This window comes from Salinimicrobium sp. CAU 1759 (assembly GCF_054482715.1).
This window is the reverse complement of the sequence record NZ_JBTLRK010000001.1, coordinates 1516653-1631995: the sequence shown is the minus strand read 5'-3', so window position 1 is coordinate 1631995 and position 115343 is coordinate 1516653. Positions and strand designations below refer to the sequence as shown.

Genomic DNA, 115343 nt, shown 5'->3' with positions numbered 1-115343 from the left:
TTCAAAGGAACGCTCTCCGAACTTTTGAGCCAAATCAGGATTTTTGATAAAATCGGCCATACTTTCTGCAAGGGCTTCAGGATCTTCTGTCGGAACATAAAATCCGTTCTTCCCGTTTTCTATCACCTCCTCCACTACTCCGACTTTAGTAGAAATTACTGCCGTTTTCCTTGAAAATGCTTCCATGAGAGAAGAAGGACCTCCTTCCCGTTTAGAACTTATGACCAGGGCATCCAATTGCGGCATAAAGGAGACTGCATTGGGAACGAATCCAAAAAAGGTAAAATGAGAACCTATTTTGAGATCATCCACTGCTTTTTTAAATTCGGGAGTAAGTTTGGAAGGAGAACCTAATTGTACAATGTGAAAGTTCTCTTCTCCTTTTTTCATGAGAAGCTCAGTTGCTTTGATCAGTGTCATTAGATCTTTTGCCCGGGTATGGTTGGCGATGCTTCCAAAAAGTATCTTTCCTTCCTCTAATTCCAATTTTTCCCTGAGGCTGAATTCTGCTTCAACTGACTCCGGCGGAACTTTTATTCCATTATAAACCGTTACCATTTTACGGTGATTCTTTGGCTTAAGAACGGTTTTGAAGTTTTCCTTCACATATTCAGAAATGACTATGATGCGATCGATATTCCTGTAATTGTATTTGAACTTGCTCAGCGCACTGTTCTTTTCTCTTACCCCTTTTTTTGCGAAAACCGTAGGTACGCCAATGGGTTTTAGTAAATCGGTAACCACAAAACCGGTCACTGAATCACTGGTATGTAAATGAATAAGTTCGATCTTTTCCTTGACAATAACCTCTCTTAATTCTTTTCTATAAACTGCAGAATATGGTTTCACCCTTGCTATAGACCATATCTTTATAGGATGTGAAGCCGCTGCTTTTTCCAGAGGAGTGTTTCCATAACAAAAAAGAACCTGTTCCACTCCCAGCTTATCGAGCTCATCGATAAGATACATTAACTGCTGCTCATTACCACCCCAGCTGCGGGCACCCGAAACATGTAAAACTTTCATAGAATTTCGCGATCTTCAAAAACAAAGGTAAAGGTTTTCATCTGGAAGAAAATACTTCACTACTTCCCCATCCAAAAATGTTATTGTAAAAGCTCATTTTTGACACCCTCGCCTTTCCTGTTTTTCCAGAAGAGACGGTCTTTCTTTAAAATTAAACCAGTAATTTTGAGTCCTGTAAAAATCAGAAGCACCTGAGATTAAAAACCAGTTTTTTCAGGTTTTCAGAAGAATATTTAGAAGCAGCAAATTTCTGCATCAGAAAAAATAATGAAGATCCTACACCTTTCGGCAGCACAAAATTGGGGCGGCGGTGAAAACCACCTCGAAAATCTATGTTTTGAGCTGAAGGAGGATGTGAAAAATGCGGTCTTTTGTGTAAGAGGCGGAATGCTTCACCAACGCCTGCAGGGTCGTGATCTTAATGTGATCACTGCACCGCTGGCAAATAAAATGGATCCGCGTTTCGTGCTAAAGCTCGCTTACCTGTGTAAAAAGCAAAAATTTGACCTGCTTCATCTCCACGACAGTACTGCGCTCACTCTGGCTGTAATGGCCGATCATTTTGCCGCGCTACCGCCTTTCATACTGAGTAAAAAGACCTCATTTCCCATTCGGCCGAGACGGCAAACGCTCTTTAAGTACAATTATCAAAAGATCAAGAAGATCCTGTGTGTTTCTGAGGCTACTAAGGAGATAAGCACTCAAACCATTAACTGTGGGGGCAGACTTGAAGTAGTTTATCATGGAACACGTTTAGATAACAAAGCCGAAAAATCCTCTTTTTGGATAAGGAGTAAATTTGACCTTCCGGAAGGTGCTGTCATCATTGGGAATATTGCCAACCATATCGAGGCCAAGCATCTTGAAACCTTTATTTACACTGCAGATTACCTTATAAACCAGAAAAATCAGAAGCAGCTTTATTTTGTGCAAATAGGAAATTTCAGCCGTAGAACTGAAGACCTTAAAAAGCTTGTAAAGGAGCTGGATCTCGAGGATCATATCCTATTCACCGGATATATTCCTGAAGCTTCAGCTTTGATCCCGCAGTTCGACGTCACGCTCCTTACTTCAGAAAACGAGGGAATTCCGCAGGTGATCTACGAATCCTTCTATTACAATGTGCCGGTGGTGAGTACTAATGTCGGTGGAATTCCTGAAGTAATAGAAGATAATGTGAACGGCCTCTTAAGCAATCCTTATGATCATATGAGCTTGGGCGAAAACCTGTTGTTTTTGCTTGAAAATCCGCAGGTAATCCCGAACTTTGCAAAAATTTCCAGGGAAAAATTATTTCAAAACTTCACGAGCAAGATCATGGCCGGGAAGACACTGGAGATCTATAAAACAGCACTAAATGGGAGATTACACTGAAGAAATCAACAATGCCTACAACGTTTTTAAAAGAGGCGGAATAATCCTCTATCCTACCGATACGGTTTGGGGAATTGGGTGTGACGCCACCAATGCAGACGCCATAGACAAGATCTTCGCCTTAAAGAAAAGAAGTGAGGAGAAAGCATTGATCTGCCTGGTATCTGATTTTAAGATGCTTAACCAGTATGTGGAAGATGTACCGGAAGTAGCTTATGACATTTTGAAATATGCTGCCAAGCCTACTACCATTGTATATGACCAGCCCATACGCGTAGCTGAAAATTTAGTAGGTGCAGATAACACCCTCGGAATTAGAGTTACCAAGGATAAATTTTGTCAGCAGCTTATCCGAAAATTAAAGAGGCCTTTAGTTTCAACTTCAGCTAATTTGAGTGGACAGCCAACCCCTGAAACTTTTGCGCAAATAAGCAAGGAAATTTTAGAAGGTGTAGACTATGTGGTAAATTTGCACCAGGCCATTAAAACGCCAAAACCTTCGGCTATCATTAAGCTTAGCAACGACGGAAAGGTGCAGGTGATTAGGAAATGATTTCAAATAAAATGGCCACGACTAAAGGACCTCACAGGTTTCCAAAACCTGTGAGGTCTAAAAGCAGATCCAATAAGAATAATTAGTGAATTCGTAGCCAGGAAAGAAAAGTATAGAAGTGAACAACTACAAACAGGCACTAACAAACAATATTTTTAAGGTAATCTCTCTTGCCTCTGAGGAACTTGACCTGGAGAGTTATGTCATTGGTGGTTTTGTAAGAGATTATATCCTGCAGCGGGGAGAACATAAAGACATTGATATAGTTGCAGTGGGTAGCGGGATCGAACTTGCACAAAAGGTTTCAGATCTTCTTCCGCATAAACCCAAAGTTCAGATCTTTAAGAACTACGGAACCGCCATGTTGCGTGCTTATGATATGGAAGTGGAATTCGTTGGTGCCCGTAAAGAAAGTTATTCTGAAGAAAGCAGAAATCCTGAAGTGGAGCAAGGTTCTCTTGAAGATGACCAGAATCGCAGAGACTTCACCATAAATGCCCTGGCGCTGAGCTTAAATGAAGATACATACGGCGACCTGCTGGACCCGTTCAACGGTTTACAGGATCTAAGCGCCGGAGTTATCCGCACTCCCCTGGACCCCGATATAACTTACTCCGATGATCCTTTGCGAATGCTGAGAGCAGTGAGATTTGCTTCGCAATTACAATTCAGGATCGAGAAAGATTCTTTGCAGGCTATCATTCGCAACAGGAGCCGACTTAAGATCATTTCGAAGGAAAGGATTGTGGATGAACTCCACAAGATCCTCCTTTCGCCAAAACCATCGGTAGGATTCAGCCTGCTTCATAAAACCGGACTATTAAGGTTGATCCTTCCGGAGTTGACAGCGCTTGAGGGAATTGATGAAATAGAAGGTCAGCGTCACAAGGACAACTTCTGGCATACTCTGGAAGTTGTAGACAATATTTCAGGAAATACAGATGATCTCTGGCTTCGCTGGGCAGCACTTCTCCACGATATTGGAAAAGCTCCTACTAAAAAGTTTGATGAGAACCTGGGATGGACCTTTCACGGCCACGAATTTGTAGGCTCAAAAATGGTTTTTAAACTCTTTAAGAGATTGCGAATGCCATTGAATGAAAAGATGAAGTTCGTACAAAAGATGGTGTACATGAGCTCCAGACCTATTGTTCTGTCTCAGGATGTCACAGATTCGGCTGTACGCAGACTCATTTTTGATGCAGGTGAAGATATTGAAGATCTTATGACCTTATGTGAAGCCGATATCACCACAAAGAACCCCCGTCGATTCAGAAAGTATCACAACAATTTCAAGGTCGTAAGGCAAAAGATAAAAGAAGTTGAAGAGCGGGACCACGTGCGGAATTTCCAGCCACCGGTTTCCGGAGAAGAGATCATGGAGACTTTCAATCTTAAACCTTCCAGGGAGATCGGGATCATAAAAGACGCTATTAAAGAAGCTATTTTAGAGGGGGAGATTCCAAATGATTATGATGCTGCCAAAGCGTATATGCTTCAAAAAGGAAAAGAAATAGGTTTATCCCCTCAATAATTTATGCTTTACCTTGACATTCACCCCCATGAGAGAAAAAGACAATAAGAAAGTAGTTTACTGGCTGTTTACCGGATGTTTCTTGATTTTTATAATGGTTGTAGTGGGAGGAATCACCCGCCTTACCAACTCCGGACTTTCAATTTCAGATTATAAACTGATCACAGGGACCATTCCTCCGTTAACAGAGGAGCAATGGGTAGAGGAATTCGAATTCTACAAGCAATTTCCCGAGTATCAAAAACTGCATTACCATTTCACTCTTGAAGATTTTAAAGGAATATATTTTTGGGAATGGATCCACAGGGTAATTGGCCGCTTAATAGGTCTGGTCTTTATTATTCCTTTCCTGTATTTCCTAATTACCAAACAGCTTACAAAACAAACAATTTACAAATCGGTCGTACTTCTCATTCTCGGAGGTTTTCAGGGCTTCCTGGGCTGGTATATGGTCAAAAGTGGACTGGTAGATATGCCGGCAGTTAGCCATTACAGGCTGGCAGCCCATTTAACCACTGCTTTTGTCACCTTCGCCTATTGTTTCTGGGTGGCCATGGACCTTATTTATCCCAAGAAAAAGGCGATAAATAAGAGCTTCAGAAATCTCATTTGGGTGGGAATGATCGTCCTGATGTTACAGATCATTTGGGGAGCCTTTGTAGCCGGACTTGATGCCGGGTGGATACATAATTTCTGGCCCTTGATGACCGGCGGGGAATGGATTCATGAAACCGTATATATCGAACAAAAACCACTGTGGCGAAACTTCATTGAAGGAAAGAGCGGCGTGCAGTTCGTTCACCGGTATATGGCCTATGTGGTTGTAGCAATAATACTATACATCTGGTACAGATCAAGAAATTTGAAACTTACCCTTCCGCAGCAAAGAGGAATTCAATGGCTGGTAGGGCTCGTATTTTTGCAGTTCCTTTTAGGCGTACTCACCCTTATTTACGCAGTACCTTTGTGGCTGGGCGTTGCACACCAAATAGGAGCATTTTTCCTGCTCACGGCCATGACTTTCACCCTGCATAGATTTAGTCGCTAGATTTAATTTCTCATCTAAAAACGTATCTTTGCACTCCAAATTTTTGACTTATGCTGTATAGATTTAGAATTATCCTTGATGCCGAAGAAGATGTGTTTCGTGACATAGAAATTATGGGCGATAACACGCTTGAAGATTTACATAATACCATCCTTCAATCCTTTGGGTTTGACGGCACCGAGATGGCTTCTTTCTATATTAGTGATGATGAATGGAACCAGGGGGAAGAGATTTCCCAGTTTGACGTGACCGAAGGTACAGGCTCTGTTCGGCTTATGAATGAAACCACTCTTGATGATGTAGTTTCTGAAGAGCAGACCAAACTTATCTATGTTTATGATTTTCTCAGCATGTGGACCTTTCTTGTGGAGCTGGCCGAGATCGCAGAACCCGATCCTCAAATGGATTACCCAAACCTGCTGTTCGTTCACGGACAATTGCCTACAGCAGCTCCCGAAAAGGAGTTCCAGGCCGAAGACGATGATTTAAGCCTCGACTACGACGACGATTTTGATGTAGACGATTACGACGATCTTTCTTTCGACGAGAACTGGAACTAGTTCAAATTTCCCTATTTTTCAGCCTTTATTAATCCGGTAACTTAACCGCACTTTTTCAATATGATCAACTTATATAACGCTCACATTGACTCTCTTTCTATTCACAGGGTTGGTAACAAAAGCCGAAATGAGAACATTTTTCTTTCTGCCCAGCCATTCCACCTGAATGATGAGATCACACCTCTTATAAAAGAGTATTTCCTAAAGCCTTTCAGAGACAAAGAGGAAAATTATTTCCAATTCGCCAATGAGGTGGATGTGGAATTCAACCCGTTATTTGAGATCGCATGTAAGATCTTTGACGCTCCTCAAACCATTCACGAGCAATCAAAGAAGATCACAACTTTACTTTTTGAACAGTCGTCACACCCGCACATTAAAAGCGGGGAAGTCTATGTGGTCTATTTCGATAACATGATGCTCGACAATGAAAAGACCACTGCTATCGGAATTTTCAAATCTGAATTAAAGCACGATTTCCTGCAGTTCCAGGAGAAAGAGAGCATTCTGGAAATGATCATTCAGCAGGGAATAAACCTGAATAAACTGGACAAAGGAGCCATTATCTTCAATAAGAACAGGGAGGAAGGTTTTAAGATCCTTTCTGTAGATTCAAACAAGTACGACACCAAATACTGGCTGGAGAATTTCCTTGGAGTTGATGTTCTGGCCGATGAGAATTTCCACACCAAAAAATACCTGAAATTCTGCCAGAACTTCGCCAAAGACGTTGTACTTCCTGCGGAAGACAAAAAGGAAGAAGTGATGTTCATGAACCGAAGTGTTGATTATTTTGCAAAAAATGATGCTTTTGAAGAAAGTGCTTTCCTGAATTCGGTTATTGACAATCCGGCCCTCGTCCCTGAATTCCAGAATTACAAAACCGAAAAAGCACCAAAATATAAGATCGAGGACCTTACCAGTTTCCCAATCTCCAACACTGCAGTAACTGCCGCAAGAAAGTCGATCAAGAACACGATAAATCTCGATACAAATATCCAGATCAAGATGGACTTCATTAATCCTGAATCAGCCGAAAAATTTGTTGAAAAAGGCTGGGATGAAGAAAGACAGATGTACTATTACCTGGTGTATTTTAATAAGGAGCAGAAAAGCTAAAAAAGAGCCAGGACCGCTTCGCTACAAGAAACAAGAGCCAAGACTAAAAAAAGAAAGGGTCTCAAAAATGACATTTTTGACACCCTTTCTCTTTTATTATTCCTTAATCATTAGACCTTAATCCTTTAAATCAGTCTTTTCATATTCACATCCTCATAATTCCTCTTCACGAAATCCAGGGCTGTTCTAAGGATCTGCCCCATTGAGCGGGCTCTTTTGAATTTCATATCATTAGAGAATTCGTAAAGCTCCTTCCGGAGTTGCTTCACGTTAGGTTCGTTGGAGATCTGGTCGTTGAGAATACAGCGCATCAATTCCTTATATCGCGACTGAGCGTTGATGATCCTTTTTGCCAGTAGAGAACGTTCTTCCCTCCTGTACTGCTCAATAGATGACTCCTGGAGCTTTTCACTCACCAGTTGCACCATTTTAAAGTTTTCCTTGAAGAACTGCGGCCGATACACTTTCAAATTTCCTTCAAAACATTGCTGATCAAAGTCAATAGCACGAATCTGATATTCTACATGATCAAAATCGTGCGTGGGAATGATCACATAATTATAGGAACGCATGTCGCCCAACAGCCTGATCGTGCACCGCTCGTTAAATTTCACGAATTGCTTTGCGATCTGAGTTTTAGCCCTGTCATCACAAAGCGGCAGTTCATCATCAATGAAGACATCCCCGGGAATTCCGGCGATATGCTCTTCAATTAATGTATCTCTATAAACCAGGAAATTGATCCTGTGCGGGGAAAGAATATGTTCAAATTCAAGTCCGTAGATCCTGGATGCATCGGCTTTCTTTACATAGAAATACGTAAAACTATCGTTCAGGATATTCCTGATCTTAATGCGGAAAGGCTTTGAATTTCCGAAGGTACAGTAGTCAATAGCATCGACATTCAGGAACTCCAGGGAATCATCACTACCATCAGAATGCAGGATCGTATAGACCTTTTTAAGACTGTTGTCAATATCATCCCTTTCATAATCGGGATAATAACAACGAACCCAGTAAGTATCCTCCTCATGCTGATCATATACCACGATCGAGCCCGAAAACCTTAAAAGATCATCATAAAAAACCGGGATTTTGGTGTTGCGATTGTACTTGGCGAGATATTTATGGAACCGGTCATTCACCGGAAAGGATGGTTTCTTTTTTGACATTAATTTTTCCCGCATACCCTGATTTTCCTCAAAAATAAGACTTCTTTTTATTTCGGCCTGTAACAAAACGTTAACTTAGGCGTCGAATGTTAAAACCCGGTTTATTTTGAGCACAATACTTCGTCTTAATAATCTCACTAAAAAATTTGGTCCCGTCACAGCGGTCAAAGATCTTTCCTTCACCATTGAAAAAGGAAATGTTTACGGCATTCTTGGTCCAAACGGAAGTGGCAAATCCACAACCCTTGGAATTGTTTTAAACGTAGTCAATAAGACCAGCGGCGATTTCCAGTGGTTTGACGGACGAGAAAGCACACACAATGCTTTGAAAAAAGTTGGGGCCATCATTGAGCGGCCCAATTTCTATCCATATATGACCGCCGCTCAGAACCTCGCCCTCGTGTGCAAGATAAAAAATGTTTCGCGGGACAAGATTGATGAAAAACTGGAACTGGTTGGCCTCCTTGAGAGAAAAGACAGTAAATTCCGCACTTTTTCATTGGGAATGAAACAACGGCTGGCTATTGCCTCTGCCCTCCTAAACGATCCCGAGATCCTTATTCTGGATGAGCCTACTAACGGGCTTGATCCACAGGGAATTCACCAGATAAGGGAGATCATTACCACTATTGCGGGTATGGGAACTACTATTTTACTGGCCTCGCACCTGCTTGATGAAGTGGAGAAGGTTTGTACGCATGTGGTGATCATTAGAAAAGGCGAAAAACTTTACAGCGGACCCGTAGATCAAATGAACGCCAGCTTCGGATTCTTTGAATTGAAGGCTGCAGACAATGATAAACTTAAATCCCTGCTGGAATCACATCCTTCCTTCGGAAAGATCACTGAAAAAGGGGATTGTCTTGTTGCATTTTTAGATGAGCCAATGGATGCCGAAACCCTTAATACCTATCTTTTTGATAATGGCCTGGTGCTTTCCCAACTCGTGAAACGCAAAGAAAGCCTTGAAGAACAATTCTTGCAGTTAACCAACCAAATCTCAGCTTAATGTTACGATTACTCAATATAGAATATCATAAACTGCGCTACAGCAAATCAGCAAAGGTTCTTATAACAACCTATTTTGTGTTGATCACTTTCATTTCCCTTATCGCCTCCATCGAATTCAATATTGGAGAATTCAGAGGAAGGGTTGCCGACATGGGTATTTTCAACTTTCCGTTTATCTGGCACTTCAACAGCTATGTAGCTGCCACTCTCAAGCTATTCCTGGCTATTGTGATCGTTTCGATCATGTCCAACGAATACTCCAACCGTACTCTTAAACAGAATTTGATCGATGGCTTGAGCAAAAAAGAATTTGTGCTTTCTAAATTCCTTACGGTGGTAAGCTTCGCCTTACTATCCACTATATTTCTTTTTATAGTTTCTTTGATCCTGGGGCTTTCCTTTTCAGATTATACCGAGATCTCCATCATCTTTTCAGATATGGAATATCTCTTCGCCTACTTCATAAAATTGACAGGCTTTTTTGCTTTCTGTATGTTCCTGGGAGTGCTTGTCAAAAGATCGGCTTTTGCGCTTGGTTTCCTGTTCATCTGGTGGATCCTGGAAAGTATTGCCAGAGGGGTTATGGAGTATAAACTTTTCAGAGATTCCAATATTGCAGAGAACATTGCCCAGTTCTTTCCGCTGGAATCGATGAGCATTCTCGTAAAAGAACCTTTTACACGACTGGGTGCGATCCAGTCGGCAGCTGCGCAAATGGGTTCTGAAATAACCAAGGATTATGGGATCTACTGGTACCAGCTTTTAATTGTAGTGGTCTGGACCTTCCTGTTCGTCTATTTTTCATTTTTACTACTGAAGAAGAGAGATCTCTAATCTAACTGATCCTAAACTTTTTAGAAGCCGGCAATATTTGCCGGTAGCTTCCAAATTGGCTAATTTTGCAGGTCAGCAAAAAATTCTATGAAATTTAAAGTACAGTCAGATTTTAAGCCTACAGGAGATCAGCCACAGGCGATCAAGCAGCTGGTCAATGGGATCAATAGCAACGAGAGATACCAGACCTTGCTGGGAGTAACGGGATCGGGAAAGACTTTTACGGTGGCCAACGTTATCGAAGAGGTTCAAAAACCGACTTTGGTCCTTGCCCACAACAAAACCCTGGCGGCGCAGCTTTATTCTGAATTTAAGCAGTTCTTTCCGGACAATGCAGTGGAATATTTTGTTAGCTACTACGACTATTACCAGCCCGAAGCTTTTATTCCCACATCGGGAACTTATATAGAAAAGGATCTTTCGATAAATGAAGAGATCGAGAAAATGCGACTCAGTACCACTTCTTCCCTACTCTCCGGAAGAAGGGATGTAATTGTTGTTGCTTCCGTTTCCTGTCTGTACGGGATTGGAAACCCGGTAGAATTCAAGAAGAACGTTATTTCTATTGAGCGGGACATGATGATCTCCAGGACGCAATTGCTTCACAAGCTGGTTCAGAGTCTTTATTCCAGGACTGAAGCGGAATTTAATCACGGAAATTTCCGGATTAAAGGAGACACGGTCGACATCTACCCCAGTTATGCTGATAATGCTTTCCGAATTCATTTTTTTGGAGATGAAATAGAAGAAATAGAAGCTTTTGATCCGGCCACAAATGACCTCATCGAAAAGTACGACCGCCTGAATATTTACCCTGCCAATATGTTCGTGACTTCGCCAGATGTACTGCAGGGAGCTATTAGAGAAATTCAGGATGATCTTGTCAAGCAGGTGGATTACTTCCAGGATATCGGAAAACATCTGGAGGCAAAAAGGCTGGATGAACGGACAAATTTTGACTTGGAAATGATCCGGGAGTTGGGTTATTGTTCCGGAATTGAGAACTATTCCCGATATCTCGATGGTCGTCCACCGGGAACAAGACCTTTCTGCTTACTGGATTATTTTCCTGACGATTACCTGATGGTCGTTGATGAAAGTCACGTAACGATTCCGCAGGTGCATGCGATGTACGGTGGAGACCGGTCGCGCAAAGAGACACTTGTGGAGTATGGCTTTAGGCTTCCGGCAGCCATGGATAACCGTCCGCTGAAGTTTGAAGAATTTGAAGTACTTCAGAATCAGGTGATCTATGTTAGTGCTACTCCGGCAGATTATGAGCTTCAGAAAACAGAAGGAATGTACATTGAGCAGGTGATTCGACCTACCGGCTTATTAGATCCGGTCATCGAAGTGCGACCCAGTCTCAACCAGATCGACGATCTCATTGAGGAGATGCAATTAAGGATCGACAAAGATCAAAGGATTTTGGTGACCACCCTTACCAAACGAATGGCCGAGGAGCTTACCAAATACCTGACGCGAATTGACATTCGCTGTCGTTATATACATAGCGATGTTGATACTTTGGAACGGGTGGAAATAATGCAGGACCTTCGAAAAGGCCTTTTTGACGTGCTAGTTGGGGTGAACCTTTTAAGGGAAGGACTGGACCTTCCTGAAGTTTCACTGGTAGCCATTCTCGATGCAGATAAGGAGGGATTCTTGAGAAGCAATCGCTCCCTGACTCAGACCATAGGTCGTGCTGCACGTCACCTTGAAGGAAAGGCCATTATGTATGCTGACAAGATCACGGACAGTATGCAGAAGACCATTGACGAGACTGAATACAGGAGAGAAAAGCAGTTGAAATATAATGAAGTGAACAACATCACCCCTACTGCGCTCAAAAAGTCTTTCGAGAACATGCTCGTTCGCAAAAAGCCGGAGCCTTATACCTATGAAGTTGCTCCAACCCTGCAGGCAGCCGAAGCTGAAACAGAATTCTTCAGCAAACCCCAGCTGGAAAAGCGCATCAGGGAAAAGAGAAAGGCCATGGAATCGGCAGCTAAAGAATTGGACTTTATGACTGCGGCTAAACTTCGTGACGAAATAAAAATGCTTCAGGAGAAAGTTCAGGAAGCCTCTTAGAGTGTTAAAATTTGTTTAGAGTGTTGAACAGCAGCTGAATAAATTATTATCTTGATAATAATTCCGGTGCCTCCCTCTAACTTTTATACTCGTGATCAAGACTCTTTTTAAAGGGATTGTACTACTATTGACTTGTAGCAATCTAATGGCCCAGGTGGGAATTAATACCACAGATCCTAAAGCTCAATTTGATGTTACTATTGAAAACCCTACAGCTCCCGGACCCACTGATGGTATCCTGATTCCACGGATCAATAACTTTCCAGCGACCAATCCTTCAAATGAGCAGAATGGCATGATGATTTTCCTCACCACCCAAAAAGGAGAATATTCACCAGGATTCTATTGGTGGAATTCTACTTTAGGAAAGTGGGAAGGCATGGCAGGTAAAGCCTCATCTGACTTTTATAAAGTAGGCACCACCTCGCCGGCAGCCAGTCCTAATGAAGCTGTTTACAGAAAAGGCAATGTTACTATTGGAGGTACCTCCCAAAATGTTAAGTTGAAAGTGATGATAGATGCACTTGAAGATCATGCTAACCGCACACCACTCGAAGTGGAAAATGCCAGCTCTACCACCAAGAATGTCACTTATGGAATACTTAGCAGCAACAATACTGCAACCGCAGATAAGAAATACGGAATAAAAAACTCTGTAAGTGCCAGCGGAATTGGGATCCACTACGGCATTTTTAATGAAGTCAACCAGAATACAAATGAGGAGATCTACGGGATCTGGAATGATGTAGGAAAAACATTTGGCTCCACTAAAAATCATTATGGCATCTACAATGAAATAGGTACCACCCAGGGCACCGGATTTGTTTATGGGATCTACAGCACTGCCTTTGGTAGTGATCCAAAAAAGGTATATGCAGGCTATTTTGCCGGAAGGCTGGGAATTGGAACAACAGGAAACGATTATATTCTTCCGGACGTACGCGGGCTTCAAGATCAGGTTTTGGTGACTGACGCTACCGGGATTCTCAGCTGGAAGTATCCACATTTTGGGACCTACTCCTCCACCACCTCGTCTACAGGAGCTTTTACCATACCTGATGAAGCTTATACACTCCGCATCAATAACCAGGTTAGCAGCGTGGTTATACCTGATGCAGCGCTAAATAAAAACAGGATCATTTACCTAATTAATTGGCCCGGGAATTCCTATAAATCTTTCGATTTCCTGAGTGGAAACGACCTCTTTGATATCACTACCAATTCCACAGTTACAGGAATCAATCCGGGGCAGAAATATTTAATTCAAAGCGCAGGAAACAGGTGGATACTTTTAGACAAATAAAATTAGAGGCTTTTGAGCTGAAGCCATTTGAAGAAGACGAGCTCATTTTCTCAGGATAAATCCGGAGGGACAATTAATAAAATCTCTTTGGCTGCAGACAGACCAATTCTAAGAATGTTTTCCAAAAATGTCATTTTTAGAGGTGTAGGCTAAGGTCACCTCAATTAGGAATTTTGAAGTTCTCCGGATGAATTCAGGAGACAAATTCTTTTTTTAAACTTTGCAAGTCTTATAGGAATCAAGCGTTTTAATTTCACTTGAGATTAAAAAAAGAAAACGCCCCGAAGGGCGTTCCATGAGTCAGATAAAGCAAATTCTTATTTGATATCTATCAATCGTTTAGCCTGTACTTTGGCATCCTCACGTTTAGGAAGGTCTATCTTAAGAACGCCTTCATTGTACTTTGCAGATATTTTTTCAGGATCTACAGTTTCAGGTAAGCTGAAGGCACGCTTAAAGCTAGTATAGCTAAACTCACGTCTGGTAAACCTTCCGCCGTTCTCTTTTTTCTCGTCTTCTTTCTTCACTTCAGAAGAAATAGTAAGTACTCCGTTATCCAGCTCCAGGTTGAAATCCTTCTTGGTCATTCCTGGAGCAGCAACTTCCAAAGTAAAAGCATCATCATTTTCTGAGATGTTCACGGCAGGAACGCTGGTTCCAATTCTGTTCATTCCGGAATTTCCATTGTCCATCCAATCTGTCTTGAACATGTCATCAAAAATGGATGGAAGCCAGTTGTCGGTGTTTCGCTTAATAAGGTTCATAATAATAATATTTTGAGGTTATACTTTTTTCAATTTCAATAATTCTTTGGCAAATTGAATACCAGTTGAGTTTTTATGACTTTTTGACTGGTTTTGTTATTAATAAGATGTCATTTTGACACTTTACCCTATAGATTCATATCTTCTTTTTTTTATTTTGCCTCGCCCGGCTTCTTTTATTCATCAGGGTTATGTACTTTTACACATCAAATTTCTTACATGCCATTATCCAATAATGATATTTTCAAAAAGCTTAGAGTTGCCTTAAAACTGAGAGATGATGACATAGTCCACATTTGCTCACTAGTTGATTTTAAAGTGACTAAAAGCGAAATTGGCGCGATCTTTAGAAGTGAGGACCATCCCAAATACATGGAATGTGGAGATCAGTTCCTCCGGAATTTCCTTAATGGCCTCGTGATCTATAAACGTGGGCCTATGCCCACAAAAGAAGATAAGAAGTAGCAGCCAATGGAAATTCTTGCAGAGAAGAGGACAGTTTCCCCGGCCGAAGTTGAACGTCTCAACAAGAAGTACAGGGAGCTGAACATTTACGAGAGAATTGAAGAGCTTTACAAGGACTTCGGCCTTGCTGAAGTAATGCTTACCAGTTCCTTTGCTGCAACATCGGCTTTCCTCCTAAAACTTTTTTCTGATGTTAACCGTGATCAACTGGTTTATTTCATAGATACCGGCTATCATTTCGAAGAAACGTTAGAATATAAAAAAAGCCTTAGCGAAATCTATGGTCTCCGGGTAGAATCTATTAGTTCAATTAAGGAAGAACATGAATTCACCAGGAACGATGAAACATGGAAGAAAAATCCTGATTTTTGCTGCTACATAAATAAAGTAAAACCTCTGGACCTCATTAAGTCCCGGTATACTGTGTGGGTAAGCGGATTAATGGAGTGGCAAAGTGACCATAGAGCCAGCTTGAACATCTTCGAAAACCGCGGGGAGATCCTGAAGTTCTATCCTCTATTAGATGTGAGCAAAGAGCAGCGGGATCAATTTATTTCGGAAAACAAATTACCATTTCACCCCTTGGTTGCAAAAGGATACAGCTCCATTGGATGCACACATTGCACTGCTCCCGGTAAGGAAAGGACCGGCCGCTGGAATAATAATCCCAAAACGGAATGTGGACTCCACTTATAATAAAAAATCCCGGAGTGATTACTTCCGGGATTTTTTAGGTTAATAAGCAGCTACTTTTAACTCAACTTAGCTACAACAGTGAGTTCATAGATCTTACCTTTCATCCAGTACGTTGTAGGCAATTGCTTGTCGATCAACTGCTTTTGAATGTATTCGTTCACCTTCTCATTTGTAGAAGCTACTGAAAGGCTCTGGATCTTTTGATCATCAGAAACAGAAAAGAATACTGTAATTTCAAATGGCTCGCACTCGCTGGCTACATTCATATCCTTTAGCATTCTTTCAATTTCTACAGATACTGAATCTGGATTTGCGAGATTAGTGATTTCCTTTGCTGAAACAGATGAAGAAAGGATAAGTGCAAATACTACTAACAACAGTTTTAAATTTTTCATGACGTTCGTTTTTTAGATTAATTGATGCGATTTAATGATTGATGATTTACTTTAAAGACTTTTGTAAAAAGCAATTGTTACAGGCCCGGAGATTTTTAACAAAACTTTTTGAAGCTGCTGTGTAAGCTTATAAAAAACCCGGCTCAAGGCCGGGTTTTTTGTAAGCTGCAAAAAGTTATTTTTTTGCCTCCACCTTTACGGGCAATTCATAGATCTTTTCACTAACCCAGGAATTCCCATAAAGCTTTTGATTTTCCAATCTCTTTTTAAGGAACAGATTCACCTCTTCATTTGGTGATTTGATGGACCTTATCTCAATTCTACTTTCTGCATTTACTTTGAAAATCACAGTGACAGTAAATTCCTCCTCAATTATGAGATCTGAGTCCGAAAGCATTTGCTCTATCTGGGTACTTATTGGCTCCCATTTTTCTTCCAAAGTGGTAGTCGAGTTTGCAAAAGTTGCAGTTGATACTGTTAGTACAAATGCGGCTAAAAATTGTCTAAAGCGTTTCATAATGATCGTTTTTAAATTAATTACTGATTGATGATTGTACCCTAAAGACCACGAGTAAACTTATTTTGTTACAGTAAAAATTTTTGGTTAACAGAATTTTAACTTTTTAAATAGTTTCGGTCACTCTCAACCTCACACCCTGGAACAAAAAAACCCCGGATCTCTCCGGGGTTCTCTTCACTGAAAAATAATCTTTTTTTTAAGCGAGTACCTCCTGTACTTTATCTGCCGCTTCCTGGAATTCAACAGCACTGTACACATCTAGTCCGCTGTTGTCGATCAATTCTTTGGCGATGTCTGCATTGGTCCCCTGAAGACGAACAATAATAGGCACCTTAATAGTATCTCCCATGTTCTTATATGCGTCAACAATACCCTGCGCAACACGGTCACATCTTACTATTCCTCCAAAAATGTTAACAAGAATAGCTTTTACGTTTTCGTCCTTTAATATCAGTCTAAATGCCTCTTCTACTCGTTTAGCATCTGCAGTACCACCCACATCAAGGAAATTGGCGGGTTCTCCACCTGCCTGCTTAATGAGATCCATAGTAGCCATTGCCAAACCGGCACCGTTCACCATACATCCAACGTTCCCATCAAGATCTACATAGTTAAGACCTACTGCCTTAGCTTCTACCTCAACCGGATTTTCTTCTCTAGTGTCACGCATTTCAGCATAATCCTTGTGACGGAAAAGTGCATTGTCATCAAGAGTTACCTTTGCATCAACAGCCATGATCTTATCATCGCTGGTCTTAAGCACCGGATTGATCTCGAAAAGTGAGGAGTCAGATTTTGAAAATGCCTCATAAAGAGACATTACAAATTTTGTCATTTCTTTAAAAGCATTTCCGCTTAAGCCAAGGTTGAATGCAATTCTCCTGGCCTGGAAAGGCAATAATCCTGTAGCAGGATCAATTTCTTCATTAAATATAAGGTGCGGAGTTTCCTCGGCAACTGTTTCAATATCCATTCCTCCTTCAGTAGAATAAATGATCATATTCTTTCCGGTTGAACGGTTAAGTAGTACAGACATATAGTATTCTTCAGGCTCACTATCTCCGGGATAATACACATCCTCGGCGATCAATACCTGGTGAACTTTTTTACCTTCCGCAGAAGTTTGCGGAGTAACCAGGTTCATTCCAATAATTTGCCCTGCGATCTCTTCAACCTCCTGAAGATTTTTGGCAAGTTTAACACCTCCACCTTTTCCACGCCCACCTGCATGCACCTGGGCTTTGATTACATGCCATCCTGTGCCGGTTTGTTCTGTAAGTTTTTTTGCAGCTTCAACTGCCTCTTTTGGATCCTGGGCAACAATGCCACGCTGTACGCGCACCCCAAAACTGCTCAAAATTTCTTTTCCCTGATATTCGTGTATGTTCATAATAAGGTGTTTCTTCAGTGTTTGTTAAGGTCCACAAAAGTAACAAATGTTAGAGGATTCTGCCAATCTTTTTTAGAGCATTAGCAGGAAAACAGGGCTTTTTGATTACTTATTGCTCCTTAACCTGAATTCCCTGAAATCAAGGGGATCATAATTTCTAAAGTGACCGTTGAGTTCGATGACCTGTTTTGTGCGATTCATCTCCTGTACAATAGGAATAGTAATGAGCAAATGGTTGATTAAAAATTCCTGCCGGTCTTTTTCTGAAGTCATCTTGAGCAGCGCATATTCCTGCTGTTGGGAAAGGCCGATCTTATGAGCAAGGGTGTAACTATTAAATGACTGAAGATCTAAAACAGGCCTTGGAACTTCCAGGTGGACGTAAAGTTCAAAAATGAGCTCCAATAATTGATTTTTAAGAGCCTCGTTAGAGTCATTTTCGTCCTCAAGAAATTCCACATCTCCCCCTGCATAGAACTTGCCGTTCTCATTATGGTCGAATTCGGTGATCCGGAAGACCCGTAACCCCTTACAGATAATATCTCTGGCACCAGATTCATATTTACGCATCGTTTCCACCAGTTCCATTTCTGTACCGTACTCGAGATGATTGTTCATGTATACAGGTATCCCGAATGTGATCCCGGTATGTTCACAATCATCGATCAACTGCTTATATCGTTTCTCGAATATGTGAAGTGGCAACTTCTCACCGGGGTATACAATTGTCTGCAAAGGAAAGAGGGCTAATCTTGAAACCATAACTCACTGAATTACAGATTCAAATTACAAAATTTATTCAAGTCTTCCAGAATTCAGATTGAGATTTTGCACTTAATATTTATCTAATAAATAACAATTTGTTAGAATTGGTTAATTTTCACTACGTGGTACGCTAAAGCCAGAAATCCATTTTACTTTTGCCACATAATTTGAATAATATGAATAATCTGGACTTTCTAAGAATAGCAGAGGAATATGGCAGCCCCGTATATGTATATGATGCTGAAAAGATCATTTCACAGTATAACCGTCTTACGGCTGCGTTCAGTAAAGTAAAGAACCTGCGAATTCATTATGCTGTTAAGGCCCTTTCGAATATTTCAATTTTAAACTTATTCCAGAATCTTGGTGCAGGCCTTGATACTGTCTCAATACAGGAAGTCAAGTTAGGACTGGAAGCCGGAGTAGATCCCTCTAAGATCATTTATACTCCCAACGGAGTTTCCCTTGAGGAGATCGAAGAAGTTGCCAATATGGGAGTGCAGATCAATATCGATAACCTTTCCATTCTAGAGCAATTTGGAACCCGGCATCCTAAAATTCCCGTGTGCATAAGGATCAATCCTCACGTTATGGCAGGTGGAAATACGAATATTTCTGTGGGACATATAGATTCTAAATTTGGTATTTCCATTCACCAGATCCCTCATTTGTTGCGTATCGTGGAGAATACAGGAATGCATATCAATGGAATCCACATGCACACCGGCAGTGATATTTTGGACATTGAAGTTTTTCTTTATGCTTCGGAAATCCTGTTTGACACTGCCCGAAATTTTAAAGACCTGGAATTCCTTGACTTCGGCAGCGGGTTCAAAGTACCATATAAAGAAGGGGATATTGAGACCAATATTGAAGAGCTGGGTGAAAAATTAACTGCAAAATTCAAGTCCTTCTGCAAAGAATACGGCAGAGATCTTACCCTTGCCTTTGAACCGGGGAAATTTCTGGTAAGTGAGGCAGGTAAATTCCTCGCCCGGGTGAACGTTATAAAACAAACAACCTCCACCGTCTTCGCCGGAGTGGATACAGGTTTTAATCACCTCATCCGTCCCATGTTCTACGGTTCCCGACATGAGATCCACAACATTTCCAATCCTCAAGGAAAGGAACGTTTTTATTCGGTTGTAGGTTACATCTGTGAAACCGACACCTTTGCGAATAATCGAAGAATAGCTGAAATAAAGGAAGGCGATATATTAGCCTTTGATAATGCAGGAGCATATTGCTATTCCATGGCCAGCAACTTCAATTCCCGTTACCGTCCGCCGGAGGTAATGTGGTACAATGGAGAAGCTCATCTTATTCGAAAGAGGGAAAATTTTGAAGATCTTACTCGCGGACAGGTAAAACTCGACCTTTCTGCTTTAAAAGAAAAAGTATAGAACTTCAAAAATGTCACTTTTGAGAGAAATTTCGCTGGAAAAAGACCGAAAATTCTTCAAAAACTGGAAAAAGTCGCCTGTTCTTTGCCTTTCTTGATCAATACTGTTAGGTTTGTGAAAATTCAAAACAAAAAATATGATCTTAAGTAAGATGAAGATGTTAGGCCTTTTATTTTTTATGATGATAGGCACCTCCACATTAATGGCTCAAACGAATGTGAGCGATCAGGAAATTGAAAAATTTGCCGTCACTTTTCAGAAGATGCGCATGATCAATCAACAAGCTCAGCAGGAACTAAGCCAGGTGATCACCGAGGAAGGAATGGAGATCAACAGGTTCAATACCATTCACCAGGCACAAATGGATCCTCAAAAGGAAGTGGAAATGTCTAAAGAAGAAGAAAAAAAGTATCAGGCAATAATAAAAGAGCTTAATTCAATGCAGGCAGAATTTCGCCAGGAGATCGAAGAAATGGTCAAAGACGGCGGACTTTCCTTTGAGCGATATGAGGAAATTGGAAACCAATTGCAGAACGATGCGGAACTTCAGGAAAGGCTTCGGGAAGAATTGACCAACTAGAGAATCCGCTACAGTAAAATTAAAGGCTGCTCAAAAATGACATTTTTGAGCAGCCTTTTTTTATCTCTGTTCAACAAGCCTATATACTTCTTTCCAGTTCCATCCCGCATACTTGAGACTTGAAGAGAATTGCTTGTCTATTTCAACATTATTCTCAAAATAATAACCATATTTCATCCAGTGGCTTCTGTAAGTCTTTAATTCCTCCTCACTATGTTGAGAAGCATCTGCCTCTTCCAGTGCCAGGTCGAGATATTTTTCTATTCCGTTTATTATTACTGAAAGTTTTTTGTACTGTACTGTTTCCTCTTTCCAATCCAGTCGAACAATCATTAGCACCTCATAAAGCCGCGCAAGCTGAAGGATCAATGCAGATTCATGGCTCTTGGAAAGAAAGTAATTGGCCATTGGAAAAGCCAGGTAACTACTGGCGTTCTGTAAAATTTGCTGTCTTAGGTCACTGGCATTAGATACCAGGTTTTCCAGGTCCTCCTGCTGCTTATAGAAATTAAAGATTTCCTCCACATCCTTCCCCATCGTATAAATGAAGAATGACAACTGCTTTTTGCTGAGCACGGCATTAATAACACTAAGAAGGTAAGTCAATCCTGTTGTGATAAGTATAAAGCCCGAAAAAGCAAGGATTCCGGTAAGCACCCTACTGGTATCGGTTCCCGGAACAAAATCCCCTACTCCCAGCGTAGAAAGTACATATGAGGTGTAATAGAATCTTTCAGGATGATCTGCAGGCACACCTGTGGTTCCGTTTACGACCATTTCCTCTCCTGCAGTAAAAACCGTGTAAGCTCCTATAAATAGTAACAACATCCAGAAAAAAGTGGTAACAAGAAGGTGAGTAAGCCCAGAAAACTTAAAAATTGTCCGGGCCCGGTTCTGAATAAAGATTCGGTTAAGAATTTGATTGATGATCCTGGAAAAGATCCCAAATCCATTACCTGATAAGGTGGTATGAAAAAAATCCAGGTACGTGAAAATAATAATTGCGAGACCAATTACAATTTGAGCTGTTTGCATATTTCCTAAATTAATTAAAACCTCCTTAAAAAATTCTAATATGAACTTAAACTTTTCTAAAGCCTCACCTCCTCATTTCCATAACAGGTAGTGTTTTTCGTAAATTATAGAACATTAAAAAAAGTGGATATGAAACTGGAAAAGGAAAAGGAATTCATAAAACCCTTACAGAATGCACAGGATCTGGATCCCCTTATTGATAAGATAGGAGAATCGAAGTATGTACTTTTAGGAGAAGCCAGTCATGGAACACACGAGTACTACACGTGGAGGGCAGAGATCTCCAAAAGACTCATTAAAGAAAAAGGTTTCTCTTTTGTTGCTGTAGAAGGAGACTGGCCCGATTGTTTTGAGATCAACCGCTGGGTGAAGGACCTACCCGGAACTCCTTCAAAAATTTCTGAAGTGCTTCATAACTTCAGGCGTTGGCCTACCTGGATGTGGGCCAACTGGGAAATAGCCGCTTTTGCTGAATGGATGAAAGGTCATAACAAGATCCTCGACCCAAAGGAAAAGGTGGGATTCTACGGGCTTGACGTTTACAGTCTATGGGAATCAATGGAGATCATCGTCAAATACCTTGAAAAAGAAGACCCTGAAGTTGCCACCCTCGCCCGGCGCACAGCCGAATGCTTCGAGCCGTACCGGCAGAACGACTCTTACGTTACTGCTTACCGTGGGATGAACCAAAAATGCCGGAATGAAGTTGTACAACTACTGAAGGAAGTCCGGCAAAAAACTGAAAAATATGAGAATGAACCCGAAGCCGGACTTAATGCCGAGCTAAATTCCCTGGTGCTCAAAAATGCTGAAAAGTACTATGAAGCCATGGCGCAATTCGACCATTCCTCCTGGAATGTGAGGGACAGCCATATGGTGGAGACCCTAAACACTCTAATGGACTACCACGGCAAGGATGCAAAGGTCATTGTTTGGGAACACAATACGCATATTGGAGATGCGAGAGCAACAAGCATGGCTGCCCAGGGTCTGCACAATGTGGGACAACTGGTAAGGCAGCAACATTCCAAAGATGGGGTTTACCTTGTTGGATTTGGATCCTATGAAGGATCTGTGATCGCAGGAGATTTTTGGGGAGCACCCATGAAAAAAATGGAACTGCCAAAAGGAATTGATGGCAGCGTAGAAAAGATGTTGCACACCATGGGAGCAGAAAATAAGCTGTTAATCTTCGAAGAAGGAACAGATCTCTATAAAAAGTTACAGGACAAGATTGGACATCGTGCCGTGGGCGTAGTCTACGATCCTCACCGGGAAAGGGGAAATTATGTTCCTTCAAAAATGGCAAAAAGATACGATGCCTTTATGTACATCGATCAAACTCAGGGACTGCACCCACTCCACCTCAAACCGGACGGTAGTAAAACTCCGGAAACTTATCCCTTCGGAATATAAATCTTGATATGAAAATAAAGATCCTCGGCACCCGCGGAAAAATAGAACCCAAAGCACAAGATCACGTTCGCCATACCGGGTTTCTCATTGACGAGCAGATACTTGTGGATATTGGGGAACCTGAATATATGGACTATCGACCTGCAGCGGTGGTTTTCACTCATTTCCATCCCGACCATGCCTTCTTTGTTCCTGAAAAAGAAAAATTCACCCCCAAAATTCCCCTTTTTGGACCCGAAGCTCATGAACTCATTCCAGAGCTGAAAGTGATCTCGGGCAAGTTTGAGGTTGAAGACTATACCTTCACTCCTATTCCGGTCATACACGCTTTGAAACTGAAGTCTCTGGGTTACATCATTGAAAAAGATAAAAAAAGACTATTCATGACCGGGGATGTCGCCTGGATTGAAAAGGCTAATCTAGCTGAAATTCCTCTGCTCGACCTGGTGATCACAGAAGCCAGTTTTATCAATAAGGGCGGTAGAATAAACCGGAAGAAAGACAGGATCTTTGGACATACGGGAGTGCCGGATCTTATTCGCTTACTGAGTCCGCACACAAAAAAGATCGCTTTTTGCCACTATGGGGAATGGTTCTTTAAAAATTCCCCGGAGGAAAGCAAGCAACAAATAAAAGCTCTTGAAGAAGAGGTGGAACTCATTCCTGCACACGACGGGATGGAACTTGAAGTTTAGCCTTGCCCAAACATTTCTCTTAACTGCCTGGCATTTTCAGGAGCATGAGCGTGTATGTCATTATTGAAATAGATGTAGATCTCTTTTAATCCACTGTCATTTATCTTTTTATGCCATTCCTGTAGTTCAGTTTCAGAATAAAGATGATCATACCAATCCTTTCCCGTACCATGAAAGCGCAGGTAACCAACTTTACCGGTGGTAATAAGATCATCGGGAAATTCGGGACTTGAGATAGAACTGAAGATGATCTTATTCTTCCTCAAAATTTCATAGACTTCCTCATCATACCAGGAGTCATGGCGAAATTCCAGCACATTCTTCAGAGTAGGATCCAGGGTTCGACAAAATTCTTCAAGCTTCTCATCATTCCGGTGCAGGTTTGGGGGCAACTGCCAAAGAATACATCCTAAATTCTTCTTTAGAAGTTTCGCCAGTAACTCAAAATCCCTGACACTTTCTGAAGCTTCTTTAAGCTTCTTTCGGTGAGTGACATAACGATGCCCTTTCAGTGTGAATTGAAAATTCTTTTCTACCGTATCTTTCCAGGTATTAAGAGCATTCTCCCGCGGGAATCTGTAGAACGTATTGTTGATCTCTACGGTGTCAAAAATGTTAGAATAATACTCCAGCCATTTTCGCTGCGGCATTTTTTTCGGATAGAAAGGACCACGCCATTCCTTATAATTATATCCTGAACAGCCAATATGCACCTTCATTTTTGCTCTTTTTGACAGGATGGGCAAAAATATGTACTACGGCCGGAAACCTTTATCTGCTTTATTTTGCCCTCACACTTTGGGCAATCATCTCCTTCTTTTCTGTGTTTTATTAAATAAGAATCAGGGAAATCGTTTCTCACTCCTTCTTTTTTGATAGCCATTTCCAGTACGTTCCTCATCTTTTTAAAAAGCTGCTTTTGCTCTTTTTCTGAAAGCTTATTTGTCTTTGTTTTTGGATGGATTTCGCACTGGTACAGCATTTCATCGGAATACACATTTCCAATACCGGCCATTACATGTTGATCTGTAAGAACTCCTTTGATGCTTCCGGTTTTGTCCTTTAACAGCTCTATAAATTCGTTCTCACTCAGCTCTAAAGCATCTTTGCCCAGCTCCTGCCTCTCCCTGAAGTCATTAAGACCTTTAGCTAAAAAAAGTTTCCCGAGCTTCCTCCTGCACACATAGGCGAGATGATCATTGTCCTCAAAGGAGAAGATCACCCGGGAATATTTCGGCGGCTCCTGGTTCTTGTAATATTCAATCTTTCCGGTCATTCCAAAATGCATTATAAGTGCTTTGTCTCCAGAAGTCTCGATCACCAGATATTTACCGAGCCTATGACTCCCTGTAAATGCCTTTCCCTTGAGAGCCTTTGTGAATTCCTCTTTAGGTGCCTGTAAGCCTCCTGTATGTAAATATTCTATAGCAGTGATCTTTTTATTTAATGAGGTGGCGTCCAGGTAATCTTTGGTAAGGGAAATTTCGGGAAGTTCTGGCATAGTCGTTGTCTTGTTGCTTTTGAGATTGTCCTTTTAAATTATCAAAAATCAGCTGAACACCCTATTTTTTATGAAAAGTTTGGAAAAAATCTGTTCTGTATATTTTAACTTAAAGGGGCAGAAATAAAAGATTAATGCACAGCATCCTTAAAAGAACATTTATTCTATTGCTAATAATGCCTTTGCTGGCAGGAAGCTGGAGCTGTGCTGCAAAGAAAGATATGGAAGAAAAAAAGATCATTTATCAGGGAAATAAGACAATCCCGGAAAGCATTTTAAACGAAGCTAAGATCGCCCTTTCGTATTATCCCGAGTTGGAAGATGTTGAAATTGAATTCAAATTCAAGCAGGACATAAAGAAATCTTTTATGCAGGCGCAGCCAAAGATCAAAAACCTGTTCCAGGGAAAAAGAAACCGAAGTTATTATGTGTTCATGAGCAATAAATTCCTGATCGAGGAAGAAGAATACTCAATGGCCGATGTTCCTTCTGAAGTTCTTATAGGCTGGCTTGGCCACGAACTGGGTCATATTATGGATTATCGGAACAAATCGGCAATGGGATTAATAGTTTTTGGAGCCAGGTATATTACCTCTGAAAACTATATTAAAGAAGCAGAACGCGCTGCCGACACCTATGCCGTGAACAATGGAATGGGTGATTATATTCTTGCCACAAAGGATTTTATTCTGAACCACTCACATCTTTCCGATTCATATAAGGAAAGGATCGCCCGCCTCTATCTTTCTCCGGAAGAGATCCTTGTTCTCGTAAACGAGCTTGAGGAAAAAATGGAAGAGGCCGAAAAAGAGGAAAGTTGATCGATGTTTTATGCGTAGGGTTTAAGGCTTTAGAGATATCACCGCAAGAACCCTCCTTCAATTCTCTACTGGTTTAGGTTTAGTGCGTAACTTTTTAATTGTTTATTGTTGATTGTTTATTGAACTTGCGACAGTTGTGGCATATCCATTGCTCCATTGTATGTTATCTAAACCAATGCCACCGGCAACCATTTATGAAGAGTTTTGCGAATTTCAGCTTCCTGTTTGATGTCTTATCTCAAGTATCACAAAGACCTACATCAAGTTGGTCAACAAGAAGAATTATATTCTTTATCCTGGTTTTTCCATTTCTCGCCGGGAACTGGAGTTGCGCCGCAAAAAAGAACCTTGAAGAAAAAAAGGTCGTATACCAGGACAACAAGATCATTCCCGAAAATATCCTGGAGGAAGCTAAGACTGCCCTCTCCTTTTATCCTGAACTAAAGGATGTGGAAATTGAGTTTAAATATCAAAAAGGGATCAAGAAATCCTTCATGCAGGCGCAGCCTAAGATAACTAAGCTGTTTAATGGGAAAAAAGATCGTAGCTACTATGTTTTAATGAGTAGTAAATTTCTCATACAGGATGAAGAATTTTCAATAACCGAAATTCCTTCTGAAGTACTAATAGGTTGGCTGGGGCACGAGTTGGGACATATTGTAGATTACCGCGATAAATCGGCCATGAAGCTGCTGAAATTCGGAACAAGATATGTTACTTCAGATAAATTCATTAAAAAAGCAGAACGTACAGCAGATACTCATGCAATAAACCGCGGCTTGGGTAAGTATATTTTTGCTACAAAAGATTTTATCCTCAATCACTCCACTTTATCAGACGCTTATAAAAGAAGAAAGGCCCGTCTTTATCTTTCACCAGCAGAGATCCTGGCACTGGTGAACGATCTTGAAGAGGAGGTACCTGAGGAAATAGAAGAAGGTGAAAGTTAGTTTGACATCCTTAAAGTCAATATTTAGGTTGTGCCTTAAAGGACCTTAAGCTGTTGCCTCTTTTGGTCTCGGGAATTTAACACAGTGCTTAACCTCTACCTGTCCACTTGTTTATTGTTAATTGTTTATTGTGAATTGGTCATTGTTTTAACGAATTCCTCCCACTCCGCAAATTTTTCTTCCTTCATCACCTTCTCCATTTTCACCTGTCCGCCTTTCTTTTTATTGGATGCGCTCCATTCTGTAAAAATGCCTGGGGAAACCTTTACTACCTCTACACCTTTTAGCGCCTTACTTCGGGCCACCCCGTAATTTTTATTAGCTTCCTGAAGAGCTGCGTCAAGGGAATCTGCCAAATCTTTCTCATCTACCTTATCTTCAGTTCCCAAATACCATTTATGGATATATTCTCCGTTCTTTTTTACTGCTGCAACAGTGAACTCGGGGATGCTAATATTGAACTTTTCTTCCATTTCCTTAATGGCATCATTCATTTTATTGACGGACAGCTGAGATCCCACAACATTCAGGAAGAATTTTGTTCTTCCGGTTATTCTTATCTCATGCCGTTCAAGATCGGTGAACTTCACGGTGTCTCCAATCAAATATCTCCATGCTCCGGAAACTGTACTTATCAACAGCACATAATCTTTCTCAGCTTCTACTTTTTCCAGCGGGAGTACAGGGGCATCAGGTCTTATTGATCCGTCTTCTTCGATGTATTCCGGTTTAAAAGGCACAAATTCAAAATAGATCCCGTTGTCAACCACCAACTGCATGGAGCGGGTTTCCGGTCTGGATTGAAAAGCCATAAAACCTTCAGAAGCGAGATAGGTATCGATCACTACCAGCGGGTGAGCAACAAGTTTTTCAAATTCCTTCTCATAAGGTTCAAAAGCTACTCCCCCTGTGGAATAGACCATGAGATTTGGCCAGATATTGTGAATATTCGAAACATTGTGATAATCAATGATCTTTTTAAGCATAAGTTCGGTCCACGATGGTATCCCGGTTAGGGCGCCAATATCCCAGTTCTTCGCCTCCTTAGCAATTTGCAACACCCGCTCGTCCCAGTCTTCAATTTCGGCGATTTCAACTCCTGGTTTATAAAAGTTCCTGAACCAGAATGGAATATTACTCGCACTAATTCCGCTTATCTCTCCTTCTTCATGATCCTCGACCTGCTGGAGGTCTGTAGAACTTCCCAACATCATGATCTCCTTCTGAAAAAAATCTGAGGGCAGATCATAATTCGCCAAAGAGCTTACCTGTTTGATCCCGGTTTGACGGATAGCTTCCACCATATCCTCTGTCACCGGAATCCTCTTACTTGATTTCCCTGTAGTTCCCGAGCTTAATGCAAAATATGGAGGTTTGCCCGGCCAGGTCACATCCTCATGCCCCTGATGCATCTTTTCCCACCATTCCCCGTTGATCTTATTGTAGTCAAAAATGGGAATTTGCCGAGAGAATGCTGCTTTGATATCATCTGCCTGTAAGATTTCGGAGAACCGGTAATGCTTGCCAAAAGCAGTGTCTTTTGCCTTTTCCAGCAGGCTTTTCAGTACTTCCTCCTGGGCTTCATAAGGTTTGGGTTGTGAGGTGAGAGCATCCCTGGCCTCAATGAGCCCTTTTATAATAGATCCTATTACTGCCATTATTTCAAATTTGGCTGAAATTACTGAAAAGCCCATGAAGAGCCCGAAGCGCTGGTTTTAATTATCAAGATTTTAACCTTTTTTGATCCTGAGGCCAGAATAATTCCTGCAGAAAAATGCTGACTTATTTTCCCATTTTTGAGACCTTAGCCGCATGGACCTTCAGCCAGATTATAAAGCGCTTCTTGAACTCGCCCATGCCAAAATGCACTTTGGGAAATACAAGGGGAGATATCTTTCAGATTTACCCGAATTTTACCTGGTGTGGTTTCGGCAAAAAGGTTTTCCCAAAGGAAAAACAGGAGATCAACTTCAACAGGTACTCGACCTAAAGGTAAATGGCATGGAAGATATCCTAAGAACAATTAGAAGAAAGTATCCAAAATGATTTTTTGAAGTCCTTTTTTTGTACCCTAAAAACCTTAAAGTTTTGCTAACATATTCTATTGCAAATGGTTTCTTTTTCTTTTCTTCTTTGTAATTTAGCGCCCTGAATAAAAGACGCACCAATACCTCTCTAAAATGGCTGAAACCAAGTATATTTTTGTCACCGGCGGCGTGTCCTCATCGCTTGGAAAAGGCATTATAGCTGCTTCCCTGGCAAAATTACTGCAAGCGCGCGGGTACAAGACCACTATTCAGAAACTGGACCCTTACATCAATGTTGATCCGGGGACCCTTAATCCTTACGAACACGGCGAATGTTACGTGACCGAAGATGGTGCCGAGACAGATCTTGACCTGGGACATTATGAGCGTTTTCTCAATGTAAATACTTCACAGGCCAATAATGTTACTACTGGACGTATTTACCAGAGCGTGATCGAGAAGGAACGCCGGGGGGAATTTTTAGGAAAAACTGTGCAGGTAATTCCTCATATCACCAATGAGATCAAGGAACGTGTGCAGCTACTCGGAAAAAATCACGAATATGATATCGTCATTACTGAAATTGGTGGAACGGTTGGGGATATTGAATCCCTTCCCTACATTGAAGCAGTAAGGCAGTTAAAGTGGGAATTGGGAGATGACAATGCTCTTGTGATCCATCTTACGCTTGTACCATACCTTTCTGCTGCCGGAGAGTTAAAGACAAAACCTACCCAGCACAGCGTAAAAACACTTATGGAAAGTGGACTGCGGGCCGACATACTTGTATGCCGTACCGAACACGAGCTTTCTGATGATATTAGGAGAAAACTTGCTCTTTTCTGTAACGTAAAGCAGGAAGCGGTTATTCAATCGATAGATGCGTCTACTATTTATGATGTGCCGAACATGATGCTAAAGGAAGGGCTTGACACAGTGACCTTGAAGAAGCTGAATCTTCCGGATGATACTACTCCAAATCTTACACAGTGGAATGAGTTCCTGAAACGCCATAAAAATCCGAAGCATGAAGTAACCATCGGGTTGATCGGAAAATACGTGGAACTTCAGGATTCCTATAAATCAATTCTCGAAGCTTTTATTCATGCCGGTGCTGCAAATGAAGTGAAGGTAAATATTGAGAGCATACATTCAGAATTTATTAATGACACCACAATTGAGCACAAGATCGCTCACCTTGACGGAATTCTTGTCGCACCCGGTTTTGGAGAACGCGGTGTAGAAGGAAAGATAGATGCAGTGAGATTCGCCCGGGAAAATCAACTCCCCTTCCTTGGAATTTGTCTGGGAATGCAGATGGCAGTGATCGAATTTGCCCGAAATGTGCTTCAGCTTAAAAATGCCAATTCTACCGAAATGGATCCTACAACTCCCCACCCTGTGATCGATCTTATGAAGGAACAGAAAGAGATCACGCACCTGGGAGGAAGTATGAGATTAGGTTCATGGGAATGTGAATTGAAAGACAATACAATTGCAAAAGAGGTCTATGGCACCAATCAAATCTTCGAAAGACACCGTCACCGTTACGAATACAACAACAGGTATGCTACTCAACTGGAGTCGCACGGCTTAAAAAGTACGGGAGTCAACCCTAAAACGAATCTTGTAGAGATCGTTGAGATCGAGGATCACCCATGGTTTGTTGGCGTACAGTACCACCCCGAATACAAGAGTACGGTTGCGAATCCGCACCCATTATTTATGGCTTTTATAAAGGCCGCTAAAAATTATTCACAGAAAAAAAAGAATGCCAGTCTGGCACAATAGTCTTGTTTGGTTAGAAAGTTGACCTGAAAGGACCGCGGAAGATCCCGCATTTATTAAGTTTTAGAATGGAAGAAAAAAAGTTAGATATCAATTCCCTGATAGGTTTCCTTTTAATTGGAGGAATCCTGCTATGGATGTTGTACATGAACCCCTCTGCACCCGAGGTTGAGGAAGAAACCACCACAGAACAAGTCGTAGTAACTCCAGATGAGCAGGAGCAAGTAACTACACCCAATACGCTTCAAGAGGCAGATTCTGCGGCAGTTGCCCGGGCGGCCAGCAGGTTAGGTGAATTTGGATATTCCGCCACCTTGCCTTCAGCTACAGAGAATGAAACTTCGGTGGAGAATGATGTTTTAGACCTTAAGTTTTCTAATAAAGGTGGATATCTTTCCGAAGTAAGGATGAAGAATTACAAGACCTTCGATTCTATTCCTGTCTATCTCGTAAAAGATAATAACGCTTCTTTCAACCTGACATTTGCAACTACAGATGGCAGGGTGCTGAACACTAAAGACCTTTACTTTGAGCCTACGGTGACCAAAAGCGGAGATAATACTATTGTCTCCATGAAACTTAAGGTTTCTCCCGATGAGTTCCTGGAATACCGCTACGTCCTGAAACCCGGAGAATATATGATGGATTTCACTATTCGCTCTCAAGGCCTCAATGACGTTTTAAATTCTTCGGAACCTATTGTTCTTGACTGGAAGCTTAAAGGTTACCGTCATGCAAAAAGTATTAGTTACGAGAACCGATACACCGAGCTGGTATATGAATATGACGGGGGAGATGATGATTATGTGACCGACGGGGAAGATGAAGATGTTGATATCACTTATGTGGCTTACAAACAACATTTCTTCACCTCTATCCTTCTTACTGACACTCCTTTTGAAACAGGAAAATTCAAATCTGAAGACCTTGTAGAGGATGAAGAGATAGATACGCTTTACACAAAAGCCTTTGCTTCTACGATGCCTTTACAACTGAAGGGTGGTGAGCTAAACTACAATATGAACTGGTATTACGGACCAAGTGATTACCAGATCCTGAATGATTACGATAGAAATCTGGATGAAATCCTGCCGCTTGGTTGGGGAATTTTTGGATGGATCAATAGATATGTATTCATTCCATTCTTCTCCTTTATCACAAATTATATGGGTTATGGGATTGCAATTATTGTCATGACCATAGCTATCAAGCTCGTGTTATCTCCTGTACAGTACAAGCAGTACCTGTCACAGGCTAAAATGAAGGTCTTACGCCCAGAGATCAATGAGCTGAATGAAAAATACAAGGACAACCCTATGAAAAAACAGCAGGAGACCATGAAGCTGTATAGTAAAGCAGGGGCGAGTCCAATGAGTGGGTGTTTACCCGCCTTGATGCAGCTGCCGGTTTTCTACGCCCTGTTCATGTTTTTCCCAAGTGCTTTCCAGCTGAGGCAAAAAGGATTTTTATGGGCAGATGATCTCTCCAGTTATGATACCATAGCTCAATTGCCGTTTTACATCCCCTTCTATGGAGATCACGTGAGCTTATTCCCTATTCTTGCTTCTATAGCCATCTTCATTTATATGATGATGACAACGGGACAGACGATGCAGAACGCTCAGCAACCGGGGATGCCCAATATGAAGTTCATCATGTACCTGTCACCACTTTTCATGTTGATCTTCTTCAACAACTACGCAAGTGGATTATCACTGTATTACCTAACTTCCAACCTTATTACGATTGGCATTATGCTGGTGATCAAGAACTTCATCATTGATGAGGATAAGATCCACGCCCAGATTCAGGAGAACAAGAAGAAGCCAAAGAAACAAGGGAAGTTTGCCCGAAAAATGCAGGAAATGATGGAGCAGGCCGAACAACAGAAAAAGAAAGGTAAATAAGTACTTATCTTTTTAGAAAAATGAAGAACCCGGAATTTCCGGGCTCTTCTGCATTAACCAACCACTATAAAAATGAACTACATTGCCGGCAATAGCACGGTATCTATAACATGTATAACTCCATTATTTGCCTGTACATCAACGACTACTATATTTGAAGTTCTCTCATTAGCATCTGTTATTGTAGCACCATTCTCCAAATCGATCGTGAAGTTTTGTTCAGCTAGTGTGGAAACTTCCATGCCGTCAACCAGCATTGAAGAAGTAACATTAGCTCCTGCGGCCACGTGATAAGCCAAAGTGGAAGCAAGGACATCTTCAGGAATATCTTCAAGTGAACTCATCTCAAGCTCTTCAAGTAAAGCACCAAAAGCATCATTAGTAGGAGCAAATACAGTAAACGGTGCAGGAGAACCTGTTTCCATAAGTGTAGTTACAAAAGTAAAATCATCTTCCCTGGTAAGTGCTGCTACAAGAGTGTCAAAAGTAGGATCGGCCAGCGCAAAAGTCACCACACTTGGTAATCCTATTACAGCATCTACTGCATGTATTACGCCGTTATCAACTTCAATATTAGCTTGCTCCACTGTTGCTACGCCATTGATCATCACTCCATCTTCTGTACTTATATACATGGAAAGATTATTACCTGACGCCCCACCTGTGGCCATACTTTCAATATAACCTGTAGACAGATCTGCTGCCATTAATTCTCCCATCTGCACATGGTTGAGCAATATCTGGGTAAGTGCACTGACCGGAACTTCAGAAAGTGAGGAGAATCCGTTATCTGCAAGGAATGCTGCAAAAGCATCATTATCGGGTGCAAAGACGGTATAATTATCTGCCCCGGCGAGCGTTGAAGTAAGACCGGTCACCTCCAGAGCTGCCTCAAGGGAGGAGTAATTATCATTTGAAGCTACAAAGTCGGCAATGGTGTTGGTTTCAACAACAGGCGGAGTGGTAGCATCATCATCGTCACTGCAAGCCGTAAAGGTGAGCAAAAGGAATAATCCTGTGACTAATTGTTGTAAATTTGAAATTAGTGTCATGAGCTATAGTTTTTTGTTACAATTCAAAGATAAATTTTTAAACAAACGCAAAGTGTTTAAATTTAGTTAATTTATTTTAAACAGAAATATGATTAGATTTTATTGCTCCTTAATCCTCGTTTGCATTTTCACCCTAAACACATACTGTCTACGGGCCCAGGAAGAAATAAAGCAGTATGACAGCGATGGTCTTAGACACGGAACCTGGGTAGAATACTTTGATAATTCTCAGCTCCATCCCAAGTTTGAAGGTCAATTCCACCATGGAGAAAGAGTAGGATTGTTTAAATTTTACCAGGAAGGATTAAAACAACCTGTAGCTTTGATGGAGTTCGACACCACTTCAAAAACTGTCGGCGTAAAATATCTTTCTCAAAAAGGGAAAATAATTAGTCAGGGTATAATGGCCGATCAACAGCGCACCGGTGTGTGGACCTATTTCCACAAGAATTCTGATAAGGTAATGATGACTGAGACATATAGTGAAGGAAAACTTCATGGTCCAAAAAAGGTCTTTTATGATAATGGGGCATTGGCGGAAGAAGCAAATTATGAAAATGGCCGTCTGAAAGGAATCAGAAAACTATTTTCAGTTAAAGGGGTCGTCCTTGAAGACCTCACCTATAGAAATGGGGAATTACATGGTCCGGCAAAATTCTTTAATGGTAAGGGAGAACTTATGAGTGAAGGGCAATACAGGGACAATGAGCACCATGGCGTTTGGCTCTATTATGAAAACGGAAAATTAAAAGAAGAGAAAATTTTTAAATAGCATCTATTAATTAATATATTTACTTTACTCTTAATTAAGACAATATGAAGAAGTATCTTTTATTATTAGCCGCTTTCGGGATTTTCCTTTTTGTATCCTGTAGCGATGATGACGACGACAATGAAGAAATGTCAATAACAGGAACCTGGGAACTCACCTCCACTACTCCCCCCATTCCGGGTTGGGATCTTGAAGCCTGCCCCGAAAATCCCACAATTACGTTTACCGCCAATGGTACTGCAGTGTGGACACTTTACGACTCAGAAAATGAGTGTGCAGAGAGTTCGAGCGAAGGAACCTGGGTGAAAAATTCCGGCAACAATTACACTGTAACAGTGCCCAACTGGGGTGAAGTGACAGGAACAGTTACCTTCTCAGGAGCTAATCAGTTCGATTTCAGCACAACCATACAATCTTTTCCTGTAGTCCTCACTTTCCAAAAATAGGATCTTAGGACAGTTTTTCTTAAAGGCGGCCATGGCCGCCTTTTTATTTTCTCATAATTTCCGCAACTCCTACTTCCTCTCAAAAATGGCAAATTTTGTGTAATTTTGCGGCTCAATTGAGGACAGGAGAAGAATCATGAAAAGAGTAGTTGTAGGTTTATCGGGTGGTGTGGATTCCAGTGTAGCAGCCTATCTGTTAAAGGAAGAGGGTTACGAGGTCATTGGCCTGTTTATGAAGAACTGGCATGATGAAGGAGTGACCATTTCTAAGGAGTGTCCCTGGCTTGATGACTCCAACGACGCAATGCTTGTGGCCGATAAGCTCGGAATTCCATTTCAGACAGTAGATCTTAGTACCGAGTATAAGGAGCGGATCGTTGATTATATGTTCCACGAATATGAACGTGGTCGTACTCCAAACCCTGACGTACTCTGCAATCGCGAAATAAAATTTGACGTCTTTATGAAGATCGCCCTGTCTCTTGGGGCCGATTTTGTGGCCACCGGCCATTATTGCCGTAAAGGTGAAACTACTGTTGACGGCGAGCCGGTGTACCAGCTACTTTCGGGAAAAGATAAAAATAAAGATCAGTCTTATTTCCTTTGTCAGCTTTCACAGGAACAACTGGCAAAGACTTTATTCCCCATTGGAGAACTCCAGAAGAGTGAAGTCCGCCGGATCGCTGCTGAACAAGATCTGGTCACAGCCGAAAAGAAGGATTCTCAGGGCCTATGTTTTATTGGAAAAGTTCGACTTCCCGAATTCCTTCAGCAGAAGTTACAGCCTAAAGAAGGTGATATTGTAGAGATCCCTGCTTCTGAAAACAAATTCCAAAGACCAACTCCCAATTTCCAAAGCAAACAGGAAGAACTGGATTTTCTTGCCAGAAAATATACCTATGATCCTTCCGAAGGAAAAAAAGTGGGTAGGCATCAGGGAGCACACTACTTCACCAAAGGACAGCGCAAAGGTCTGGCCGTTGGAGGAACTCCGGAGCCGCTTTTCGTCATCGAAACTGATGTTGATGAAAATGTAATCTATACCGGACAGGGCAAAGATCATCCCGGAATCTATCGCCGTGGACTTTTCGTTTCTCACGATGAGACACACTGGGTTCGCCCTGACCTTCGCCTGCAAGAAGATGAGGAAATGCAGGTGAAGGCCCGCATCCGCTATCGTCAGGACCTACAACCTGCAACTCTATACCAGACTGCCAACGGATTGTATGTCATTTTTGATGAGCCGCAGGCTTCCATTACCGAAGGTCAATTTGTAGCCTGGTACCTTGAAGATGAACTTATAGGATCTGGGGTTATTTCTTAAATTAGCAGCAATCTTTTCTTCAACCCTTTCAGGTTTTGAAACTCTGAAAGGGTTATAAACTTTAAGCATGACCAACAACCGAATTACTCAGCTTTTCAAGATTAAACACCCTATAATTCAAGCCGGAATGATCTGGGCTAGTGGCTGGAAACTCGCCAGCACTGTGAGTAATCACGGTGGACTTGGAATTATTGGAGCCGGCTCCATGTATCCTGAAGTGCTTCGGGAGCATATCCAAAAATGCAAAAAAGCGACTTCCTTTCCTTTCGCTGTAAATGTTCCCATGCTGTATCCAAATCTTGAACAGATCATGGAAATCATCATTGAGGAAGAAGTTCCCATAGTTTTCACCTCTGCGGGAAACCCAAAAACCTGGACTTCACACTTACAGGAAAAAGGAATAAAAGTGGTTCATGTGGTAAGCAGCGTGAAATTTGCGCTTAAGGCAGAAGCTGCAGGGGTAGATGCTGTTGTCGCTGAAGGTTTTGAAGCCGGCGGACACAACGGGAGAGACGAAACTACAACTTTTACCCTCATTCCAATGGTAAGGGAACAGGTCAAGATCCCATTAATAGCTGCCGGAGGAATTGCCACCGGTCGCGGAATGCTTGCAGCCATGGTATTAGGAGCCGATGCCGTACAGGTGGGAAGCCGTTTTGTAGCCAGCAATGAAGCTTCATCTCATCCAAACTTCAAAGATATGGTAGTGCAGGCAAAAGAAGGAGATACAGTGCTCACATTAAAAGAACTCGCCCCCGTAAGACTGCTTAAAAATCGCTTTTTTGAACAGGTAACAGAGCTCTACTCCAAAAATCCTTCAAAAGATGAACTAATAGAACTCCTGGGGCGTGCAAGAGCTAAAAAAGGAATGTTCGAAGGAGACCTGGATGAGGGGGAACTTGAGATTGGACAGATCTCCGGACTTATACACGACATAAAACCGGCTGCTGAGATCTTACAAGACATGCTCAAGGAATTCGAAGAAGCTAAAGCTGAAGTAGCTGCTTTTTAGGAGGAAAATTTCTCCAATTTCCTCAGTTCTTCCTTAATATATTTTTGCCATTCGAGCTGGGCAGCTTCGTTCATGCTGTGCCTTGTTTCCACGTCAAACTGTTGTTGCATTAAAGCGCGCTCCTGTTCAGCATTCTTGTAGAGAGCCTGTAGATCTGCTTTCAAATTGCGGGAATTGTCAAAATCGAACTCTGCGAGTGCTTTCCGAAGTTTTCTTGCAAAAAGTTCAGTAATGTCGAAATGCAGCTGTTCATGGGCAAGAAGGTTAGGCGAAGCGCTGCCATCTTTCACCCACGACTTCCCGGGAATAAAAAAGGAACTCACCTCGTAACTGTATTCTTTTCCCGTAGCCGAACCTTTCATTGACCAGCCATAGGAGATGCCCGAAGCGGTATTGGCAGAAAAAGGACTGGTAGGATCTGGCGTAGCTTTGAAATCCTTCCAGGTAAGAGCATTATCCTTCCACCCCACTCTTTCCTCATCCAATTGAGCCTGGGCTCCAAAAGAAATGAGAAGAAGGAAAAGGCTGCTAAGAATCGCTTTTTTCATGCTTATAGTGAAAACTTATGTCCAGAACAATATCGGGATGTAAACTGTACAGCACGGGACAGGTCTTCGCTGCACGCTCCAGGATCTTCCTGTCTTTTTCCTCATAGGAAGCCGGAAAGGAAAACACAACTTTTATGCCCGAAATCCTTCTGGGATCGGCAGCCATGGTCTTAGTCACTTCAGCTACAGCTCCCTCAACCTTGATGCCCAGATCACGTGCCTTAATTCCAATAATGGTGAACATACAACTGGCAAGGGCTGTGGCTACAGTGTCTGTTGGTGAAAAAGCCTCTCCTTTGCCCTGGTTGTCCACCGGAGCATCAGTCATGAATATATCCTTGCTTTGCAGGTGCTCACATTGAGTCCTTAGCTCACCAAGATAAGTGACTTTAGATGTCATTACCTAACTACGTTTAAATTAAGATTGCGGTCGTAAGAAACAATATAAATGGCATTGTTGATATAACCCCCATTAGGACGATGTTCGTACTTGAACTTGTTCTCTACATACTGAGTGGTTCCTTCCTGCTTAATGGACTCATAAAGATCTTCAGCCGAAGCAAGTCTAAGAAGTACATCATAAGTTAGATCAAAACCTCTTACCGCTGCCGCATCAGGTGTAACTCCGTATTTCTCCACATATTTTTTTATGAAGTTCCGGTTCTTCTCGGGATCAAAAGCACGATCAACAGATGGATAATGGAAATTCAGTTTTCCAAGGTGATTGTTAGAAATGTTATCACTGTCAAAGGACCTATTCCTGTCCGTAGTCAAAAGAGTTATTTTATGACTGTCGGCCAGAGAATTGAGATATGAAGTGGCATTGCTAAGAATTCCGATCTTACTTGATTCCAGAATGATCCAGTTTGGCCTTGTCTTGTCCAGTGCCTCTGCCATTTGTGCCTGATTCAAAGATCCACTTTCAGAAGGTGTAATGATCCTTGCTGAAGGAAAAGCTGCAGATAATCTTCTACGTTTTTCAGAAGCACTTCCATCGGCAATAATCACAAGATTTTTACCAGCAGAATTATCTGAAATGTAGGTGATCATCGCCTCGCTCAGCATCTCATCGGTAGGACGGGCCTGTAGAAAATTATCAAGAGAAGCAGTCTCTTTTTTAGTGAGTGGTGAAATCACAGGAATATTTCTTTGCTCCAAGCCCCGGGCTACTGTCTCTACTGTAGACTGCAATAGCGGCCCGATTACAGCATCAACATTATCAAAGTTCCTGCTGTTAAGAAGTAGATTGACCTTTCCGGGATTTTGTTCTGTATCCAGAACTGTTAGATCTGTAGATATACCAAGAGTCCTGGCAGAATCAACAGCCATAAGAACCCCGGTGTAAAAGTCCAGGGAAAGTTGCATCACTTTATCCTTTCTAATTCTTTCTTTAAAGTTGTCTGTACTGTCAGTCACCACAACTTTATTCTTATTGAACGGCAACATTACCACCAGGTTCTTGGTCTTATAGTTGGTAATATTACGCTCAAGGTTGATGTATTCTTCAGCTACATACTCTCCAACCCCTTCAGCCAGTTCAACATTCGGAATTCGGAGAACCATACCTGATTTTAATCCATCAGCCAAAGCAGGATTTAAAGAAACCAAAGAATCCCTGCTTATTCCGAAGCGGCGGGTAAGACTGAAAATAGTTTCCTGCGGTTGTACCTGGTAATATTTGAACAAGTTCCCCTCAACATCAATTACCTTTTCAACATTTCCATTACGGACCTTTATCACCATTCCCGGTTGTAAAGTCTGCATGTTTGGATTAAGCCTTTGCAGGTCGGCAATTGTCACATTATATCTGCGTGAAATTCCGTAAAGGGTTTCCTGCGGAAGTACAACATGCTCCTTAATACTAAGGTCTAAAGGGTTTGAGCGGGAAGGAGTCGGATTCTGGGTAGCAGCAGCTTTTGGAGCTCCCTTAGGAATCCTAATCCTCTCTCCCCTGCGCAACTCTGCAGAATAAAGATGCTTATTGAACCTTTTGATATCCTCAATGCTTACGTTATACTCCTGTGAAAGACTAAAAAGAGTTTCCTGCCGCTTTACTTTGTGCATCACAAACTGCTGATTCCTGTCTTCAGGAGTTTGAGCTGTTTCCGGGCGGCCCGTGGTAACAGGAACCACCAGTTTTCCGTCAGGTTTTATGCCTCGACGGGCATCGGGATTATATCTAAAAAGGGTCTCTTCAGAAATATTGTATTGCCTGGCGATCTGCGCTGTAGTTTCTCCTCTTTTTACAATGTGATATTTGTACTGTTGAGCAAAAGCATGAACGACAAACATTTGTAAAAACAGGAAAAGAACTGCAATTTTTTTCATAGGTTTTATATTATTCCCACTCAATAGTGGCGGGGGGTTTGGAGCTTATATCATACACTACCCTATTAACGCCTTTAACTCTGTTAATTATTGTATTGGATGTCTTCTGTAAAAAATCATATGGTAGATTCACCCAGTCTGCCGTCATACCATCTGTGGATTCCACAGCACGTAAAGCAACAACTTTTTCATAGGTCCTTTCGTCTCCCATCACTCCCACAGAATTCACCGGCAATAGAATTGCACCTGCCTGCCAAACCTTGTCATAGAGCATCCATTCTTTGAGTCCATTGATAAAGATAGCGTCCACCTCCTGCAAAATACGAACTTTTTCAGCAGTTATATCTCCAAGGATCCTTATAGCCAATCCCGGTCCCGGGAAAGGGTGTCTACCCAGCAATTCCTTATCGATCTCCAGCTCGGCACCTACTCTTCGCACCTCATCCTTAAACAACATTCGTAAAGGCTCAACTACTTTTAGTTTCATGTAGGCCGGCAAGCCTCCCACGTTGTGGTGAGATTTAATAGTTACCGATGGGCCATTCACAGATACAGATTCTATCACATCGGGATAGATCGTACCCTGCGCCAAAAACTTCACATCCTGTATGCGGTGGGCTTCATCATCAAAAACATCAATAAAAGTCTTCCCTATAGCCTTCCGTTTACCTTCAGGATCTGAGATACCTGCGAGGGCATCCAAAAAACGTGCCGAAGCATCTACCCCTTTTACGTTAAGACCCATGTGCTTATACTGATCAAGCACGCTCTCGAACTCATCTTTTCTAAGCAATCCATTATTGACGAAGATGCAATAAAGATTCTTTCCAATGGCCTTGTGCAACAGCACAGCCGCAACAGTAGAATCTACTCCCCCGCTTAGTCCCAGTACAACTTTATCGTCGCCAATCTGCTTTTTCAGGTCTTCTACGGTCATATCCACAAAAGCCTCCGGCGTCCACTCCTGTGCAACTTCCGCAATATTAACAAGGAAGTTTTCCAGCAACTGCTTGCCGTCTGTAGAGTGGTAAACCTCTGGGTGGAATTGAATTGCGAAGGTCTCTTCCCCCTCAATTCTGTATGCAGCATTGAGCACATCCGGAGTACTGGCAAGGCGAACTCCATTCTCGGGCAGTTCCTTGATTGTATCACTGTGGCTCATCCACACCTGGGAATTTTCTGTAATGTTCTGGAACAAAGCTTCTCCATCCTTGATGACTGAAAGATTCGCACGGCCATACTCCCTTATCTCTGAAGCTTCTACCTTTCCGCCGTTGAAGTGAGCCAAATATTGAGCGCCATAACATACCGCCAAAACAGGCAATTTTTTCCTGATTTTTGAAAGATCAGGATGAGGAGCATCTTCAGCCCGTACAGAAAACGGACTTCCGGAAAGTATAACTGCTTTAAAAGTGGAAAGATCCTCAGGGATCTTATTGTAAGGGTGAATTTCGCAGTAAATATTCAGTTCTCTTACCCTGCGGGCTATTAACTGAGTGTACTGCGAACCAAAATCTAGAATGAGAACATTGTTTTGCATGTGCAAAAATAGGAATTTGAGCCTATTATCCTCGCCGGAATTGCATTTTTGTATTACTTAAAATCCGAAGATGAATTTTTTTACCTGGTATGTTGCTCCTCCAGGATCCCCACCGGAAATACTTCCTAAAAATGTCATTTTTGAAAGGTATTATTCTACTCACTTAGTTTTATTTGAAACAGAATCAGACTTTAAACTTTTCCCAAACCTGCCGGCCAACTCTCGGGCTTTTGATATTTTTGAGAGAACCTCATAGATTTTAAACATGAAACTTTCCATTTCTTCTGAATTTCGCAAAGTAGCATTGGTGAATTACGTAGTCCCTCCCGAAGTTGTTGAGAAGTACCTGCCAAAACATACAAAAATAGACTTCTACAACGGGGAATGCATGGTGAGCCTGGTGGGGTTCCAGGTGCAAAAACTAAAGGTCGCCGGCGTAAAGGTTCCTCTGCTGAAGGATTTTGAAGAGATCGATCTGCAGGTCTATGTAAAAAGATTCGATGGGGCCAAATGGCGAAAAGGAGCAGTCGTAATAAATCGCATTTTTGATCAACCGGCTGCTACAGATCTTGCTAATACTGTCTTTAAAGCGAATTACAGCTCAATGCCTGTGTCGGGAAAAGTAGAGGAAACAGAAGAATATTTAAAAGTAAAATATTCATGGCAGTACAGGGAGATACAGCAGAATTTTTGGGTGAAGAGCAATCGGCTTGCAGCACCTTACGATAAGGATTCCGCCGCCGCATTCATCCTCGACCGACCTTATGGCTACCTCAAATATGAAGATCAAACCTATGAGTATAAATTTAACCATGTCAACTGGCACCTCTACACTGTCGATGAATATTCTATAGATGTGGATTTTTCAAAACAATTCGATGCGGTATTCAATATTCTAAATAGACAAACTCCACAATCTGTCCTGCTGACAGAAGGTTCCACAGTGGAAATTGGCGAAAACCAGCTCGTTCAATCATGATTCCAGAACTGTTAATTGTTACCTGCTAATTGATCATTGTTCATTGAGCCGCTTCTCCATAGAGCGTGAGCACCAGCTTTCTGCTACCGCCGTGATCCCTATGTTCGCATAGATAAATTCCCTGCCAGGTTCCAAGATTGAGTTGGCCGTTGGTGATCGGGATCTGAAGAGAAAAGCCGAGAAGTGCAGCCTTTATATGCGCAGGCATATCGTCACTCCCCTCCAAGGTGTGCTTGTAATATGGTTGATCCTCGGGCACCATTTTGTTGAAATGACTCTCAAAGTCTTCCCGCACAGTGGGATCGGCATTTTCGTTAATCGTCAATCCGGCTGAAGTATGTTTGATGAAGATCTGAAGAAAACCCACCGAAACTTTCTTTAGCTCCGGAATTTGCTGAAGTACTTCTTCCGTGACCAGGTGAAAGCCTCTTGGCTTAGCTGCAAGTTTAATTTCCCTCTGAAAAATGTAGTTCAAGTTTCCCATTTTTGACACCTATAGTTACGTCAGCTTTAAGTTATAAAATTCGGCAGCATTCCTCCCAAAGATCCTTTCCTTTTCTGCCTGAGTATAGTCTTTGAAAAACTCTTCCACTATTCCCACCACCTCAGCGTAACTCCCTGCGGAAAGGCAAACCGGCCAATCTGATCCGAACATTGTTCTATCTACCCCAAAAACCGAAACCACCACCTCCAAAAAGGGGAAAAAGTCGGTGCGTTTCCAGTTGAAGTTTTCCGTTTCTGTCAGCATTCCTGAAATCTTGCACCAAACATTATCGCACTTTCCCAACTCCCTCATATTTGCAACCCTTCCTGCTTCAGGATTGCCTGATATCTTCGGTTTTCCCATATGATCCAGCACAAACTTTTGCTCCGGAAATGTTTTCACTAGTTCGACTGCCGCTCCGAGTTGATAATTAAAAGCAAGAATATCATAAGTAAGATTAAAATGACCAAGTGCTTTTATCCCACGCTGAAAATCGGGAGCAGTCATGAATTCTCCTTTTTCATCCCAAACCGTGTGGCGCACCCCTTTCAAAAATGGGTTTTTTGAGAAGTGTTTCAGGCGGCTTTCCACATCTGCTGCCGAGAGGTCCACCCAACCTACCACTCCTTTGATGAAGTCAAATTTCTCAGCTTGCTGCAAAAGCATTTCAGTTTCGGCTTCAGATTGATCTGCCTGCACAGCAACACAGCCCGAAAAGCCATGTGCACTAAGCAACGGCTGAAGATCTTGTGGAGTAAAGTCTTTCCTGATCTTTGACATTTCATCCGGGATCCAGGAGTAGGTTTCGGGATCGTATTTCCAGAAGTGCTGGTGGGAATCGATTCTCATAGATTTTAGATTTGAGACATGAGACTTGAGATAATAGGAATGGGAGAGACGGACTGAAGTCCGTCTTTACTGTTTGGGAGTCTCTATAAACCCGTATGGCTGTGCTGTCTATGTTTTCTGTTTTTGCTTTTTAGCAGCAGGGAAAAGTACGTTATTCAGGATGAGGCGATAGCCGGGTGAAGTGGGATGCAGCTCCAGTTCGGTTTTTGGATCTCCAACCATATGCTGATAATCCTCGGGGTCGTGACCTCCGTAAAAGGTGAAGAATCCGTTGCCTTTTATTCCGTGGATATAGCGGGCTTCGCCGTTGATCTTACTCTGCCCCATTACAAGGACGGTAGGTTTAATAGTGGCGGGATCATAGGCGGTGGTTTGTCCCATAAAACCCTTGACCAGCATTGTATGATTTTGTGTGAGCATAGTGGGAATGGGATCCCATTTAGCCGAATATTCCATGAGCGTAAAGTAGTCCACGTCCATTGGCACCTGCCGCTTGTTTGTCATATCTATAGACGAGAATTCGTATACCATAGGATTTCGCTCAAGGATAAAATTCTCAAAAGCGAAGCTCTTCTCGAAATTCAGTTGTTTTTGATAATCCGGGTCACTGGGATCCCCATCGAACATAGGTTCGGCAATGTCGACTCCTTCGGCAGCGAGGGCAATATCAAAGCTGTCGGTCGCACTGCACATGGCGAACATAAAACCTCCCTTCACAACATAATCCCTAATCTTTAATGCCACGGCCAGTTTTTCTTCTGAAACCTTATCATAACCCAGTCTTCCCGCCAAGGCTTCAGCTTGTTTCTTATCTTCTATATACCACGGGGTCGTGCGATAAGTGCGGTAGAATTTTCCATACTGCCCGGTAAAATCTTCGTGGTGCAGATGCAGCCAATCGAACAGCAGTAGTGCATCATTCAGCACCTCTTCATCGTAAATGGTCTCATAAGGAATCTCGGCATAAGTAAGCACCATGGTCACCGCATCATCCCATGGCTTGTTGTCCTGGGGAGAATAAACGGCTATTTTTGGCGCCTTCTCCAAAAGAACAGCTTCCATATTTTTCGACGGACTTGAGATCTCCTCCAAAATGCTCTCAGTCTTCTGATCACTGATCACTTCAAAAGACACTCCGCGGATCTGGCATTCCCGGCGCAATTCTTCTGAATCGGGCAGCAGAAAAGAGCCGCCGCGGTAATTGAGCAGCCACTGCACCTTCACGTTTTTGTCGAGCATCCAATAAGTGATCCCATAAGCTTTAAGGTGATTCCGCTGAGTTTCAGCATCCATTGGGATCAGGATCTGCGAAGCAAAAGCTGAAGTAGAGAACATGAACAGAAAAAAGAGCACAAAAAAGCCGGAAAAGAAATAATTCTTTCCGGCTTTTGAAATTTTGTATTCAGTAATAACTTTTCCGAAGTGATCCGGAAGTTGAGAATCTAATTTTTTAAAAAGGAACGTCGCTATCGTCATCATTTAAACCATCATTCATTGAGCTACCAAAAGCCTCATCGGCACTGGGGAAATGGCCAGTATTGAAGCCAAAATCTCCCGAATCGTCGTCATTCATCTTAGAATGGAACTCAGACGGGGAATCAAAGTCATCTAAGTTATCGAATTTACCTAAATGTCCAAGGAATTTCAACCTAATATTCTCCAAACCACCATTTCTGTGCTTGGCGACAATAAATTCGGCCTGTCCATCTGTTGGAGAGCGTTCCTCATCATCCCACTCCTCGATCTTGTAGTATTCGGGGCGATAAATGAAGGATACAATATCGGCATCCTGCTCGATCGCACCAGATTCCCTAAGGTCACTCAAAAGTGGCCTTTTTGAGCCCCCTCGTGTTTCCACCGCACGGGACAACTGCGAAAGTGCAATTACCGGAACATTCAATTCTTTAGCAAGCGCTTTTAAGTTTCGCGAAATTGTCGAGATCTCCTGCTCACGGTTACCGCCTTTCTGGCTTCCACCGGCAGTCATCAACTGCAGGTAATCGATAACGATAAGTTTAATACCGTGTTGGGAAGCGAGTCTTCTAGCTTTTGCCCTAAGATCAAATATGGAAAGAGAAGGAGTATCGTCAATGAACAAAGGTGCTTTTTCAAGACCTTTTACCTTTACGTTAAGCTGCTCCCACTCGTGTTTTTCAAGGTTTCCGGTACGTAATTTTTCTGAAGAAAGCCCGGTTTCAGAAGAGATCAAACGGGTGATCAACTGTACTGAGGACATCTCCAAAGAGAAAAAAGCAACCGGGATATTCTGGCCTACAGAAATATTCCTGGCCATAGATAAGGTCAAAGCTGTTTTACCCATACCCGGACGTGCCGCAACAATGATCAAGTCACTTGGCTGCCATCCCGAGGTAAGCTTATCCAGCTTCTCAAAGCCTGAAGGAATTCCCGAAAGTCCCGATTTATTGGAGATCTCCTGGATCTTCTTCTTTGCCTGCATCACAAGATCCTGTGCAGTCTCGGAAGATCTCTTGATGTTCCCCTGGGTAACTTCGTAAAGCTTGGATTCTGCAGTGTCTAAAAGGTCAAAAACATCTGTGGTTTCATCGTAGGATTCCTCGATGATCTCGTTGGAGATCTTAATAAGGCTACGCTGAATGTACTTTTGAAGAATGATCCTTGCATGGAATTCAATATGCGCCGAAGAAGATACTTTTTGGGTGAGCTGTACCAGGTAAAAATCGCCACCCACCTGCTCCAGCTTCTGATCTTTCCTCAATTGGTTAGAAACCGTTAATAAGTCAACGGGTTCAGAACTCTCAAAAAGCTTAAAAATGGCTTCAAAAATATATTGATGTGCACTTTTGTAGAATACCTCGGGGTGAAGAATATCGATAATTTCATCTACCCCACGTTTGTCGATCATCATCGCGCCAAGCACAACTTCTTCTAAATCAACAGCTTGAGGCGGAACTTTTCCTTTTTCGAGATTAATTACATTGCCGGGAGCGTAATTATAATTTTGGGGGGCTTTGGCTTTTTCCATATTACGAAAGTAGAAAAATAGAGTTTAGAAGGTCGCCGCGAAGCGTTCGACTTAGTTCACAGTTTATGAACATTTTAACTGTTGAAAACTTTAATTATTTGTTGATAAGGCCAAAAAAATCCGAAGAGAAACCCTTCGGATTTTTTGCTTTGCTATATAGTAAGAGGTTATCCTTTAAAGACACCCATGTCGGAATATTTATTCATCCTCTTTTTCACCAGTTCTTCTGGTGATAAGTTTTTAAATTCCCCATAAGCTTCAGAAATGGCATTCTTTACAATATCAAACGTCATTTCCCTGTTGCTGTGAGCTCCGCCCAATGGTTCTTTTACAATCTCATCAATAAGCTTCTGCTTTTTCATATCCTTCGCAGTAAGCTTCAATGCATCGGCTGCTCTTTCCTTGTACTCCCAGCTTCTCCAAAGAATAGAGGAACAGGATTCGGGTGAGATTACAGAATACCAGGTATTTTCCAGCATAAGTACCTTATCACCTACTCCAATCCCTAAGGCTCCACCACTGGCTCCTTCCCCAATAATCACCACAATAATCGGCACTTTTAGGCGGGTCATTTCCAGGATGTTTCGGGCAATAGCCTCACCCTGTCCACGTTCTTCGGCTTCCAGTCCGGGATAAGCTCCGGGAGTGTCTACAAAAGTAACTACAGGAATCCCAAATTTTTCCGCAGATTTCATCAGGCGTAATGCCTTGCGATAACCTTCAGGATTTGCCATCCCGAAGTTGCGGTACTGTCGGGTTTTGGTATTATAACCTTTTTGCTGCCCCACGAACATATAGCTCTGGTCCCCAATCTTTCCAAGGCCACCTATCATCGCCTTGTCATCTTTTACATTTCGGTCCCCGTGTAATTCCAGGAAAGTATCTCCACATATTGCGTTGATATAATCGAGCGTATATGGCCGGTTAGGGTGCCGGGAAAGCTGAACCCTTTGCCATGCAGTAAGGTTCTTGTAGATTTCTTTTTTAGTCTCGTTAAGTCTTTTTTCAATTTGACGGCAAGTGGCCGTAACATCAACATCACTTTCCTGACCTATGGCACAGGCTTTTTGATATTGCTCTTCCAACTCTTTTATAGGTAATTCAAAGTCTAAATATTCCATAATGAGTTATGGGTTGTTTAAAATTAGCTTACAAATATAAGAAACTTAAGAGGTAGCTTTCGGCTGTTTTTTAAATTTTCTCCTTGTCTTGAGAAAGCCATTCATAATTACCGTTGTAAGAATAATAGCTGCCCCGTAATAAAAGCCGGGAGCCATGGCCTCCTCACTTCCAAAAACCCAGAAAGCGAGAAGTATCCCATAGACAGGTTCCATGTTTATGGTAAGCATGATGGTATAGGGACTTAGATGCCGCATCACTGCTACGGAAGCTATAAATGCATAAGCGGTACAAACAGAAGCAAGAATTAACAGCCACATCCAGTCTTCCGCCGAAATATTAAAGAATTGAGCATTAAAGCCTCCATCTCCCAAAAAGGAAAGGACCAGCAGGTAAAGACTAATGGCAGCGGCCCCGGTTAATAATTCGTAAAATGAGATGACAGAAGCATCTTCTTTTCTGGCTAATTTCCCATTGATCAACGAAAAAACTGCTGAAAGAAATGCAGACACTAAGGCCAGCAGGATCCCGAGAACATATTCGGTTTCTACCTTAAAAATAATGTACAGACCAAGGATCACAATTATTCCGAACAGGATCTCATACCAGATCACCTTGCGTTTGTAGAAGATGGGCTCAAGTATAGAGGTGAAGAAAGCTCCTGTTGAAAGTAGCGCCAGAGTTATAGAAACATTTGAGACTTTTATGGCCCCAAAGAAGGTGAGCCAGTGCAGCGCGATCACCACTCCCGCAATGATCATTACCAACACGCGCTTTGGTGCCAGCCGCAGTTTCTTCTTTTTCCACTTTATCCAAAGTAAAATGAAAACGCTGGCAAGTAACATTCTATACCATACCAGCGGCACAGCATCCAGGGTGATCAAAGCACCCAGCACTGCCGTAAATCCCCAAATAAACACGATCAAGTGAAAATGGAGATAGGACTTTACTTTATCGCTTAGCATTCCAGAGCAAATAAATCGCTAAAATTCCGAAGAAGATATTGGGAAACCAGACCGCAATGAGCGGAGAAAAAGTGCTTTGTTCAGCAATAGTTCCAAACACTTTGTCCATAAATATAAAGACAAAAGCAAGAGTAATTCCCAGGGCTAGATTAACTCCCATTCCGCCGCGGCGTTTCATGGAAGAAACAGCAACAGCAATAATGGTGAGAATATAAGCCGAGACAGGAAGACTCCAGCGTTTATAAGCCACAACCTTATAGCGGTTAATATTACCCGAACCGCGACGCTTCTCCTGTTCAATAAAGGCTTCGAGCTCATCATAGTTCAGAGTTTCGGCCATATAGGAAACCGGCGTAAGGTCGTTGAATTCAAAAGGAAGAATGGTGTCTTTACTAATTTGAGATATTACCTCATCTCCCTCCTCCCCAATGATCCTTTTATTATAGTTTGTAAGCGTATAAGTTGAGTCCTCCTCATTGAACTTAAGCCTGGAGGCACTTATTTTAAACTGCATTTTATTACCCTCAAAATGTTCAAGAGTGAAATTTTGAGCCGAATTGATCCTGGGCTGAAAGTGAGAAGCATAGATAAATTCATTCTCATTGATCTGCCTGTAAACATCACTGGTTTCCTGAACCTCACTACCTCTTTTTAGGTAAGTATATTTAAATTCATTAAAGCCCTTACTGGCGCTGGGAGCAAGATACATCCCCAGGATCAATGCCGCAGCACAAACTATTGTTGAGCCTATAATATAAGGACGCAGGAATCTCCAAAAGGAAACCCCACTACTCAAAAAAGCAATAATTTCGGTGTTCTGTGCCAGCTTTGAAGTAAACCAGATCACAGAGAGGAAAAGAAAAAGCGGAAAAAGCAGATTGGCGAAGTACACTGTAAAATCAATATAATAATTGACTACCTCCCAAAAAGGTACTTCATTCTCCAGGATCTTGTCGATCTTTTCGGCAAGGTTAACTGTAATACCAATAGGTATGAACAGGAGCAGCATTAAAATAAATGTGCCCAGGTATCGCTTTAATATGTACCAGTCAAGGATCTTCAACTTACAGACGTTTGTTCATTTGCTGTACCATCATATTTTTCCAGGAGGCAAAATCCCCGGCTAAGATATGTTTTCTGGCCTCACGAACCAACCAGAGGTAGAAGCCAAGGTTGTGCATGGTTGCAATTTGCTTACCAAGCATTTCATTGACCGTAAAGAGGTGTCTTAGATAAGCCTTACTGTAAAATGTATCCACATAAGTAGCTCCCGATTCATCTATAGGTGAGAAATCATCTTCCCACTTTTTGTTTTTTATGTTGATAGTTCCATGTGCCGTGAAAAGCATTCCGTTACGGGCATTCCTGGTTGGCATTACACAATCAAACATGTCAACTCCCAGCGCAATATTTTCCAAAATATTAATAGGTGTACCTACGCCCATCAAGTAGCGCGGCTTCTCCTTCGGAAGTATGTTTGTCACCACTTCGGTCATTGCGTACATTTCTTCTGCAGGCTCCCCAACTGAAAGTCCGCCGATGGCATTTCCTTCTGCCCCTGCATTTGCGATATACTCTGCCGACTGTTCTCTTAGATCCTTATAAGTACTTCCCTGAACAATTGGAAATAAAGTTTGGGAATAGCCGTATTCCGGAGGGGTTTTATCCAAATGGGTAATACAGCGGTCGAGCCAGCGGTGGGTTCGGTGCATTGAATTTTTAGCATACTCGTAGTCGCATGGATAAGGTGTACACTCATCAAAAGCCATAATAATATCTGCCCCAATAAGACGCTGTATCTCCATCACATTTTCAGGAGTGAAATTGTGGTAAGAACCATCAATATGAGATTTGAACCGTACGCCTTCTTCCTTGATCTTCCTTCTCTCAGAAAGGGAATATACTTGATAGCCTCCACTATCGGTAAGAATATTCCTGTCCCAGTTCATGAATTTATGGAGGCCGCCGGCCTTTTTTAGGATCTCTGTTTGTGGTCTTAAATAAAGATGATAGGTGTTCCCTAAGATGATATCCGGATTCACCTGTTCCTTAAGATCTTTCTGACTTATACCTTTTACAGAAGCGACCGTCCCCACCGGCATAAAGATGGGAGTTTCAATTGTTCCGTGGTCTGTAGTTATGATTCCCGCCCTGGCACTGCTACCGGGATCGTTCACTGCTAATTCAAATTTCATAGGAGATTTTAATGGGCGCAAAGATAGGTATTTTTAGTGGGCAGAGGTCAGTAGACAGTGGGTAGAAAAAATTTACAGGCTTCCCAACTTTCCGATTAACTAATCACATTTTAACTAATCAACCAGCTGTTGACAGCTTTTGAAAAGAATTGAGGCAGGTTGATTTCCAAAGCATTGATAAAATAGTATTTTTGCATCACATTTAATAAAAACCAGATGCCAAACACACAACAACTAGAAGATTTTGTCACCCAGGTGAGAAGAGACATTTTGAGGCAGGTTCACAAGGTAAATTCGGGTCACCCCGGAGGATCATTGGGCTGCGCCGAATTTTTCACCGTCCTTTACCAGGAAGTGATGCAAAGAAAAGAAGGCTTTGACATGGATGGAATTGGCGAAGATCTTTTCTTCCTTTCCAACGGTCATATCTCTCCTGTTTTTTACAGCGTTCTTGCCCGCAGCGGATATTTCCCGGTAGAGGAGCTAAATACTTTTCGACTAATTGATTCCCGCCTGCAAGGCCACCCAACTACTCACGAAGGTTTACCCGGAGTAAGAGTTGCTTCTGGTTCTTTGGGACAGGGTCTTTCTGTAGCCATTGGTGCTGCAAATACTAAAAAACTTAATGGAGATGACCATCTGGTTTACTCGCTTCACGGGGATGGAGAACTTCAGGAAGGACAAAACTGGGAAGCCATAATGTATGCGGCTGCCAAGAAAGTTGACAACCTTATCGCCACTGTAGATAGGAACCATCAGCAAATAGATGGATGTACAGATGATGTACTACCAATGGGCGACCTTACTGCAAAATTTGAAGCTTTTGGCTGGGATGTGCTGGAGATCGAAAATGGAAATAGTTTAACTGAAGTCCTTGAAGGTTTGAAAGAAGCCAAAAGCCGCACCGGAAAAGGGAAGCCTGTAGCTATTTTAATGACCACAGTAATGGGCCACGGTGTAGATTTCATGATGCACACTCATAAGTGGCATGGCGTAGCTCCAAATGATGAGCAGCTGGAAAAAGCACTATCACAGAATCCTGAAACTTTAGGAGACTATTAGCCCCACCCTGCCTCCCCAAAGGGGAGGAATTGATTCGAAAAAATGAAAATTAATTATTAATTAAAAACATACCCTGACTCCTCTCCTTTGGAGGGGACGGGGGAGGCTTATGAAAAAATATACCAATACAGGAAGTAAAGATACCCGCTCGGGATTTGGCGACGGGCTTACCGAACTTGGAAAAACAAATCCTAATGTAGTTGCGCTTTGTGCCGACCTTACCGGATCCTTAAAAATGGGCGATTTTGAGAAAAATCATCCCGAAAGATTTTTCCAGGTGGGGATCGCTGAAGCCAACATGATGGGAATCGCAGCAGGAATGACCATTGGCGGAAAGATCCCTTTTACCGGAACTTTCGCCAACTTCTCTACCGGAAGGGTCTATGACCAGATTAGACAATCCATTGCATATTCAGACAAGAATGTGAAGATCTGTGCATCTCACGCAGGGCTTACCCTGGGAGAAGACGGTGCAACTCACCAGATCCTTGAAGATATAGGTTTGATGAAAATGTTGCCCGGTATGACTGTGATCAATACCTGTGACTACAATCAGACAAAAGCGGCCACTATCGCGATAGCAGAACACCATGGACCGGTCTATCTTCGCTTCGGAAGGCCAAAAGTTGCAAACTTCACTCCTGAAGATCAGAAGTTCGAAATAGGAAAAGCTGTTCTACTGAATGAAGGAAAGGATGTGACCATTATCGCAACCGGACATTTAGTTTGGGAAGCTTTACAGGCTGCAGAGGAACTTGAAGAGAAAGGAATTTCAGCTGAAGTGATCAACATCCATACCATCAAACCTCTTGACGAAGCCGCTATTTTGGCTTCAGTTGGAAAGACAGGTTGCGTGGTTACGGCCGAAGAACACAACTTCCTTGGAGGACTCGGAGAAAGCGTTTCTCGCACTCTCGCACAAAACCATCCTGCACCACAGGAATTTGTTGCAACTATGGACACTTTTGGAGAAAGTGGAACTCCAGAGCAACTTATGGAAAAGTACGGCTTGAATGCTGCTGCGATCACCAAGGCTGCAGAAAAGGTGATCAAAAGAAAATAAGTACTGGAAAGCATGATCATATAAGGCCTCTCAAAAATGCCATTTTTGAGAGGCTTTCTTTTTCAGCAAATAATTCAGCACTCTAAGCGTTTAATTTATGAACCAAAACAAATCTTTTATGAAAAAGTACCTACTGATCTTTTTGTTGACAGCAACATCAACAGCAATGGCCCAAAGCGGCTTTGGCCTCAAAGGAGGATTAAATTACGCCGATAACGGAGAAATGACCTATACCGATTTCACGGGTGCCGGTCAAGATGTCCTGGAAGGTGGAGAAAGAAAAATGGGCTATCACTTTGGATTATTTTACGAAGCAAGTATTCTTGGCTTCTTCTTAAGACCAGAGCTCGTTTATACCACTACCAAAAGCACCTATCAATTCAATCAACAGGAATCTGATTACAATTTATCAAAAATTGATCTCCCAATCCTGGTGGGCACAAGGGTTTTTGGACCTGTAAGGTTGTTTGCGGGACCAAGTCTCCAATATATGATGGACAACGATTTTGAAGGTTTTGAACTGGGAGATGTTCAAGATGAATTCACTATTGGTGCACAACTGGGCGCAGGAATCCAGTTAGGGAAACTGGGGCTTGATGTGAGATACGAACGCGCTCTTAAAGAAAATGAAGCGAAGTTTATAAGTATGGATGGCGGGCAAGGTCCTGAAAGGGTTGATACCCGCCCCAGCCAGATCATCTTTGGACTTTCCCTAAGTCTTTAATATGAATTTTATATGAGCATCAAAAAAGCCCCTATTCGGGGCTTTTTCTTTTTAATTATTTATATCCAGATAATCCGGAGTGCCGTCCTTGTCGGCATCGGGATAAGGAAAAATTATATTTCCGTCTTCATCTGAAATTTCCTCACGGGTGGGAATGAAATCTCCATCATCATCCCTGTCTAAGTAATTAGGAGCATTGTCACCATCTATATTATCGTCGAGCAGTCTCTGGTTTCCATTTAGATCTTCTCTCCATGATGGCACCCCATCCTGGTCATGATCGGCTTCATTCACAGCATAGAGGTGAAATGTAAACACTAGAGGACTATAAGTGGGAATCCCTTCCTGGAAGGAACTGAAATATCCCAGACCCGACGGCAGAAAAATTGCTCCAACTCCATAATCATCGTTCCATTGGATTGTATTGTCTGGTAAAACCTCAAATCCCGATGCACCCCTAAATTCAGTTAAGCCTTGTCCAAAACCTGCTATTGTCCGTGTAAGATCGAACCATACAGGATTCTCAGAAGAATCAAAGGTGGTTCTGTTGAGCAGCTCCCCTTCATAAGCAACATAGGTAGAGTCACTAAATTTTGGCTGAGGCTGTTCTGCTGCACCCTCTCTTACCTTTAGAACATAAAGAGTGTATTCCACATCTTCGTAAGTAAATGTCTTTGGCATTAACAGCGGTGAGGCACTAAGAGGAATCTTATCTGCATTTGCCTCATTAATCGTGTCGATCTGTATCCTGTAATCAAAATCTGCAGGAGGATTTTCAAACTCTTCGTAATTGTAAAAATGCGTATCAAGATATTCCTGTAGTGCTGCCTGATCGGCTATCTCCTGCTCACCACGGTCTCTTGGAGGGACAACTTCGGGATCATCATCATCTTTATCACACGAAATGGCAAAAGCAGCTAAAAATAAATATAATAACAAGAACTTGTTCAGTTTCATCAATAGGTAATTTAGGGCCGCAAGATACAATATTCTTGTATTTTTGCTGAAGAACGACAGATTTTTACTGTACAAATATGAGAGTAGATAAGTTTTTATGGTGCGTGAGATATTACAAGACCCGAAGCATTGCTACAGAAGCATGTAAACAGGGTAAAGTAAGAGTGAATGACGCACTTGTAAAACCTTCACGGGAAGTCTATGCAGCAGATAAACTGACTGTAAGAAAGAACCAGATCAATTATGAGCTGGAAGTTCTGGATCTTCCAAAAAGCAGAGTAGGTGCCAAACTTGTAAACCTCTATGTGAATGATATTACCCCTAAGGAAGAACTGGAAAAAAGAGAACTGCTCAGATATTCTCAGGATTACTACCGCAAAAAAGGAACGGGCAGGCCGACGAAAAAGGATCGTCGGGAACTGGACGATTGGTTCGATGTTGAAGAGGACGAGGACTAATTAAATTACAAGACCAAATACTTATCTTTGAAAAAACATTACCCATGGAGAAAAACTCTGTCATTATCCTCGACAAGGACCAGATCAACCACAAGATCAAAAGAATTGCTTACCAGATCTATGAGAGTAATGTAGAAGAGGATGAAATTATCCTGGCAGGAATTGCCCACAGCGGCTTTGAATTAGCCAAAAGACTTCAGGTCGAGCTCCAAAACATTTCGAACCTCAAAGTTCTCCTTTGTGAAGTGAAAATAAATAAGAAGAACCCGTTGAATCCTATCACTACGAGTTTAGCAGCTCAAGATTACCGCGACAAGGCCCTGGTTCTTATTGACGACGTATTGAATTCGGGCACCACATTGATATACGGAGTGAGACACTTTCTTGAAGTGCCCTTAAAAAGGTTTAAAACAGCTGTCTTAGTTGATCGCAGCCATAAAAAATATCCCGTAAAAGCAGATTTTAAAGGGATCTCCCTTTCCACCTCTATTCATGAAACGGTGAAGGTCTCCTTTTCTAAAGGAGATGATCTAGTGGAGTTAGTTTAATTCTTTCAGGATATCATCAACAATTTCCTCAACTGTTCTTGCATCTGTAGAAATGATGAGATCACTTTGATTATAATAGAACGTACGCTCGAATAAATGTTTCCGGATAAAATCTTCCAGAACTTCAGGAGAGTCCAGTTCTTTTATAAGAGGTCTGCTGTCTTTTTCATTGATCAACCTCTTCTTTAACTCATCAATACCGGTTTTGAGATAGACTGACGTAGTTTCGGGATTATCTATTATCAACTGAAGGTTCTTACCGTAGCATGGTGTACCTCCTCCCAGTGAAAGAATGAAGTCCCCCTCCTGCTCCAGAAGCCTTTGAAGTACCTCTGCCTCTTTTCTCCGGAAATATATTTCGCCTGATGCCGAAAAAATTTCTGGAATACTTCGACTTTCAAGCCTACTAATTTCATTATCCAGGTCGAGAAACTTCAGGTCCAATTTGGTGGCAAGGGCTGTTCCCACAGCCGTTTTTCCTGATCCCATGTATCCTGTAATAATTAATTTCATAACTTAAAATGATGATTTCTAAGGGGTTTTACCCCCTGTTTAAAATGAAGAGCAAATTTATGTCAATTTGTTCTTGAAAAATAAATTAATGTGGGTATATTTGCACCCGCATTAGCAAAAATGCAACAAGTTAGATCTGGTAGCTCAGTTGGTAGAGCATCTCCCTTTTAAGGAGAGGGTCCTGGGTTCGAGCCCCAGCCAGATCACAAATTGAAGTTCTGATCTTTCTGGGGTTCCAACCGAAGCTAAAAAGCGAAGACAAGGAAATCCCGGCGATCAAAATTTCGAGTTCTTTAAATATCGACCTGGTAGCTCAGTTGGTAGAGCATCTCCCTTTTAAGGAGAGGGTCCTGGGTTCGAGTCCCAGCCAGGTCACTTTAACCTGAACACGGCGACAATATCTTGTCTCATAGTTCATTAAGTTCAAGATCCGGAAGGGTCATTTTTTCTTAGTCCGGAACTTCTTAACTGGTTTAATTCTACCTTAAGAAAATCATAATTAATTGCCCAGGTGCTGGAACTGGTAGACAGGCATGGTTGAGGGCCATGTGTCCATTAGGGCGTGCGGGTTCGAGTCCCGCTCTGGGCACACTTTTTCTTTTCACCTTTCCTTTTTGAACGAAATTTCCTTCTACTGTTAAGGATTTTCACCTTTCTGACTTTACTTCTTACACAAAAGCTAAATTTCTGTTAATCATAATTTTAGCATCTTCATCAGAAAAAATAAAGAGTATTTTTATCAAAGATAATTCACTTTTAGACAGGAAGAAGATGCAGTTCCAACTATACTCTCAGCTACTTAAATTAGATCTCTCCAATGATGATCTGCTCCAAATGTATTATGTCCTTTATTACGATCTAAGGCAGGAGGAGAAAGAGATGGCCGAAAATATAGCTAAACTTATAGAGATAAGAGAGAAAGCGAAACTGGAGTTGAGAAGGTTACTTTTCAACATAAAGAATTCAATTCAAACCTCCAAAGTTGGCAGTGCGATCTTAAATTTTTTACCGGTTTTTCTTAAGCTGGATTATCTGGCCCGTAACACCTTCAACAATTTAAACATGAAGGCATGTTATGAAAAAGAGAAAAAAAATATTAAATTATATTACGAAACTCTTTATAATCAGGATATTCCTACGTCAACTCTGGAGGTTTTGTTAAAACACAAGAGAAAACTGGAATCCCTACCTTAATAAATAGATGAGAAAACAGTAATTTTTACTGGGGGGCAAAAATTACTTGATAGAATACTCCGGAAATAAAACTTCGGAGTTTCTCATCTACTTTTTAGAAAAGCAATCCTTTTGGGTTGCTTTTTTATTTTCGCCAAAAAAAAACTCCCGCCAACCGGCGGGAGCTTTTTTAATTAGCTGAAACATATATTTTATGCTGCGTTCTGCTTTTTGATAAGATTAAGAGCAGAACCTTCCTTATACCACTCGATTTGAGGCTGGTTATAAGTATGATTTGCCTTTATAGTATCTTTAGAACCATCAGCATGCACTACTTCAATAGTAAGCTGCTTATCTGGTGCAAAATCTTCAAGATCTACAAAGTTGAAAGTATCATCTTCCTGAATAAGATCATAATCGCTCTCATTCGCAAAAGTCAATCCAAGCATTCCCTGTTTTTTCAGGTTGGTCTCATGTATTCTTGCAAAAGATTTTACAAGAACTACCTTCACCCCTAGATGCCTTGGCTCCATGGCCGCATGCTCCCTTGAGGAACCTTCTCCATAGTTATGATCCCCCACAACTACAGTTGGGATTCCGGCAGCTTTATACTTACGCTGAGTTGCAGGAACACCATCATACTCGCCTGTGATCTGGTTCTTTACAAAATTGGTCTTCATGTTGAATGCATTTACAGCACCAATAAGACAGTTATTTGAAATATTATCGAGATGACCTCTAAATCTCAACCACGGCCCGGCCATAGAAATATGGTCTGTAGTACATTTTCCGTGAGCTTTAATAAGTAATTTGGCACCCATTAGGTTCTTACCGTCCCAAGGTTCAAAAGGCTCGAGTAATTGTAGCCTTTCAGATTGCGGATTCACTTTTACCTCAACACTAGAACCATCTTCGGTTGGCGCGAGATAACCAGGATCTTCAACATCAAAACCTTTTGGAGGCAACTCCAATCCGGTTGGTTCATCCAGTTTTACCTGCTCCCCATCTTCGTTCAACAGTGTATCTGTAGTTGGATCGAAATCAAGTCTTCCTGCAATGGCAATTGCAGCCACCATCTCAGGTGATCCTACAAAGGCGTGGGTATTTGGGTTCCCATCTGCCCTTTTTGAGAAGTTACGGTTGAAGGAATGTACAATGGTATTTTTCTCTTCACCTTTACGGTCGCTTCGATCCCACTGACCTATACATGGTCCACAGGCATTGGTGAAGATGGTTGCATCAAGATCTTCAAATATTTGAAGAAGACCATCTCTTTCTGCAGTATAGCGTATTTGTTCAGATCCCGGATTGATTCCAAAATCAGATTTTGCTTTAACTTTCTTATCCACTGCCTGCTTGGCAATAGAAGCGGCACGGGTAAGATCTTCATAAGAAGAGTTGGTACAGGAACCAATTAATCCCCAATCCACATTAATAGGCCAATCATTCTTTTTAGCCTTCTCTCCCATTTCTGAAATTGGAGTAGCAAGGTCTGGTGTAAAAGGACCATTTAGGTGTGGCTTCAATTCAGAAAGGTCAATTTCGATAACCTCATCGAAATACTGCTCTGGATTTGCGTACACCTCGGCATCACCGGTTAGGTGCTCTTTAACTGCATTGGCAGCATCTGCAACATCTGCACGATTGGTAGCTCGAAGATATCTGGCCATAGACTCGTCATAACCAAATGTAGAAGTGGTTGCCCCTACTTCTGCACCCATGTTACAAATAGTTCCTTTACCGGTAGCCGACATTGACTCGGCTCCTTCACCAAAGTATTCTATAATTGCTCCAGTTCCTCCTTTAACAGTAAGGATCCCTGCAACTTTTAATATCACATCTTTTGGAGCAGTCCATCCAGAAAGTTTTCCGGTTAATTTCACTCCTATAAGCTTGGGAAATTTAAGCTCCCATGCCATTCCTGCCATAACATCAACAGCATCTGCACCACCTACTCCAATAGCTACCATTCCAAGACCACCGGCATTAACCGTGTGAGAATCGGTACCAATCATCATTCCTCCGGGAAAAGCATAGTTTTCCAGTACTACCTGGTGAATAATTCCTGCTCCCGGTTTCCAGAATCCAATTCCATACTTATTGGAGACAGACTCCAAAAAGTCGAACACCTCATCACTGGATTTCTTTGCACTTGGCAGGTCGAATTGAGCTCCCAGTTTTGCCTGGATAAGGTGATCACAATGTACAGTAGTAGGAACTGCAACATTCTTCTTCCCAGCCTGCATGAACTGTAAAAGGGCCATTTGTGCAGTAGCATCCTGGCAGGCTATCCTGTCCGGTGCAAATTCCACGTAATCTTTACCGCGGTTAAATTTCTTGGTAGGTGTTCCATCCCAAAGGTGGGAATAAAGAATTTTCTCTGAAAGAGTCAAAGGTTTCCCAACGATTTCGCGTGCAGCATTTACCCGCTCGCCCATCTGGCTGTAAACCTTCTTGATCATATCAATATCGTAAGCCATATCTTGAATTTGTTTTATTCTGAAGTGTTGCAAAATTACAAATTCCAACCCGATTTAAAAAATCACAACCAAAGTTGAGTATTACCTGAAGAAAGTTTAATGATTCCTGAAATTCGGACGAGTAAAAATAGCTAATTGATATAAAATGTAGCCTAAAATAAGAATTTGATAAAACTGAAGCGGAATCTAGTCTCTGTTTATCACAGATGTTGTCAAAGGCTTTAGCTTTTTCAGCTGAAAGAGATAAACCACCGGCGCAAGATTGGGTAATATAAGCATAGACATTAGCCAGAAGGTCTTATTGAAGATCTTGGAATTGATCATATCAAACAAAATAAGGAGCCAGAATCCGGTGAGAAAAGCAAAACACATAACAGCGGGGAATGAAAGGCTGCTCAAGTCCATAAGATTTGCACCCAATCTAAACCAGAGAAATTGGCAACCAAAGAAAATCAAAGTTACCGGAAACCTAAGCTTCACTAGAAGATCAATCATGATCAAAATATAGTAAAAGATCTTAAAATAAGCTCTTTATGATCTCTTCTTCAGAAATTCCTTCGGCTTCGGCTTTATAGTTCTTGATAACCCTATGCCTAAGAATACCGTAGGCTACAGCCTGTACATCCTCTATATCGGGTGAAAATTTCCCGTGAACGGCTGCATTTGCTTTAGCCCCTAAAATGAGGTTTTGAGAGGCTCTTGGTCCCGCACCCCAATCCACATATTCTTTTACTAAAGCCGTAGACCGTTCTCCCGCAGGACGCGTCTTACCTACAAGGTTAACTGCATATTCCACCACATTATCAGCCACAGGAATCCTTCTTATCAAATGTTGAAAGTCAACGATCTCACGGGCAGAAAAAAGCGGGTTGATCTCTGTAACCACATCAGATGTTGTGCTTTTTACCACTTCGATCTCCTCTTCAAAAGAAGGATATTCAAGTTTGATCGCAAACATGAACCGGTCGAGCTGAGCCTCGGGTAAGGGATAAGTCCCTTCCTGTTCAATAGGGTTCTGCGTGGCCAAAACAAAATATGGAAGATCCAATTTATAGTGTTGACCTGCCACAGTCACCGCTCTTTCCTGCATGGCCTCCAGTAGAGCAGCCTGCGTCTTTGGTGGAGTCCTGTTGATCTCATCGGCCAGGATAATATTTCCGAAAACGGGGCCTTTAATAAATTTAAAATGGCGGTTCTCGTCCAGGATCTCAGAGCCAAGGATATCACTTGGCATAAGATCGGGGGTGAATTGTATCCTTTTGAAGTTAAGTCCCAGGGCTTGAGCAATGGTATTCACCATTAAGGTCTTTGCCAATCCGGGAACACCAATAAGCAGGGAATGACCACCTGAAAAAACGGATAAAAGGATCTGATCTACGACTTCCTGCTGCCCAACAATCCTTTTGGCTATTTCCTGCCTCAATTGCTGATGCCTGTTGACCAGATTTTTTACCGCCTCTACGTCTGTCATACTCCCAAATATATTTATTTTTTCAACCAGTTACTCGAGAATGTACAATCTCTGTATTCCCCATTCACTTTTACGTAAGTCTCACTGATCTTTTCCTTTTGCCATTTTTCAATAGCCTCCAGTTGCTTATCACGTAATGCAAGCTCCTTGATCTTGTTGTAATCTTGTACATAGTCTGCCTTGTGCTCGGGATACCTGTTTGTAACCGTGATGATCTTATAAAAAGGTCTCCCGGTATTATCCTGATCTGTAAGAATTCTTGTCACCTGACCTTTTTCTAGATTTACTACCTGTTCATAAAGTAAAGGATCTATCTTGGTAAGTTCAAATCTAGTATCTCCTGTTGTAGGATTAATAAGTTTACCGCCGTTCTCACGGGTCTCCTTCTCATCTGAAACTTCTTTTGCAGCTTCAGCAAAGGTGATCTCCTTATTATTGATCCTTTCGCGAACTCTTTCTATTTCGTTAAAAGCCTTCTGCTTGGTCTCTTCAGTAACATCAGGTATTAAAAGAATGTGACGCACATCTACCTGCTGACCACGAATTTTGTCAACAGTCAATATATGATATCCAAACTCGGTTTGAAAAGGTTTGCTTACTTCCCCTTCCTGTAGGGAAAATGCAGCATCTTTAAACTCCTTGACAAATGGGTCCTGCCGCGTAAGGGTAATCTTTCCTCCCGAAGATCTTGACCCGGGATCCTGAGAGTACAATACAGCTTTAGTAGCGAAACTGGCCCCGTTATCAAGAACATCTGCTCTCATTTCATTCAGCCGATTGATGATCTCATCTTTCTGCTCCTGTGGAATTTCAGGCTTTACAACGATCTGTGCGATCTCCACCTCATCTCCAAAAACGGGACGCTCATCTTCAGGAATGCTGGTAAAGAAAGCCCGCACTTCTTCAGGAGTGATCTCTACAGCATCAACGATCTTTCTTTGCATTTCAGAGGCAAGACGATTTTGTTTGTTGATCTCAAAAAGCTCAGCTCTAAAATCAGCTTCATTGTCCTTTTTATAGAATTCAAGCACTTTTTCCAAAGAGCCAACCTGCTGTGTCATATAAGCCAGTTGTTGATCAATACTTGCATTGATCTCGGCATCTGAAACTATGATACTGTCCTGTATTGCATGATGGGCATATAGCTTATTCTCCATCAAACGACCGGCAAGATTACAATTGGTAACATCTTTTATAGAAGCTCCCTGGCTTTGAAGCTCGAGATACATTTTATCAATGTCGCTCTCAAGCACAACAAAGTCGCCTATAACTGCAGCAACCCCGTCAACCTTGAAGCGTCCACTCTTATCCTGTATCTGTTCCTGGATCTCAGATTCAATACCAATAGCTGTACTATCGGTCACTATTACTTCCTGTGCCTGCAAAGACCCTCCTGCAATAAAGAGAAGCAGCAAGCTATTAATTATAGATCTCAAATTTGTCATTTTTAATTGCATCTTGTGTAATGTCTTTTTCTAATTTTTTTATAAGTTCCAGCTTTCTTTTGTTCAGCAGGATCTGTTTTATACTTGGCAAGGAATATTCCAACGGCGCCTGTTCACTGCGTAATCTAACATCCTCAACAGAGATCAAATATACTCCTAATGAATCTTCAAGCTGCATAAAACTCTTATTTTTTAAGAATTCGGGATTGTCCTGAGGGGTCAATGGTCTTATCTTATCATAAACCTGCTTGGTTTTCACCCAAACCGTATCATTTAGGGAATAGGAGTTGAAATGTATGGCCATATCAAGTAATGCTTGTTTATCCTCTTCATTGAACCTGCGGAAACGTGTTTTGATATTTTCAAAATCCTTATTGTCTTTAGTAATATTGATGTATCTCAATTTCACCAGATTCTCATTCAGAACAAAATTTTCTCCATTCTCTTCATAATAAGCCTCGGCTGCAGCACTGCTAATGGAAGTGTCAAGCTCGCGGGCTATGATCGCATCTGTATAAGCTTTTGCATAAAGCTCATTTTTATAGTTCTGTACCAGCCGGTCAAATTCTGCCTGTTGCTCTGTACTAAGATTAATCCGGGCCCTGTCTAATAAGAGCTTTTGAGTTGCCCATCGATTAATGAAATTATTAACCAGGAGGGTGCTGTCTTCAGGCGAAGTATTTGCAGAAACCAAATTGGAAATATCTTCTCTAAAGAGGTAAGCATCATTGACACGTGCGATCACTTCCTGCTCTTCGGGCTCATTTAGAAAGTTGCATCCAGTGGTAAGAAATCCCAGCAGCAGAGAAAAAAATAAAGCATTCTTAATTGTCAAAATAACCTGAAGTGTTATGAATTTCCAAAAATACGAATTCCAAACAGTATACCAACCTGCAGATAAAACGAAAGAAAATTATAAAAAGTACATTTTTGGCCCGGCTTTGGTTAGCTAGTAAAACCTGAAAACAATCTTATGCCTGAACTTAAAAATTTAAAACTCATCTGGGACTTTAAAGGGCCAGATGGCGAACACACCGCAGCTCATCACGCTATTCACTTACAGGAATATGCTGAAAAGCACAACTTATATCACAAAATCTCAAATTCAGAAAAGCTGACAGAAACGCACTTCATTGCTTTCTTAGTAGTTACTGAAGCAGAAATGCCCGCTGTAAGAGATGCACTTAAACCTCATCGTGGGCAGATCTATAATCTTCAAGAAGAAAAATAATTTCTTAAAATACTCATAAATACCACTGCAGCTTTATATTTGCGAAAACTATATTTAAATCATGAAAAAATACCTATTAGCTTTAAGTTTTGCCTTTTTAAGTATCTCTGCATTTGCGCAGTCTAAAATAGGAACCATTGATGCCGATTACATTTTGAGCCAGATGCCACAAATGACTGAAGTCAATGAAGGTCTTAAAACTTACAACACAGAACTACAGAAGGAACTTGAAAACAACGTCGCCAAATATGAGGCTCTTGTAAAAGATTATCAGGCTAATAGTACAAGCCTTGCTGAAGAAGAAAGAAAGACAAAAGAATCAGAAATTATTAGTCTTGAGAATGACATAAAGAGCTTCAGGCAAAAAGCCAGTGTGATGATGCAGCTTAGAAGAAATGAACTCACCAAACCTCTTTATGAAAAGATAAATGAAGCCATGCTTCAGGTGATTCAGGAAGAAAATTACACGCAGATCTTCCACTCAGGAGGTAATGATCTTGCCTTCTCTGCCCAGGAATACGATATTACCATGAAGGTGATTGACAAGCTTGGAATCCAGGTGAAGGAATAAGTTTAGTTATCAGTGGGCAGTGAAATTTTAAAAGTAAAAGGGTCTTAAAAATGTCATTTTTGAGACCCTTTTTTTATTCTTTTTCATCTAATTTTCCAGAGGTAAACCTACTGAAAAGATATCAGACGGAACGGATTTGGAAAACGTTCCAAATTAACTAACCACTGCCGACTTCTTACTAAATACTGCCAACTAAAAAAAGTCTTGGCTCTTCACAGAACCTACCTGCTGTAATTCGGGGATTCCTTGGTGATCGTCACATTGTGAGGATGACTTTCATTAATTCCTGAAGCCGTTATTTTGACAAATTTCGCCGTCTCCTTTAAAGTAGCAACGTCTTTGGCGCCGCAATATCCCATTCCTGCACGTAAACCGCCAACAAACTGGTGAATACTTTCATAAAGGTCACCTTTATACGGAACACGTCCCACAATTCCTTCGGGAACCAATTTCTTGATATCGTCTTCCACGTCCTGGAAGTAACGATCCTTAGAGCCTTGTTTCATAGCTTCCACAGAACCCATTCCGCGGTAGGATTTGAATTTTCTTCCTTCGTAGATAATAGTTTCTCCCGGAGATTCTTTGGTTCCCGCTAAAAGGCTTCCCAGCATCACACAATCTGCTCCCGCAGCAATGGCTTTAGGAATATCCCCGGTGTAACGAATCCCACCATCGGCAATTACCGGAACTCCGCTGCCTTTTATGGCTGCTGCAACTTCCAGCACTGCAGAGAACTGTGGAAAACCAACTCCTGCAACAACTCTCGTTGTACAAATAGAACCCGGTCCAATTCCCACTTTTACGGCATCGGCTCCTGCTTCAACCAAATACTTGGCAGCCTCGGCCGTAGCTATATTTCCTACCACCACTTCAAGGTCTGGAAATTTTTTCTTCACTTCTTTGAGCACGGTTACTACTCCTTTGGTATGTCCGTGAGCTGTGTCTATAACAATAGCATCCACTCCTGCTTTCACTAAAGCTTCTGCCCTGTCTACAGCATCTCCGGTCACTCCAACCGCAGCTGCAACACGAAGCCTTCCGTAGCTGTCTTTATTAGCAATTGGTTTTTGGGTAAGTTTTGTAATATCCCGAAAGGTGATCAATCCAACCAGCTTATCGTCATCATTGACCACAGGTAGCTTCTCGATCTTGTTCTGCTGGAGGATACCTTCGGCGTCTTCAAGGGAAGTACCTTCAGCAACAGTCACCAGATTTTCAGAAGTCATTACTTCAGAAATCGGTCGGTTGTTATCTTTTTCAAATCGCAGGTCCCGATTGGTAACGATCCCCAGCAACTTTCCTTCTTCATCTACAATAGGTATCCCTCCAATACTATGCTCCCGCATATTATCTTTTGCATCGCGTACCTTGGCAGTAATGGGAAGAGTAACAGGATCGATGATCATTCCGCTTTCGGCACGTTTCACTTTTCGCACCTTCAGCGCCTGTTCTTCTATGGTCATATTCTTGTGAAGCACCCCAATCCCTCCCTCCCGGGCAATGGCAATAGCCATACGGGATTCGGTTACAGTATCCATAGCTGCAGAAACGATAGGAACGTTCAGCGTGATGTTACGTGTAAATTTCGATTGAATACTGACTTCGCGAGGTAGGACTTCTGAAAAGGCAGGAACTAAAAGTACGTCATCGTAGGTAAGTCCTTCGCCCAGTATCCTGGAGGTGTGTGCGATCATAGCAATTAAGATTTAATTGCGTGCAAATATACGTTCTTTATACCACAAAAAGGAACTAGGGCTACTAATTATTTGCCTTTGTTGATTTTAGGAAAAAAATCCTAAAGCCGCCTAAGGAAAAAACTTACCACCTGAACTGCAATGTGGAATACCAGGTCAACGGTTGTGCCGGAATTATACCAGGACCGGGATATCCCGTCGCCCTTCTTGTAAAGTATGAATTGTCCAAAAGGTTGTTGATCCCACCTTCAAGCTTGAACCTACCAAGAGAATAAGAAAGAGAAAGATCCATAATTCCGTAAGCCGGCACAGCACCCTCTATTCCCCTCTGCGAGTCGCTTCTATCCTGGGGAGCATTGGTAGCATCTGTATATTGCTTCGAGAAAAAGGTATATTGAAGGCTTCCGAGGAAATTTTTATATCCAAAATTAAATCCTGTCTTCAAGTTTACAAGCGGAATGAACTCTACCTGATTCCCTTCCACATTATTTTGCTCCGAACTTATATACTCCGATTGGGTCAACGCAGCGTTTACAAAGACGCCGGCAATGATGTTGTCATTACCTCTCAAAAATGTGTTTTTTAGGTTCCAGTCTGCAAAGGTCTCGAGTCCGTAAATAAATGCATCTCCAATATTTCCGCGAAAGCGGACAATTCTTCCCGTTTCTTCCAGTTCCCCTGCAGCATTTTCCCGCTCTTCGGCCTTTAATACTTCCCCTATTCGATTGTTGTATCGAAGAGCAAACGCACTAATGTCAAAAGAAAGATATTGGTCAACTCTACCTCGAAGCCCAAGGTCGGCAGTAAATCCATCTTCATCGGTGATATTAGGATCCACCTGGAAAACGGGATTTATAACCCTTATGTCGTTAAAAGTGACAGAGCGATAATTCTGGGAAAAGTTGGCATAAAATTCTGCATCCTTGCTCAGCTCATAACTACTCCCCACCCCAAGCAGCACAAAACTTCGTTTAAAATTTCTGTTATCTGACAGTGTTTCGCTCTTCAATACATTTCCTGCCCTGTCTAAAAAGATGTTTTTATAGTCTCCTTCACTTTGAGTATTGATATATTCAAACCTGAAGCCAGGAGTTACCGAAAATTTACCCGTCAGGTTGAAAATATTCTCTCCAAAGAATGCCAGGTTCTGGTTAGGAAAAGTAAATTCTGACTGGCGGGTATAGTTGGGAAAGGTATCATCAGCAAAGGAAAAATCGGCGCCGGAAGCTGCTGTACCGGGCCCCTGCCGCTGTTCATTTTGGGCGGTGTAATATTTACTTCCCAATAAAATCACCGATTCTTCGCTAAACAAATTATACCGGGTAAGGAGCCTCGCCTCGGCTCCCCAATTATTAAAATTATCGGTTAGTAATTCCCGCGGGGCATCGAAATCATCTGCCTGGGAAACTCTGTTCTCCCTGTAACCAACAGCTTTTCGGGAAGCATCCAGTCCAAAAAGGTTTAAGGTAAAATCCGTTTTTTGAGAGAATTTTTGTTCCAGCTTTAGCGCAAAAAGGTTCCAGTTCACTCCAAACCAGTTCCTGCTGCGATTGCTAAAGGTTGGATCCTCATAGAATTGCTTATCTGTGAGGCCTCCCGGCTGCTGGGCTAAATAATCCAAATAGGTATATTCAAAGCTTAAGCGGGTGTTGTCGTTAAATTTATAGCCCAAATGTGCAAAGGCATTCTGGGATTCAAAACCTGAATTTGGGCGGAAGCCGTTGCCCTCTTTATAATTGAAAAAGGTGTAGTAACTAAATTTCCCGATGGTACCGCTAAGACTATTAAAACTTGTGAACAGATCGTAAGATCCTACCGACTGCCGGGAAATAAGCTCAATTTTCCTGACAGGATTAGGTTTCCTGAATTTGAAATTTATCAATCCTCCAAACTGAGTTCCGTACTGCAGGGAAGCTGCCCCACGAATCACCTGAATTTCACTCAGAGCTTCAGCAGGCGGGGTATAATAACTTTCGGGATATCCTAAAACATCTGCAGAAATATCATAGCCATTTTGCCGGGTATTGAAATTTTGGGTTCGGTTTGGATCAAGACCGCGACCACCAATATTGAGCTGAAGTCCTGCATCTCCATTGTCATAGATGTTAAGCCCCACCACCTGATTGTAGATTTGTCGCGCATTATTGGCTGCAAGATTTCCGGTGATCTCTTCCATTAGAACAACCTCGCTCTTTTTCCCGGCATATATGGCAGTCCCTTCAACTTTTCGAAGATTGCGTAGGGCAAAAATCTCCTTTCTTCTTTGTACTAAAACTACTTCAGAAAGACTTTCGGCCAAAGGGTCGAGCGCTACCCGCAGATCTCTGTTTTCAAAAAGCTCCACCTGCAGCTCTTTGACCTGAAAATCATAACTAAATATCGCCAGACTGTAAGTCCCTTCAGGTAAGGATTTTATTTCAAAAGACCCTTCCTCATTAGCCACTGTGAGTTGACCTGTGGTACGGTTATAAATCTCAGCGTCTTGAACAGGTTGGCCGGTTTCTGTGGAAACAACTGTTCCGCTTAGTGAAAATTGTGCAAAAGTGGCAAGATTAAATGCCAGAAGAAAAAATATAGAACTACAGACCTTTGATGCTGTCATTGAATGGTAAAATAAAGGTCTTTCGCTCAAAACTGTCTTCATGATCGAGCAAATTGACCCGGGGGTTTATAAAAGGGGCACTTCTCCTGCCATTTAGAGCTACATGACTGTCAACATATATCTCAATTTCTTCATAGCCTTTTTTACTGAAGTGATCTTCCAAAAAGTGGGCATACTGAAGTATAAAGTCAGGCTGAAAAGACATTTGTTTTTCCTGAAAAGGAGTTAAAAAATTTCCGTTGTTTACATAGAAGCTTTCTCCCGATTTTCCGTCAACCACTTTGAATTGGGCATAACCGGCTTTTTCCATAAGCATAACACGCCAGGAAAAACGAAATCCCTCTTCGGTCCAGAAAAGTTCTCCCGGGTATAACAGATAGCGCCACGGGAAAAGAAGCTGTACCACAAAAAAAAGTCCCAGAAAACCTACGAGAATATTCCTTTTTTGAGGAGAAAATGAAAGTTGTTTTGCATTGTCAAAACGGGACTTTCCAAGCTTCAAAATTCCGGCAATTTTTTCGAGTATTCTATGATGCAAACCTGCATCAAAAAATACTAGAGCACTAACGATCATGATGAATGGGAACATCCCAATTGGGAACAAAATTCGCGTGAGTACGTGGAATACAACCACCAGCAAAAAGGCAAAGCGGCGGGTGGGTCTGTAAAGGAGCAAAAAAGGAATAGCTAAGTCGTAGATCATTCCGGACCAGCTAAAAAAATAATGCACCCATTCCTGCTGCAAGAGATCTCCCAAAAAGGGAAGATCATAATTTGAAGGCAACCAGATTTTTAAAGGCATGGCTTTAAAAAGCCAGTCGGAGTTGAGCTTGGCAAGACCTGCATAAAAATAGACAATACCCATTAATAACTTAATGCTATCGATGCACCAGGAAGGCAGCCTTTGAATTGCCTTTTTAGGATCCTTATAAGCATCAACAGAAAAATATCTTCCGGCAGGCAGAAATATCAGAAGGAAACTTAGAATACTTATAAAATAATAATGGTTAAGATAAGTAGTCTTATCCATAAGCTCTATATAAGTAAAGCTCAAAAAAAAGACGATCATTGATAACCGGTACTTAAAACCCATAGCTATAGCCAGGGCTGCAAAAGCACAAATTGCAAAAAGTACATAGGTGAAATTTCCGAGAGGTTTTACCCACTCAAATCCATAATAGGAAAAGGAATATTCGGGTAAGATGTAAAGCTTTTCGATCCAGCCATTCAGCCAGAATCTAAGAATACTACCAAACATCATGATACCAAAAAAAATACGAAAAACCGCTAAAGGCGCGGCTTCCGTATTTTTATTTAAGTAGTTGGTAATTCCCATTACACCAAATTCAAAGCAATTATTTAGTCACCGTCTGTGTCGACATAGTCCACACTTATGTCGAGCGCCTGCAGCATATCTATCTTAAGCAACACAACAACTTTCTGCAGCTTATCAAAAGCTGCGAGCATTACCGAGTTGTCTGTCCTTACTTGTTCTGCAAGATCTGGATTAAGCGCATTTGCCTGTTGTTGAACATTGTTCAATTGCTCATTGATCATAGCAGCAATATTCTCTCCTTCACTTATGGAATTAAGATATTCCAGGTACTGCCGGTAACTTGGACCGGTTTGAGTGCTATTGAAATGCTGACCATTAAAGAAGTTCCTGAAGGATTCAAGCGCCTGAAGATAAAGCTGTTTGGAAAAATCTTCGGAATAGTATGCCTCGGCTGTTTCCGGAACGGGGTTGCCGGAAAAAGCTCCTGCAGGAATGCCTATTTTTCCTGAACGCAGATCCATTTCAAAATACATCACATAATCATTTGTGAATTTATCTACAGAGCCTGTACTGGAAGAACTGGTACTCGAAACGAAAATATCCCGGTAAGAATTTTTCCAGTCGGCCAGGACAGTATCTGTCAAGGCATCGATCCTGGCAGCTACACTGGTCAAATAATTCTTGTATCCTTCAGCGTTTTCATTTTCAGAAGTGTAGAACGAAACAATTTCTGAATCTGTCTCCCCGAGACCGTTAATGAGAAAATCAAGAGCAGGGAAACCCTGTTCATCGCGTGAAGCCGGCAAATCAAGATTAAAGCTATTAGCTTCGGCCTTGGCAATAACAGCAGTTGCGTCAACAGGATAAATGTTCAGAAAGTTATGATAATCCAAAGCCTCTGCCTCTCCAACCTCGAAAAGGGCAACTGTTTGATAGCTTAGATATGCCTCTTCAAAAGCAGACCTTAGTGCTACCAGGTTTACTTCGGAAGGATCTTCTGAAAAAGCTTCCGCAGCCTCGCTTAAAGATTGAGTATCACCTGAAAAATTCTCAAAAGAAGGTATGATAATATTATCAGCCCAATTTTCCAGCATCGCCCCTCTGTCAAAGTTGTCTGCGGTCTCAGATTTACCTGAATCGTCTGAATTACAGGAGACAATCAAAGTAGTTAAGAGTAAAAGTTTAATTTTTTTCAGCATATCATTATAATTAAAGAAAAGGGCAGATCAAGATCAACCCTTTTCCAATTTTATGTTTTCTATTCTGCAGCCTGGGCAACAGTAATACCAAATTCTGTTGCAATAGCTTCAGAAATGGCATCAAGAGTTTCAGGAGTTACGTCCCAAAGTCCGTTTCCTTCGGTTAACTGCTCAAGGTAACCGAGAACAACTTCAGGAGCAATATAAGGCTGCCCGGTCTCTGGATTGTGGGTAAACCTAAGACTGTAAAGGAAACCCAGCCCTTCAGATAGTCCGTGGAAAGCAGTACCCAGATCATTGTTGGCTATGGCAGATTTTCCGTTTTGCAGGTAATAGATAGTACGCACTGCACTCACCAGGGATAAATTCTTGCGAATAATTGCCACTTGTTCATCACGAAGTTCGTAATTTCCTGCTACGATTGCAGCACGTCCTGTTTTAAAAGCTTCAAAGGTTTCCGCAGCAATGCCGGCAAAATCAGGATCCTTTTCCACCTTTGCAAGATAATTGAAAAGCATTTTATCTTCATGCGAGGCAAGAGAGGCCAATGGAGATGCTGACGAGATAGATGGATGTCCTACCAGGTAACCATAAGCTTCGTCCCACTTGTGTTCCATAGTAGTATAACTTTTACCTTCTTCAGTAGTGCCTTCACTATTTTTTTCGGTATTATCTGCTTCGTCAAGAACAGCTTCTGAAAGATAATTGTTGAGGATCTGGTCTGTAACTAAAGCTCCTATTAAACTTTTGGCAAAGATTTGATTTACTTCAATTCCCTTTGCGTTTACATATCTGGTCTTATCTCCCTGTGCTATTTGTCCTGCAACACCTTCTTCGGCTAAAGTCTCCCAGTTAGGAAAAACATCTGTAACCTGCTCGCTAATCCAGCTCTCAAAAGTATTCTTTATGGCGTTGCTCTCTACAGTATTGGAACTAAAGTAAAGTTTTGAAGCAGCCACCTTACTTTTTATGTCTTTTGAACTTGAATTAAGATCTTCGGAAGAAAAAGGATTCTCTTCATTGGAGAACATGTTAGAAAGTTGTTCTTCTGTCATTGCCGGATTTAGGAGATCTCCAAACAATTCTCCAGCCATAAGGATCCTGGTGGTTTGCCCCCCAAAAGAGACAGTAGATTCTCCATTTCTTGTAAAGGCATAAGCTTCCGGAACTTCAATGGAAGTGACGGGATCGATAATGTCATCATCTGTTGAACACGAAGTGAAGGCAATCCCTCCTATTAGTGCAGCAAATAAGGCTTTTTTCATTTTGTAGTTTATTTAGACTTGTTTAAAATAACACCGCAAATGTATACCTCATTTGTTTTTCAGCAAAGCTTATTTAGATTAATTTTAAATAAAATTTATCAATGAAATTAACAAAAACCATTGTATTCACTAATGATATAAACTAAAGATCTTAGTTGCCTCATTATGAGATGATTCAAAACTCATCATTTTGACATTAGTATCGTCTTTCTTTGAAGTAAAGTAAGAAAGCAGTTTTTCTGTAGGCATATTACCGGTAAGTTCGTCCTTAGCCATAGGGCATCCACCAAAACCCTGGATGGCACCATCGAATCTTTTACAGCCAGATTTGTAAGCTGCATCCACTTTTTCAAACCATTTGGTAGGAGTGGTATGAAGATGAGCTCCAAACTCTATATCGGGATATTTCGGAATAAGATTTGAAAATAGATATTCTATAACTTCGGGGGTTGAGCTGCCAATGGTATCTGAAAGTGAAAGGATCTTAACTCCCATTCCCGAAAGTTTTTCGGTCCACTCCCCAACGATCTCCACGTCCCATGGATCTCCATAAGGGTTTCCAAACCCCATAGAGAGATATGCTACCACCTCTTTTCCCGAAGCGTCGGCAATATTCAGTATCTCCTGCAGCGTCTCTACAGATTCGGCGATGGTTTTATGGGTATTACGCATCTGGAAGTTTTCGGAAATCGAAAATGGGTAACCCAGATAGTTTATTTCAGGATGCTTTGAAGCGTCTTCAGCACCGCGGGTATTGGCAACAATTGCAAGAAGCTTACTACGGCTCCTGGAAAGGTCCAGCCGAGAGAGAACTTCTGCTGTATCGGCCATTTGCGGAATAGCTTTAGGAGAAACAAAGCTTCCGAAGTCTATGGTATCGAATCCGCAACGTAAAAGAGATTGTATGTACTGAACTTTTTTTTCTGTAGGAATAAAGGTTTTAATTCCCTGCATTGCGTCCCGCGGACATTCAATAATTTTAATGTTCCCCATAGGCCAAATATAAGGAAGTTAGAATTTAGAATTACGAAGATGAAAGTAGGAAATTGGAGAACGATTTTAGAAGTACCAAGTGGAAAACATTCAGCTTTATTACAAAGTCTTAGCAAATTTTCATGCCAGCAAGCTGGGAGCCGAACGGGCGACTACAGCAATCTCTCTTTCTAGTTTGCAGTACTTTTATTAAAAATTATGAAGAAGAAGTATATCTTATAAGACCGGAATTGCTTCGCTTCGCTCCGTGTCACGAGCAAAGAGGTTTAATAGGAGTATCATGATTTCATGGATTATTTCCTCCCCCTTCTCAATACTGACCTCTCTATACCAAAATAAAAATTCCAATCCCGATAAATACCGCCACTTGCACCCACTTAAATACTACTCCCGAATGTGGATGTTGGTTGAGGTAGGTGGAGATCTTTCCGGCCAGGATTGCGACCGCGGAGAAAATCAGAAAAGCCTGCAGCATGAAAAGGAAACCCAGGATATAGAACTGCATGACTGTATTTCCTTCCGGCTCCCAGAGGAATCCCGGGAAGAAAGCAAGAAAGAAGATGGCAACCTTAGGATTTAGAACGTTCATTAAAAATCCCCTTTTAAAGAGGTAAGCCAACTCTTTTTTATTTGCGCCCTTCGCTGCTCCAATAGTAATTTTTGCTTCACTGTGGTATAGCTGCCAGGCGAGATAAAACAAATATGCCGCCCCCAGGATCTTGATAAGAAAGAACAATGTCTCCGACTGTTTGATTATAGCAGAAATTCCAAATGCCACCAGGCTTGTGTGAATAATAATTCCAGACACTAAGCCAAGTGTAGTGACTATACCATACTTCTTCCCATTGGTCATTCCCTGCACCAGCACATAAATTATGTCGGGACCCGGGGAAAGGGTAAGGAGGATCGAAGCTGTGAAAAAGGGGATCAGCTCTGCGATCAACTGCTGCGCTTTAGAATTTCCTGATTAATCTTTTTCACCAGTTGCGGACCTTCATAAATAAATCCTGTATAAAGCTGTACCAGGCTTGCACCCGCTTCCAGCTTTTCAACGGCATCCTCAGGAGTCATAATTCCACCGACGCCAATGATAGGAAAGGCTTTGTCACTCTTTTCTGAAAGGAACCGGATCACCTCTGTAGCTCGTTTTGTAAGAGGTTTACCGCTGAGGCCTCCCGACTCGTCTTTATCTGGGGCACTCAAACCTTCTCTTGATATGGTAGTATTTGTCGCTATTACTCCGGCAATCCCTGTTTCTTTTACGATATCAATTATATCCAGCAACTGAGAATCAGTCAGGTCTGGAGCTATTTTTAGAAGAATAGGCTTCGGCTTCGGGCGCTTCAAATTTTCCTGCTGTAAAGTGTTCAACAGCTTTGTGAGCGGCTCTTTGTCCTGCAGCTCCCTAAGATTTGGAGTGTTGGGGGAACTTACATTCACCACAAAATAATCTACATGCTCAAAAAGGGCATTAAAGCAGATCATATAATCATTTACTGCGTTCTCATTTGGAGTGATTTTGTTCTTTCCGATATTTCCTCCAATCAAAACCCCATTATTCTTTTTGAGTCTTTCCACCGCTTCAACCACTCCTCCATTGTTAAAGCCCATCCTATTAATTATAGCTTTATCCTCCTTTAACCTGAAAAGTCTTTTCTTCTCATTTCCCGGCTGTGGTTTTGGCGTAAGGGTTCCTATTTCAATAAACCCGAAGCCGAAATTTGAAAGCTCCTTATACAACTTCGCATCCTTATCAAATCCTGCAGCAAGTCCCACGGGATTGGGAAATTTTATTCCGAATACTTCCCTTTCAAGACGCTTGTCCTCCACCACAAATTTCTGGCGCACCAAATTCTGACTTCCCGGTAGCAGAAATAATTTCCTAAGTGCCGAAAAGGTAAAATAATGGACTTTTTCAGGATCAATATTGAATAAAAGCGGCCGGATTATCTTTTGATACATGGAGGAGGTTTTCAGCAAAATTAACACAAAGCTGCACAAATATAGAGGAAAAGATAAAAGGTTTTGAACCTACTTCTTATATCATTATTTTTGATGAAACTTCAGCAAGAATGACCAATAAACAAGAGATCATTGACCGCTTTTTAAGCTATGTCAAAATAGATACACAGAGTGATGAGACCAGTAACTCCACGCCCAGCACTGAAAAACAGTGGGAGCTTGCAAATAAATTGAAAGAAGAGCTGCAGGCTATGGGGATGCAGGATGTGAGCATAGATGAAAATGCTTATGTCATGGCAACCCTTCCTTCTAATGTAGACCACGAGGTGCCGGTAATAGGCTTCGTTTCACATTTTGATACTACTCCTGATTTTTCGGGAACTAATGTGAATCCACAGATCATTGAAAATTACGATGGCAAAGACATTGTGCTAAATAAGGAGAAGAATATTATCCTTTCACCAGATTACTTCAGCGATCTGCTTCAATATGAGGGACAGACAATTATTACTACCGATGGCACCACTCTTTTGGGAGCTGACGATAAGGCCGGGATTACCGAGATCATGGAGGCGATGAAATACCTCCTGAACAATCCTCAGGTAAAGCATGGAGCTGTAAGAGTTTGCTTCACTCCCGATGAAGAAATTGGGCGGGGAGCTCATAAGTTCGACGTAGAGAAGTTCGGTGCAGAATGGGCTTACACTATGGATGGCAGCCAGGTAGGAGAACTGGAATTCGAGAATTTTAATGCAGCAGGAGCAGTAGTGAAAGTCAGCGGAAAAAGTGTTCATCCCGGCTATGCCAAGAACAAGATGATCAATAGCATGTACATTGCCATGGATTTCATCAACTCCCTGCCCCGCCTGGAAACACCGGAGCATACCGAAGATCGGCAAGGATTCTTTCACCTGAATGCCATAGAAGGTGATGTGGAGGAAACCACTTTGCACTATATTATTCGTGACCATGACCGGGAACATTTTGAAGCGAGGAAAAAGATGATGCAGGATCTTGCACAGGAAATCTGCAGCCAGCAGGAAAGGGATTGCGTAACTGTGGAGATCAAAGATCAGTATTTCAATATGCGGGAGAAAGTTGAGCCGGTGATGCACATTGTGGATATTGCCGAAGAGGCCATGAAGCAGGTCGATGTCACCCCAATAATAAAACCTATCCGCGGTGGTACAGATGGAGCGCAACTGAGCTTTATGGGTCTCCCCTGCCCCAACATCTTTGCCGGTGGACATAACTTCCATGGAAAGTATGAATATGTACCGGTAGAAAGTATGCAAAAGGCAATAGAAGTGATCGTGAAGATCACAGAACTGACGGCGGAAAAGGATTCAAGGTTCAAGTCCTAAAATTCAAAGTTGGGCTTGCGAGTTGCAGATTTCCGATCTGAGGAAGCCTGTCAGGGCTAAAAAACGCTGACAGGGGTTAGTCCAAATAACTATTCACCGAGCACTAATCGCTAACCAATGGCAGTACAATCAGCAGAAGAATACATAGCAGCGCATCCCGGCTGGGAAGAGGAATTGAGAATGCTGCGGGAGATGATCCTTAGCACAGATGTCGAGGAGACAATCAAGTGGGGTGCACCTGTTTATACCGTAGGTGGCAAAAATGTCGTTTCCATTGCTGCTTTTAAAAATCATTGCGCCATGTGGTTCTATAACGGAGTATTACTCAAAGAAAATACTGCTCTTCTTGAGAACGCACAGGAAAGTAAGACAAAGGCTTTGAGACAGATCAGATTTGAGAGGGGACAGGAAATTCCTGTAGAGCAACTCCGCCGCTATGTTGAGGAAGCAGTACAAAATCAAAAGGAAGGCAAAGAGATCAAACCGGAAAAAGCAAAGAAGACCGTTATCCCTCCTGAACTTGAAGCGGCATTTACCGAAGATCCTGCACTGGAAGTGGCATACAAAAATCTAACGCCGGGAAGACAGCGGGAGTATTGCAACTATATTTCTGAAGCTAAAAAAGAGGTTACAAAGCAAAGCAGACTTCAAAAGATAAACCCGATGATCAAAGCCGGCGGTGGACTGCACGATAAATACAAGAATTGCTGAAAATAAATATCTAAACCGCTGCGCCTGGTAAGCGGCCTTTTTGAAGACCCTGAAAAAATTCAGGGGGGACGGTTACTTATTAACGTCATGCTCAACCTTCCTGTCGGCAGGCAGGCTTGTTGCAGCATCTTTCTTATCTTCACAGGAAACCTACAAGGTCCTGCAAAAATCTATGCAGCTCAGTCCTAAACAGAAGCTCTGTAGGAGCGAAAAACAATACTTCAAAAATGCCATTTTTGGTCCTGAAGTAAAATCAGTTTGACGCAATTTTTGACCGTCATGCTCAACCTTCCTGTCGGCAGGCAGGCTTGTTTCAGCATCTTTTCATTCCTATAGAAAATATACAAGGTCAAAAAAAACTTTACTGGTTTGCTTCAAAATAGAAAGCCCCACGCATTCACGTGGGGCTCTCTTTTATTTTTCCCGAAGGAATTTACTTTGTTTCCTTTACCGGTTCATTCAACTTCCGGCTCATCTCCATCGAAATGGAAGACCTGTCAAAAGTGATCTTTCCGGCTCCGGTTTCTATAATTACTGCATTTAGTTTGTCACTAAAGTCAATTATTTTACCGTGCATTCCGCTTTTGGTCACAACTCTGTCTCCTCTTTTAAGTTCAGAAGCAAATTGTTTTTCTTGCTTGGCACGTTTCATTTGGGGGCGTATCATAAAAAAATACACCACGATGAACATTAAAATAATTGGGGCAAACTGGGCTAATTGGTCCATAAGTAGTTCTGTTGCTTTTGCTTCTTAATTATGACTGAGCCTCCTTAGGCTCTACAAAAGCTTTGATTTTAATTTGTTCTTTACCGGTTTCGGTGTTAGCTGTAATAGTTACTGTCTTAGTGACCTGGTTTTGACCGCTACCGTTGAACTTAACTACCATTTCTCCTGATTCCCCCGGAGCAATTGGCTCTTTTGTCCATGTTGGCACTGTACAACCACAAGTACTGGTAGCGTTAGTGATTACAAGTGGTGCTTTACCGGTGTTTGTAAATGTAAAAGTGTGCTCTACATTAGTTCCCTGTGCAATAGTCCCAAAGTCATGCTCAGTTTCTTCAAAGGTAAGCTGAGGATATACTACATTTTGTGAATCACGTAGTGCAGCTTCTTCTACGTTTTCTGCCTGTACCTTGTCGGCTGCGTTCTCTTTACAAGAAGTAAAATTGAAAGCAGCAATTAGTGCCAGTAATAAAATTCCTTTTTTCATGATATACAATTTATGGTTAAAGTGGATAAAATTAAGAAAAATTGCAGGACTACATAAGACCCCTGCCCATTTTGTTCAGTTTGCCGTTATCCCTGTACTCTTTTGAGAGCTTATCAAGGATACCGTTGATAAAAATACTACTTTTAGGAGTACTGTATTCCTTGGCAATTTCTAAATATTCGTTAATAGTCACCTTTACGGGAATTGATGGAAACTTCAGGAATTCACAGATCGCCATTTTGATAAGGATCGTATCCAGGTCGGCAATCCTTTCTTTATCCCAGTTTGGAGTTTTACCTACCATCTCATTTGCAAGGCTCTCATCGTTAAGCAAAGTTTTTCTGAAAAGCTCAATAGCATACTCCTTATCGTCTGAACTTTTGAAAAGTTTGGTCAGAGCCTGCTCCTTCCCTGCAGAAGCTTTCTGCAACATCTTAACTATTGCAGTGTTCACAAGCGGAAGATCATCTATCCAGGTGATCTTTTTGTCTTCAAGGTAGTCGTAAAGCTTCTCATTTGGAGCGATGATCTCTTTAAAGACGGCAATGATGAACTCCTTATCCTCCTTAAAGCTGGACTCCCGGGTGGCCATATAATTGTCGTACAATTCGCTCTTCCTGATCTCTGCCCAAAGAATTTCTACGTATTCATCATCATTCTTCCAGTTGTTGAGCTTTCGGGTGTCAAGGGCAACATTTAGAGCGTTGTTCTTTTCCAGCAGGGAGATCAATTCGTTATTGACGAACTTCCTGTTTGGATCTACATCTTCTTCAGAAGGTAAATGCTTTTGCTGGCCTTTCTCCAGATAATCTTCGGCATGATCCTTAATTTCCACAAATAAATTCAGAAGTAGAAGATACAGGTCATACATCTCGTCCATACTCTTAAGCAGGAACTTTTCTTCCGACTTCAAATTGTCATTTTCACTCTGAGAGTAGGCGTACAATGACTGCATTACTTTAACCCTGATATGTCTTCTGGTCAACATAGCTGTAAAAGAACTTTAAAAAATTAGGGCGAAAGGTGTTTTCCTTTCGCCCGGCAAAAATACTATTTAATTAAAAACCCGCTGGGGTTATTTGCTATTTTTTCTATCGGCTATTCGTTGCTGGGCAACTTTTAAAGCAGCTTCATGCGTCGTAATGCTGCTTGCTTCTGCCGTAGTCAGGATCTCCAGAGTAGTGTTAAAAATATTCTGGGTCTTTTCCATGATCTCCTTTCGGCCATAGCCTTCCAGTTCAGCATATACATTGATGATCCCTCCTGCGTTGATCAGGAAATCGGGCGCATAGACGATGCCTTTTTCTCTTAGAATTGCTCCATGTCTTCTTTCATCTGCCAGCTGGTTGTTAGCAGCTCCTGCAATGATTTCAGCTTTGAGACGCTCCACGGTCTGGTCATTAATTGTAGCTCCAAGCGCACAGGGTGCATAGATGTCTACATTTGATGAATAAACATCTGCTCCCGTAAATATTTCGGCGTTATAAAGGCTGCTTACCTGCTGCAGGCGCTCTTCATTGATATCGCTGATAAGTATTTTAGCACCTTCCTTTGCAAGATAAGCGACCAGGGCTTCCCCAACATGACCAATTCCTTCCACAAGCACAGATCTTCCCTGTAGATCATCTGATCCATAACGGAATTTTGCCGCAGCTTTCATCCCCATATAAACACCATAAGCTGTAACAGGAGAAGGGTTTCCTGCACCACCTTTATCTTCAGAAATCCCTGTTACATATGGCGTCACCTCGCGTACAGTGTCCATATCGGCAGTTTCCATTCCCACATCTTCCGCTGTGATATATTTTCCGCTAAGCGAGTGGACAAATTCTCCAAACCTGCACATAAGTTCAGGTGTCTTTTGAGTTTTGGCATCTCCAATGATCACCGCTTTACCCCCTCCAAGATTTAATCCTGTTACGGCACTTTTGAAGGTCATTCCGCGGGAAAGGCGCAACACATCATTCACCGCATCCCATTCACTAGTGTAGTTCCACATGCGGGTTCCCCCCAAAGCAGGACCTAAAACTGTGTTGTGAATTCCAATAATTGCCTTTAATCCTGTATCTTTGTCGTTGCAAAAAACCACTTGTTCATGGTCATCAAAAGAAAGCTGCCCAAAGACCGGAGCGGCTTTTTTAAGTTCATTTGCCTTTAGAACATCCACTGTCATTAGTTTAAAAATTTATATGAATTTCGTAATTCGGAATTTTATAGCGCAAAAATAATCAATATTTCAATTTACAGTCACTGTTGAGAAACAAAGTTACGAAATTGGAAATGGAGCAGCTGCAGCCGTATGAGAGAACTTAAGCATCTAAACAAATATTTCTTAAAGTATAAGTGGCATCTTATTGGAGGTATTTTCATTACTATAGTAGCAAGGGTCTTTGCTATTCTCACTCCAAGATTTATCGGGGAATCTACCACTGCAATAGAGGAGTACGTGAATGATGAGATCACTTCTGAAGCCGTGCTGCGGGAGGAGCTCATGAATAATATTCTGCTCATCCTGGGTGCCACGATCATGGCGGCACTTTTCACATTTTTGATGAGGCAGGCGATCATTGTGGTCTCGAGACATATCGAATACGATCTTAAAAATGAGGTCTACAGGAAGTACCAGGACCTAAGCCTTAACTTCTATAAAAAGAACCGCACCGGGGATCTTATGAACCGCATAAGCGAAGATGTCTCAAAAGTGCGAATGTATGCAGGGCCTGCTTTTATGTACAGCATTCAAACCGGGGTTCTGTTCATAGTTGTAATTCCTTATATGTTTCTGCAGGCCCCAGAGCTAACCCTATATGTATTAACTCCATTACCAATCCTGTCGTTTGCTATTTACAAGTTAAGTGTGGCGATTAACAAACGCAGTACCATTGTACAGCAATATCTTTCCAGGCTTAACACTTTTACTCAGGAAAGCTTTAGCGGGATCTCTGTCATCAAATCCTATGGTCTTGAACCCCAGACCAATTCCTCATTTGTAACGCTTTCCAATGAAAGCAAAGACAAGAACATTGACCTGGTGAAGGTACAGGCCTTCTTTTTTCCGCTTATGATCCTGTTAATAGGCGCAAGTAATATCCTGGTGATCTATATTGGAGGAAAAAAATTTATAAATGGAGAAATAGAAGAGCTTGGAGTAATCGTTGAGTTCCTCCTCTATGTGAACATGCTCACGTGGCCTGTTGCTACTGTTGGTTGGGTTACATCGATCGTACAGCAAGCCGAAGCTTCCCAGAAAAGGATCAACGAATTTCTTAAGGAAGTTCCACAGATCCAAAATCCATCGACCGAACCCGAAGATGTGCAGGGTTCCATTGCATTTAACAATGTGACCTTCACCTACGAAGACACGAATATAACAGCACTTAAAAATGTCACTTTTGAAGTGGAAAGCGGGGAGACCCTTGCGATCATAGGAAAGACCGGATCGGGAAAATCGACGATCCTGGAATTGATAGGTCGTCTTTATGACGTAGAACAGGGAAAGATCACCATTGATGGTAAGAATATACAGAAAATGAATTTGAAAGAGCTGAGGGAAAGTACAGGTTACGTGCCACAGGATGCGTTCCTTTTCAGTGATTCCATCAGGAACAATATCAAATTCGGGAAAGCCGATGCCACCGAGGAGGAGATTATAGAAGCGGCTAAGAACGCTGCAGTCCATAAGAATATTATAGGCTTCAGCAAAGGTTATGATACTGTGTTGGGAGAAAGAGGGATCACCTTATCTGGCGGACAAAAACAGCGGGTCTCTATAGCCCGGGCTATTGTTCATGATCCAAAGATCCTGCTTTTTGACGATTCACTTTCCGCAGTAGATACCGAAACTGAGGAGGAAATATTGAATAACCTCTTCAGGATCAGCAAAAACAAGACGACTATTATCGTTTCCCACAGGATCTCATCTGTCAAAAATGCCGACAAGATCATCATCCTGGAGGATGGGGAGATCGTTCAACGTGGATCACATCAGCAACTGCTTGACGCAGAAGGTTATTACAGGGAGCTTTACCTGAAACAGCTGAGTGAAAAAGAAATGTAAAAATATGTTGCGAAATGTTAATTTTTTTTAGATTTTTGAACCTAAGATTTACAAACCGTAAAAGACAAATTGATTATGAGCGACAATGGAACGATTGAAAAAGAAGAGATTTTTTCCAAGGTCTTAAGAGCCGGAAGACGCACCTATTTCTTTGATGTTAGAGCAACTAAGGCAAACGATTATTACCTGACGATTACAGAGAGTAAAAAATTCACCAATGAAGACGGGTCTTTCCACTATAAAAAGCACAAGATCTACCTTTACAAAGAAGATTTTGCCGGTTTTAATGAGATCCTTCAGGAGATGACAGATTTTATTCTTGAGGAAAAAGGCGAGGAAGTGATCAGTGAGCGTCATCAAAAGAACTTCAAAAAAGAATATGAGGATGAAGATGAGCAAAAGAAGACAGAAACTACCGCCGCTCCATCTGCCGCAGCTTTTACAGATATAAGTTTCGAAGATATATAATTGAAAAATACTCCAAGAAAAACCGTCCCGGACAAAATCTGGGACGGTTTTTTTTATATTGGGGTGCCAAAAAAGCGATTTATGAGAACAATTATTTTTGCCCTTTTTCTTTTTCTTAATTTCAACCTGCTGGCCCAGGAAGAGCTTGATCTCTCTTATTACCTGACGCAGGACGTAAGTTATAATTCTAAAATTCCCAAACCACAGGATATCCTGGGCTATGTTCCCGGAGAGTGGCACGCGAGCCACGACCAGATCCTAAATTATATGCGTGCCTTAGCTGAAGCTTCTCCGAGGATAACTCTTGAGAACCGTGGCCGCACCTTTGAAGGCAGGCCGCTTATCTTGCTCACCATTACTTCGGAAGAAAATCACCAAAACCTGGAGGAAATACGAAGGCAACATGTTGCTCTTACTGAACCAGGTTCAGAAGATCTCAATACTTCTGAAATGCCTATAGTTGTAAATCAGGGCTTCTCTATCCATGGAAATGAGGCCAGTGGTGCTAATGCTGCTATTCTTGCCGCTTACTACCTCGCAGCTGCGGAAGGACCTGAAATTAAAGAGTTGCTGAACAATGCCGTGATCCTGTTTGATCCTGTTTTCAATCCCGATGGTTTACAACGTTTTGCTTATTGGGCCAACACAAATAAGAGCGAGAATATCAATCCCGATCCGCAGGATCGCGAGTACAGCGAAATTTGGCCCGGGGGTCGAACCAATCATTACTGGTTTGATATGAACAGGGACTGGCTACCCGTGCAGCTTCCCGAAAGCCGTGCAAGGATCAGGACCTTTCACAACTGGTATCCAAACATCCTTACAGATCACCACGAAATGGGCTCTAACTCTTCTTTTTTCTTTCAGCCGGGGATTCCTTCCAGAACGCACCCGCTTACGCCAGACCTTAATCAGGAACTTACAAAAGAAATTGGCACCTATCACGCCGCAGCCTTTGATGATATTGGTTCACTTTATTATACCGAAGAGAACTACGATGATTTTTATTACGGAAAAGGTTCTACTTTCCCCGATATACAGGGAAGTATAGGAATTCTTTTTGAGCAGGGGAGTTCCCGCGGACATGCGCAGGAAACCGACAATGGAGTACTTACTTTTCCATTTACCATCCGCAACCAGTTTACGGCGGCGCTGTCCACTTTGGAGGCTGCTAAAGAAATGCGTGTAAGACTGCTGAATTATCAGCGGAATTTCTATCAAAGCGCCCGGAGAGAAGCCGAAAAAGGCGCCTATGTTTTCGGAAACAGTAAAGATGCATCTTCAGCATATCATCTTGCCGAGATCCTGAAGCGTCACCAGGTAGAGATCCATGAACTGCAGGAGGAATTCAGCCAGAACGGAGATACCTTTAAACCGGGAAGTAGCTATGTGATTCCAAAAAAGCAAAAACACCAACGGCTTTTAAAGGCTATGTTCGAACGAAGAACAGAATTCCAGGACAGCTTATTCTATGATATTTCGGCATGGTCATTTCCGCTCGCTTTCAACCTCGATTTTACAGAAGAAGCAAAAATGAATATTGCCGGACAACAGATCGACAGTCTTACAAGGCCATCGATAGATCTTCCGGAAAAGAGCGAATACGCTTATTTGATGGAGTGGCATGCCTATGAAGCACCCAAGGCTCTTAATATGATCCTCAACAAAGGCCTTAGAGCAAAAGTGGCCATGCAGCCTTTCAATGCCGGTAATAAAAGATATGACTACGGAACCATTCTCATTCCCACACAAAACCAAAGAATGACTTCCCAGGAGATCTTTGATTTTTTAAAAGAAGTTTCGCAAGGTGCCAATGTGCAGATCTCCGCTGCTGACACGGGACTCACAGGTGGCGTCAACCTTGGAAGTAATCAGTTTAGAGCTGTAGAACCTCAAAAGGTTGCTCTTTTGGTAGGAGACGGCATTACCTCATATGATGCGGGAGAGATATGGCACCTGTTCGATCAACGCTACGATATGAAGATCACCAAACTAGATCTGTCTAATTTTTCCAGAGCCGATCTTAGTCGATATACAGATATAATCCTCTCTAATTCCTGGAGCAGCGCCCTTGGAAAAGATGAGGCAGAAAAACTTAAAGAGTGGGTTCGCCGAGGTGGAACTTTGATAGGTTATAAAAACGCTGCGAACTGGTTTGACCGGAATGAATTTATGGATCTCGAATTCAAAGAAAATGAAGTGCAGGCAAAAAATGTCACTTTTGAACAACGAAGAGACTTTAGAGGTGCACAGGGAATTGGAGGTGCGATCTTCGAAGCAAGACAGGATCGCTCCCACCCTATTAACTTTGGATATAAAGATGACAAGATCGCGCTCTTTAGAGACACTACGCTCTTCGTAGAAGCTGATTCGACTTCTTATAAAAATCCTTTAAAATATACAGAAGAACCATTGCTAAGTGGATATATAAGTGAAGAAAATCTGGAGTTACTTCCGGGAACTGTGCCGTTCAAGCATAATAGCATAGGAAGCGGAAATGTGATCCTGTTTACCGACAACACAAATTTCAGAGCGTTCTGGTACGGCACCAATAAGCTGTTGATGAATGCTATATTCTTTGGGGACGAAATGTAGGGTAGATTTGAGATTTTAGATATGAGATTTTAGATCTTGTATTCATTAAAAAAAGGAGTTCCAAAAATGCCATTTTTGGAACCCCTTTTTTTTTGGCTAAAGCCCTTTTTTATCGTTTCTGTCCCTCCGGAGGAAGCCGGAGGCAATTCTTGGATTTCAATCCAATTAAATTGATCATCAATTGCCGGCGGCTTCAGCCACCGGATTCCAGAATTGCACATCTCAGGGCTTTAGCCCAATTCTCGCAGATTAGCAGCAGTCACTACTACAACTCAGGCTCTTGGATTTTGCATTTTCAAAGGCTTCCTTTCCTTCTTTCCATGCATACCACGCGATCCCAAGACTACCCAGTGCATCAACATAAGGAATTTGCCACAGCTCATAAAGTACACTTGAAGCCAGTAGAATAAATGATAAATAAAAGCAGGTTTTAGTGCATTTAGCATCTGAAATGATAGGCTGACTATCCAGCTTCTTCCCTACTTTGATCTTCTCCCGGTACAAGAAGTACATGGTGAGAATTGACAGAACAGCAATAATGATTCCTGCCAGAGTGGTTTCGGGCTCAGACCTGTTGATTACAGCGAGAACAGCTCCCACTACCAGTCCCGCAGTCAAGATATAGAGAGCGGTGCCGGTAATTTTGAGGGCTGTAATTTCAAAAGAATCCCTTTCTACTACAGGGTGCTTTTTCATCCTGTAGATCATATGTGCGATTCCTACTCCGGAAAGCACTTCCACGAAGCTGTCCAGGCCAAATCCAAATAGTGCTAAAGTTTCATCACTGGCTCCAAAAAAGGTAGAAACTACTCCCTCGATCAGGTTATATCCTATAGTAATATAACTCAGCATGAGGGCATAGTGAAGTCTCTTCTTATATTTTTGGTTCTCCATAACTGTAAAGTTAGAAGTACGGGTTTAGAAGGACTAATAAATACAACAAAATTATAAGTTACAGTAGATCCTTGAACTTGAAACAAGTTCAGGGTTGAAGGTGAAAATTTTTAAAGAATGAACTTCAGAAGAAATTTTCCAAATTTTTGGCTAAAGCCTATAATCAGACTGAAATGAATCCTTGTATCAGTGTAAAAGCGGTTCCAAAAAAGTCATTTTTGGAACCCCTTTCTTTGGGCTAAAGCCCTATTTCTTTTCTTTCTATCCCTCCGGCTGAAGCCGGAGGCAATTCAAGAATTTCAATCCAATTAAATTGATCATCAATTGCCGATGGCTTCAGCCATCGGTTTTCAAGTTTTCACATTCTAGGGCTTTAGCCCAATCATTTATACCACGCCCCTCTCTTGATAATTTTCAAGGAGGCAAACCTATTACAAATTGATCTTTATCCCTCCATTGATCACAAATCCGTCAACCGGTGCATAGATGTCCCGGAATTGAGGATTGGAAATGGATCCCGTGTAAATACTGTCAAAGCGGGTTTGGCGGGTGTCGGTGAAATTCTCGAAATTGAGGAAAAGAGAGAAATTCTCCCATTTCTTTTCGGTCATCAATCCAAAGATCCAGTAATCCTGCCCCGTCATGCCATCTTCCAGTTTCTGTTCCCCGAAGTAATAACCCTCCAGCCCTATCACCAGCTTTTCATGAATTTCATAGACCAGAACATTATTCAGCCTGTGTTGAGCAACCAGTGGTGCTTCATAGGTTTCTCCGAAGTAATGCTGATTCACATCTGCTAAGGTATAACCGGTAAAAAGCTTGAAGTTTCCGTAGCTAAACCTAAGATTCGTTTCCATTCCCCGGGTGTCCAGGTAGCCGTTGGGCTGCCTATAAACATAGTGCTCATTAAAGGCATCGGAAACTCCAGGTGTTAAAATGATAGGATCATTAACTCGGGTATAGAAAAACAGCGTATTAAGGCTGAAATCGATCACTTCAAAAAGTTTTGTTCGGTAGTTTATATCGAAATTCGCACCAACAGATCTTTCGGCTTGGGTTTCAGAAACATCAATAGGCATAACATTTCTAAACTGAATTCTCTCGGCATCTTCAGTAAAAACAGTGGGCGTCTTATAACCTAATCCGCCGCCGAGCCTTGCTGTCCAGGCATCTGAAAATTCTACCATGGCCGAAAGTCGTGGCAGTACGAACCAGCCGTATTCGTTCTGATAATCTGTACGCAATCCACTTTCAAGGCTAAACATATTTGAGATCCTCCAGTTATTCTGAAGAAAAGCGCCATAGGTGATGTGGTTGTAATCCACTACTTCAGGAGTTTCAAGAGGATCCTGGGTGAATTTATCAGAAACTATATTCAGTCCTGCTACCCACTCCAGGTCCATATCTCCAAAATTATATGCGATCTCACTAAAAGAGGCCAGCTGGTTTCCCGAAAATGTAAAGTCGGGGATATCTATCTTCCGCTCAAAAAAGCTAAAGCTGTTCTTCACCGTAAGGGAATTGCCGTTCTCGAAGAGCTGCGTATAACCGGCACGGGTGGTGATCCTTTCGGTGTCATTCCTTTCGAAATAAGGATCGGTAACATCCTCACCTTCCAAAAATGCGATATTTCCACCTGTTCTTTCCTCGATTACAGTATTTACACCAAGCTCCAGGGTAGCATCTTCGGAAGGATAGTAAAACACCCTGGGATTTACAGTAATACGATTTACTTCAGGAATAGCAGTTAGCCCAATATCTGCAGGATCATAAGGATCACTGTAGTTATACGAAGCGAAAAGCGTGGTTCCGAATTTTCCAAATCTATCGGAATAGAATCCGCTGACATCAAGGCCGAGCGCCGATGTTCCATTCAGCAGAAAATTCAGCTCCCGCTCCTCACCCGGAGTTTTGGAAACGAGATTTACGAGTCCGGCGATCGCGCCACCTCCATACAAGGTTGAAGACGCTCCTTTCACCACCTCTACCTGCTGAAGGTCAAGAGGAACAATTTGCAGCAGACTCAATCCCCCGGAAAAACCGGAATACAACGGGTAACCATCTTTAAGCAACTGCGTGTATTTCCCGTCCAGCCCCTGGATTCTAATACTGGAGTTATAAGAAGTAGCCGAAGTTTGTTGGGTTTGGATTCCGGTAGTTTCATTCAGGAGCATACGAATATCACCGGGTTTCATATTCCCTTTTTCGCCCAGTTCTTCGCCCGAGATCACCTCAACGCGCGTAGGAAGATCTGCAATGGTGCGGCGGGAGCGGGTGGCCGAGATGATCACCTCCTCCATATGCTCTCCTTCTGGCGCGAGTTCGACCAAGATAAATTTCTCTTCAGCTAAAGGAAATTCCAGATTGATTTCCTGTGTAGTAAAGCCAACATAGCTTACAAGGATGATTTGTATTCCGTCGGGAATATTAGTCAGGGTGATTACCCCTTCCTGGTTTGCAGTGGCACCAATGGTAGTGCCTTGAACTGAGGCATTGGCTCCATAAAGAGGTTGATTGGTTTCGGCGTCTATTACCTTTATTTTCAGCACATCCTGTGCGTTTGCTGCCAGGCCACAGAAGAAAAGGGCCAGCAACAAAAGAATTTTGTATTTCATTTTATGAATTTGAAAGTTGGAAAAAATAGCTTTGGGAAATTTCCCGATGGAGTTGATCAGCTATTTTTTGGGGGCTGCCAAATGCGATAGGTGAATTCTGAGATGATCTTTATTTCAATTTCCGCAGGTTTTGACGAAATAACAGGTTCCAAAAATGACATTTTTGAGACCTCTTCCTGAAAAACAACGGCATTACAGGTACCACAGCTCAGGAAAGGCGAACATAGTTCGGTGCTGTGAGATTCCTTTTCCTGCTCCTGAGAGAAAACGTCACCGCCGCAGTCATCTGCACAACACGGAATTCCGTTCAGGACTAAAATCAGAAGCGCTATGAGAACAGCTGAAATTTTCACAATCCAAATTTAAAAAACTGGATTGGAATTAGCCTACCCTCAGGCCGTTTTCCACTTTAAAATCGGGATTAAGAAGGACAATATCATTATCAGGACCAACTGCGCCCAGCACCAGACATTCGCTCATGAAGTTGGCGATTTGTTTCTTGGGAAAGTTGACCACTGCGATTATTTGCCTATCCAAAAGGTCTTCTTTAGAATAACGCCTGGTGATCTGGGCAGAGGATTTGAGAATCCCGATCTCAGGTCCGAAATCAATTGTAAGTTGAAAAGCGGGATTACGGGCTTCAGGAAAATCTGCAACTTCGGTTATAGTACCTACCCGCATTTCTACTTTTTCAAAGTCTTGCCAGTTGATCAATTTTTCCATTGGTTGAAGGTTGAATTAATACCTTCCAAAAATAGCATTTTTGAGCAGCAATATTAGTTCTGTACCCCGGGGTTCGCGCAAAGGCCGCAAAGACTTCCGCAGAGAACGCAGAAACCTCTTGTAATTTCTCACCTTTTCTACTCAAAAAAATTTCTCACAAAGGACACGAAGTAAAAAAAGAAGATCACAGAGAGATTTAGGAAAATATTGGAGATCGCCGGAACACTTTTTCGTTTTACCCCACCCCTAAAGGGAGCCGAAAAAGTTTCAGAAGTTTTGGACTTCTAACTTCGCACTTCTAAAATCTAACTTTGCTTATCCAAACACCTTCTTGATCACCCATGCCGGGCCGATCAACAGAAACTGAATATCCTTTAAAAATGAAGGTTTCTTTCCTTCTAATTTATGTCCGTAGAACTGCCCGATCCACGCCACCGCAAAAATGATTAGAGAGACCAGCCAAAGAGGGGCAAAAAGGGAGATAATGTAGTTTCCGGCTATGCAGAGAGCGGCAAAGATGAGGATCTTTATACCCATTGAAACTGAAAGGCGCATGTAGAACAGTAAGACCAGGATCAAAGCTACTACCGCCCAATTTTCCAGAAAGGGAATGTACATTGGAAAAATTCGCGTGAGCGGACCCGGAGGAATACTCATTAAAAGCCCAACTATAGAAAAGAAGATGGCCGGTACACATATATAGTGTATTAGCTGATTCGTTTTGTTCTGGTGACTTACAGCATATTCAGAAAACCATTGATCGAGAGTGCGCATATGAAGTTATACTTGTTGAACCAAGATAGCAAATCTGATAATATTCCGTAGGAAATTTGTATTTTCAGGACTTCATTGAATCTGAATAAAATGGCTGAAACTGCTTCAAATACGCTTCCGCTTGGATCGCACATAATTGATTTCGAATTACCAGATGCCGTAACGGCAAACCTTCATTCCCTTGTCGATGTGCAGGGAGAAAGAGGTACCGTGATCATGTTCCTGTGCAATCACTGTCCCTACGTGAAGCACGTGGTGGATGAGATCGTGCGGGTGGCGAATGATTATCGCGTGCTGGGCTTCGGCTTTGTGGCCATAAGCAGTAATGACGTGGAGCAGTATCCAGAGGATCACCCCGATCTCATGTGGAAGTTTGCCCGAAAACACAACTTCACTTTTCCCTATCTCTACGACCGCACCCAGGAAGTAGCACGGAGCTACCGTGCAGAATGCACGCCCGATTTCTACCTTTTTGACGGGGAAGAAAAGCTGGTTTACCACGGACAACTGGACAGCTCGCGTCCCGGAAACGGACATTCCATCAACGGCAGGGAATTACGCGAAGCACTTGACGCGCTCCTTGGCAGCCGGCCTGTTCCCGGTCCTCAAAGACCAAGTGTGGGATGCAGTATAAAGTGGAAATACACTCCTAAGGACTGAGGTTTAAGGTTTAAGGTTTCAGGTTTAAGGTTTAAGGTTTCAGGTTTAAGGTTTAAGGTTTAAGGTTTAAGGTTTAAGGTTTAAGGTTTAAGGTTTAAGGTTTAAGGTTTAAGGTTTAAGGTTTAAGGTTTAAGGTTTAAGAAAATTGGTAATTGATCTTTGGCAATTGCTAATTGCATAAACATTAACTCAGTTTTAACTGCAGGCGTTTATCCCGAAAACTTTATTCAGTAAATTTAAGATCCTTTATTCACTTAAAAATCAGTTGCAATATGAGCACTTTAAGACTTGGAGACAAAGCCCCTAATTTTGACGCAGAAACTTCGGAAGGAAAGATCAATTTTTACGATTTTCTCGGTGACAGCTGGGGAATTCTGTTTTCCCACCCTGCAGATTACACCCCGGTCTGCACCACAGAATTAGGTGCAGCTGCCAAATACAAAGATGAATTTAAAAAGCGGAATGTGAAGGTGATGGCGCTTAGTGTAGACGGTGTGGAGTCCCATAAAAACTGGATCAAAGATATTAACGAAACACAGAACACTACTGTCAATTTTCCAATTATAGCCGATGAAGATCGCAAGGTGGCCGATCTTTACGACATGATCCATCCTAATGCGGATGATACTCTTACCGTTCGTTCAGTATACGTCATTGCACCCGATAAGACAATTAAGTTGATGATCACTTACCCGGCCAGCACCGGAAGGAATTTTGAGGAACTTTTAAGGGTGATCGATTCCCTGCAGCTTACAGCCTATAAAAAAGTAGCGACTCCCGCCAACTGGAAATCTGGAGAGGATGTGGTAATAAGTCCGTCGGTAAGTAATGAAGAAGCAGATAAGTTATTTCCTAAAGGATACAAAGAGGTTAAGTCTTATTTGAGAATGACGCCGCAACCGGATTAACAAGGAATAAGGTCTAAGGATTAAGGAGTAATGGTTAATGGTAATGGTTAATGGTAATGGTTAATGGTTAATGGTTAATGGTTAATGGTTAATGGTTAATGGTTAATGGTTAATGGTTAAAAATAAAAAACCTCAGCTTCCTTATGTAAACTGAGGTTTCTATATTTCCAAAAAGAAAAATTTATTTCACCTTTACAAGCTCTACATCAAAGATTAGAGTAGCGTTTGGAGGGATCACTCCACCGGCACCGCGGGAGCCGTAAGCAAGATTGGAAGGAATCACGAATCTCGCCTGATCTCCTTCTTTCAATAACTGAATTCCTTCATCCCAGCCTTCAATGACATGACCTTTTCCTAAAGGAAACTCTATTGGCTGTTTTCTTTTATAGGACGAGTCGAAAACCGTACCGTCAGGTAACATTCCTTTATAGTGAACTGAAACTGTTTTTCCTTTTTCAGCTTTTTTGCCGCTTCCTTCGGCGATCATCTTATAGCGAAGTCCGCTGCTGGTTTTCTCGAAACCTTGAGCTAGTTCACCTAAAAGTTCTTCCTGCTGCTTTTTGGCTGCAGCTTCTCTTTCAGCTTTTGCCCCGTTGAACTGACGGAAAGATTCTACCGCATTGTAGTTCTTAGCAGATTCTCCCTCCCTGATGATCTCCACCTTATCAATAGTATCACCTTGTTTAATAGCGTTTACAACATCCTGTCCCTCCACTACATGACCAAAAACGGTATGTTTACCGTCTAACCAGGGAGTTTCAACATGAGTAATAAAGAACTGGCTACCGTTAGTTCCGGGACCTGCATTGGCCATAGAAAGAACTCCGGGACGATCGTGTTTAAGATCGGGATGGATCTCATCTTCGAACTGATAACCCGGGCCGCCTACTCCTGTTCCTTTTGGATCACCTCCCTGTACCATAAAGTCCGGGATCACACGGTGAAATTTGAGTCCGTCATAATAAGGTTGTCCCTGTGGCTTTGCCTCGTTCTCCAGGTTTCCTTCTGCAAGTCCTACGAAGTTCCCCACTGTACCGGGAGTTTTTTCATGTTCCAGTTTTATGGTAATGTCGCCTCTTGTTGTGCTGAGTTTTGCGTATAATCCGTCGTTCATGTCGTGGTTTTAAGTTAAAAAGGCAAAGATAAAGAAATGAATAAGGTTTAAGGTTTATTGAATAATGAAAAGAAGGAGAATTAGGAGAATGTTAAGGAAATTCCTTGTCATTTCGACGGTAGGAGGAATCTCTTCCTGCACGAGCAATTCTTCGCTCCGTAAAAAAAACTTCGCTCTGAATGACAAAAGAATTCCCATTGTCATTCCGACGGTAGGAGGAATCTCTTTGGAATACAAGAGATTCTTCGCTCCGCAAAGGCTGCGCTCTGAATGACAAAAAAATTTTCATTGTCATTCCGACGGCAGGAGGAATTTCTTTACTCATCCGAGATTGTGCGCTCTGAATGACAGAAGAATTCTCATTGTCAGTCCGACGGTAGGAGGAATTTCTTTACTCATCCGAGATTCTTCGCTCCGCAAAAAAAGCTCCGCTCTGAATGACAAACATATTCCTTATCCTTCCGACGGAAGGAGGAATCTCTATTCATTCTATCTCATTATTTAAGAATCTCCACTGAGGATTGAATTTGTTAATCATCAGGTTCTTTTTGTCTCTACTCCAACCTTTTATCTGCTTTTCCCTTTGAATAGCAATATCTATATCCTGAAAGTGTTCAAAGTATATTAAATAAAAACATCTGTAGCGAGTAGTGAAGTGCTTGCTCAAAGCATCTGGATGGGTGTGATAATACAGTCGCTCTTTTAAATCATTTGTGACTCCAGTATAAAGAACTGTCTTATTCTTATTTGTCAGAATGTAAACATAGTAGTTATGCGTTCCAAGAGTCTTCATATTCAAATTTAAAAAAACTACAGATTCTTCGCTCCTCAAAAAAGCTCCGCTCTGAATGACAAAAGAATTCGCATTGTCATTCCGACGGCAGGAGGAATCTCTTCCAGCATGAGAGATTCTTCGCTTCGCAAAAAAGCTGCGCTCTGAATGACAAAAGAATGCGCATTGTCATTCCGACGGTAGGAGGAATTTCTTTACTCATCCGAGATTCTTCGCTCCGTAAAAAAACTTCGCTCTGAATGACAAAAGATTTCCCATTGTCATTCCGACGGCAGGAGGAATCTCTTTAGGGTACAAAAGATTCTTCGCTCCGCAAAAAAGCTTCGCTCTGAATGACAGAAGAATTCCCATTGTCATTCCGACGATAGGAGGAATCTCTTCCTGCACGAGAGATTCTTCGCTTCGCTACCGCTCGTTCTGAATGACAGTAGAAAGAAAAAACCGGAACTTCCGTCCCGGCTAATAACCCTTAATCACTAAATCTTAATCCTTAATTGGCTACTTCGCTAATGAATTTGATCCTGTATAATCTCAATTCTTCTTCGTCGTAATCGCCATCAAATTCTTCAAGAGCTTCTTCGATCTTGTCGGTTTGGGCATCCAGGAAATATTCGTGCATCTCTTCCTGTTGATCTTCATCCAGGATCTCGTCGATCCAGTAGTTGATGTTCAGCTTTGTACCACTGTAAACAATGGCTTCCATTTCTTTAATGAAATCTGTCATTTCCATGCCTTTTGCAGCGGCAATATCATCAAGCGGAAGTTTCCTATCTACGTTCTGAATAATGTATAATTTGAGTCCGCTATTCGCACCTGTAGTTTTTACCACCAGATCATCGGGACGGGTAATGTCATTTTCCTCTACATAGCGGGCAATAAGATCAACGAATTTCTTGCTATAGGATTTGGATTTCTTTCCTTCCCCTACTCCGTGAATATTACCCAATTCTTCAAGAGAAACAGGATACTTTAAAGCCATATCCTCAAGAGATGGATCCTGAAATATCAAATGCGTAGCCAGACCGATTTCTTTGGCGATCTTCTTTCGCAGATCCTTTAGCATTTTGAGAAGGGTCTCATCTGTTCCGCCACCAGATTTTGAAGCGGTAACAATGCCATCATTGCCTCCTACTTCATAGATATGGTCTTCGGTCATCATGAAGGAACCGGGGCTCTTCAGGAATTGATCACCTTTTTCGGTAAGTTTTACAACTCCGTAAGTTTCAATATCCTTCCGTAGAAATCCGGCGACTAACACCTGCCGAAGTAGTGCCATCCAGTACTTAGGATCTTTACCGGCACCTTTTCCGAAGAGCTCGTGTTCATCTGTACGATGGGATTTTATCACTGCATTGGATTTCCCCACGAGCGTATTGACTACTTCCTTTGATTTATAAAGCTGCTTTGTCTCCTTAACAGTACGCAACAATAATTCTACCTCGTCCTTTGCCTCATGTTTCTTCTTGGGATTTCGAACGTTGTCATCCATATCGGCACCTTCGCCTGTTTTTTCATCAAAGTCTTCCCCGAAGTAATGAAGAATAAATTTTCTCCTTGAAACAGAGGTTTCAGCAAAAGCCACCACCTCCTGAAGTAATGCCTGACCTATCTCCTGCTCTGCCACAGGCTTCCCGCTCATGAATTTTTCGAGCTTCTCAATATCTTTATAGGAATAGAATGCAAGGCAATGGCCTTCACCGCCATCTCTCCCGGCACGTCCTGTTTCCTGATAATAACTCTCTATACTTTTTGGAATATCATGGTGGATCACAAAGCGAACATCTGGCTTATCTATTCCCATTCCGAAGGCAATGGTAGCAACTACCACGTCAACTTCTTCCATAAGGAACATGTCCTGATGCCTCGAACGGGTTTTTGCATCAAGGCCCGCATGATATGGAACTGCAGAAATTCCATTCACCTGCAGGGTTTGTGCAAGCTCCTCTACCCTTTTGCGGCTAAGGCAATAAATGATCCCCGATTTCCCTTGATTCTGCTTAATGAACCTTATGATATCGGCATCTACATTCTTGGTTTTGGGACGTATCTCGTAGTAAAGGTTTGGCCTGTTAAAAGAAGCCTTAAAAGTACGGGCATCTGTAATCGCCAGGTTCTTTAAAATGTCTTCCTGCACCTTGGGCGTAGCCGTCGCCGTTAGACCTATTATAGGAATGTCTTCACCAATTCGCTTAACGATATGGCGGAGATTTCTATACTCCGGCCGGAAGTCATGGCCCCACTCACTGATACAATGAGCTTCATCAATGGCCAAAAAGGAGATCTTTACGCTGCGTAAAAACTCGACATTCTCTTCTTTAGTAAGAGATTCGGGGGCAACGTAAAGCAATTTAGTAACCCCGTTGGTGATATCCTCCTTCACCTGCTTCACTTCAGTCTTGTTGAGACTCGAATTGAGAACGTGAGCGATCCCATTTTCTGAAGAAATTCCGCGGATAGCGTCCACCTGATTTTTCATTAATGCGATCAAAGGAGAAACAACAATTGCTGTTCCATCTTTGATGAGCGCCGGTAATTGATAACAGAGGGATTTTCCACCTCCCGTGGGCATCACCACGAAGGTGTTATGGTCATTAACTATACTCTTTATTACCTCTTCCTGGAGGCCCTTAAACTGGCTAAAACCAAAGTATTTCTTAAGCTGTTCGTGTAAATTGATTTCCTGCGAAGTCATTCAATTGTGTTACAATTTTACATACATTTGCACAAAATAAAGATACGTTTTTCTTTACTTCATACAATTTCTAACTCTACAAATTTGACACCTCACGAAAAAATACTCTCTGTTGCCAGAGAAACCATTTTAACTGAAGCCAAAGCTATAGAACACCTGGAGCAATTATTGGACCAAAGTTTTGCTGAAGCCGTGCAGGCAGTGTACAAATCAAAAGGTAGAGTGATCATTACAGGAATAGGAAAAAGTGCTGTGATCGCAACTAAGATCGTGGCTACTCTTAATTCCACCGGCACACCGGCAGTATTCATGCATGCCGCCGATGCTATTCACGGTGACCTGGGTACCATCTTAAAAGATGATGTAGTAATATGTATCTCTAAAAGCGGAAATACTCCGGAAATCAAGGTCCTGGTTCCATTGATCAAGAATTTCGGAAATACTTTGATCGCAATCACCGGAAGCACAGATTCTTTCCTGGGAAAACACGCCGATTACGTCCTGAATTCCTACGTAGAAAAGGAAGCTTGCCCAAACAATCTTGCGCCAACTACCAGTACTACGGCACAACTTGTCATTGGTGATGCTTTGGCTGTATGCTTACTGGAGCTTCGCGGCTTTTCGAGTCAGGATTTTGCGAAGTATCATCCCGGAGGAGCATTGGGTAAAAAATTATACTTAAGAGTTAGTGATATTGCCGACCAAAATCAAAAACCGGAAGTTACTCCTGATGCCCCGATCCCTCAGGTGATCATCGAGATCTCCGAAAAAATGCTGGGAGTAACCGCAGTATCAGACAATGGCAGGATTCTCGGAATTGTTACTGACGGGGATATAAGACGTATGCTTCAAAAGAGCATCGACATCTCGGGATTGACGGCAAAAGATATTATGAGCAGCAATCCAAGAACTATAGAGTTTGATGCTATGGCTGTAGATGCACTTGATGTGCTGGAAGAAAATAAGATCTCTCAGCTACTCGCTGTTAAGGAGGGAAAATATTACGGCGTAGTTCATTTGCACAACCTAATACGAGAAGGAATAATTTAGGATGGCGAAAGTAGAAAAGACTGCCGATGAAATGTCATTTTTGGATCACCTGGAGGAGCTGCGCTGGCACCTCATTAGGGCCACACTCGCTGTAGTTCTTGCAGGCACAGCAGCATTTCTGGCTAAAGGCTTCATTTTTGACACCTTACTCTTTGGACCTACAAGTGCCGATTTTTTCACTTATGATATTCTTTGCAGGCTGTCTAATTTTGTTGGACTGGAAGGCGGATTCTGCTTTGAAGATATGCCCTTTACCATTCAATCCAGAACTATGGGCGGGCAGTTCTCGGCTCACGTCTGGACTTCGATCACAGCAGGTTTTATTATAGCTTTTCCATATATTATTTATGAATTCTGGAAATTCATTTCCCCTGCCATGTACGCGAATGAAAGGAATACAGCCAGAGGTTTTATATTTATTTCCTCCCTATTATTCTTTATGGGAGTACTTTTCGGATATTATCTTGTTACTCCCCTATCAATCAATTTCCTCGGAAAATATCAGGTAAGTGAGGTAGTTCTTAATGAATTCGACATTGGCAGTTATATCAGCCTGGTGCGCTCCTCTGTAATAGCCTGCGGACTCATTTTTGAGCTCCCTATAATCATATATTTCCTGACAAAAATCGGGTTGGTAACTCCTCAATTTCTTCGGAAGTACCGCAAATTTGCTTTGGTGATCGTATTGATCCTTTCAGCGATCATTACTCCTCCCGATATTTTGAGTCAGATCATTGTTGCTATTCCCGTACTTGTACTATATGAAGTCAGTATAATAATTGCCCGTATCGTTACGCGAAATGAAGAAAGAAAACTAAGAAAACAAAAGCTATGAAAAACCAGGTAGAAGAATTTAATGAGTACCGCCAGAAGATGAACGACAAGATCCTTGGCGACAATAATAAAATCATAAAGAGAATTTTTAACCTCGATACTAACGCTTTCGCACCCGGAGCCCTTGATGTAAAAACAAAGGAATTGCTGGGACTTGTAGCATCGACTGTTTTACGCTGTGACGACTGTGTTAAATACCATCTTGAAACCAGCTATAAAGAAGGTCTTTCTAAAGAAGAAGTTATGGAAGCTTTAAGTATTGCCACATTAGTGGGTGGAACTATTGTGATCCCCCATTTGAGGAGAGCTTATGAGTTTTGGGAGGCATTGGAAGCCCCCCAACCCCCGACGGGGGAGTAATTGCTTAGCAATTGTTACCTTTATAAAAATTGCACGGTAATTGCTAATCTCAATACTCACATCTAACATCTCATATCTATAAATGAAGTTATACGCCGAAAGTCTTGTAAAGTCCTATAAAGGAAGGGAAGTGGTTAAGGGAATTTCCCTGGAAGTGAACCAGGGGGAGATCGTGGGGCTTTTAGGTCCTAACGGTGCCGGGAAGACTACTTCCTTCTACATGATCGTAGGATTGATCAAGCCAAACGGCGGAAGGATCTTTCTTGACAGGGAGAATATCACAAAATTTCCTATGTACAAACGAGCTCAGTACGGGATAGGATATCTTGCGCAGGAAGCCTCCGTTTTCCGGAAGCTCAGTATCGAAGATAACATCATGAGTGTGCTTGAACTCACTGACCTCTCCAAAAAGGAGCGGAAGATGAAGATGGAATCTCTTATAGACGAGTTTGGTCTTGGGCATATTCGCAAGAACCGTGGAGACCTTTTGAGCGGTGGAGAACGTCGGCGTACAGAGATTGCCCGTGCTCTGGCTACAGATCCGCATTTCATTCTTCTGGATGAACCATTTGCGGGAGTTGACCCCGTAGCCGTGGAAGATATTCAGCGGATCGTGGCTCAGCTGAAGAACAAAAATATTGGTATTCTTATTACCGATCACAACGTACAGGAAACACTGGCGATTACCGATCGCACCTATCTCATGTTCGAAGGCCGTATTCTAAAAGCAGGTATTCCTGAAGAACTTGCTGAAGATGAAATGGTGAGAAAGGTGTATCTGGGGCAGAACTTCGAGTTGAGAAAGAAGAAGATCTTTCAATAGGCCTGCGGCCGGTTCAAAATTCTGAGTTCAAGATTCAAGGTTAGTTTACCTTCGGCACGGATTATAAATCCGCGCCATCTTTGGACTTGTCATCTCAAAAGAACTTCCTGAACGGCAGTGAAGGAAACGCAGAGAGATCTCATGAACAAAAGTTGCAATATTATTTCTCCTCTGTCACATCAATAAGAATAAGATCCACCCCCCCACACTTTATACTAAGAACACTTCCAACCCTAAGACCAGTCCCGTAGGGACAATATACCGGTAAAAACAATAACCCTTGTGATAAAAAGTCCCGTAGGGACGACTTATAGGCATTAGATCTCGGCACGGATTGCAAATCCGCACCATCCAGTAATTCAAACTACCGGGCTCAAGATTGAAAATTCATTTTGTATTTCTTTCCGTGCCATCAATTTTTACCATCCCCTCCCTCGGAGGGGTGCCCGTAGGGTGGGGTGGGGAATGATGGCTAAATTCTTCGCTCCGCAAAAGCTTTGATCTGATTGGCATTGGCTTGTTCCTGGCCCCGGATTACCAATCCGCGCCGACCTCCTGTTAGAATTTGGAGCTTGATTATTGGTGCTCAATTTAATGCCTCTCAATCACCGTCTCATCATTTCCTTTGTTCGTGATCATTGAGACGATCACATAACTAAGAATAATCAGCGGAATAGCTGCGAATTGCAGGAAGATCAGGAGAACTATACAGAAGATCAGGAACAGGTACCGGACTTTATTCTCAGCAAATCCCCAGGTACTGAATTTTAGCGCGAACAGTGGAATTTCCGCATTCAGCATATAGCAGCTAAATAAAGTTAGTGCAGCAAGAAACCAGGGATTTAAAATAATATCTATTAAAACAGGCTGTGGCTGAAAAATCAGGATGAGCGGCAGACTCAGGATCAAAAGAGCATTTGCCGGAGTTGGTAGACCGATGAACGAATCGGTTTGACGTTCATCTATGTTGAATTTGGCCAGCCTAAAAGCTGAACCCAGAGTTATAAAAAGTCCGAGTAAAGCCAGGACGGGAAAATCCCACTCAAAAAAATCTCCCCCTGTTGTCCAGTCGGTTGCTCCCGAAGCTGTCCCCGGAAGTGCCTTTTTGAAGAGCTGAAACATCACTATTCCCGGCACCACTCCGCTGGTGACCATATCGGCCAGGGAATCAAGTTGGAGTCCCAACTCCGACTTCACATCAAGCATTCGTGCAGCAAGTCCGTCAAAAAAGTCAAAAAAGATACCTAGCGCCACAAAGATCGCAGCCATTACAAGGTTTCCCTCTACAGCAAATATGACCCCGATGCTTCCGCTAAGAAGGTTAAGGAGGGTAATGATATTTGGAACATGCTTTGCAAAGCTCATAAAGGTCGGTTTTGTGTAAAAATAGCAAAAAAAGACCGCTGCGCTGCAAGAACCTGGAATCAAGAATCAAGACTTTTTTCTGTTCTCGACAAGGTTATAAATCCGCGGTAGCTATCCGGTGCGTTCATAATTCATCAATATGCATTGTTTATTGATAATTGCTAATTGTTTAAATTTGTCTTCTACACCCAAATATGAAACACTTCCTATACGCTTTACTCTCAGGGATCTTACTGGCGCTCGCATGGCCGACATATGGATTTCCAATATTGCTTTTCTTTGCCTTTGTGCCTTTGCTTTACGCTGAGTATAACATCAGGATGAAGCAGGCTCACAACCGCAAATGGAAGATCCTGGGCCTCTCCTACCTCAGCTTTTTTATCTGGAATTTGGTCACCACCTACTGGCTCTACTTCTCCACGCCCTTTGGAGGGATCTTTGCCATAACAGTGAACTCGCTGCTCATGTCTCTGGTATTCCTGCTGTTTCATATAGTGGCAAAAAGGGTGAATTTTAAAGCCTCTTCCTCTTTTCTCATTTCTATATGGATAGCTTTTGAGTATCTACACCTCAACTGGGAATTCTCCTGGCCGTGGCTAAACCTCGGAAACGGCTTTTCTGAATTTCCACACTGGATACAGTGGTATGAATTCACCGGAACCTTTGGAGGAACACTATGGGTTCTATTGACGAATATAGCACTCCTGAAGATGCTTCTGCTTTACAAGGAGCACAAAGTAAAGGCAATTCTATACCGCGGAATTATAAAAAGCGGACTGCTCATTTTGGTTCCCATCGGGATCTCTTATGTGATCCTGTGGAACTATGAAGAAAGTAAAGAAACTTTGGAGGCAGTTGTTTTACAGCCGAATATCAATCCATATACAGAAAAATATTTCACTTCAGATAGAAGAATAGGTGAACTCCTTACAGATCTAGCTGAAAAGAATATTACTCCGGAAACAAAGATCGTCATAGCGCCTGAAACCGTTTTTGCTTACGGTACAGTGCTTAGCCGTTTTAAAGAATCTGAAGCCAACTTTTTTACGAGTCAATTTGTGAATGAGCATCCAAAAATGTCATTTTTGAGTGGTATCTCCATGTACGACCGTTTTAGTGATCCGGGGAAAGTAAGGGGGCAAAGTAATCAGCTGGGGCCTAACGACTGGTATGATGATTACAATTCGGCTTTTATAATCTCTGCTAATGATTCAGTGCATTTCTATCATAAATCGAAACTGGTAGTAGGCGTTGAGAATTTTCCTTATCAGGAAGTGCTACGGCCTCTTTTGGGCAATGTCATGATTGACCTGGGAGGTACAGTTGCAATGAAAACAACTCAGGAGGAAAGAGCAGCCTTTGAGATAACTTCTTCCGAAGAAGTGGGGCCGATTATTTGCTATGAATCGGTCTATGGCGACTTCGTAACAGGCTATGTAAACGAAGGCGCAGATTTTCTTGCCATTATTACAAACGATGCCTGGTGGGGAAACACACAGGGACATAAGCAGCACCTTAGTTACGCCCGCTTACGTGCTATTGAAAACCGACGCTCCATTGCCCGCAGTGCCAATACCGGTATCTCTGCTTTTATTAATGAAAAAGGTGAGATCACTTCCACTCTGGGGTATGAAGAACAGGGAGCGCTTCTTGGAGAGGTAACCTTAAATGATCGTGTCACCTTTTATACCCGTTTTGGAGATTATATCGCCAGAGTGTCGCTTTTCCTTGCGCTGTTCATCTTCTTGTTTGCAATGGTACCATGGAAAAGGAGCAGAAGGTGAAATTAGTATTCAGGTGTCAGTAGCAGTTGGCAGTTGAATGAGAGACAAGAGCCAAGACTCTTTTATGTCATCGCGAAGTGTAAATCCGCACGGATAATGGATAATGTCATCTCGACAGAGCTTCCTGAACGGAAGAGGAGGAAGCGACGAGAGATCTAATAAGGTTATGTACTAAAGTTGGGGCAGATCTCTTAATCGCAGATAAAGCTTCTTTGAAACAGCGATTCAAAATTTTAAGTCTGAAAACCGGCCACTGATCACTAAACACTAACTGCTTACTCTTTACCTGCACACTGCCTACTGGAACTACTGTCCTCTAAAGAAAATGACTGTACTCAAAGTCTTAGTAAGAATGGTAATATCCAAAAAGATATTACGGTGCTTAATGTAATAAAGATCGTACTGAAGTTTTTCAAGACTGTCGGCGTGGCTGTTGGCATAATCGGTCATTACTTGTGCCCATCCCGTGAGTCCGGGTTTGACGAAGTGGCGGGTATCATAAAAGGGAATAAGATCAGACAATTCTTTGACAAAGACCGGCCTTTCGGGACGCGGACCAATGAGACTCATTTCTCCCTTCAGAATGTTCCAAAACTGCGGAAATTCATCCAATCGGGAACGCCGCAGAAATTTTCCGAAGCGGGTGATACGCACATCATTTTTGGTGGCCCATACAGCACCATTAGGTTCGGCGTCACATCGCATGGTGCGAAACTTCAGGATGGTAAAGGACCTTCCGTTCTTGCCAACTCTTTCCTGCCGGTAAAAAAGGCAACCTTTATTGGCGACCATATTTCCGAAGTAAACCAGGATCAATAGAAAGGAACCAACTGCAAGTCCGATAACAGATATTAAAACATCGGCAAGCCGGTGAAAAAAAAGATATAATTTGTTGTCATTACTTTTACTGAGAGGAAAAAACTGGTAAAAATTCCGCTCAATATGCTGCACAGGGATCCTGCTGGTCTTGTCTTCGTAGACTTCATTAAAATCCTTGACGGGAAAGCCTTTTTTGAGCAGATTAAGAACTTCCGAATAAAGACCTTCCGCAGTGGTAGAAGTGACATTGGAGATTAGTATCTCATCAATAGCATGTTTGCGAATGGTATCTTCCAGTCTTTCCGAAGAAAATTCCCTGAGACCAACAGAATCAGCCGACAAGAGTCCTCCTGTCCCAGGATTGACATAGCCCACAATATTATAATTAGGATCTGACCGCTGCACGTGAGAAGCGACAAGCTCCACCTCCACGGGCTCTCCAATGATCAATACCCGACGCAGAAATTTGGGTGAGGATATAAGTGCAATGTAGGAAAACCTCCACAGTAACAGTGTAAAGAGGATCGTAAGGAAAAAGTACAGTATCTCTACGCGATCATTGGGAAGAACAGGAGTGACTACCGGGGTCATTAGGAAAAACAGTACAACGACCGAACTTGAGAGCACAACGTTTTGAAGTACCCTGTAATAATTTCCGGCCTTCTGAAGATCATAAAGTTCAAAGATCCCATTAAAGACACTAATGTAAATAGCCAGCACTATACCCCAATGCCAGGAGGCACTGTCAATCTCAAAATAATCAAGCCGAAAGAGAATACTCACCACATAAAGTGAAAACAGCACCCACACAACATCAAAAATGCGCAGAAAAACCTTTCTTTCAGAGATCTCAAAATGTAGGTTAGCTTTACGGGGCATGTAAAAACTTTTATGGCGTAAAGATAAGGAAGACTTTACAGCAGAATATCCGTTGCCTCTAAGTTTTTCAAGAAGTTCTGTTTCCGCCATCCAAAAGTTTTTATTCATTCAGGTCCTTAGCAGGATCCGGTTAAAAAGGTACATGGGGGCTCTTACAGGCAGTTAAAGTAGTAATTATATGCTTACTACAAAATAAATTTTTGCCTGAAATTGGGGATTTTTGTCGCGAATTCACGAATTGTTCCTCTATCCTCAGATCTGACTACACATGCTTTTGTCTCGCTAAGGCATCCTCTAAAGCCTCCAAACCTCCCGATAAAGATCGGGACAAGCTCTGAAGAGGGGGCGGGTATTCTTGTGGCTTCGCCCTCGTCACGGATTGCAAATCCGCGCCAGCGGAAGGGATTCAAAATTCAACATTTAGGAATTAAAATTTCTCGTGTTTTTCTTTAAGTGCTGACAATCTTTCCCTCCCCTCCTGCGGAGGGGTGCCCGAAGGGCGGGGTGGGAATGGAACTGTTATAAAACCAAAAGCCAACCCTCCTCCGCTATAGCTTCCGTGGGCAAGCGACCATCAGTTTTTTCTCAATTCTCAATACTAACTACGCAATACTTCCCTCCAGCTCCTCTTAACCACTTCCCAATCAAAAGCCTCTACTTTCTTCCTTGCGGCCCGAGTTCTTACCAAAGACCGTTCAGGATCCTGAAGAACATTTTTTACTGCTGCGGCCATCCGCTCAGGATCATTAGGAGGAACGAGAATTCCATCTATGTCGGCTGAAATGAGGTAAGGGAGTCCACCGACATTGGTGGAGATTACAGGAAGACCTAAGGCCATAGCTTCGATCACACTCACGGGAGTGTTGTCGATATTTGTTGTGTTCAGGAAGATGTCGTAATAAGCGGCAAGAGCTGTCCATTCTTCTTTGGATAAGCGGCCGGGAAAACGAACCGGCAGTCGGTGCAGCTTGGCGTAACGGATGCATTCTTTCCAGGAGTCATCTTTAGCGGGACCGACCATGCTGAGTTCAGCATTGGGATAGTCGGGCAGCAGTAGCTCCAACACCTTCATTGCCTGCAGCGGATTGTAAATTTCAGCAAAAGCCCGCACCCAAAAAAGTTTTGGACGGAGTACAGGTCGTTCCTGAAATCTATAATCCTCCAAGTTAATGCTGTTAGGAATATACCGCACGTTTGTAAATCCTGCCTGCTGAAAAATGGTTTTGATGTATAAAGATGGAGCTACATTTAGAAAGGCTTTCTTAAATAGCTTTTTTGAGGCCTTGGGAGAGCGTGCAAGTCGGTCGGGAAGTTCTCCCCCATGAAGAATAGGTATATATTTTATCTTTAGCTGTTGACAAAGCCGGGCTACAGCGTAAGCATACCAGAAGTTCTGGGTGCTGTAAGTATCAATTAAAACGTAATCGGCGGTTTTTCTGTTCCTGTACACCAGCCAAAGCATATCTGTTAGACGGAAAAGCTTGTTCTTTTTTGCTGATGCAGTTTTTACTTCAAAGCCTTCTTCGCGGAGTAGTGGTGCTAAAGTGTCAATGGAGGTGGGAGTTCCTCCTCTACTGGTAAGTCGATTTCCTATGTAGATTAGAGTCTTCAGGATGGTCGGTTGTCGGTTGACGGTTGTCGGTTGTCGGTTGTCGGTTGTCGGTTGTCGGTTGTCGGTTGTCGGTTTGCAACTTCGCTCCGCTCAGTTTTACAACTCACAACTCACAACTGCTAATTAACTTTTCCAATTCTTCTCCACATACTGAATAAAAGAGAAGATTTTACCACCTAAAAGTCCATATTTTTCTTTTAGGGGTTTAATTTCTGAAATCTCGTAAAGTTCATCAATCATTTCCAGCTGAGACAGGCACTCCAGTACGGAGGCATGACTGTAGGTTAAGAATTTGATGAAATCTTGCTTATAAATTCTTCTACCATACCCCTCAACTATATTATCCTTTACACTTTTTGAAGATCTCCTTACCTGACTCCCCTGCTCGTAAAGCTCAAACTTCGGTAACTTTAAAGATGCTTTATGAACTTCAATAGCATAAGCGAATGCCAGGGTATAAATATTGAGATCTTTGTAGCTTTTCATATCTTTTGGTTGTCAATTATCAGTTGTCGGTTTTCAGTTTTAGAAACCTTTAACTAAATTTACGAAAACTGAGCAAAGCGAAGTTTTTCAACTGAGAACTCACAACTGAGAACTCACAACTCTCCATTAAGGACTTCGATCCATTGTTCTTTAACTATATCCCAATCAAACCTCCTAACCTTCTCATAAGCCGCTTGTGCTATGTACTGACACTTTTCAGGACTCTTAAGCAGGTCTTCTATGGCAGTGACCATCGCTGGAACATCATTTTGAGGTACGAGAATGCCGTCTTTGGCGTTGTCAATGAGGTAAGGCATACCGCCGACATCTGTAGAGATCACGGGAAGGCCAAGGGCCATGGCTTCAATAACACTGATTGGCGTGTTATCAACATCTGTAGAATTGATGAAGAAATCATAGTCTACCGATAAAGCTGCCCAATCTTTCTTTTTCATCTTTCCGGGAAAATCAACAGGTAGATGTCGCTGCACTGCATAATCTACACATTTTGCCAAAGAACCGTCCTTCTCCGGACCAACCATACATAATTTAGCTTTGGGATGCTTGTGGTAGATCTGCTCGAAAACCTTTATCGCCATCAACGGATTATATCGCTCCTGGAACCGACGGACCCACAGAAAATTGGGCTTAAATGTCTTCCTTTCCTTAAAAGGATAATTCTCCAGGGTAATGGAATTCGGAATGATCCGGGAGTTGGTAAATCCGTGATTTATAAAGATGTCATATAAAAAATGTGAGGGGGCCACATTAATTCGGGCATTGCCGAAAAGTGATTTTGTAAGATTGGGGGTTTTATCTAAACGTTCTTTTAAGTTTCCGCCGTGTAAGATTGGAATGTAAGGCAGTTTTAACTGCTGACAAAGCTTCCCTATGCTGTAAGCATAGTAAAAATTCTGGGCACCATAGGTATCTATTAGTACCACATCGGTTTCCTTGCGGTTGCTCCAAATGAGAGAAAGCATTTCCACCAGGCGAAGCGCCTTGTTGTCTTTAGCAGAGGCCGTCTTCACCCAATACCCCTCCTGCTTTAATACCTCACTGAAAAAAGAAATATAGGTAGCGGTAAAGGTGGGATTGGAAAGATTGTTACCTATATAAAGAATTCTTTTTTTCATCAACTATATATAACAGCGCCAGACCTTGTTAATTGTTACGCCTTAATCTTTTTCTTGTATACGGGCCTCTTTTTATCATCAACTATGTATAAAAGGGCAAGCCCGTAAACGAATGCCGGCAAAGCGATCCTCATGGCCGAATGGTTAATAGTAAGAAACCAAAAAGCTAAGAAAGCTAAAAAATAATAATTGTTTTTAAATTTTGTCCAAAATATAACAGGGACAAATATAAGAATTACAACGGCTAATAAACCCAACAGTCCATGTTCAGATAATAACCTGCTGATCTCACTGTGGGAAGCAATTTCGTACCCTACTTCCTGCACACGAAGAATTTTTGCTCTTCCTACTCCAACTCCCGTAACCGGATTATTGTAAAAGCCTTCCAGTTCAGTTTGTACAAGCTCTGCTCTACCTGTAGTAATATCGTCCTTTAATCTGCCTGCTGCATCTTTATTTGTATAACGATTATCTAATAACCCACCGCTTTGGAAAACTGAAAACCCCCATATTAACACGGCTGAGATTAACAGGATAAAAGTCTTAAACCGTATCCTGAATCTTTCTTTTTCCTTTTCGTGATAGAAGTACACGGCAATAAATGCAGCAATACAAATGACCCCCACCAACACTCCTCCCCTGGAAAAGGTCATAAGAGCCCGATAACTCATCATTCCAAGCAGCACAAGATCAATAAAATTTATCCACTTACTCTTTACCGTATATAATCTACAAACCAGAAGAAAAAACCCCAGGCCAAAGACAGTGGAGATCTGGTTCGGTCCGTAACCTGCCGTAGCCGCATAGTTCGCTTGTAGATTTACTGCCACATCCCTCATGTTAGGGGTATACAGAAACAAGTAAAACATTTGACTCAGAAGAGGGAACAACAGCATTAGCAGAATCTTTTGAAAATCTTCTTTCTTTACCTTCTTATAATAGCAGTACAAAGCAGATATACCAAGACACACGGGCCCGCTGATATTAAAAGCCACCTGTTTTCGAAAGTCGTAATCATACTCCCAATTGACAGCTGCAAATACAATTCCCGGCACTAGAATAAGTAGATAGCTCCAAAAAGGAACTGTTTTAGAGGAAGTACCTTTGAAGAACATTCCTATTACCAAAAATAGGATGACTGAGTATTTCCCGGTTTCATAGAAGGGAATAGATTCAGTCATACGAAAGAAAACCTCAGCGCCTGCCATGTAGGCGGCTGCCATAAGAGCTTCATTATTTCTATTTCTTTTTTCAAAAACCAAAAAAAGGAAATATCCAAAAACACTAAGGAAATATAGAGATGCAGCGGGTCTGTAGAGATAAATAACAAATGCAATTCCAAAGTGCAAAAGCAACAACTTCACATACTTTATTCTGGCCAGTTTAGAAATGGTGGCAGAATATTGTTGGGAATGGACGGAAATTGCCGGCATAACTGAAGATAAGACTACAATAATAAGGAAAACTCTATAGGTTTAATGTTCCAGGTCTAAAGTTTAAATTGAAAAATTCCTCAACCTGAGGCATTACAGCTGCTTCGGAATAGTTTGATCTTATACTTTCCTGAAGAGACCTGGCATCTGATTTGATTAGTGTAGAATCTTCAATATATTCTTTGATCGCCTGTGCGAGCGCTTTAGGGTCTTTAGGAGTTACCAGCTTCCCTACAGATCCTATGACTTCAGCACATTGACCCACGTCGGTAGAGACCACTGCCAAACCTGCACGACCATATTCCAAAAGCGCTACCGGTAAACCTTCCGATGCCGAGGACAGTATACCCAGGTCTGCTTCTTTCAAGAAAATTTCTACATTTTCCTGTTCCCCATAGAAGAAAACTTTCTTTGTTAGACCTTCTTGTTTAACAACAGCCATTAACTCTCCAGAATAGACATCCTGGTCATCTCTTCCCACAAGATGCAGGGAAGTCTGCGGGTGCTCCTGTACCACCAGCTCAAAAGCTTTCAGCAGGTTCAGATGATCCTTCTGTGGACGCAGATTGGCCAGGCATAGGATCTTGAAATCATCTTTGCTACCTTGAAAAGAAGAAGCGGTTGCTGAATTTTTTATCAGAGCGGCCTCAGGAAGGAAATTCCTGAAGAACCTGATCTTTTTTGTCATTAAGTTCTCTTCAGCCCATTCTTTTAGATCATAATTTACAGAAATCACCCCGTCGAAAAACCGGGAAGCGGGTCTTAAAATTCCTATTTTTCGTTCCTTCAAATTTCTTCCATAGTGGTCGTGCCAAATTAATTTTAACCCTGGCAGACTGAGCTTCACCATAAGAGCCAGGAACCAGGAGCTGCTGTGAGCCTGAATAAAATCGATCTTATTTTCTTTTACAAATTTTCGAAGCTTTAAAAATGCCTCCAAGTCTAAGGTACTTTTTTTGTTAAGGAAGAGGTAGCCAACTTCGGGAGTCAGCTGCTTTTTTAGCAAACCTTCTTTCCGGGTACAGCAGAGAAAAGATGCGTCTATGCGTTTTGCCAGAGCGTTGGCGTAGGTTACTGACATTTTTTCGGCTCCGCCGGGCCGTAGGCTGTCGATTAGTTGGAGGACGCGCATTTTTGTTTATGGTTTGTAGTTTGTGGTTCTTTGTTCAAAACCTCCTGAATTGCAGCTTCAAATTTCTCCAGAGTATAATACTGACTCCACTCCTTTGCTTCCTTAGACATTCTCTTCATTTCTCCTTGATCGACCAGCAGCTTAATGATTTTTTCCACATCCAGACCTCCGTATTCTGACCACTCATTTTTCCTGTCTTGGTTCTTGGATCTTGTTTCTTGATTCTCATCCAACAGAATTCCTCTGCAGCCGCCCCCGAGCATCCACGGCACACAGCTTATCGGAGTGGCAATAGGAATGCAACCAAAGAACATAGCTTCGGCAATAGCCTTAGGCCAACCTTCAGATTTGGACGGCAGGATCACGAAATGAGCTTTTTTATATGCGTCTTTTAGTTCTTCCAAAGGTCGGCTGCCTTTAAAAATTATATATTGATGCAGTTGCTTTTCTCTAACGTAGGTTTCCAGTTTCAGCCTTTCCGGTCCATCTCCATAAATTTTCAGGCTAGCGCGGATCTTCGGAGCTCTGTTCTGAACAACTTCTGCATTTATCGCCTCTACCAGCTTAACTGCCTCAAGAGGCCTTTTCCCCTCCACCAGGTTGCCAACAAATAAAAAAGTAAAGGGTTCTGAAAGTACCTTTTTAAGCACCTCAGCTTTTTCTTCTTCTAAAAAAGAAGCTGTAAAGAAAGGAACAATATTTTTCGTCTTACCCGGCAATTCTCCATATACCAGCACCTGCATATTCCGTGTTAACAGTGTGTTGCTTAAGATCCATTTTTGAAGCCTATACGTCCATGGCTGTTTAGCCTGAGGATCCCAGTTACCTGCATATTTTGCTGTTTTTGGTTTTGTCGGAAAAAATATCTGACAAAAACAGGCTATAAGACCAACATTTCCTGGGCAGCGCAGGTGTAAATGATCAGCCCGATTCATGGCGGCCAGGATTCGGGTGCATATTAATGGAAACAGAAAAAAAGCGCGGAGGGAACTTTTCAGGCTGAGCAGGTCGAAAGCTGGAACAGCAGTAATTTCAATTCGATCATGCCGGTATGGTTCAGCAGTCGAGGTTTGGCTTCCGTTAATGAAAGGTGCCACGACCTCCACCTCCTCCACCTGCTTCAACCATAAATTCATCTCCCGCACATAAGGTGCATAGGCATAGAACTGACCCTTTCGTTTAATATGTGCTACATGGGTGAAGATTGCAAACCGCATTTATGTCCTTTTTTTCATCAGCATGCTCAGATGCATACAACCAAACATGTATTCATCATTTATTGCCGACTTTTCCCAGTCTTCCCGATGCCAGCCCTGAGCTTTCTCTAATTTTTTGTCACTAGACCCAGGCAGCAGGTTTAAGAATGGTAACCACTTTGTTTTTCCCAGAACCGCCCGACGTTCTGTGATTTCAAAAGCCTCGTCGAATTTATAAAAGGTTTTCTTGGAAAAAGGCCATTCCCAGTCTTTGTCACTCTGAAAAGGGCGATAAATAGTTCGAATCGTTTTTATGGGTAAACTTGTTTCCAGGGGATCGTGACTAACAATGGAACCATTCGGCTTTAATTTCTCTTTTAATTTTAAGATCAATTCATCCACATCTTTGAAATGATGTAGTACTCCATAGGCATAGATCAAGTCAAAATCCTTTTCTGTAAAATCGTCTGAAAGAAAGTCCATTACCTCAGCTCTTGCTCCGCTTAGTCCTGAAAGCCGGCCGGACAAATTTTTAATTCCTTTTGGACTGAGATCTATACCAAGGTATTCTGAAGAGTTTTGAGCTAAATAGATACTGAGGCTATTGCCTGCATAGCAACCCAAATCCAGAACCTTTTTATTTGAAAGGTCTCCAAACCAGGATCTATGAAGTTCATAAATATCGCTTTCTATACCTACTCCTTTTTTCGTGCGATTTAGAAGTCCATTTCGAAAATATGACCAAACACGGGTGGGCAGATTCTTCTTCTTGTTGTCGTAGAATTCCTGTTGTCGTCTATTGAGATCTGTTTTATTTACTGGAGCCACTGTTTAAAATTTCAATTCTATTGACTAAATCTGAAGCTACTTTTGTGAGTTCAAATTTCTCTTCAAATCTCCTAAAGCAATTTAAACTAAACTTCTCTCTTAAGGTTGGATCATCTAACAATTTTATCATTTTCGCAGCCAAATCTTCCGGGTTTCCAGGTTCAAACAAATAACCGTCCGTACCATCCCTGATTATTTCAGAGATTCCCGTTGTATTGGAACCTATTACCGGAGTTTTGACTGAAAAACTTTCTATTACTACGTACCCGAATGCTTCCACCATCGAAGGCACCAGAGCGAAATAAGATTTAGAAAATTCTTCAAGAACAAATCTGCTAGGTTGAAAATTCAAAAATCCTACATTTTTTTCCAGCCCAAGTTCTTTAACTAAATTTTTCCATTTATATACTGATTCAGAATCAGGATGGCCACCAATTATCTTTAGTTGAATATGCGGGTGTCGCGTCACTACAGAAGGCATGGCCTGAAGCAAAGTTCTCACACCTTTAGATTCATCCAGTCTTCCTGCAAAGGTAAATTGCAGAGGCATTTGCAGTTCATTACTTACTTTGGGTTTTCTTAGAGCATTGTAAAAAACTTCCACCTTACGCGGTTCTATTCTAAAGTTATTAACCAGGTCCTCTTTAGTTGACATGGAATTAGCGAAAATTTTTGTTGCTAAAGCATATACATATTTCTTTTTGTCAAAGAAAGGTCGCTTATTTAAAAATTGTCGGGAGATGGAATGACACCAGGCAATCCGGGTTTTAACTCTCAGCAAAAATCCAAAAATCATTAGAGGCCCCACAGAGCTAAAATTTCCAATTAAAATTTCCGGTTTTTGTTTTTTAATCAGGGAAAACAGAAACCATAAAACTTTTGGATTTTTAGGACCAAAAGCGGGCCTTTTAACGATCTTAATTCCGGAGCAAATACGGAACGGGTGCGCCTGTAAACAATCCGTTACTATAACGACATGATGACTTTTCGACAAACCATTAGCGATTTCGATAAAATATTCTGAAAGTGAAGAGTTTTTAATACTGAAAGATAATATGGCTGTCTTCATCTTTAAGACTTTATGCTGGGTGATTTGATCCAAAGGCTTATCCAACCGAAAAATCTCCCTATACCTTCCTGTAAAGCAGCCGATCTATTTTTTAAACTAATAACATTCCCCAGTCGGATTAAAGTTAAAAGCAATGCTGTTGAGTGCCATTTTAATATTGCTTTTCGTGATGGTTGAGGAGTTTTGATCCGCCACACATACCAGCCATTTCTAATAACCATTTTGCCATAACGGTACATGTTTGGACGACCCGCAGGATCATGGTGGTGTTCTAACCTCGCAGCTGTATTTACGTATAGCCTTCCCAAATTTGAAACTCTTAAAGAGAAATCGGCATCTTCATAAAGACCATATCCCTCAAAGAAAGTAGAGAACTGTAATTTCTTTAATACTTCTGTCCTGTAGCTCGCCAACCCTCCCATTAGTAATTCTACCTCGTAGGTCCTTCCACTCGGTGGTAAAAATCCGGTGGAATAACCGTGTGAAAAATCAGGCATTATTCCAGGCGGCTTATCGGGAGCAAGTCCCAATTTCCTCCGTAGTCCGAATCTGGATCCTTCAGGTCTAACCCAGCCGTCGTATAAAAATTCATCGGAACTCGGATTGTAATCCTGAGAAACTCTTTTCCAGGTTACCTCGTTGGTAATATACCCCGATACTCCCATGGCTTCAGGATATATTGTGTAGGTACGAATGATCTCAGTAAAATAATTGGGTTCAAGAATAATATCATCATCCAGAAAAAAGACAACATCTGATTTTTCACTGATGTTTGCAATTCCAAAATTCCTTTGTCTAGTAAGGCCTCTTTCCTTTTTATTTACGTGAAAATATCTTAAGCCTTTAAGGGAACATGTATTGAGTTTTTGTTGAGTGAGATCATTATCAGAACCATCGATGATTAACACCTC

At 42.0% G+C, this 115343-nt stretch carries 108 protein-coding genes and 3 tRNA genes (2 of these 111 cut by a window edge); 49 read left to right on the top strand and 62 right to left on the bottom strand.

Annotated features, from left to right (window positions below; genetic code table 11):
• Nucleotides 1-1026 carry the 5' portion of a glycosyltransferase family 4 protein gene (locus ACXYMT_RS07305; protein WP_459058424.1) on the bottom strand. Its footprint begins 96 nt before the window's first position, so only the first 1026 of its 1122 coding nucleotides appear in the window; the start codon lies at nucleotides 1024-1026; its stop codon lies beyond the left edge, outside the window.
• A gap of 267 nt (nucleotides 1027-1293) precedes the next feature.
• Here ACXYMT_RS07305 and ACXYMT_RS07300 point away from each other — a divergent pair, with 267 nt between their 5' ends.
• From ACXYMT_RS07300 to ACXYMT_RS07275, 6 genes are all read left to right on the top strand, one after another.
• Nucleotides 1294-2400, top strand: coding sequence for a glycosyltransferase family 4 protein (locus tag ACXYMT_RS07300; protein ID WP_459058423.1), 1107 nt, complete (start codon nucleotides 1294-1296; stop codon nucleotides 2398-2400).
• Entirely contained in the window at nucleotides 2384-2953 is a 570-nt protein-coding gene (locus ACXYMT_RS07295; protein ID WP_459058422.1) for an L-threonylcarbamoyladenylate synthase, read from the top strand. The genes ACXYMT_RS07300 and ACXYMT_RS07295 overlap by 17 nt, the downstream gene beginning before the upstream one ends.
• 112 nt (nucleotides 2954-3065) lie before the next feature.
• Nucleotides 3066-4487 carry a CCA tRNA nucleotidyltransferase gene (locus ACXYMT_RS07290; RefSeq protein WP_459059157.1) on the top strand — a complete coding sequence of 474 codons (1422 nt, stop codon included), beginning with the start codon at nucleotides 3066-3068 and terminating at the stop codon, nucleotides 4485-4487.
• Nucleotides 4488-4515: 28 nt separating this feature from the next.
• Nucleotides 4516-5535: a COX15/CtaA family protein gene (locus tag ACXYMT_RS07285; protein WP_459058421.1), complete on the top strand. Its 1020-nt coding sequence runs from the start codon at nucleotides 4516-4518 to the stop codon at nucleotides 5533-5535.
• Nucleotides 5536-5585: 50 nt separating this feature from the next.
• Nucleotides 5586-6095 (top strand): IS1096 element passenger TnpR family protein, encoded by a 510-nt coding sequence (locus tag ACXYMT_RS07280; RefSeq protein ID WP_459058420.1) that lies wholly within the window; start codon nucleotides 5586-5588, stop codon nucleotides 6093-6095.
• Nucleotides 6096-6155: 60 nt separating this feature from the next.
• Nucleotides 6156-7214 (top strand): nucleoid-associated protein, encoded by a 1059-nt coding sequence (locus tag ACXYMT_RS07275; protein WP_459058419.1) that lies wholly within the window; start codon nucleotides 6156-6158, stop codon nucleotides 7212-7214.
• 125 nt (nucleotides 7215-7339) lie between these two features.
• Here the strand turns inward: ACXYMT_RS07275 and ACXYMT_RS07270 are convergent, their stop codons facing one another.
• The gene (locus ACXYMT_RS07270; protein ID WP_324721394.1) at nucleotides 7340-8401 is read right to left on the bottom strand and encodes a hypothetical protein; all 1062 of its coding nucleotides are present in this window, start codon (nucleotides 8399-8401) and stop codon (nucleotides 7340-7342) included.
• Nucleotides 8402-8492: 91 nt separating this feature from the next.
• Between ACXYMT_RS07270 and ACXYMT_RS07265 the strand changes: the two genes are divergently transcribed.
• From ACXYMT_RS07265 to ACXYMT_RS07250, 4 genes are all read left to right on the top strand, one after another.
• Nucleotides 8493-9395, top strand: coding sequence for an ABC transporter ATP-binding protein (locus tag ACXYMT_RS07265; protein WP_459058418.1), 903 nt, complete (start codon nucleotides 8493-8495; stop codon nucleotides 9393-9395).
• Nucleotides 9395-10231, top strand: a complete 837-nt coding sequence (locus ACXYMT_RS07260; protein WP_459058417.1) for an ABC transporter permease — start codon at nucleotides 9395-9397, stop codon at nucleotides 10229-10231. The genes ACXYMT_RS07265 and ACXYMT_RS07260 overlap by 1 nt, the downstream gene beginning before the upstream one ends.
• Before the next feature lie 87 nt (nucleotides 10232-10318).
• Nucleotides 10319-12322: an excinuclease ABC subunit UvrB gene (gene uvrB / locus ACXYMT_RS07255; protein ID WP_459058416.1), complete on the top strand. Its 2004-nt coding sequence runs from the start codon at nucleotides 10319-10321 to the stop codon at nucleotides 12320-12322.
• A 91-nt stretch (nucleotides 12323-12413) separates the two neighbouring features.
• Entirely contained in the window at nucleotides 12414-13625 is a 1212-nt protein-coding gene (locus tag ACXYMT_RS07250) for a hypothetical protein (RefSeq protein ID WP_459058415.1), read from the top strand.
• Between the two features lie 317 nt (nucleotides 13626-13942).
• On the opposite strand, the gene ACXYMT_RS07245 is transcribed toward ACXYMT_RS07250, so the two are convergent.
• The gene (locus ACXYMT_RS07245; RefSeq protein ID WP_459058414.1) at nucleotides 13943-14389 is read right to left on the bottom strand and encodes an Hsp20/alpha crystallin family protein; all 447 of its coding nucleotides are present in this window, start codon (nucleotides 14387-14389) and stop codon (nucleotides 13943-13945) included.
• A gap of 219 nt (nucleotides 14390-14608) precedes the next feature.
• Between ACXYMT_RS07245 and ACXYMT_RS07240 the strand changes: the two genes are divergently transcribed.
• Together ACXYMT_RS07240 and ACXYMT_RS07235 are read left to right on the top strand one after the other, a co-directional pair.
• Nucleotides 14609-14854, top strand: coding sequence for a DUF1456 family protein (locus tag ACXYMT_RS07240; protein ID WP_459058413.1), 246 nt, complete (start codon nucleotides 14609-14611; stop codon nucleotides 14852-14854).
• A gap of 6 nt (nucleotides 14855-14860) precedes the next feature.
• Nucleotides 14861-15550 carry a phosphoadenylyl-sulfate reductase gene (locus ACXYMT_RS07235; protein ID WP_459058412.1) on the top strand — a complete coding sequence of 230 codons (690 nt, stop codon included), beginning with the start codon at nucleotides 14861-14863 and terminating at the stop codon, nucleotides 15548-15550.
• 56 nt (nucleotides 15551-15606) lie between these two features.
• Here ACXYMT_RS07235 and ACXYMT_RS07230 read toward each other — a convergent pair whose 3' ends face one another.
• From ACXYMT_RS07230 to ACXYMT_RS07215, 4 genes are all read right to left on the bottom strand, one after another.
• Nucleotides 15607-15945, bottom strand: coding sequence for a hypothetical protein (locus ACXYMT_RS07230; protein WP_459058411.1), 339 nt, complete (start codon nucleotides 15943-15945; stop codon nucleotides 15607-15609).
• A 175-nt stretch (nucleotides 15946-16120) separates the two neighbouring features.
• Entirely contained in the window at nucleotides 16121-16462 is a 342-nt protein-coding gene (locus ACXYMT_RS07225; protein ID WP_459058410.1) for a hypothetical protein, read from the bottom strand.
• Nucleotides 16463-16661: 199 nt separating this feature from the next.
• Nucleotides 16662-17855, bottom strand: a complete 1194-nt coding sequence (sucC, locus tag ACXYMT_RS07220; RefSeq protein ID WP_459058409.1) for an ADP-forming succinate--CoA ligase subunit beta — start codon at nucleotides 17853-17855, stop codon at nucleotides 16662-16664.
• A 105-nt stretch (nucleotides 17856-17960) separates the two neighbouring features.
• Nucleotides 17961-18617, bottom strand: coding sequence for an LON peptidase substrate-binding domain-containing protein (locus tag ACXYMT_RS07215; protein ID WP_459058408.1), 657 nt, complete (start codon nucleotides 18615-18617; stop codon nucleotides 17961-17963).
• A 179-nt stretch (nucleotides 18618-18796) separates the two neighbouring features.
• On the opposite strand from ACXYMT_RS07215, the gene lysA reads away from it, so the two are divergent.
• Complete coding sequence (gene lysA / locus ACXYMT_RS07210; protein ID WP_459058407.1) at nucleotides 18797-20023, top strand: diaminopimelate decarboxylase; 1227 nt, start codon at nucleotides 18797-18799, stop codon at nucleotides 20021-20023.
• 136 nt (nucleotides 20024-20159) lie between these two features.
• Complete coding sequence (locus tag ACXYMT_RS07205) at nucleotides 20160-20603, top strand: DUF4168 domain-containing protein (protein WP_459058406.1); 444 nt, start codon at nucleotides 20160-20162, stop codon at nucleotides 20601-20603.
• A 60-nt stretch (nucleotides 20604-20663) separates the two neighbouring features.
• Here the strand turns inward: ACXYMT_RS07205 and ACXYMT_RS07200 are convergent, their stop codons facing one another.
• On the bottom strand, nucleotides 20664-21638 hold the full coding sequence (locus ACXYMT_RS07200; RefSeq protein ID WP_459058405.1) for a potassium channel family protein: 975 nt from the start codon (nucleotides 21636-21638) through the stop codon (nucleotides 20664-20666).
• Between the two features lie 129 nt (nucleotides 21639-21767).
• Between ACXYMT_RS07200 and ACXYMT_RS07195 the strand changes: the two genes are divergently transcribed.
• Together ACXYMT_RS07195 and ACXYMT_RS07190 are read left to right on the top strand one after the other, a co-directional pair.
• Entirely contained in the window at nucleotides 21768-23054 is a 1287-nt protein-coding gene (locus ACXYMT_RS07195) for an erythromycin esterase family protein (RefSeq protein WP_459058404.1), read from the top strand.
• An 8-nt stretch (nucleotides 23055-23062) separates the two neighbouring features.
• Entirely contained in the window at nucleotides 23063-23749 is a 687-nt protein-coding gene (locus tag ACXYMT_RS07190) for an MBL fold metallo-hydrolase (protein ID WP_459058403.1), read from the top strand.
• Here ACXYMT_RS07190 and ACXYMT_RS07185 read toward each other — a convergent pair.
• Together ACXYMT_RS07185 and ACXYMT_RS07180 are read right to left on the bottom strand one after the other, a co-directional pair.
• A complete protein-coding gene (locus ACXYMT_RS07185; protein WP_459058402.1) occupies nucleotides 23746-24468 on the bottom strand; it encodes a DUF72 domain-containing protein in 723 nt (240 codons plus the stop codon). The two genes, ACXYMT_RS07190 and ACXYMT_RS07185, sit on opposite strands and share 4 nt — an antisense overlap.
• On the bottom strand, nucleotides 24465-25250 hold the full coding sequence (locus ACXYMT_RS07180; RefSeq protein ID WP_459058401.1) for an Fpg/Nei family DNA glycosylase: 786 nt from the start codon (nucleotides 25248-25250) through the stop codon (nucleotides 24465-24467). Before ACXYMT_RS07180 ends, ACXYMT_RS07185 begins: the two co-directional genes overlap by 4 nt.
• Before the next feature lie 134 nt (nucleotides 25251-25384).
• Here ACXYMT_RS07180 and ACXYMT_RS07175 point away from each other — a divergent pair, with 134 nt between their 5' ends.
• Entirely contained in the window at nucleotides 25385-26071 is a 687-nt protein-coding gene (locus tag ACXYMT_RS07175) for a hypothetical protein (RefSeq protein WP_459058400.1), read from the top strand.
• Nucleotides 26072-26265: 194 nt separating this feature from the next.
• Complete coding sequence (locus ACXYMT_RS07170; protein WP_459058399.1) at nucleotides 26266-27021, top strand: hypothetical protein; 756 nt, start codon at nucleotides 26266-26268, stop codon at nucleotides 27019-27021.
• 125 nt (nucleotides 27022-27146) lie between these two features.
• Here ACXYMT_RS07170 and ACXYMT_RS07165 read toward each other — a convergent pair whose 3' ends face one another.
• On the bottom strand, nucleotides 27147-28679 hold the full coding sequence (locus ACXYMT_RS07165; protein WP_459058398.1) for a GH3 family acyl-acid amido synthetase: 1533 nt from the start codon (nucleotides 28677-28679) through the stop codon (nucleotides 27147-27149).
• Nucleotides 28680-28833: 154 nt separating this feature from the next.
• On the opposite strand from ACXYMT_RS07165, the gene ACXYMT_RS07160 reads away from it, so the two are divergent.
• The 3 genes from ACXYMT_RS07160 to yidC all read left to right on the top strand — a co-directional run bounded on the left by ACXYMT_RS07160 (nucleotide 28834) and on the right by yidC (nucleotide 32743).
• Nucleotides 28834-29067, top strand: a complete 234-nt coding sequence (locus ACXYMT_RS07160; protein WP_459058397.1) for a DUF3820 family protein — start codon at nucleotides 28834-28836, stop codon at nucleotides 29065-29067.
• A 134-nt stretch (nucleotides 29068-29201) separates the two neighbouring features.
• Nucleotides 29202-30839 carry a CTP synthase gene (locus tag ACXYMT_RS07155; protein WP_459058396.1) on the top strand — a complete coding sequence of 546 codons (1638 nt, stop codon included), beginning with the start codon at nucleotides 29202-29204 and terminating at the stop codon, nucleotides 30837-30839.
• A gap of 65 nt (nucleotides 30840-30904) precedes the next feature.
• On the top strand, nucleotides 30905-32743 hold the full coding sequence (gene yidC / locus ACXYMT_RS07150; RefSeq protein ID WP_459058395.1) for a membrane protein insertase YidC: 1839 nt from the start codon (nucleotides 30905-30907) through the stop codon (nucleotides 32741-32743).
• A 77-nt stretch (nucleotides 32744-32820) separates the two neighbouring features.
• Here the strand turns inward: yidC and ACXYMT_RS07145 are convergent, their stop codons facing one another.
• Nucleotides 32821-33795, bottom strand: coding sequence for a fasciclin domain-containing protein (locus ACXYMT_RS07145; protein WP_459058394.1), 975 nt, complete (start codon nucleotides 33793-33795; stop codon nucleotides 32821-32823).
• 88 nt (nucleotides 33796-33883) lie between these two features.
• Here ACXYMT_RS07145 and ACXYMT_RS07140 point away from each other — a divergent pair, with 88 nt between their 5' ends.
• The 4 genes from ACXYMT_RS07140 (at nucleotide 33884) to ACXYMT_RS07125 (ending at nucleotide 37349) form a co-directional block, all read left to right on the top strand.
• Nucleotides 33884-34567 (top strand): toxin-antitoxin system YwqK family antitoxin, encoded by a 684-nt coding sequence (locus ACXYMT_RS07140; protein WP_459058393.1) that lies wholly within the window; start codon nucleotides 33884-33886, stop codon nucleotides 34565-34567.
• A 44-nt stretch (nucleotides 34568-34611) separates the two neighbouring features.
• A complete protein-coding gene (locus tag ACXYMT_RS07135; RefSeq protein ID WP_459058392.1) occupies nucleotides 34612-35013 on the top strand; it encodes a lipocalin-like domain-containing protein in 402 nt (133 codons plus the stop codon).
• A 136-nt stretch (nucleotides 35014-35149) separates the two neighbouring features.
• Nucleotides 35150-36337: a tRNA 2-thiouridine(34) synthase MnmA gene (gene mnmA / locus ACXYMT_RS07130; RefSeq protein ID WP_459058391.1), complete on the top strand. Its 1188-nt coding sequence runs from the start codon at nucleotides 35150-35152 to the stop codon at nucleotides 36335-36337.
• Between the two features lie 67 nt (nucleotides 36338-36404).
• Nucleotides 36405-37349 (top strand): NAD(P)H-dependent flavin oxidoreductase, encoded by a 945-nt coding sequence (locus ACXYMT_RS07125; RefSeq protein ID WP_459058390.1) that lies wholly within the window; start codon nucleotides 36405-36407, stop codon nucleotides 37347-37349.
• Here the strand turns inward: ACXYMT_RS07125 and ACXYMT_RS07120 are convergent.
• The 4 genes from ACXYMT_RS07120 to guaA are packed head-to-tail and all read right to left on the bottom strand — an operon-like array spanning nucleotide 37346 to nucleotide 41765.
• Nucleotides 37346-37897 (bottom strand): DUF922 domain-containing protein, encoded by a 552-nt coding sequence (locus ACXYMT_RS07120; protein WP_459058389.1) that lies wholly within the window; start codon nucleotides 37895-37897, stop codon nucleotides 37346-37348. The two genes, ACXYMT_RS07125 and ACXYMT_RS07120, sit on opposite strands and share 4 nt — an antisense overlap.
• On the bottom strand, nucleotides 37878-38297 hold the full coding sequence (locus ACXYMT_RS07115; protein ID WP_459058388.1) for an OsmC family protein: 420 nt from the start codon (nucleotides 38295-38297) through the stop codon (nucleotides 37878-37880). Before ACXYMT_RS07115 ends, ACXYMT_RS07120 begins: the two co-directional genes overlap by 20 nt.
• Nucleotides 38297-40225 (bottom strand): amino acid ABC transporter substrate-binding protein, encoded by a 1929-nt coding sequence (locus ACXYMT_RS07110; protein WP_459058387.1) that lies wholly within the window; start codon nucleotides 40223-40225, stop codon nucleotides 38297-38299. The genes ACXYMT_RS07115 and ACXYMT_RS07110 overlap by 1 nt, the downstream gene beginning before the upstream one ends.
• Before the next feature lie 10 nt (nucleotides 40226-40235).
• Nucleotides 40236-41765 carry a glutamine-hydrolyzing GMP synthase gene (guaA, locus tag ACXYMT_RS07105; protein WP_459058386.1) on the bottom strand — a complete coding sequence of 510 codons (1530 nt, stop codon included), beginning with the start codon at nucleotides 41763-41765 and terminating at the stop codon, nucleotides 40236-40238.
• Between the two features lie 265 nt (nucleotides 41766-42030).
• Between guaA and ACXYMT_RS07100 the strand changes: the two genes are divergently transcribed.
• Nucleotides 42031-42744 carry a DUF2071 domain-containing protein gene (locus ACXYMT_RS07100; RefSeq protein WP_459058385.1) on the top strand — a complete coding sequence of 238 codons (714 nt, stop codon included), beginning with the start codon at nucleotides 42031-42033 and terminating at the stop codon, nucleotides 42742-42744.
• A 40-nt stretch (nucleotides 42745-42784) separates the two neighbouring features.
• Here ACXYMT_RS07100 and ACXYMT_RS07095 read toward each other — a convergent pair whose 3' ends face one another.
• The 8 genes from ACXYMT_RS07095 to tgt all read right to left on the bottom strand — a co-directional run bounded on the left by ACXYMT_RS07095 (nucleotide 42785) and on the right by tgt (nucleotide 51360).
• On the bottom strand, nucleotides 42785-43228 hold the full coding sequence (locus ACXYMT_RS07095) for a secondary thiamine-phosphate synthase enzyme YjbQ (RefSeq protein WP_459058384.1): 444 nt from the start codon (nucleotides 43226-43228) through the stop codon (nucleotides 42785-42787).
• A gap of 15 nt (nucleotides 43229-43243) precedes the next feature.
• Nucleotides 43244-44077 (bottom strand): amidohydrolase family protein, encoded by an 834-nt coding sequence (locus tag ACXYMT_RS07090; protein ID WP_459058383.1) that lies wholly within the window; start codon nucleotides 44075-44077, stop codon nucleotides 43244-43246.
• A 108-nt stretch (nucleotides 44078-44185) separates the two neighbouring features.
• The gene (locus ACXYMT_RS07085; protein WP_459059156.1) at nucleotides 44186-45412 is read right to left on the bottom strand and encodes an asparagine synthetase B; all 1227 of its coding nucleotides are present in this window, start codon (nucleotides 45410-45412) and stop codon (nucleotides 44186-44188) included.
• A 115-nt stretch (nucleotides 45413-45527) separates the two neighbouring features.
• Complete coding sequence (dnaB, locus tag ACXYMT_RS07080; RefSeq protein WP_324721352.1) at nucleotides 45528-47081, bottom strand: replicative DNA helicase; 1554 nt, start codon at nucleotides 47079-47081, stop codon at nucleotides 45528-45530.
• Between the two features lie 167 nt (nucleotides 47082-47248).
• Nucleotides 47249-48202, bottom strand: coding sequence for an acetyl-CoA carboxylase carboxyltransferase subunit alpha (locus ACXYMT_RS07075; protein ID WP_324721351.1), 954 nt, complete (start codon nucleotides 48200-48202; stop codon nucleotides 47249-47251).
• Nucleotides 48203-48247: 45 nt separating this feature from the next.
• Nucleotides 48248-49165, bottom strand: coding sequence for a DMT family transporter (locus ACXYMT_RS07070; RefSeq protein ID WP_459058382.1), 918 nt, complete (start codon nucleotides 49163-49165; stop codon nucleotides 48248-48250).
• A complete protein-coding gene (locus tag ACXYMT_RS07065; protein WP_459058381.1) occupies nucleotides 49152-50228 on the bottom strand; it encodes an LptF/LptG family permease in 1077 nt (358 codons plus the stop codon). The genes ACXYMT_RS07070 and ACXYMT_RS07065 overlap by 14 nt, the downstream gene beginning before the upstream one ends.
• Before the next feature lies 1 nt (nucleotide 50229).
• Nucleotides 50230-51360, bottom strand: a complete 1131-nt coding sequence (gene tgt, locus ACXYMT_RS07060; RefSeq protein WP_459058380.1) for a tRNA guanosine(34) transglycosylase Tgt — start codon at nucleotides 51358-51360, stop codon at nucleotides 50230-50232.
• A 216-nt stretch (nucleotides 51361-51576) separates the two neighbouring features.
• Between tgt and ACXYMT_RS07055 the strand changes: the two genes are divergently transcribed.
• From ACXYMT_RS07055 to ACXYMT_RS07045, 3 genes are all read left to right on the top strand, one after another.
• Nucleotides 51577-52422 carry a transketolase gene (locus ACXYMT_RS07055; protein WP_459058379.1) on the top strand — a complete coding sequence of 282 codons (846 nt, stop codon included), beginning with the start codon at nucleotides 51577-51579 and terminating at the stop codon, nucleotides 52420-52422.
• A gap of 109 nt (nucleotides 52423-52531) precedes the next feature.
• A complete protein-coding gene (locus ACXYMT_RS07050) occupies nucleotides 52532-53485 on the top strand; it encodes a transketolase family protein (RefSeq protein ID WP_459058378.1) in 954 nt (317 codons plus the stop codon).
• A gap of 118 nt (nucleotides 53486-53603) precedes the next feature.
• On the top strand, nucleotides 53604-54209 hold the full coding sequence (locus tag ACXYMT_RS07045; protein WP_459058377.1) for an outer membrane beta-barrel protein: 606 nt from the start codon (nucleotides 53604-53606) through the stop codon (nucleotides 54207-54209).
• Between the two features lie 51 nt (nucleotides 54210-54260).
• Here ACXYMT_RS07045 and ACXYMT_RS07040 read toward each other — a convergent pair whose 3' ends face one another.
• A complete protein-coding gene (locus ACXYMT_RS07040; RefSeq protein ID WP_459058375.1) occupies nucleotides 54261-55166 on the bottom strand; it encodes an FKBP-type peptidyl-prolyl cis-trans isomerase in 906 nt (301 codons plus the stop codon).
• 77 nt (nucleotides 55167-55243) lie between these two features.
• Here ACXYMT_RS07040 and ACXYMT_RS07035 point away from each other — a divergent pair, with 77 nt between their 5' ends.
• Nucleotides 55244-55624, top strand: coding sequence for an RNA-binding S4 domain-containing protein (locus ACXYMT_RS07035; protein WP_459058374.1), 381 nt, complete (start codon nucleotides 55244-55246; stop codon nucleotides 55622-55624).
• 44 nt (nucleotides 55625-55668) lie between these two features.
• Nucleotides 55669-56172 (top strand): phosphoribosyltransferase family protein, encoded by a 504-nt coding sequence (locus ACXYMT_RS07030; RefSeq protein ID WP_459058373.1) that lies wholly within the window; start codon nucleotides 55669-55671, stop codon nucleotides 56170-56172.
• Here the strand turns inward: ACXYMT_RS07030 and ACXYMT_RS07025 are convergent.
• Nucleotides 56164-56685 carry a shikimate kinase gene (locus ACXYMT_RS07025; RefSeq protein ID WP_459058372.1) on the bottom strand — a complete coding sequence of 174 codons (522 nt, stop codon included), beginning with the start codon at nucleotides 56683-56685 and terminating at the stop codon, nucleotides 56164-56166. The genes ACXYMT_RS07030 and ACXYMT_RS07025 overlap by 9 nt on opposite strands.
• 133 nt (nucleotides 56686-56818) lie before the next feature.
• On the opposite strand from ACXYMT_RS07025, the gene ACXYMT_RS07020 reads away from it, so the two are divergent.
• The 4 genes from ACXYMT_RS07020 to ACXYMT_RS07005 all read left to right on the top strand — a co-directional run bounded on the left by ACXYMT_RS07020 (nucleotide 56819) and on the right by ACXYMT_RS07005 (nucleotide 57879).
• Nucleotides 56819-56891, top strand: a tRNA-Lys gene (locus ACXYMT_RS07020).
• A 96-nt stretch (nucleotides 56892-56987) separates the two neighbouring features.
• Nucleotides 56988-57060, top strand: a tRNA-Lys gene (locus ACXYMT_RS07015).
• A 130-nt stretch (nucleotides 57061-57190) separates the two neighbouring features.
• Nucleotides 57191-57274, top strand: a tRNA-Leu gene (locus ACXYMT_RS07010).
• A 182-nt stretch (nucleotides 57275-57456) separates the two neighbouring features.
• Nucleotides 57457-57879: a hypothetical protein gene (locus ACXYMT_RS07005; protein ID WP_459058371.1), complete on the top strand. Its 423-nt coding sequence runs from the start codon at nucleotides 57457-57459 to the stop codon at nucleotides 57877-57879.
• Between the two features lie 191 nt (nucleotides 57880-58070).
• Here ACXYMT_RS07005 and ACXYMT_RS07000 read toward each other — a convergent pair whose 3' ends face one another.
• From ACXYMT_RS07000 to ACXYMT_RS06980, 5 genes are all read right to left on the bottom strand, one after another.
• Entirely contained in the window at nucleotides 58071-60338 is a 2268-nt protein-coding gene (locus ACXYMT_RS07000; protein ID WP_459058370.1) for an aconitate hydratase, read from the bottom strand.
• Nucleotides 60339-60524: 186 nt separating this feature from the next.
• Nucleotides 60525-60833, bottom strand: a complete 309-nt coding sequence (locus tag ACXYMT_RS06995; RefSeq protein ID WP_459058369.1) for a hypothetical protein — start codon at nucleotides 60831-60833, stop codon at nucleotides 60525-60527.
• A 22-nt stretch (nucleotides 60834-60855) separates the two neighbouring features.
• Nucleotides 60856-61809, bottom strand: a complete 954-nt coding sequence (locus ACXYMT_RS06990) for an AAA family ATPase (RefSeq protein WP_459058368.1) — start codon at nucleotides 61807-61809, stop codon at nucleotides 60856-60858.
• Nucleotides 61810-61823: 14 nt separating this feature from the next.
• Nucleotides 61824-63254: a peptidylprolyl isomerase gene (locus ACXYMT_RS06985; RefSeq protein ID WP_459058367.1), complete on the bottom strand. Its 1431-nt coding sequence runs from the start codon at nucleotides 63252-63254 to the stop codon at nucleotides 61824-61826.
• A complete protein-coding gene (locus ACXYMT_RS06980; protein WP_459058365.1) occupies nucleotides 63229-64089 on the bottom strand; it encodes a peptidyl-prolyl cis-trans isomerase in 861 nt (286 codons plus the stop codon). Before ACXYMT_RS06980 ends, ACXYMT_RS06985 begins: the two co-directional genes overlap by 26 nt.
• Before the next feature lie 138 nt (nucleotides 64090-64227).
• On the opposite strand from ACXYMT_RS06980, the gene ACXYMT_RS06975 reads away from it, so the two are divergent.
• Nucleotides 64228-64485 carry a hypothetical protein gene (locus ACXYMT_RS06975; protein WP_459058364.1) on the top strand — a complete coding sequence of 86 codons (258 nt, stop codon included), beginning with the start codon at nucleotides 64228-64230 and terminating at the stop codon, nucleotides 64483-64485.
• Between the two features lie 61 nt (nucleotides 64486-64546).
• Nucleotides 64547-65056, top strand: coding sequence for an OmpH/Skp family outer membrane protein (locus ACXYMT_RS06970; protein ID WP_459058363.1), 510 nt, complete (start codon nucleotides 64547-64549; stop codon nucleotides 65054-65056).
• 221 nt (nucleotides 65057-65277) lie between these two features.
• Here ACXYMT_RS06970 and guaB read toward each other — a convergent pair whose 3' ends face one another.
• The 8 genes from guaB to ACXYMT_RS06930 all read right to left on the bottom strand — a co-directional run bounded on the left by guaB (nucleotide 65278) and on the right by ACXYMT_RS06930 (nucleotide 76047).
• Nucleotides 65278-66750 (bottom strand): IMP dehydrogenase, encoded by a 1473-nt coding sequence (gene guaB / locus ACXYMT_RS06965; protein WP_459058362.1) that lies wholly within the window; start codon nucleotides 66748-66750, stop codon nucleotides 65278-65280.
• 124 nt (nucleotides 66751-66874) lie between these two features.
• Nucleotides 66875-69352 (bottom strand): TonB-dependent receptor domain-containing protein, encoded by a 2478-nt coding sequence (locus ACXYMT_RS06960; protein WP_459059155.1) that lies wholly within the window; start codon nucleotides 69350-69352, stop codon nucleotides 66875-66877.
• Nucleotides 69330-70688, bottom strand: a complete 1359-nt coding sequence (locus ACXYMT_RS06955) for an HTTM domain-containing protein (RefSeq protein WP_459058361.1) — start codon at nucleotides 70686-70688, stop codon at nucleotides 69330-69332. The genes ACXYMT_RS06960 and ACXYMT_RS06955 overlap by 23 nt, the downstream gene beginning before the upstream one ends.
• 23 nt (nucleotides 70689-70711) lie before the next feature.
• Nucleotides 70712-71827 carry an imelysin family protein gene (locus ACXYMT_RS06950; RefSeq protein ID WP_459058360.1) on the bottom strand — a complete coding sequence of 372 codons (1116 nt, stop codon included), beginning with the start codon at nucleotides 71825-71827 and terminating at the stop codon, nucleotides 70712-70714.
• Nucleotides 71828-71886: 59 nt separating this feature from the next.
• The gene (locus tag ACXYMT_RS06945; RefSeq protein ID WP_459058359.1) at nucleotides 71887-73092 is read right to left on the bottom strand and encodes a DUF4856 domain-containing protein; all 1206 of its coding nucleotides are present in this window, start codon (nucleotides 73090-73092) and stop codon (nucleotides 71887-71889) included.
• A gap of 129 nt (nucleotides 73093-73221) precedes the next feature.
• Complete coding sequence (locus tag ACXYMT_RS06940) at nucleotides 73222-74085, bottom strand: hydroxymethylglutaryl-CoA lyase (protein ID WP_459058358.1); 864 nt, start codon at nucleotides 74083-74085, stop codon at nucleotides 73222-73224.
• A 325-nt stretch (nucleotides 74086-74410) separates the two neighbouring features.
• On the bottom strand, nucleotides 74411-75028 hold the full coding sequence (locus ACXYMT_RS06935; RefSeq protein WP_459058357.1) for a LysE family translocator: 618 nt from the start codon (nucleotides 75026-75028) through the stop codon (nucleotides 74411-74413).
• The gene (locus tag ACXYMT_RS06930; protein WP_459058356.1) at nucleotides 75025-76047 is read right to left on the bottom strand and encodes a quinone-dependent dihydroorotate dehydrogenase; all 1023 of its coding nucleotides are present in this window, start codon (nucleotides 76045-76047) and stop codon (nucleotides 75025-75027) included. Before ACXYMT_RS06930 ends, ACXYMT_RS06935 begins: the two co-directional genes overlap by 4 nt.
• Nucleotides 76048-76157: 110 nt before the next feature.
• Here ACXYMT_RS06930 and pepT point away from each other — a divergent pair, with 110 nt between their 5' ends.
• Together pepT and ACXYMT_RS06920 are read left to right on the top strand one after the other, a co-directional pair.
• Nucleotides 76158-77411: a peptidase T gene (gene pepT / locus ACXYMT_RS06925; RefSeq protein ID WP_459058355.1), complete on the top strand. Its 1254-nt coding sequence runs from the start codon at nucleotides 76158-76160 to the stop codon at nucleotides 77409-77411.
• A gap of 117 nt (nucleotides 77412-77528) precedes the next feature.
• Nucleotides 77529-78122: a YdeI/OmpD-associated family protein gene (locus ACXYMT_RS06920; protein ID WP_459058354.1), complete on the top strand. Its 594-nt coding sequence runs from the start codon at nucleotides 77529-77531 to the stop codon at nucleotides 78120-78122.
• A 433-nt stretch (nucleotides 78123-78555) separates the two neighbouring features.
• Here the strand turns inward: ACXYMT_RS06920 and yajC are convergent, their stop codons facing one another.
• The 4 genes from yajC to ACXYMT_RS06900 all read right to left on the bottom strand — a co-directional run bounded on the left by yajC (nucleotide 78556) and on the right by ACXYMT_RS06900 (nucleotide 81506).
• Nucleotides 78556-78849: a preprotein translocase subunit YajC gene (yajC, locus tag ACXYMT_RS06915; RefSeq protein WP_459058353.1), complete on the bottom strand. Its 294-nt coding sequence runs from the start codon at nucleotides 78847-78849 to the stop codon at nucleotides 78556-78558.
• 28 nt (nucleotides 78850-78877) lie between these two features.
• Nucleotides 78878-79333 (bottom strand): DUF1573 domain-containing protein, encoded by a 456-nt coding sequence (locus tag ACXYMT_RS06910; protein ID WP_459058352.1) that lies wholly within the window; start codon nucleotides 79331-79333, stop codon nucleotides 78878-78880.
• A 49-nt stretch (nucleotides 79334-79382) separates the two neighbouring features.
• Nucleotides 79383-80321 carry a transcription antitermination protein NusB gene (locus tag ACXYMT_RS06905; protein ID WP_459058351.1) on the bottom strand — a complete coding sequence of 313 codons (939 nt, stop codon included), beginning with the start codon at nucleotides 80319-80321 and terminating at the stop codon, nucleotides 79383-79385.
• A gap of 87 nt (nucleotides 80322-80408) precedes the next feature.
• The gene (locus tag ACXYMT_RS06900) at nucleotides 80409-81506 is read right to left on the bottom strand and encodes a Glu/Leu/Phe/Val family dehydrogenase (protein WP_459058350.1); all 1098 of its coding nucleotides are present in this window, start codon (nucleotides 81504-81506) and stop codon (nucleotides 80409-80411) included.
• 126 nt (nucleotides 81507-81632) lie between these two features.
• On the opposite strand from ACXYMT_RS06900, the gene ACXYMT_RS06895 reads away from it, so the two are divergent.
• From ACXYMT_RS06895 to ACXYMT_RS06885, 3 genes are all read left to right on the top strand, one after another.
• Nucleotides 81633-83390, top strand: coding sequence for an ABC transporter ATP-binding protein (locus tag ACXYMT_RS06895; protein WP_459058349.1), 1758 nt, complete (start codon nucleotides 81633-81635; stop codon nucleotides 83388-83390).
• Nucleotides 83391-83465: 75 nt separating this feature from the next.
• Complete coding sequence (locus ACXYMT_RS06890; RefSeq protein ID WP_459058348.1) at nucleotides 83466-83858, top strand: PUR family DNA/RNA-binding protein; 393 nt, start codon at nucleotides 83466-83468, stop codon at nucleotides 83856-83858.
• A gap of 81 nt (nucleotides 83859-83939) precedes the next feature.
• Entirely contained in the window at nucleotides 83940-86453 is a 2514-nt protein-coding gene (locus tag ACXYMT_RS06885; protein ID WP_459058347.1) for a M14 family zinc carboxypeptidase, read from the top strand.
• A gap of 249 nt (nucleotides 86454-86702) precedes the next feature.
• On the opposite strand, the gene ACXYMT_RS06880 is transcribed toward ACXYMT_RS06885, so the two are convergent.
• From ACXYMT_RS06880 to ACXYMT_RS06860, 5 genes are all read right to left on the bottom strand, one after another.
• A complete protein-coding gene (locus ACXYMT_RS06880) occupies nucleotides 86703-87347 on the bottom strand; it encodes a cation transporter (protein ID WP_459058346.1) in 645 nt (214 codons plus the stop codon).
• 431 nt (nucleotides 87348-87778) lie between these two features.
• Nucleotides 87779-89962, bottom strand: a complete 2184-nt coding sequence (locus tag ACXYMT_RS06875) for a TonB-dependent receptor (RefSeq protein ID WP_459058345.1) — start codon at nucleotides 89960-89962, stop codon at nucleotides 87779-87781.
• A gap of 56 nt (nucleotides 89963-90018) precedes the next feature.
• Complete coding sequence (locus tag ACXYMT_RS06870; RefSeq protein ID WP_459058344.1) at nucleotides 90019-90315, bottom strand: hypothetical protein; 297 nt, start codon at nucleotides 90313-90315, stop codon at nucleotides 90019-90021.
• Between the two features lie 28 nt (nucleotides 90316-90343).
• Nucleotides 90344-90685, bottom strand: coding sequence for a tRNA-binding protein (locus ACXYMT_RS06865; RefSeq protein ID WP_459058343.1), 342 nt, complete (start codon nucleotides 90683-90685; stop codon nucleotides 90344-90346).
• Between the two features lie 315 nt (nucleotides 90686-91000).
• Entirely contained in the window at nucleotides 91001-91459 is a 459-nt protein-coding gene (locus ACXYMT_RS06860; RefSeq protein WP_459058342.1) for an Mpo1 family 2-hydroxy fatty acid dioxygenase, read from the bottom strand.
• A gap of 90 nt (nucleotides 91460-91549) precedes the next feature.
• Here ACXYMT_RS06860 and ACXYMT_RS06855 point away from each other — a divergent pair, with 90 nt between their 5' ends.
• Together ACXYMT_RS06855 and ACXYMT_RS06850 are read left to right on the top strand one after the other, a co-directional pair.
• Entirely contained in the window at nucleotides 91550-92119 is a 570-nt protein-coding gene (locus ACXYMT_RS06855) for a thioredoxin family protein (RefSeq protein ID WP_459058341.1), read from the top strand.
• A 272-nt stretch (nucleotides 92120-92391) separates the two neighbouring features.
• Nucleotides 92392-93027, top strand: a complete 636-nt coding sequence (locus tag ACXYMT_RS06850) for a peroxiredoxin (RefSeq protein WP_459058340.1) — start codon at nucleotides 92392-92394, stop codon at nucleotides 93025-93027.
• A 181-nt stretch (nucleotides 93028-93208) separates the two neighbouring features.
• Here the strand turns inward: ACXYMT_RS06850 and ACXYMT_RS06845 are convergent, their stop codons facing one another.
• From ACXYMT_RS06845 to ACXYMT_RS06835, 3 genes are all read right to left on the bottom strand, one after another.
• Nucleotides 93209-94141, bottom strand: a complete 933-nt coding sequence (locus ACXYMT_RS06845) for a peptidylprolyl isomerase (RefSeq protein WP_459058339.1) — start codon at nucleotides 94139-94141, stop codon at nucleotides 93209-93211.
• Between the two features lie 484 nt (nucleotides 94142-94625).
• On the bottom strand, nucleotides 94626-94934 hold the full coding sequence (locus ACXYMT_RS06840; RefSeq protein ID WP_459058338.1) for a GIY-YIG nuclease family protein: 309 nt from the start codon (nucleotides 94932-94934) through the stop codon (nucleotides 94626-94628).
• 490 nt (nucleotides 94935-95424) lie between these two features.
• A complete protein-coding gene (locus ACXYMT_RS06835; protein WP_459058337.1) occupies nucleotides 95425-97626 on the bottom strand; it encodes a RecQ family ATP-dependent DNA helicase in 2202 nt (733 codons plus the stop codon).
• An 84-nt stretch (nucleotides 97627-97710) separates the two neighbouring features.
• On the opposite strand from ACXYMT_RS06835, the gene ACXYMT_RS06830 reads away from it, so the two are divergent.
• The 4 genes from ACXYMT_RS06830 to lptB all read left to right on the top strand — a co-directional run bounded on the left by ACXYMT_RS06830 (nucleotide 97711) and on the right by lptB (nucleotide 100693).
• Nucleotides 97711-98676: a KpsF/GutQ family sugar-phosphate isomerase gene (locus ACXYMT_RS06830; protein ID WP_459058336.1), complete on the top strand. Its 966-nt coding sequence runs from the start codon at nucleotides 97711-97713 to the stop codon at nucleotides 98674-98676.
• Between the two features lies 1 nt (nucleotide 98677).
• On the top strand, nucleotides 98678-99511 hold the full coding sequence (gene tatC / locus ACXYMT_RS06825) for a twin-arginine translocase subunit TatC (RefSeq protein WP_459058335.1): 834 nt from the start codon (nucleotides 98678-98680) through the stop codon (nucleotides 99509-99511).
• Nucleotides 99508-99870 carry a carboxymuconolactone decarboxylase family protein gene (locus ACXYMT_RS06820; RefSeq protein ID WP_459058334.1) on the top strand — a complete coding sequence of 121 codons (363 nt, stop codon included), beginning with the start codon at nucleotides 99508-99510 and terminating at the stop codon, nucleotides 99868-99870. The genes tatC and ACXYMT_RS06820 overlap by 4 nt, the downstream gene beginning before the upstream one ends.
• An 82-nt stretch (nucleotides 99871-99952) precedes the next feature.
• The gene (gene lptB, locus ACXYMT_RS06815; RefSeq protein WP_459058333.1) at nucleotides 99953-100693 is read left to right on the top strand and encodes an LPS export ABC transporter ATP-binding protein; all 741 of its coding nucleotides are present in this window, start codon (nucleotides 99953-99955) and stop codon (nucleotides 100691-100693) included.
• Between the two features lie 591 nt (nucleotides 100694-101284).
• On the opposite strand, the gene ACXYMT_RS06810 is transcribed toward lptB, so the two are convergent.
• Nucleotides 101285-102058: a CDP-alcohol phosphatidyltransferase family protein gene (locus ACXYMT_RS06810; protein ID WP_459058332.1), complete on the bottom strand. Its 774-nt coding sequence runs from the start codon at nucleotides 102056-102058 to the stop codon at nucleotides 101285-101287.
• 194 nt (nucleotides 102059-102252) lie between these two features.
• On the opposite strand from ACXYMT_RS06810, the gene lnt reads away from it, so the two are divergent.
• The gene (gene lnt / locus ACXYMT_RS06805; RefSeq protein WP_459058331.1) at nucleotides 102253-103842 is read left to right on the top strand and encodes an apolipoprotein N-acyltransferase; all 1590 of its coding nucleotides are present in this window, start codon (nucleotides 102253-102255) and stop codon (nucleotides 103840-103842) included.
• Between the two features lie 306 nt (nucleotides 103843-104148).
• Here the strand turns inward: lnt and ACXYMT_RS06800 are convergent, their stop codons facing one another.
• The 10 genes from ACXYMT_RS06800 to ACXYMT_RS06755 form a co-directional block, all read right to left on the bottom strand.
• Nucleotides 104149-105630 (bottom strand): exopolysaccharide biosynthesis polyprenyl glycosylphosphotransferase, encoded by a 1482-nt coding sequence (locus ACXYMT_RS06800; RefSeq protein WP_459058330.1) that lies wholly within the window; start codon nucleotides 105628-105630, stop codon nucleotides 104149-104151.
• Nucleotides 105631-106138: 508 nt separating this feature from the next.
• On the bottom strand, nucleotides 106139-107002 hold the full coding sequence (locus ACXYMT_RS06795) for a glycosyltransferase family 4 protein (protein WP_459058329.1): 864 nt from the start codon (nucleotides 107000-107002) through the stop codon (nucleotides 106139-106141).
• Between the two features lie 273 nt (nucleotides 107003-107275).
• Nucleotides 107276-107638: a four helix bundle protein gene (locus tag ACXYMT_RS06790; RefSeq protein WP_459058328.1), complete on the bottom strand. Its 363-nt coding sequence runs from the start codon at nucleotides 107636-107638 to the stop codon at nucleotides 107276-107278.
• A gap of 113 nt (nucleotides 107639-107751) precedes the next feature.
• Nucleotides 107752-108774 carry a glycosyltransferase family 4 protein gene (locus ACXYMT_RS06785; RefSeq protein ID WP_459058327.1) on the bottom strand — a complete coding sequence of 341 codons (1023 nt, stop codon included), beginning with the start codon at nucleotides 108772-108774 and terminating at the stop codon, nucleotides 107752-107754.
• Nucleotides 108775-108809: 35 nt separating this feature from the next.
• Nucleotides 108810-110207, bottom strand: coding sequence for an O-antigen ligase family protein (locus ACXYMT_RS06780; protein WP_459058326.1), 1398 nt, complete (start codon nucleotides 110205-110207; stop codon nucleotides 108810-108812).
• Between the two features lie 34 nt (nucleotides 110208-110241).
• A complete protein-coding gene (locus ACXYMT_RS06775; RefSeq protein WP_459058325.1) occupies nucleotides 110242-111339 on the bottom strand; it encodes a glycosyltransferase in 1098 nt (365 codons plus the stop codon).
• Nucleotides 111321-112556: a glycosyltransferase family 4 protein gene (locus ACXYMT_RS06770; RefSeq protein WP_459058324.1), complete on the bottom strand. Its 1236-nt coding sequence runs from the start codon at nucleotides 112554-112556 to the stop codon at nucleotides 111321-111323. The genes ACXYMT_RS06775 and ACXYMT_RS06770 overlap by 19 nt, the downstream gene beginning before the upstream one ends.
• Nucleotides 112557-113363 carry a class I SAM-dependent methyltransferase gene (locus ACXYMT_RS06765; protein ID WP_459058323.1) on the bottom strand — a complete coding sequence of 269 codons (807 nt, stop codon included), beginning with the start codon at nucleotides 113361-113363 and terminating at the stop codon, nucleotides 112557-112559.
• The gene (locus ACXYMT_RS06760; protein WP_459058322.1) at nucleotides 113347-114432 is read right to left on the bottom strand and encodes a glycosyltransferase family 4 protein; all 1086 of its coding nucleotides are present in this window, start codon (nucleotides 114430-114432) and stop codon (nucleotides 113347-113349) included. The genes ACXYMT_RS06765 and ACXYMT_RS06760 overlap by 17 nt, the downstream gene beginning before the upstream one ends.
• 2 nt (nucleotides 114433-114434) lie before the next feature.
• Nucleotides 114435-115343, bottom strand: partial view of a glycosyltransferase family 2 protein gene (locus ACXYMT_RS06755; RefSeq protein WP_459058321.1) — the 3' portion only. It continues 93 nt past the right edge of the window; only the last 909 of its 1002 coding nucleotides appear in the window; its start codon lies off the right edge, out of view; its stop codon occupies nucleotides 114435-114437.

Bases quoted from the DNA above. Each gene is read 5' to 3' on its own strand.
- ACXYMT_RS06790 (WP_459058328.1), bottom strand. From the start codon at position 107,638: ATGAAAAGCTACAAAGATCTCAATATTTATACCCTGGCATTCGCTTAT.
- ACXYMT_RS07030 (WP_459058373.1), top strand. From the start codon at position 55,669: ATGGAGAAAAACTCTGTCATTATCCTCGACAAGGACCAGATCAACCAC.
- ACXYMT_RS07090 (WP_459058383.1), bottom strand. From the start codon at position 44,077: ATGAGAATCGATTCCCACCAGCACTTCTGGAAATACGATCCCGAAACC.
- tatC (WP_459058335.1), top strand. From the start codon at position 98,678: ATGGCGAAAGTAGAAAAGACTGCCGATGAAATGTCATTTTTGGATCAC.
- ACXYMT_RS07140 (WP_459058393.1), top strand. From the start codon at position 33,884: ATGATTAGATTTTATTGCTCCTTAATCCTCGTTTGCATTTTCACCCTA.
- ACXYMT_RS07165 (WP_459058398.1), bottom strand. From the start codon at position 28,679: ATGGCAGTAATAGGATCTATTATAAAAGGGCTCATTGAGGCCAGGGAT.
- ACXYMT_RS06920 (WP_459058354.1), top strand. From the start codon at position 77,529: ATGGCAGTACAATCAGCAGAAGAATACATAGCAGCGCATCCCGGCTGG.
- ACXYMT_RS06860 (WP_459058342.1), bottom strand. From the start codon at position 91,459: ATGCGCACTCTCGATCAATGGTTTTCTGAATATGCTGTAAGTCACCAG.
- ACXYMT_RS06875 (WP_459058345.1), bottom strand. From the start codon at position 89,962: ATGAAATACAAAATTCTTTTGTTGCTGGCCCTTTTCTTCTGTGGCCTG.
- ACXYMT_RS07215 (WP_459058408.1), bottom strand. From the start codon at position 18,617: ATGGTTTCAAGATTAGCCCTCTTTCCTTTGCAGACAATTGTATACCCC.
- ACXYMT_RS07185 (WP_459058402.1), bottom strand. From the start codon at position 24,468: ATGAAGGTGCATATTGGCTGTTCAGGATATAATTATAAGGAATGGCGT.
- guaB (WP_459058362.1), bottom strand. From the start codon at position 66,750: ATGATCGCACACACCTCCAGGATACTGGGCGAAGGACTTACCTACGAT.
- ACXYMT_RS07045 (WP_459058377.1), top strand. From the start codon at position 53,604: ATGAAAAAGTACCTACTGATCTTTTTGTTGACAGCAACATCAACAGCA.
- ACXYMT_RS07200 (WP_459058405.1), bottom strand. From the start codon at position 21,638: ATGCAAACAGCTCAAATTGTAATTGGTCTCGCAATTATTATTTTCACG.
- ACXYMT_RS07035 (WP_459058374.1), top strand. From the start codon at position 55,244: ATGAGAGTAGATAAGTTTTTATGGTGCGTGAGATATTACAAGACCCGA.
- ACXYMT_RS06835 (WP_459058337.1), bottom strand. From the start codon at position 97,626: ATGACTTCGCAGGAAATCAATTTACACGAACAGCTTAAGAAATACTTT.
- ACXYMT_RS07260 (WP_459058417.1), top strand. From the start codon at position 9,395: ATGTTACGATTACTCAATATAGAATATCATAAACTGCGCTACAGCAAA.
- ACXYMT_RS07135 (WP_459058392.1), top strand. From the start codon at position 34,612: ATGAAGAAGTATCTTTTATTATTAGCCGCTTTCGGGATTTTCCTTTTT.
- ACXYMT_RS06810 (WP_459058332.1), bottom strand. From the start codon at position 102,058: ATGAGCTTTGCAAAGCATGTTCCAAATATCATTACCCTCCTTAACCTT.
- ACXYMT_RS06975 (WP_459058364.1), top strand. From the start codon at position 64,228: ATGCCTGAACTTAAAAATTTAAAACTCATCTGGGACTTTAAAGGGCCA.
- ACXYMT_RS07170 (WP_459058399.1), top strand. From the start codon at position 26,266: ATGAAGAGTTTTGCGAATTTCAGCTTCCTGTTTGATGTCTTATCTCAA.
- ACXYMT_RS07120 (WP_459058389.1), bottom strand. From the start codon at position 37,897: ATGAAAAAAGCGATTCTTAGCAGCCTTTTCCTTCTTCTCATTTCTTTT.
- ACXYMT_RS07280 (WP_459058420.1), top strand. From the start codon at position 5,586: ATGCTGTATAGATTTAGAATTATCCTTGATGCCGAAGAAGATGTGTTT.
- ACXYMT_RS07230 (WP_459058411.1), bottom strand. From the start codon at position 15,945: ATGAAAAATTTAAAACTGTTGTTAGTAGTATTTGCACTTATCCTTTCT.
- sucC (WP_459058409.1), bottom strand. From the start codon at position 17,855: ATGAACATACACGAATATCAGGGAAAAGAAATTTTGAGCAGTTTTGGG.
- ACXYMT_RS06775 (WP_459058325.1), bottom strand. From the start codon at position 111,339: ATGCGCGTCCTCCAACTAATCGACAGCCTACGGCCCGGCGGAGCCGAA.
- guaA (WP_459058386.1), bottom strand. From the start codon at position 41,765: ATGCAAAACAATGTTCTCATTCTAGATTTTGGTTCGCAGTACACTCAG.
- ACXYMT_RS07040 (WP_459058375.1), bottom strand. From the start codon at position 55,166: ATGAAACTGAACAAGTTCTTGTTATTATATTTATTTTTAGCTGCTTTT.
- pepT (WP_459058355.1), top strand. From the start codon at position 76,158: ATGACCAATAAACAAGAGATCATTGACCGCTTTTTAAGCTATGTCAAA.
- ACXYMT_RS07115 (WP_459058388.1), bottom strand. From the start codon at position 38,297: ATGACATCTAAAGTCACTTATCTTGGTGAGCTAAGGACTCAATGTGAG.
- ACXYMT_RS06780 (WP_459058326.1), bottom strand. From the start codon at position 110,207: ATGCCGGCAATTTCCGTCCATTCCCAACAATATTCTGCCACCATTTCT.
- ACXYMT_RS06955 (WP_459058361.1), bottom strand. From the start codon at position 70,688: ATGGGAATTACCAACTACTTAAATAAAAATACGGAAGCCGCGCCTTTA.
- ACXYMT_RS07300 (WP_459058423.1), top strand. From the start codon at position 1,294: ATGAAGATCCTACACCTTTCGGCAGCACAAAATTGGGGCGGCGGTGAA.
- ACXYMT_RS06845 (WP_459058339.1), bottom strand. From the start codon at position 94,141: ATGAACGACGGATTATACGCAAAACTCAGCACAACAAGAGGCGACATT.
- ACXYMT_RS07275 (WP_459058419.1), top strand. From the start codon at position 6,156: ATGATCAACTTATATAACGCTCACATTGACTCTCTTTCTATTCACAGG.
- ACXYMT_RS07110 (WP_459058387.1), bottom strand. From the start codon at position 40,225: ATGAAAAAAATTGCAGTTCTTTTCCTGTTTTTACAAATGTTTGTCGTT.
- ACXYMT_RS06890 (WP_459058348.1), top strand. From the start codon at position 83,466: ATGAGCGACAATGGAACGATTGAAAAAGAAGAGATTTTTTCCAAGGTC.
- ACXYMT_RS07085 (WP_459059156.1), bottom strand. From the start codon at position 45,412: ATGTTCTCTACTTCAGCTTTTGCTTCGCAGATCCTGATCCCAATGGAT.
- ACXYMT_RS06885 (WP_459058347.1), top strand. From the start codon at position 83,940: ATGAGAACAATTATTTTTGCCCTTTTTCTTTTTCTTAATTTCAACCTG.
- ACXYMT_RS06800 (WP_459058330.1), bottom strand. From the start codon at position 105,630: ATGGCGGAAACAGAACTTCTTGAAAAACTTAGAGGCAACGGATATTCT.
- ACXYMT_RS06850 (WP_459058340.1), top strand. From the start codon at position 92,392: ATGAGCACTTTAAGACTTGGAGACAAAGCCCCTAATTTTGACGCAGAA.
- ACXYMT_RS06880 (WP_459058346.1), bottom strand. From the start codon at position 87,347: ATGGAGAACCAAAAATATAAGAAGAGACTTCACTATGCCCTCATGCTG.
- yidC (WP_459058395.1), top strand. From the start codon at position 30,905: ATGGAAGAAAAAAAGTTAGATATCAATTCCCTGATAGGTTTCCTTTTA.
- ACXYMT_RS06770 (WP_459058324.1), bottom strand. From the start codon at position 112,556: ATGCGGTTTGCAATCTTCACCCATGTAGCACATATTAAACGAAAGGGT.
- ACXYMT_RS07100 (WP_459058385.1), top strand. From the start codon at position 42,031: ATGAAACTTTCCATTTCTTCTGAATTTCGCAAAGTAGCATTGGTGAAT.
- ACXYMT_RS06795 (WP_459058329.1), bottom strand. From the start codon at position 107,002: ATGCTTTGGCTGGTGTACAGGAACAGAAAAACCGCCGATTACGTTTTA.
- ACXYMT_RS06950 (WP_459058360.1), bottom strand. From the start codon at position 71,827: ATGCTGAAAAAAATTAAACTTTTACTCTTAACTACTTTGATTGTCTCC.
- ACXYMT_RS06940 (WP_459058358.1), bottom strand. From the start codon at position 74,085: ATGGGGAACATTAAAATTATTGAATGTCCGCGGGACGCAATGCAGGGA.
- ACXYMT_RS07095 (WP_459058384.1), bottom strand. From the start codon at position 43,228: ATGGGAAACTTGAACTACATTTTTCAGAGGGAAATTAAACTTGCAGCT.
- ACXYMT_RS07025 (WP_459058372.1), bottom strand. From the start codon at position 56,685: ATGAAATTAATTATTACAGGATACATGGGATCAGGAAAAACGGCTGTG.
- ACXYMT_RS06970 (WP_459058363.1), top strand. From the start codon at position 64,547: ATGAAAAAATACCTATTAGCTTTAAGTTTTGCCTTTTTAAGTATCTCT.
- ACXYMT_RS07195 (WP_459058404.1), top strand. From the start codon at position 21,768: ATGAAACTGGAAAAGGAAAAGGAATTCATAAAACCCTTACAGAATGCA.
- ACXYMT_RS07225 (WP_459058410.1), bottom strand. From the start codon at position 16,462: ATGAAACGCTTTAGACAATTTTTAGCCGCATTTGTACTAACAGTATCA.
- ACXYMT_RS06945 (WP_459058359.1), bottom strand. From the start codon at position 73,092: ATGAAAAAAGCCTTATTTGCTGCACTAATAGGAGGGATTGCCTTCACT.
- ACXYMT_RS07295 (WP_459058422.1), top strand. From the start codon at position 2,384: ATGGGAGATTACACTGAAGAAATCAACAATGCCTACAACGTTTTTAAA.
- ACXYMT_RS06930 (WP_459058356.1), bottom strand. From the start codon at position 76,047: ATGTATCAAAAGATAATCCGGCCGCTTTTATTCAATATTGATCCTGAA.
- lysA (WP_459058407.1), top strand. From the start codon at position 18,797: ATGAATAATCTGGACTTTCTAAGAATAGCAGAGGAATATGGCAGCCCC.
- ACXYMT_RS06855 (WP_459058341.1), top strand. From the start codon at position 91,550: ATGGCTGAAACTGCTTCAAATACGCTTCCGCTTGGATCGCACATAATT.
- ACXYMT_RS07145 (WP_459058394.1), bottom strand. From the start codon at position 33,795: ATGACACTAATTTCAAATTTACAACAATTAGTCACAGGATTATTCCTT.
- uvrB (WP_459058416.1), top strand. From the start codon at position 10,319: ATGAAATTTAAAGTACAGTCAGATTTTAAGCCTACAGGAGATCAGCCA.
- ACXYMT_RS07205 (WP_459058406.1), top strand. From the start codon at position 20,160: ATGATCTTAAGTAAGATGAAGATGTTAGGCCTTTTATTTTTTATGATG.
- ACXYMT_RS06760 (WP_459058322.1), bottom strand. From the start codon at position 114,432: ATGAAGACAGCCATATTATCTTTCAGTATTAAAAACTCTTCACTTTCA.
- ACXYMT_RS07050 (WP_459058378.1), top strand. From the start codon at position 52,532: ATGAAAAAATATACCAATACAGGAAGTAAAGATACCCGCTCGGGATTT.
- ACXYMT_RS06785 (WP_459058327.1), bottom strand. From the start codon at position 108,774: ATGAAAAAAAGAATTCTTTATATAGGTAACAATCTTTCCAATCCCACC.
- ACXYMT_RS07070 (WP_459058382.1), bottom strand. From the start codon at position 49,165: ATGCTAAGCGATAAAGTAAAGTCCTATCTCCATTTTCACTTGATCGTG.
- ACXYMT_RS06840 (WP_459058338.1), bottom strand. From the start codon at position 94,934: ATGAAGACTCTTGGAACGCATAACTACTATGTTTACATTCTGACAAAT.
- yajC (WP_459058353.1), bottom strand. From the start codon at position 78,849: ATGGACCAATTAGCCCAGTTTGCCCCAATTATTTTAATGTTCATCGTG.
- tgt (WP_459058380.1), bottom strand. From the start codon at position 51,360: ATGAAATTTGAATTAGCAGTGAACGATCCCGGTAGCAGTGCCAGGGCG.
- ACXYMT_RS07245 (WP_459058414.1), bottom strand. From the start codon at position 14,389: ATGAACCTTATTAAGCGAAACACCGACAACTGGCTTCCATCCATTTTT.
- ACXYMT_RS06985 (WP_459058367.1), bottom strand. From the start codon at position 63,254: ATGACAAATTTGAGATCTATAATTAATAGCTTGCTGCTTCTCTTTATT.
- ACXYMT_RS06960 (WP_459059155.1), bottom strand. From the start codon at position 69,352: ATGACAGCATCAAAGGTCTGTAGTTCTATATTTTTTCTTCTGGCATTT.
- ACXYMT_RS07000 (WP_459058370.1), bottom strand. From the start codon at position 60,338: ATGGCTTACGATATTGATATGATCAAGAAGGTTTACAGCCAGATGGGC.
- ACXYMT_RS06865 (WP_459058343.1), bottom strand. From the start codon at position 90,685: ATGGAAAAATTGATCAACTGGCAAGACTTTGAAAAAGTAGAAATGCGG.
- ACXYMT_RS07270 (WP_324721394.1), bottom strand. From the start codon at position 8,401: ATGCGGGAAAAATTAATGTCAAAAAAGAAACCATCCTTTCCGGTGAAT.
- lptB (WP_459058333.1), top strand. From the start codon at position 99,953: ATGAAGTTATACGCCGAAAGTCTTGTAAAGTCCTATAAAGGAAGGGAA.
- ACXYMT_RS07055 (WP_459058379.1), top strand. From the start codon at position 51,577: ATGCCAAACACACAACAACTAGAAGATTTTGTCACCCAGGTGAGAAGA.
- ACXYMT_RS07005 (WP_459058371.1), top strand. From the start codon at position 57,457: ATGCAGTTCCAACTATACTCTCAGCTACTTAAATTAGATCTCTCCAAT.
- ACXYMT_RS06900 (WP_459058350.1), bottom strand. From the start codon at position 81,506: ATGACAGTGGATGTTCTAAAGGCAAATGAACTTAAAAAAGCCGCTCCG.
- ACXYMT_RS06820 (WP_459058334.1), top strand. From the start codon at position 99,508: ATGAAAAACCAGGTAGAAGAATTTAATGAGTACCGCCAGAAGATGAAC.
- ACXYMT_RS07240 (WP_459058413.1), top strand. From the start codon at position 14,609: ATGCCATTATCCAATAATGATATTTTCAAAAAGCTTAGAGTTGCCTTA.
- ACXYMT_RS06995 (WP_459058369.1), bottom strand. From the start codon at position 60,833: ATGATTGATCTTCTAGTGAAGCTTAGGTTTCCGGTAACTTTGATTTTC.
- dnaB (WP_324721352.1), bottom strand. From the start codon at position 47,081: ATGGAAAAAGCCAAAGCCCCCCAAAATTATAATTACGCTCCCGGCAAT.
- ACXYMT_RS07125 (WP_459058390.1), top strand. From the start codon at position 36,405: ATGACCAACAACCGAATTACTCAGCTTTTCAAGATTAAACACCCTATA.
- ACXYMT_RS07190 (WP_459058403.1), top strand. From the start codon at position 23,063: ATGAAAATAAAGATCCTCGGCACCCGCGGAAAAATAGAACCCAAAGCA.
- ACXYMT_RS07180 (WP_459058401.1), bottom strand. From the start codon at position 25,250: ATGCCAGAACTTCCCGAAATTTCCCTTACCAAAGATTACCTGGACGCC.
- ACXYMT_RS07155 (WP_459058396.1), top strand. From the start codon at position 29,202: ATGGCTGAAACCAAGTATATTTTTGTCACCGGCGGCGTGTCCTCATCG.
- ACXYMT_RS07235 (WP_459058412.1), top strand. From the start codon at position 14,861: ATGGAAATTCTTGCAGAGAAGAGGACAGTTTCCCCGGCCGAAGTTGAA.
- lnt (WP_459058331.1), top strand. From the start codon at position 102,253: ATGAAACACTTCCTATACGCTTTACTCTCAGGGATCTTACTGGCGCTC.
- ACXYMT_RS06910 (WP_459058352.1), bottom strand. From the start codon at position 79,333: ATGAAAAAAGGAATTTTATTACTGGCACTAATTGCTGCTTTCAATTTT.
- ACXYMT_RS06895 (WP_459058349.1), top strand. From the start codon at position 81,633: ATGAGAGAACTTAAGCATCTAAACAAATATTTCTTAAAGTATAAGTGG.
- ACXYMT_RS07285 (WP_459058421.1), top strand. From the start codon at position 4,516: ATGAGAGAAAAAGACAATAAGAAAGTAGTTTACTGGCTGTTTACCGGA.
- ACXYMT_RS07175 (WP_459058400.1), top strand. From the start codon at position 25,385: ATGCACAGCATCCTTAAAAGAACATTTATTCTATTGCTAATAATGCCT.
- ACXYMT_RS06905 (WP_459058351.1), bottom strand. From the start codon at position 80,321: ATGTTGACCAGAAGACATATCAGGGTTAAAGTAATGCAGTCATTGTAC.
- ACXYMT_RS06990 (WP_459058368.1), bottom strand. From the start codon at position 61,809: ATGACAGACGTAGAGGCGGTAAAAAATCTGGTCAACAGGCATCAGCAA.
- mnmA (WP_459058391.1), top strand. From the start codon at position 35,150: ATGAAAAGAGTAGTTGTAGGTTTATCGGGTGGTGTGGATTCCAGTGTA.
- ACXYMT_RS07160 (WP_459058397.1), top strand. From the start codon at position 28,834: ATGGACCTTCAGCCAGATTATAAAGCGCTTCTTGAACTCGCCCATGCC.
- ACXYMT_RS07075 (WP_324721351.1), bottom strand. From the start codon at position 48,202: ATGGAATATTTAGACTTTGAATTACCTATAAAAGAGTTGGAAGAGCAA.